General features: G+C 60.5%; 115 protein-coding genes, 1 tRNA gene, 3 pseudogenes and 1 riboswitch. Of the genes and pseudogenes, 53 read left to right on the top strand and 66 right to left on the bottom strand.

Annotated features, from left to right (window positions below):
• The first annotated feature begins 5 nt into the window (after window positions 1-5).
• Entirely contained in the window at window positions 6-1,022 is a 1,017-nt protein-coding gene (locus tag M0D69_RS18720) for a type IV toxin-antitoxin system AbiEi family antitoxin (protein ID WP_301783439.1), read from the top strand.
• Entirely contained in the window at window positions 1,012-1,899 is an 888-nt protein-coding gene (locus M0D69_RS18715) for a nucleotidyl transferase AbiEii/AbiGii toxin family protein (protein ID WP_301783438.1), read from the top strand. Before M0D69_RS18720 ends, M0D69_RS18715 begins: the two co-directional genes overlap by 11 nt.
• Before the next feature lie 507 nt (window positions 1,900-2,406).
• On the opposite strand, the gene M0D69_RS18710 is transcribed toward M0D69_RS18715, so the two are convergent.
• From M0D69_RS18710 to M0D69_RS18700, 3 genes are all read right to left on the bottom strand, one after another.
• Window positions 2,407-4,053, bottom strand: coding sequence for a DUF4157 domain-containing protein (locus M0D69_RS18710; protein ID WP_301783437.1), 1,647 nt, complete (start codon window positions 4,051-4,053; stop codon window positions 2,407-2,409).
• Window positions 4,054-4,419: 366 nt separating this feature from the next.
• On the bottom strand, window positions 4,420-4,878 hold the full coding sequence (locus M0D69_RS18705) for a hypothetical protein (RefSeq protein WP_301783436.1): 459 nt from the start codon (window positions 4,876-4,878) through the stop codon (window positions 4,420-4,422).
• A 294-nt stretch (window positions 4,879-5,172) separates the two neighbouring features.
• On the bottom strand, window positions 5,173-5,625 hold the full coding sequence (locus M0D69_RS18700) for a helix-turn-helix domain-containing protein (protein ID WP_301783435.1): 453 nt from the start codon (window positions 5,623-5,625) through the stop codon (window positions 5,173-5,175).
• A 124-nt stretch (window positions 5,626-5,749) separates the two neighbouring features.
• Here M0D69_RS18700 and M0D69_RS18695 point away from each other — a divergent pair, with 124 nt between their 5' ends.
• From M0D69_RS18695 to M0D69_RS18685, 3 genes are all read left to right on the top strand, one after another.
• Window positions 5,750-6,385: an NADPH-dependent F420 reductase gene (locus M0D69_RS18695; RefSeq protein ID WP_301783434.1), complete on the top strand. Its 636-nt coding sequence runs from the start codon at window positions 5,750-5,752 to the stop codon at window positions 6,383-6,385.
• A 52-nt stretch (window positions 6,386-6,437) separates the two neighbouring features.
• Window positions 6,438-7,376: an SDR family oxidoreductase gene (locus M0D69_RS18690; protein WP_301783433.1), complete on the top strand. Its 939-nt coding sequence runs from the start codon at window positions 6,438-6,440 to the stop codon at window positions 7,374-7,376.
• 204 nt (window positions 7,377-7,580) lie between these two features.
• On the top strand, window positions 7,581-8,201 hold the full coding sequence (locus M0D69_RS18685; protein WP_301783432.1) for an NADPH-dependent F420 reductase: 621 nt from the start codon (window positions 7,581-7,583) through the stop codon (window positions 8,199-8,201).
• Window positions 8,202-8,306: 105 nt separating this feature from the next.
• Here M0D69_RS18685 and M0D69_RS18680 read toward each other — a convergent pair whose 3' ends face one another.
• Window positions 8,307-8,675 carry a helix-turn-helix domain-containing protein gene (locus M0D69_RS18680; RefSeq protein WP_301783431.1) on the bottom strand — a complete coding sequence of 123 codons (369 nt, stop codon included), beginning with the start codon at window positions 8,673-8,675 and terminating at the stop codon, window positions 8,307-8,309.
• A 111-nt stretch (window positions 8,676-8,786) separates the two neighbouring features.
• On the opposite strand from M0D69_RS18680, the gene M0D69_RS18675 reads away from it, so the two are divergent.
• From M0D69_RS18675 to M0D69_RS18665, 3 genes are all read left to right on the top strand, one after another.
• The gene (locus M0D69_RS18675; protein WP_301783430.1) at window positions 8,787-9,521 is read left to right on the top strand and encodes an SDR family NAD(P)-dependent oxidoreductase; all 735 of its coding nucleotides are present in this window, start codon (window positions 8,787-8,789) and stop codon (window positions 9,519-9,521) included.
• Between the two features lie 69 nt (window positions 9,522-9,590).
• Window positions 9,591-10,190 carry an NADPH-dependent F420 reductase gene (locus M0D69_RS18670; protein ID WP_301783429.1) on the top strand — a complete coding sequence of 200 codons (600 nt, stop codon included), beginning with the start codon at window positions 9,591-9,593 and terminating at the stop codon, window positions 10,188-10,190.
• 281 nt (window positions 10,191-10,471) lie between these two features.
• Complete coding sequence (locus M0D69_RS18665; RefSeq protein WP_301783428.1) at window positions 10,472-10,867, top strand: nuclear transport factor 2 family protein; 396 nt, start codon at window positions 10,472-10,474, stop codon at window positions 10,865-10,867.
• A gap of 141 nt (window positions 10,868-11,008) precedes the next feature.
• Here the strand turns inward: M0D69_RS18665 and M0D69_RS18660 are convergent, their stop codons facing one another.
• Entirely contained in the window at window positions 11,009-11,752 is a 744-nt protein-coding gene (locus tag M0D69_RS18660; RefSeq protein ID WP_301783427.1) for an NmrA family NAD(P)-binding protein, read from the bottom strand.
• Window positions 11,753-12,053: 301 nt separating this feature from the next.
• Here M0D69_RS18660 and M0D69_RS18655 point away from each other — a divergent pair, with 301 nt between their 5' ends.
• Together M0D69_RS18655 and M0D69_RS18650 are read left to right on the top strand one after the other, a co-directional pair.
• Window positions 12,054-12,389 (top strand): LysR family transcriptional regulator, encoded by a 336-nt coding sequence (locus tag M0D69_RS18655; RefSeq protein ID WP_367619728.1) that lies wholly within the window; start codon window positions 12,054-12,056, stop codon window positions 12,387-12,389.
• Entirely contained in the window at window positions 12,301-12,951 is a 651-nt protein-coding gene (locus M0D69_RS18650; RefSeq protein ID WP_301783426.1) for a substrate binding domain-containing protein, read from the top strand. Before M0D69_RS18655 ends, M0D69_RS18650 begins: the two co-directional genes overlap by 89 nt.
• 188 nt (window positions 12,952-13,139) lie before the next feature.
• Here M0D69_RS18650 and M0D69_RS18645 read toward each other — a convergent pair.
• Window positions 13,140-13,406 (bottom strand): annotated as a pseudogene (locus tag M0D69_RS18645) (tyrosine-type recombinase/integrase); the annotation flags it as partial.
• A gap of 348 nt (window positions 13,407-13,754) precedes the next feature.
• Window positions 13,755-13,940 (bottom strand): hypothetical protein, encoded by a 186-nt coding sequence (locus M0D69_RS18640; protein ID WP_301783425.1) that lies wholly within the window; start codon window positions 13,938-13,940, stop codon window positions 13,755-13,757.
• Window positions 13,941-14,304: 364 nt separating this feature from the next.
• On the opposite strand from M0D69_RS18640, the gene M0D69_RS18635 reads away from it, so the two are divergent.
• Window positions 14,305-14,523 (top strand): hypothetical protein, encoded by a 219-nt coding sequence (locus M0D69_RS18635; protein WP_301783424.1) that lies wholly within the window; start codon window positions 14,305-14,307, stop codon window positions 14,521-14,523.
• 314 nt (window positions 14,524-14,837) lie between these two features.
• Here the strand turns inward: M0D69_RS18635 and M0D69_RS18630 are convergent, their stop codons facing one another.
• Both M0D69_RS18630 and M0D69_RS18625 read right to left on the bottom strand, forming a co-directional pair.
• Window positions 14,838-15,680: a DUF2182 domain-containing protein gene (locus M0D69_RS18630; RefSeq protein WP_301783423.1), complete on the bottom strand. Its 843-nt coding sequence runs from the start codon at window positions 15,678-15,680 to the stop codon at window positions 14,838-14,840.
• Window positions 15,652-16,278, bottom strand: coding sequence for a DUF1326 domain-containing protein (locus M0D69_RS18625; RefSeq protein WP_301783447.1), 627 nt, complete (start codon window positions 16,276-16,278; stop codon window positions 15,652-15,654). Before M0D69_RS18625 ends, M0D69_RS18630 begins: the two co-directional genes overlap by 29 nt.
• 345 nt (window positions 16,279-16,623) lie before the next feature.
• Between M0D69_RS18625 and M0D69_RS18620 the strand changes: the two genes are divergently transcribed.
• Window positions 16,624-17,442 (top strand): class I SAM-dependent methyltransferase, encoded by an 819-nt coding sequence (locus M0D69_RS18620; protein WP_301783422.1) that lies wholly within the window; start codon window positions 16,624-16,626, stop codon window positions 17,440-17,442.
• A 491-nt stretch (window positions 17,443-17,933) separates the two neighbouring features.
• On the opposite strand, the gene M0D69_RS18615 is transcribed toward M0D69_RS18620, so the two are convergent.
• The 4 genes from M0D69_RS18615 to uxuA all read right to left on the bottom strand — a co-directional run bounded on the left by M0D69_RS18615 (window position 17,934) and on the right by uxuA (window position 23,144).
• Entirely contained in the window at window positions 17,934-19,316 is a 1,383-nt protein-coding gene (locus tag M0D69_RS18615) for an esterase family protein (RefSeq protein WP_301783421.1), read from the bottom strand.
• A gap of 92 nt (window positions 19,317-19,408) precedes the next feature.
• Complete coding sequence (locus M0D69_RS18610) at window positions 19,409-20,608, bottom strand: porin (RefSeq protein ID WP_301783420.1); 1,200 nt, start codon at window positions 20,606-20,608, stop codon at window positions 19,409-19,411.
• A gap of 89 nt (window positions 20,609-20,697) precedes the next feature.
• A complete protein-coding gene (locus M0D69_RS18605; RefSeq protein ID WP_301783419.1) occupies window positions 20,698-22,008 on the bottom strand; it encodes an MFS transporter in 1,311 nt (436 codons plus the stop codon).
• 71 nt (window positions 22,009-22,079) lie between these two features.
• Window positions 22,080-23,144 (bottom strand): mannonate dehydratase, encoded by a 1,065-nt coding sequence (uxuA, locus tag M0D69_RS18600; RefSeq protein WP_301783418.1) that lies wholly within the window; start codon window positions 23,142-23,144, stop codon window positions 22,080-22,082.
• A gap of 273 nt (window positions 23,145-23,417) precedes the next feature.
• Between uxuA and M0D69_RS18595 the strand changes: the two genes are divergently transcribed.
• The gene (locus tag M0D69_RS18595; protein WP_301783417.1) at window positions 23,418-24,140 is read left to right on the top strand and encodes a FadR/GntR family transcriptional regulator; all 723 of its coding nucleotides are present in this window, start codon (window positions 23,418-23,420) and stop codon (window positions 24,138-24,140) included.
• A gap of 7 nt (window positions 24,141-24,147) precedes the next feature.
• On the opposite strand, the gene M0D69_RS18590 is transcribed toward M0D69_RS18595, so the two are convergent.
• Entirely contained in the window at window positions 24,148-24,555 is a 408-nt protein-coding gene (locus tag M0D69_RS18590) for an N-acetyltransferase (protein WP_301783416.1), read from the bottom strand.
• Between the two features lie 596 nt (window positions 24,556-25,151).
• Between M0D69_RS18590 and trxA the strand changes: the two genes are divergently transcribed.
• The gene (gene trxA, locus M0D69_RS18585; protein WP_301783415.1) at window positions 25,152-26,000 is read left to right on the top strand and encodes a thioredoxin; all 849 of its coding nucleotides are present in this window, start codon (window positions 25,152-25,154) and stop codon (window positions 25,998-26,000) included.
• 113 nt (window positions 26,001-26,113) lie between these two features.
• Here the strand turns inward: trxA and M0D69_RS18580 are convergent, their stop codons facing one another.
• Window positions 26,114-26,977, bottom strand: coding sequence for a tRNA threonylcarbamoyladenosine dehydratase (locus M0D69_RS18580; RefSeq protein ID WP_301783414.1), 864 nt, complete (start codon window positions 26,975-26,977; stop codon window positions 26,114-26,116).
• A gap of 330 nt (window positions 26,978-27,307) precedes the next feature.
• On the opposite strand from M0D69_RS18580, the gene pdxH reads away from it, so the two are divergent.
• The 3 genes from pdxH to M0D69_RS18565 all read left to right on the top strand — a co-directional run bounded on the left by pdxH (window position 27,308) and on the right by M0D69_RS18565 (window position 30,500).
• Entirely contained in the window at window positions 27,308-27,964 is a 657-nt protein-coding gene (gene pdxH, locus M0D69_RS18575) for a pyridoxamine 5'-phosphate oxidase (protein WP_301783413.1), read from the top strand.
• 197 nt (window positions 27,965-28,161) lie between these two features.
• Window positions 28,162-29,376: a cyclopropane-fatty-acyl-phospholipid synthase family protein gene (locus M0D69_RS18570; RefSeq protein WP_301783412.1), complete on the top strand. Its 1,215-nt coding sequence runs from the start codon at window positions 28,162-28,164 to the stop codon at window positions 29,374-29,376.
• The gene (locus tag M0D69_RS18565; protein WP_301783411.1) at window positions 29,340-30,500 is read left to right on the top strand and encodes a DUF72 domain-containing protein; all 1,161 of its coding nucleotides are present in this window, start codon (window positions 29,340-29,342) and stop codon (window positions 30,498-30,500) included. The genes M0D69_RS18570 and M0D69_RS18565 overlap by 37 nt, the downstream gene beginning before the upstream one ends.
• A 55-nt stretch (window positions 30,501-30,555) precedes the next feature.
• On the opposite strand, the gene msrA is transcribed toward M0D69_RS18565, so the two are convergent.
• Window positions 30,556-31,116, bottom strand: a complete 561-nt coding sequence (msrA, locus tag M0D69_RS18560; protein WP_301783410.1) for a peptide-methionine (S)-S-oxide reductase MsrA — start codon at window positions 31,114-31,116, stop codon at window positions 30,556-30,558.
• A 254-nt stretch (window positions 31,117-31,370) separates the two neighbouring features.
• Between msrA and M0D69_RS18555 the strand changes: the two genes are divergently transcribed.
• The gene (locus M0D69_RS18555; protein WP_301783446.1) at window positions 31,371-31,880 is read left to right on the top strand and encodes a flavin reductase family protein; all 510 of its coding nucleotides are present in this window, start codon (window positions 31,371-31,373) and stop codon (window positions 31,878-31,880) included.
• Window positions 31,881-31,912: 32 nt separating this feature from the next.
• Here M0D69_RS18555 and M0D69_RS18550 read toward each other — a convergent pair whose 3' ends face one another.
• Together M0D69_RS18550 and M0D69_RS18545 are read right to left on the bottom strand one after the other, a co-directional pair.
• Complete coding sequence (locus M0D69_RS18550; RefSeq protein ID WP_047845177.1) at window positions 31,913-32,401, bottom strand: Lrp/AsnC family transcriptional regulator; 489 nt, start codon at window positions 32,399-32,401, stop codon at window positions 31,913-31,915.
• A 141-nt stretch (window positions 32,402-32,542) separates the two neighbouring features.
• Entirely contained in the window at window positions 32,543-33,358 is an 816-nt protein-coding gene (locus tag M0D69_RS18545; RefSeq protein WP_301783409.1) for an IclR family transcriptional regulator, read from the bottom strand.
• Window positions 33,359-33,457: 99 nt separating this feature from the next.
• On the opposite strand from M0D69_RS18545, the gene M0D69_RS18540 reads away from it, so the two are divergent.
• Window positions 33,458-34,648: an acyl-CoA dehydrogenase gene (locus M0D69_RS18540; RefSeq protein ID WP_301783408.1), complete on the top strand. Its 1,191-nt coding sequence runs from the start codon at window positions 33,458-33,460 to the stop codon at window positions 34,646-34,648.
• 87 nt (window positions 34,649-34,735) lie between these two features.
• Here the strand turns inward: M0D69_RS18540 and M0D69_RS18535 are convergent, their stop codons facing one another.
• Complete coding sequence (locus M0D69_RS18535) at window positions 34,736-35,374, bottom strand: peroxiredoxin (RefSeq protein ID WP_277035727.1); 639 nt, start codon at window positions 35,372-35,374, stop codon at window positions 34,736-34,738.
• A gap of 416 nt (window positions 35,375-35,790) precedes the next feature.
• Between M0D69_RS18535 and M0D69_RS18530 the strand changes: the two genes are divergently transcribed.
• The 3 genes from M0D69_RS18530 to M0D69_RS18520 all read left to right on the top strand — a co-directional run bounded on the left by M0D69_RS18530 (window position 35,791) and on the right by M0D69_RS18520 (window position 37,263).
• A complete protein-coding gene (locus tag M0D69_RS18530) occupies window positions 35,791-36,093 on the top strand; it encodes a YqjD family protein (RefSeq protein ID WP_047845181.1) in 303 nt (100 codons plus the stop codon).
• Window positions 36,094-36,291: 198 nt separating this feature from the next.
• Window positions 36,292-36,672, top strand: a complete 381-nt coding sequence (locus M0D69_RS18525) for a phage holin family protein (RefSeq protein WP_301783407.1) — start codon at window positions 36,292-36,294, stop codon at window positions 36,670-36,672.
• A gap of 96 nt (window positions 36,673-36,768) precedes the next feature.
• Window positions 36,769-37,263 (top strand): DUF3318 domain-containing protein, encoded by a 495-nt coding sequence (locus tag M0D69_RS18520; protein WP_301783445.1) that lies wholly within the window; start codon window positions 36,769-36,771, stop codon window positions 37,261-37,263.
• Between the two features lie 22 nt (window positions 37,264-37,285).
• Here M0D69_RS18520 and M0D69_RS18515 read toward each other — a convergent pair whose 3' ends face one another.
• Complete coding sequence (locus M0D69_RS18515; protein ID WP_301783406.1) at window positions 37,286-37,669, bottom strand: type IV pilin protein; 384 nt, start codon at window positions 37,667-37,669, stop codon at window positions 37,286-37,288.
• Window positions 37,670-38,258: 589 nt separating this feature from the next.
• Between M0D69_RS18515 and M0D69_RS18510 the strand changes: the two are divergent.
• The 3 genes and pseudogenes from M0D69_RS18510 to M0D69_RS18500 all read left to right on the top strand — a co-directional run bounded on the left by M0D69_RS18510 (window position 38,259) and on the right by M0D69_RS18500 (window position 41,369).
• Window positions 38,259-39,132 (top strand): annotated as a pseudogene (locus M0D69_RS18510) (GyrI-like domain-containing protein).
• 15 nt (window positions 39,133-39,147) lie between these two features.
• Complete coding sequence (locus tag M0D69_RS18505) at window positions 39,148-40,101, top strand: alpha/beta hydrolase (protein ID WP_301783405.1); 954 nt, start codon at window positions 39,148-39,150, stop codon at window positions 40,099-40,101.
• A 494-nt stretch (window positions 40,102-40,595) separates the two neighbouring features.
• Window positions 40,596-41,369 carry an MBL fold metallo-hydrolase gene (locus M0D69_RS18500; RefSeq protein WP_301783404.1) on the top strand — a complete coding sequence of 258 codons (774 nt, stop codon included), beginning with the start codon at window positions 40,596-40,598 and terminating at the stop codon, window positions 41,367-41,369.
• Window positions 41,370-41,654: 285 nt separating this feature from the next.
• On the opposite strand, the gene M0D69_RS18495 is transcribed toward M0D69_RS18500, so the two are convergent.
• Window positions 41,655-42,221, bottom strand: a complete 567-nt coding sequence (locus M0D69_RS18495; RefSeq protein WP_301783403.1) for a hypothetical protein — start codon at window positions 42,219-42,221, stop codon at window positions 41,655-41,657.
• 439 nt (window positions 42,222-42,660) lie between these two features.
• On the opposite strand from M0D69_RS18495, the gene M0D69_RS18490 reads away from it, so the two are divergent.
• A complete protein-coding gene (locus M0D69_RS18490) occupies window positions 42,661-43,584 on the top strand; it encodes a S9 family peptidase (RefSeq protein WP_301783402.1) in 924 nt (307 codons plus the stop codon).
• 327 nt (window positions 43,585-43,911) lie between these two features.
• On the opposite strand, the gene M0D69_RS18485 is transcribed toward M0D69_RS18490, so the two are convergent.
• From M0D69_RS18485 to glyA, 4 genes are all read right to left on the bottom strand, one after another.
• A complete protein-coding gene (locus M0D69_RS18485; protein WP_301783401.1) occupies window positions 43,912-44,337 on the bottom strand; it encodes a type II toxin-antitoxin system HigA family antitoxin in 426 nt (141 codons plus the stop codon).
• A gap of 243 nt (window positions 44,338-44,580) precedes the next feature.
• Complete coding sequence (locus M0D69_RS18480) at window positions 44,581-44,853, bottom strand: Tfp pilus assembly protein FimT/FimU (protein WP_301783400.1); 273 nt, start codon at window positions 44,851-44,853, stop codon at window positions 44,581-44,583.
• Between the two features lie 164 nt (window positions 44,854-45,017).
• Window positions 45,018-45,500, bottom strand: coding sequence for a transcriptional regulator NrdR (gene nrdR, locus M0D69_RS18475; protein ID WP_301783399.1), 483 nt, complete (start codon window positions 45,498-45,500; stop codon window positions 45,018-45,020).
• A 3-nt stretch (window positions 45,501-45,503) separates the two neighbouring features.
• Window positions 45,504-46,751 (bottom strand): serine hydroxymethyltransferase, encoded by a 1,248-nt coding sequence (glyA, locus tag M0D69_RS18470; RefSeq protein WP_301783398.1) that lies wholly within the window; start codon window positions 46,749-46,751, stop codon window positions 45,504-45,506.
• A 161-nt stretch (window positions 46,752-46,912) separates the two neighbouring features.
• A riboswitch (ZMP/ZTP riboswitch) is annotated at window positions 46,913-47,012 on the bottom strand.
• 307 nt (window positions 47,013-47,319) lie between these two features.
• Between glyA and ydfG the strand changes: the two genes are divergently transcribed.
• The 9 genes from ydfG (at window position 47,320) to M0D69_RS18425 (ending at window position 54,048) form a co-directional block, all read left to right on the top strand.
• Window positions 47,320-48,066, top strand: a complete 747-nt coding sequence (gene ydfG / locus M0D69_RS18465) for a bifunctional NADP-dependent 3-hydroxy acid dehydrogenase/3-hydroxypropionate dehydrogenase YdfG (protein ID WP_301783397.1) — start codon at window positions 47,320-47,322, stop codon at window positions 48,064-48,066.
• Window positions 48,067-48,163: 97 nt separating this feature from the next.
• Complete coding sequence (ybgC, locus tag M0D69_RS18460; RefSeq protein ID WP_301783396.1) at window positions 48,164-48,679, top strand: tol-pal system-associated acyl-CoA thioesterase; 516 nt, start codon at window positions 48,164-48,166, stop codon at window positions 48,677-48,679.
• Window positions 48,680-48,872: 193 nt separating this feature from the next.
• Entirely contained in the window at window positions 48,873-49,550 is a 678-nt protein-coding gene (gene tolQ / locus M0D69_RS18455) for a protein TolQ (RefSeq protein WP_301783395.1), read from the top strand.
• A 10-nt stretch (window positions 49,551-49,560) separates the two neighbouring features.
• Entirely contained in the window at window positions 49,561-50,007 is a 447-nt protein-coding gene (tolR, locus tag M0D69_RS18450; RefSeq protein WP_301783394.1) for a protein TolR, read from the top strand.
• Window positions 50,004-51,086 carry a cell envelope integrity protein TolA gene (gene tolA / locus M0D69_RS18445; RefSeq protein WP_301783393.1) on the top strand — a complete coding sequence of 361 codons (1,083 nt, stop codon included), beginning with the start codon at window positions 50,004-50,006 and terminating at the stop codon, window positions 51,084-51,086. The genes tolR and tolA overlap by 4 nt, the downstream gene beginning before the upstream one ends.
• Before the next feature lie 115 nt (window positions 51,087-51,201).
• Window positions 51,202-52,494 carry a Tol-Pal system beta propeller repeat protein TolB gene (tolB, locus tag M0D69_RS18440; RefSeq protein ID WP_301783392.1) on the top strand — a complete coding sequence of 431 codons (1,293 nt, stop codon included), beginning with the start codon at window positions 51,202-51,204 and terminating at the stop codon, window positions 52,492-52,494.
• Between the two features lie 43 nt (window positions 52,495-52,537).
• Window positions 52,538-53,044: a peptidoglycan-associated lipoprotein Pal gene (pal, locus tag M0D69_RS18435; protein ID WP_122175187.1), complete on the top strand. Its 507-nt coding sequence runs from the start codon at window positions 52,538-52,540 to the stop codon at window positions 53,042-53,044.
• 27 nt (window positions 53,045-53,071) lie between these two features.
• Window positions 53,072-53,821 (top strand): tol-pal system protein YbgF, encoded by a 750-nt coding sequence (ybgF, locus tag M0D69_RS18430; RefSeq protein ID WP_301783391.1) that lies wholly within the window; start codon window positions 53,072-53,074, stop codon window positions 53,819-53,821.
• A gap of 151 nt (window positions 53,822-53,972) precedes the next feature.
• Window positions 53,973-54,048 (top strand) — tRNA-Lys (locus tag M0D69_RS18425).
• A gap of 102 nt (window positions 54,049-54,150) precedes the next feature.
• Here M0D69_RS18425 and M0D69_RS18420 read toward each other — a convergent pair.
• From M0D69_RS18420 to M0D69_RS18385, 9 genes and pseudogenes are all read right to left on the bottom strand, one after another.
• The gene (locus M0D69_RS18420) at window positions 54,151-54,639 is read right to left on the bottom strand and encodes an RloB family protein (RefSeq protein ID WP_301783390.1); all 489 of its coding nucleotides are present in this window, start codon (window positions 54,637-54,639) and stop codon (window positions 54,151-54,153) included.
• A gap of 17 nt (window positions 54,640-54,656) precedes the next feature.
• Window positions 54,657-54,821: pseudogene (locus M0D69_RS43795) on the bottom strand (RloB domain-containing protein); the annotation flags it as partial.
• Window positions 54,796-56,247: an ATP/GTP-binding protein gene (locus M0D69_RS18415; RefSeq protein ID WP_301783389.1), complete on the bottom strand. Its 1,452-nt coding sequence runs from the start codon at window positions 56,245-56,247 to the stop codon at window positions 54,796-54,798. The gene M0D69_RS18415 and the pseudogene M0D69_RS43795, both read right to left, overlap by 26 nt.
• A 534-nt stretch (window positions 56,248-56,781) precedes the next feature.
• A complete protein-coding gene (locus M0D69_RS18410) occupies window positions 56,782-57,054 on the bottom strand; it encodes a hypothetical protein (RefSeq protein ID WP_301783388.1) in 273 nt (90 codons plus the stop codon).
• A gap of 180 nt (window positions 57,055-57,234) precedes the next feature.
• Complete coding sequence (locus M0D69_RS18405; RefSeq protein WP_301783387.1) at window positions 57,235-57,648, bottom strand: type II toxin-antitoxin system VapC family toxin; 414 nt, start codon at window positions 57,646-57,648, stop codon at window positions 57,235-57,237.
• A 9-nt stretch (window positions 57,649-57,657) separates the two neighbouring features.
• Window positions 57,658-57,915: a type II toxin-antitoxin system Phd/YefM family antitoxin gene (locus M0D69_RS18400; RefSeq protein WP_301783386.1), complete on the bottom strand. Its 258-nt coding sequence runs from the start codon at window positions 57,913-57,915 to the stop codon at window positions 57,658-57,660.
• A 586-nt stretch (window positions 57,916-58,501) separates the two neighbouring features.
• Window positions 58,502-58,642: a hypothetical protein gene (locus M0D69_RS43790; protein WP_367619727.1), complete on the bottom strand. Its 141-nt coding sequence runs from the start codon at window positions 58,640-58,642 to the stop codon at window positions 58,502-58,504.
• Window positions 58,639-59,118: a helix-turn-helix transcriptional regulator gene (locus M0D69_RS18390; protein WP_301783385.1), complete on the bottom strand. Its 480-nt coding sequence runs from the start codon at window positions 59,116-59,118 to the stop codon at window positions 58,639-58,641. Before M0D69_RS18390 ends, M0D69_RS43790 begins: the two co-directional genes overlap by 4 nt.
• A gap of 295 nt (window positions 59,119-59,413) precedes the next feature.
• Window positions 59,414-60,559, bottom strand: a complete 1,146-nt coding sequence (locus M0D69_RS18385) for a glycosyltransferase (RefSeq protein ID WP_301783384.1) — start codon at window positions 60,557-60,559, stop codon at window positions 59,414-59,416.
• Between the two features lie 353 nt (window positions 60,560-60,912).
• On the opposite strand from M0D69_RS18385, the gene M0D69_RS18380 reads away from it, so the two are divergent.
• Window positions 60,913-61,341 carry a DUF3293 domain-containing protein gene (locus tag M0D69_RS18380; protein ID WP_301783383.1) on the top strand — a complete coding sequence of 143 codons (429 nt, stop codon included), beginning with the start codon at window positions 60,913-60,915 and terminating at the stop codon, window positions 61,339-61,341.
• Window positions 61,342-61,399: 58 nt separating this feature from the next.
• Here the strand turns inward: M0D69_RS18380 and M0D69_RS18375 are convergent, their stop codons facing one another.
• From M0D69_RS18375 to M0D69_RS18355, 6 genes are all read right to left on the bottom strand, one after another.
• Window positions 61,400-61,732, bottom strand: coding sequence for a DUF4148 domain-containing protein (locus tag M0D69_RS18375; RefSeq protein WP_301783382.1), 333 nt, complete (start codon window positions 61,730-61,732; stop codon window positions 61,400-61,402).
• Between the two features lie 254 nt (window positions 61,733-61,986).
• Window positions 61,987-62,160 (bottom strand): hypothetical protein, encoded by a 174-nt coding sequence (locus M0D69_RS18370; protein ID WP_301783381.1) that lies wholly within the window; start codon window positions 62,158-62,160, stop codon window positions 61,987-61,989.
• A gap of 26 nt (window positions 62,161-62,186) precedes the next feature.
• The gene (gene bamE, locus M0D69_RS18365; protein ID WP_301783380.1) at window positions 62,187-62,741 is read right to left on the bottom strand and encodes an outer membrane protein assembly factor BamE; all 555 of its coding nucleotides are present in this window, start codon (window positions 62,739-62,741) and stop codon (window positions 62,187-62,189) included.
• Between the two features lie 43 nt (window positions 62,742-62,784).
• A complete protein-coding gene (locus tag M0D69_RS18360; protein ID WP_301783379.1) occupies window positions 62,785-63,702 on the bottom strand; it encodes a peptidoglycan DD-metalloendopeptidase family protein in 918 nt (305 codons plus the stop codon).
• Window positions 63,703-64,168: 466 nt separating this feature from the next.
• Entirely contained in the window at window positions 64,169-64,273 is a 105-nt protein-coding gene (locus M0D69_RS43785; RefSeq protein WP_367619726.1) for a YadA-like family protein, read from the bottom strand.
• A gap of 356 nt (window positions 64,274-64,629) precedes the next feature.
• Window positions 64,630-65,289: a VTT domain-containing protein gene (locus M0D69_RS18355; protein WP_301783378.1), complete on the bottom strand. Its 660-nt coding sequence runs from the start codon at window positions 65,287-65,289 to the stop codon at window positions 64,630-64,632.
• Between the two features lie 204 nt (window positions 65,290-65,493).
• Here M0D69_RS18355 and mutL point away from each other — a divergent pair, with 204 nt between their 5' ends.
• Window positions 65,494-67,485 carry a DNA mismatch repair endonuclease MutL gene (gene mutL / locus M0D69_RS18350; RefSeq protein WP_301783444.1) on the top strand — a complete coding sequence of 664 codons (1,992 nt, stop codon included), beginning with the start codon at window positions 65,494-65,496 and terminating at the stop codon, window positions 67,483-67,485.
• Window positions 67,482-68,420, top strand: coding sequence for a tRNA (adenosine(37)-N6)-dimethylallyltransferase MiaA (gene miaA, locus M0D69_RS18345; RefSeq protein ID WP_301783377.1), 939 nt, complete (start codon window positions 67,482-67,484; stop codon window positions 68,418-68,420). Before mutL ends, miaA begins: the two co-directional genes overlap by 4 nt.
• 53 nt (window positions 68,421-68,473) lie before the next feature.
• On the opposite strand, the gene pyrF is transcribed toward miaA, so the two are convergent.
• The 16 genes from pyrF to mpl all read right to left on the bottom strand — a co-directional run bounded on the left by pyrF (window position 68,474) and on the right by mpl (window position 85,763).
• Window positions 68,474-69,289 (bottom strand): orotidine-5'-phosphate decarboxylase, encoded by an 816-nt coding sequence (gene pyrF / locus M0D69_RS18340; protein ID WP_301783376.1) that lies wholly within the window; start codon window positions 69,287-69,289, stop codon window positions 68,474-68,476.
• Between the two features lie 61 nt (window positions 69,290-69,350).
• A complete protein-coding gene (locus tag M0D69_RS18335; RefSeq protein WP_301783375.1) occupies window positions 69,351-70,460 on the bottom strand; it encodes an aldose 1-epimerase in 1,110 nt (369 codons plus the stop codon).
• 221 nt (window positions 70,461-70,681) lie between these two features.
• Window positions 70,682-71,548: an SMP-30/gluconolactonase/LRE family protein gene (locus tag M0D69_RS18330; RefSeq protein ID WP_301783374.1), complete on the bottom strand. Its 867-nt coding sequence runs from the start codon at window positions 71,546-71,548 to the stop codon at window positions 70,682-70,684.
• Window positions 71,545-72,336 carry an SDR family NAD(P)-dependent oxidoreductase gene (locus M0D69_RS18325; RefSeq protein WP_301783373.1) on the bottom strand — a complete coding sequence of 264 codons (792 nt, stop codon included), beginning with the start codon at window positions 72,334-72,336 and terminating at the stop codon, window positions 71,545-71,547. Before M0D69_RS18325 ends, M0D69_RS18330 begins: the two co-directional genes overlap by 4 nt.
• A gap of 17 nt (window positions 72,337-72,353) precedes the next feature.
• Window positions 72,354-73,346 (bottom strand): L-arabinose ABC transporter permease AraH, encoded by a 993-nt coding sequence (araH, locus tag M0D69_RS18320; protein WP_122175204.1) that lies wholly within the window; start codon window positions 73,344-73,346, stop codon window positions 72,354-72,356.
• A 28-nt stretch (window positions 73,347-73,374) separates the two neighbouring features.
• Window positions 73,375-74,892 (bottom strand): L-arabinose ABC transporter ATP-binding protein AraG, encoded by a 1,518-nt coding sequence (araG, locus tag M0D69_RS18315; protein ID WP_301783372.1) that lies wholly within the window; start codon window positions 74,890-74,892, stop codon window positions 73,375-73,377.
• Window positions 74,893-74,974: 82 nt separating this feature from the next.
• Window positions 74,975-75,982 carry an arabinose ABC transporter substrate-binding protein gene (locus tag M0D69_RS18310; protein WP_301783371.1) on the bottom strand — a complete coding sequence of 336 codons (1,008 nt, stop codon included), beginning with the start codon at window positions 75,980-75,982 and terminating at the stop codon, window positions 74,975-74,977.
• A gap of 115 nt (window positions 75,983-76,097) precedes the next feature.
• Complete coding sequence (locus M0D69_RS18305; protein WP_301783370.1) at window positions 76,098-76,868, bottom strand: SDR family oxidoreductase; 771 nt, start codon at window positions 76,866-76,868, stop codon at window positions 76,098-76,100.
• Entirely contained in the window at window positions 76,865-77,539 is a 675-nt protein-coding gene (locus M0D69_RS18300) for a 2-dehydro-3-deoxy-6-phosphogalactonate aldolase (protein ID WP_301783369.1), read from the bottom strand. Before M0D69_RS18300 ends, M0D69_RS18305 begins: the two co-directional genes overlap by 4 nt.
• A gap of 13 nt (window positions 77,540-77,552) precedes the next feature.
• A complete protein-coding gene (locus M0D69_RS18295; protein WP_301783368.1) occupies window positions 77,553-78,581 on the bottom strand; it encodes a 2-dehydro-3-deoxygalactonokinase in 1,029 nt (342 codons plus the stop codon).
• Window positions 78,578-79,504: an IclR family transcriptional regulator gene (locus tag M0D69_RS18290; protein ID WP_301783367.1), complete on the bottom strand. Its 927-nt coding sequence runs from the start codon at window positions 79,502-79,504 to the stop codon at window positions 78,578-78,580. Before M0D69_RS18290 ends, M0D69_RS18295 begins: the two co-directional genes overlap by 4 nt.
• A 435-nt stretch (window positions 79,505-79,939) precedes the next feature.
• The gene (mtgA, locus tag M0D69_RS18285) at window positions 79,940-80,662 is read right to left on the bottom strand and encodes a monofunctional biosynthetic peptidoglycan transglycosylase (RefSeq protein ID WP_301783366.1); all 723 of its coding nucleotides are present in this window, start codon (window positions 80,660-80,662) and stop codon (window positions 79,940-79,942) included.
• A gap of 49 nt (window positions 80,663-80,711) precedes the next feature.
• Entirely contained in the window at window positions 80,712-81,581 is an 870-nt protein-coding gene (gene aroE / locus M0D69_RS18280) for a shikimate dehydrogenase (protein ID WP_301783365.1), read from the bottom strand.
• Window positions 81,578-83,677 (bottom strand): ribonuclease catalytic domain-containing protein, encoded by a 2,100-nt coding sequence (locus M0D69_RS18275; RefSeq protein ID WP_301783364.1) that lies wholly within the window; start codon window positions 83,675-83,677, stop codon window positions 81,578-81,580. The genes aroE and M0D69_RS18275 overlap by 4 nt, the downstream gene beginning before the upstream one ends.
• Before the next feature lie 101 nt (window positions 83,678-83,778).
• Window positions 83,779-84,366 carry a YqiA/YcfP family alpha/beta fold hydrolase gene (locus M0D69_RS18270; RefSeq protein WP_301783363.1) on the bottom strand — a complete coding sequence of 196 codons (588 nt, stop codon included), beginning with the start codon at window positions 84,364-84,366 and terminating at the stop codon, window positions 83,779-83,781.
• Window positions 84,363-85,763, bottom strand: coding sequence for a UDP-N-acetylmuramate:L-alanyl-gamma-D-glutamyl-meso-diaminopimelate ligase (gene mpl / locus M0D69_RS18265; protein WP_301783362.1), 1,401 nt, complete (start codon window positions 85,761-85,763; stop codon window positions 84,363-84,365). Before mpl ends, M0D69_RS18270 begins: the two co-directional genes overlap by 4 nt.
• A 170-nt stretch (window positions 85,764-85,933) precedes the next feature.
• Between mpl and M0D69_RS18260 the strand changes: the two genes are divergently transcribed.
• The 10 genes from M0D69_RS18260 to M0D69_RS18215 all read left to right on the top strand — a co-directional run bounded on the left by M0D69_RS18260 (window position 85,934) and on the right by M0D69_RS18215 (window position 94,776).
• Window positions 85,934-86,578: a UDP-N-acetylmuramate--alanine ligase gene (locus M0D69_RS18260; RefSeq protein ID WP_301783361.1), complete on the top strand. Its 645-nt coding sequence runs from the start codon at window positions 85,934-85,936 to the stop codon at window positions 86,576-86,578.
• A complete protein-coding gene (locus M0D69_RS18255) occupies window positions 86,575-87,126 on the top strand; it encodes a TlpA disulfide reductase family protein (protein ID WP_301783360.1) in 552 nt (183 codons plus the stop codon). Before M0D69_RS18260 ends, M0D69_RS18255 begins: the two co-directional genes overlap by 4 nt.
• 203 nt (window positions 87,127-87,329) lie before the next feature.
• Window positions 87,330-87,794 carry a type II 3-dehydroquinate dehydratase gene (gene aroQ, locus M0D69_RS18250; protein ID WP_301783359.1) on the top strand — a complete coding sequence of 155 codons (465 nt, stop codon included), beginning with the start codon at window positions 87,330-87,332 and terminating at the stop codon, window positions 87,792-87,794.
• A 155-nt stretch (window positions 87,795-87,949) separates the two neighbouring features.
• A complete protein-coding gene (accB, locus tag M0D69_RS18245; protein ID WP_301783358.1) occupies window positions 87,950-88,435 on the top strand; it encodes an acetyl-CoA carboxylase biotin carboxyl carrier protein in 486 nt (161 codons plus the stop codon).
• A 175-nt stretch (window positions 88,436-88,610) separates the two neighbouring features.
• Complete coding sequence (accC, locus tag M0D69_RS18240; protein ID WP_097265350.1) at window positions 88,611-89,993, top strand: acetyl-CoA carboxylase biotin carboxylase subunit; 1,383 nt, start codon at window positions 88,611-88,613, stop codon at window positions 89,991-89,993.
• A gap of 10 nt (window positions 89,994-90,003) precedes the next feature.
• Entirely contained in the window at window positions 90,004-90,906 is a 903-nt protein-coding gene (gene prmA, locus M0D69_RS18235) for a 50S ribosomal protein L11 methyltransferase (RefSeq protein ID WP_301783357.1), read from the top strand.
• A gap of 45 nt (window positions 90,907-90,951) precedes the next feature.
• Entirely contained in the window at window positions 90,952-92,316 is a 1,365-nt protein-coding gene (locus M0D69_RS18230; RefSeq protein ID WP_301783356.1) for a zinc-ribbon and DUF3426 domain-containing protein, read from the top strand.
• 121 nt (window positions 92,317-92,437) lie between these two features.
• Window positions 92,438-92,938, top strand: a complete 501-nt coding sequence (tpx, locus tag M0D69_RS18225) for a thiol peroxidase (protein ID WP_301783355.1) — start codon at window positions 92,438-92,440, stop codon at window positions 92,936-92,938.
• A gap of 289 nt (window positions 92,939-93,227) precedes the next feature.
• Window positions 93,228-94,163 carry a carbohydrate kinase family protein gene (locus M0D69_RS18220; protein ID WP_301783354.1) on the top strand — a complete coding sequence of 312 codons (936 nt, stop codon included), beginning with the start codon at window positions 93,228-93,230 and terminating at the stop codon, window positions 94,161-94,163.
• A gap of 136 nt (window positions 94,164-94,299) precedes the next feature.
• Window positions 94,300-94,776 carry a glycine zipper 2TM domain-containing protein gene (locus M0D69_RS18215; RefSeq protein WP_301783353.1) on the top strand — a complete coding sequence of 159 codons (477 nt, stop codon included), beginning with the start codon at window positions 94,300-94,302 and terminating at the stop codon, window positions 94,774-94,776.
• A 264-nt stretch (window positions 94,777-95,040) separates the two neighbouring features.
• On the opposite strand, the gene M0D69_RS18210 is transcribed toward M0D69_RS18215, so the two are convergent.
• From M0D69_RS18210 to M0D69_RS18195, 4 genes are all read right to left on the bottom strand, one after another.
• Entirely contained in the window at window positions 95,041-95,748 is a 708-nt protein-coding gene (locus tag M0D69_RS18210; protein WP_301783352.1) for a histone H1-like repetitive region-containing protein, read from the bottom strand.
• A gap of 30 nt (window positions 95,749-95,778) precedes the next feature.
• On the bottom strand, window positions 95,779-96,093 hold the full coding sequence (locus M0D69_RS18205; protein ID WP_301783351.1) for a hypothetical protein: 315 nt from the start codon (window positions 96,091-96,093) through the stop codon (window positions 95,779-95,781).
• 186 nt (window positions 96,094-96,279) lie between these two features.
• Window positions 96,280-97,575, bottom strand: a complete 1,296-nt coding sequence (locus M0D69_RS18200; protein WP_301783350.1) for a ribonucleotide-diphosphate reductase subunit beta — start codon at window positions 97,573-97,575, stop codon at window positions 96,280-96,282.
• Window positions 97,576-98,310: 735 nt separating this feature from the next.
• Complete coding sequence (locus M0D69_RS18195) at window positions 98,311-98,529, bottom strand: DUF3820 family protein (RefSeq protein WP_047845260.1); 219 nt, start codon at window positions 98,527-98,529, stop codon at window positions 98,311-98,313.
• A gap of 125 nt (window positions 98,530-98,654) precedes the next feature.
• Here M0D69_RS18195 and M0D69_RS18190 point away from each other — a divergent pair, with 125 nt between their 5' ends.
• Complete coding sequence (locus M0D69_RS18190) at window positions 98,655-100,052, top strand: MFS transporter (protein ID WP_301783349.1); 1,398 nt, start codon at window positions 98,655-98,657, stop codon at window positions 100,050-100,052.
• A gap of 183 nt (window positions 100,053-100,235) precedes the next feature.
• Here M0D69_RS18190 and M0D69_RS18185 read toward each other — a convergent pair whose 3' ends face one another.
• The 4 genes from M0D69_RS18185 to M0D69_RS18170 form a co-directional block, all read right to left on the bottom strand.
• Complete coding sequence (locus M0D69_RS18185) at window positions 100,236-103,247, bottom strand: ribonucleoside-diphosphate reductase subunit alpha (protein ID WP_301783348.1); 3,012 nt, start codon at window positions 103,245-103,247, stop codon at window positions 100,236-100,238.
• A 665-nt stretch (window positions 103,248-103,912) separates the two neighbouring features.
• On the bottom strand, window positions 103,913-104,497 hold the full coding sequence (gene ampD / locus M0D69_RS18180) for a 1,6-anhydro-N-acetylmuramyl-L-alanine amidase AmpD (protein WP_301783347.1): 585 nt from the start codon (window positions 104,495-104,497) through the stop codon (window positions 103,913-103,915).
• Window positions 104,494-104,796, bottom strand: coding sequence for a PP0621 family protein (locus tag M0D69_RS18175; protein ID WP_301783346.1), 303 nt, complete (start codon window positions 104,794-104,796; stop codon window positions 104,494-104,496). Before M0D69_RS18175 ends, ampD begins: the two co-directional genes overlap by 4 nt.
• A gap of 51 nt (window positions 104,797-104,847) precedes the next feature.
• On the bottom strand, window positions 104,848-105,795 hold the full coding sequence (locus tag M0D69_RS18170) for an inner membrane protein YpjD (RefSeq protein ID WP_301783345.1): 948 nt from the start codon (window positions 105,793-105,795) through the stop codon (window positions 104,848-104,850).
• Window positions 105,796-105,908: 113 nt separating this feature from the next.
• Here M0D69_RS18170 and ffh point away from each other — a divergent pair, with 113 nt between their 5' ends.
• Complete coding sequence (gene ffh, locus M0D69_RS18165) at window positions 105,909-107,276, top strand: signal recognition particle protein (protein WP_301783344.1); 1,368 nt, start codon at window positions 105,909-105,911, stop codon at window positions 107,274-107,276.
• 131 nt (window positions 107,277-107,407) lie between these two features.
• A complete protein-coding gene (locus M0D69_RS18160) occupies window positions 107,408-107,959 on the top strand; it encodes a hypoxanthine-guanine phosphoribosyltransferase (protein WP_301783343.1) in 552 nt (183 codons plus the stop codon).
• Between the two features lie 229 nt (window positions 107,960-108,188).
• Here M0D69_RS18160 and M0D69_RS18155 read toward each other — a convergent pair whose 3' ends face one another.
• Together M0D69_RS18155 and M0D69_RS18150 are read right to left on the bottom strand one after the other, a co-directional pair.
• Entirely contained in the window at window positions 108,189-108,800 is a 612-nt protein-coding gene (locus tag M0D69_RS18155) for a MarC family protein (RefSeq protein ID WP_301783342.1), read from the bottom strand.
• Between the two features lies 1 nt (window position 108,801).
• Window positions 108,802-110,538 carry a proline--tRNA ligase gene (locus M0D69_RS18150; protein ID WP_301783341.1) on the bottom strand — a complete coding sequence of 579 codons (1,737 nt, stop codon included), beginning with the start codon at window positions 110,536-110,538 and terminating at the stop codon, window positions 108,802-108,804.
• A gap of 231 nt (window positions 110,539-110,769) precedes the next feature.
• On the opposite strand from M0D69_RS18150, the gene M0D69_RS18145 reads away from it, so the two are divergent.
• Window positions 110,770-111,420: an RNA pyrophosphohydrolase gene (locus M0D69_RS18145; protein ID WP_047845270.1), complete on the top strand. Its 651-nt coding sequence runs from the start codon at window positions 110,770-110,772 to the stop codon at window positions 111,418-111,420.
• Between the two features lie 179 nt (window positions 111,421-111,599).
• Window positions 111,600-112,154: a CNP1-like family protein gene (locus M0D69_RS18140; RefSeq protein WP_301783340.1), complete on the top strand. Its 555-nt coding sequence runs from the start codon at window positions 111,600-111,602 to the stop codon at window positions 112,152-112,154.
• Window positions 112,155-112,343: the final 189 nt, after the last annotated feature.

Genomic DNA, 112,343 nt, shown 5'->3' with positions numbered 1-112,343 from the left:
TGCAGATGCGCGCCTCAGTCGCCGCCCCCGACCCACTCGTCACATCCGCCACGCAGGCATTCAGCGTCAGCGCGGGCGTTGCGACGTCGGTCATGCCGACGCGGCCCGGTACCGGCTACGGCAGCACAGTCGAGTTCAAGCTAGATCCACCGGTGCGCCGCGTGGCCGTCGTAGTACCCTCAATCGACCGCCAGGAGCGGCTCTCCGCTCTGGCTGCCACCAGCGGCCTGCACGACGCCCAGCATGTTCTCCTCGTGACATCGTATCTTTCACCCGCCCTTGTCAACGCCTGCCGCAGCCTTGGCGTGAACGCGATCGACGAGTCTGGCAACGCATTCGTGAAAGACCGTAACGCTCTGGTCCTGATTTCCGGTCGTCCGCGCGCCACCGAGCTGCGTCGACCCAGCCTCTGGTCCAAGCGATCACTTCAGGTCATCCTCGCGCTGCTCGTTAGGCCAGCGCTACTCCACGAAAGCAGACGCACGATCGCAATGTTTGCCGGCGTGAGCACCGGCACCGCACACACCACCGTGCAAACGCTACTCCAGCGTAAGGACCTGATCGAGCGCGGGGACGGCTTGGCTTTCACCAACTTCGACCGGTTGCTCGATGAATGGGTCACGCTGTATCCCTCGCTCCTAAGGGAATCACTGAAACTCGGACGATACCGCGCGACGGAGCCGAACTGGTGGACCGACATGCTGGCGTCGAACGACGAATGGATGTTGGGTGGTGAGTCGGCCGCTGCGCTCATGACGAATTATCTGAAACCAGCAGTCGTGACGGTGTACTGCACCAACGGGATCCCCACCCAGATGATCAGTCGCGGGCGGCTGCGGCCGGACCCTACGGGAAACGTTGAGTTTCTCAAGGCGCCCTTCGAGTTGAACCGCACCCCGGGGGTTGTCGACAACGTCGTCTATCCCGTGCTCGTGTACGCCGATCTCGTCGCGAGCGGTGACTCGCGCAACTTCGAAACCGCGCAGTTGATTCGTGACCAGTACATCCAACATGGCAATTAAGCTGCACGAGGCCCATCCTTTCCCCGAGATGTCAGTCGCCGTCCTGCGTGACGTCTCGATCGCGGCGAGTCAAGCTGGCGCAGCATGGTTTGTGGGCGGGGCGACGGCCCGCGACATCTTGACCACGCACCGCTTCGGGATCGAGCAGTCGCGGGCGACCGCCGACGTCGACATTGGCGTGTGCATCGAAAGCTGGCAAGGCGACAGGGAACTGCGCGACGCGCTCATTGGCACAGGAAGGTTCGAGCCCAGTGGGGAGGCTCAGCGGCTCTATTACACCGCGCCCGACTCAGGCGAAAGGATGTGGCTAGATATCGTTCCCTTCGGGGGACTCGAGCGCGAGGGTGACCGCGAGATTGAATGGCCAGGTGGCGCTTTCCGGATGAACGTCGCTGGCTTTGGCGAAGCGCTGGAGGCGGCCGTCGAGGTTGAACTGGCAGACGACGTCGTTGTCCTCGTTGCGTCCCTTCCGGCGCTCGCGATGCTCAAGATCCTCGCGTGGCGAGACAGGCACACCGCGCATGCAAGGGACGCGACAGACCTGCGGTTCCTGATGTCGAGATATGCAGACGCTGGTAACTACGATCGCCTCTACGACGGCGACGCTCTGGACCTTCTCGAAGCCCACGGATTCGATCCGGACGTCGCTGGGGCAGCACTGCTTGCGCGGGACATGGTGGCTCTCGTCGTACCAGCAATCCGGCCGCTGATTCTGGAGGCGTTGGCACCAGGCGAAGCCTACCCGCCGATGCTTAACCAGATGCTGGGCGGGGGACACCGTATGCTACAGCTCGAAGGAGAAAGACCTGGTGTGATCGAGGGCCTGTTCAACGCATTTCGAACGACGCTCGAGCAAGAGTTTGCGGCCGGTATCTGAAAAATCTGACGGCTGAAAAGCCGTTCGACCACGTTTCAGGAGGCGTACAGATATTCATCCAGAGGACGTTGCACGAGGCGATTGGCGCGGCGGGGGATGACGGCCTGGAGCACCTGAAGCGGGCCCTTCCACTATCCCACTCGGAACTGACGCTAACGGGGCCGAGAGTAGTGGTTAGGGAACGACTGCAACTCGGCCGAAATTCGGCCAACATTGAACAAAACGTAAGCAAACATTCACTACTGTTAATCCGCAGCGACGAGCGTTCCCTCTAAGGTCGATGACCCCACCGACATGCGCATGCACGACGGTCGGTTATCTGAGTGGAGGGGACGTTAGAGCGTCTGTACGGAAGTGCGGGCCACCGTCCGTAGTTGGCCGGCTTTCGCCTGTCAGCTATCGGCAGAAGTCGACCCGTTGCAGTCATATGACTCTCTCCAAAGCGGTCATTTATATTCTCGACGACGGTCAGTGCTCGATGTTCTAAGTACCACCACCATCCATATCTTAAGCGTGCTGAAGTTCTCCCCAGGTCACCGTTGCAGAGCCACTCGTCCAAAAGTTTTTAGCTTCGCCGCGCGCCACTGACTCCACACACGCGGCATGGGCACACTGGCTCACACCCGGCCGGCCAGGATGAAACTCGTAGTAATCAAGCATGGATATACGAAGGTTCGTCGTCGGATCAGAGCGCCAAGAGCGCACTGCCGGCGGCATCACTTCCCAGTGGACGCAGTCGATCGCACCATAAGCAAACTGAAGCTCGCGGTCACCATAATCGCTCTGCTCAAGGCGAGTCGTACCAGATTTGCCGCCACGGGCAATCGAGCCGCGAATCTTGGCCCTAACGCCTGCCGAGCCGGCGATCATAGCAGCAACATCGATCGTCCTGGGCGTGCCGCTAGCATCGAGAAAATGCCAAAACAGGCCGGCCGCAAGCGGTCCAGCTGCGAGGACAATCGGCATCGCCGCCATTGCGGCTGCCTTTGGGGGCAAGGTTGCACATGCGCAATCGACTGTGGAGCGCGCGTCGGGCAGGTGCGGCGCACTTGGCATACGACCGTGCCATAGGTCTCGCGTTGCGTGTTCTGCTTGGCTGGCGACATCGGATGCAGCCGCAGAGCACCGAGCTTTATATCCTTTCTGGAGATCAGTCCACGGCGCGGTCGGTCGGAGATCGTCTTGGACCGGCCGACAACCGCCGAGCGTCGGCGCCTTAGAGTGGGCTGCGGTCGATGGTTTTGTCGAAGCAGCTGGACCGGGGCCCTGACGCTGTACCAGTTGCGTTTCGGTGGGCATCCCGCTCGCGCGCGGCCCTTGTGCTACAGAGGCAGTCCCGCCCTGCTGCTGGATCGTATGCGTCAACTCATGAGCTAGCAGCCGCTTTCCAGCCAGTGTGCCGGGTTCATATTGTCCAGTTCCGAACACAACATGGTTGCCAACCGTGTACGCCAGAGCGTTGATCGCACGAGCCGCTTCTGCAGCTCTAACGTCGGAGTGCACCCGAACCTTACTGAAATCGCGATTGAAACGGCTCTCCATGAAGCTGCGCGCATTCGCCTCTAGCATGTCCCCGGGCGAATTGACCACGTCGCTGACTACGCTGCGTATTCCCGATGCGGTGGCTTCCTGCGCCCCCTGACACTTGGTCTGCAACATCTCCTCCTCTTCATCTTGGCAAGCAGTACATTTTCGCCGGATCTGTAATGGACCGTTTTCAGTTGAAACCACCGGGCTACGTATCCGCATTATTTGCTCGGCGACGCATTCCGCCTCATGCTCAAGCGGATCGTCACCCCGTCCCACCAAGAGATTCGTCTGCATTGCTGCCTGCGGATATACCGCCTGCGGAAATCGCGCTAGAGATCTGTTGGGTCGATCCGATTGATGAACGGGAATTTTGCTGAAATCCCATGTCGTGCCAGCCGGTTCGATACGGTGCGGTCTGGCTACATTCCTGACCGGATTCTCGTTAAATGTTGACAGAACCCCTGGCCGCGACGAATTGATGTACGTCCGCTGGTCTTTGTCTGCCTCGTTGTGACCGTACTCGCGAAATTGTCGCGCAGTAAGCACCGAGCGTTGTGACAAAACCTTGCTGATAGGACTCACGGAGGCGTTCGGTTGTACCTTCAAGGTCGGCGCAGCAAACATTGTCGGCTCCTCGCGAGTAAGTTTGGATACGACCCCAATAGACTGCCTTTACGCTTAATTCGATTTATCTTTGACGTGATTCCAGTCTAGAAGCTCGAGGTAATTAATGCCGGAGAATTTCAGGCGCTTTTTGCCCGCTCTGCTTGGCCTCGAGATTTCTCCATTGACTTATCGTCTTCGTTATCGGCTTGGCCTGCTGAGGCGGGAGCGGCAGCGTCAGTTGATCGACGATCCGCGCACTGGTGTCGAACGACCGAAACTGGCCGAACCTAGTCCGATGGCGTCGTGTGCTGCTTCAAGTGGCTTCCTCGGGCGCCACTGCTATGACGCCCGGCGTAGGGAATACATCGGAGCATCTCTGATGTCTCAGCGCACCGGTTCGATCTTGAAAACGTCGACCGCTACACCAAGGTCCACGCCTTCACCGCTGCCGCTCAACGCCATCGAGGTCGTTCCCTTGGTCAGCACCTGAGCAGTACCGCTACTCCCCGCGCCGGCCGAAGCACCGGCCTGCGCATAACTTCCGTACACATCCCTGATGCTGTAGACATTGCTGATATCGCCGTGGCCGCTGACGTGGAACTTGCCAGCCGTCAGGCCGCCGCCGTGCACGCTGATCGTGACAGCGGCCCTTTGCCCATTATCGCAAGTTACTCTGCCGCGTCCTTCGGCATGCTGATAAATCGCCGACCATCCGGACATGCTGAAGGTCAGATGGCATTTCACCGGCGCGCCGCCTGCTTGAGCCGGGGTGGCGGTCAAGCCCGTCAGGGCACCCACGCACAGCAACGTGGCAGCAGTCGATACAAGGGTATGCTTGCTCATAGAAGTCTCATGGCACATGAAGATGGGGTATCCAGTGTAACTATCATTCGCAGTTTGTCCGCTGACCGACGTCCAAATATCCATGCGGCAGTGCGGGCGAGCGGAGGTTCATGGCCAATCCGGTCCCGCGCCGAAATTCCGTGAGCGACCCTGAGCAGCCGCTGGGATTGGTGAAACATTAATGGCGGCTTCCAGGACCGTTTCGGACATCGGCCCCGCTATTCGCTGCACCTCGTAGCCGGTGGTGAGTGCATATCGTTCGTGCGACGTGACAGGGCGCGCTTGCCGTCTTGCTCATTCCTTGCTCGCAGGAAACATACATCCGCCACCGCGGACCAGCGCCTTCACCTCTTCGCTCACCTGTAAAGGGCTTTGACTTAATCGAGCAATCAATTCCTTACGGCGCCGCACATACGACTTCGAATCGTGCTTCGCGCTCCAAAGGACTATGTTAAGCACGATGGGAATGAGGTCCAGGCCCTTTTCGGTCAGCGTGTAGAAGTCCTTGCGCCCGTCCTCGGGGCTCGGCGCCCTCGAGAGAATGCCTTGCTCCTCAAGAAAGGCAAGACGGGAAGCAAGGACATTGGTCGCGATTCCCTCTTCCGATTTCAGGAACTCGCCATATGTCTTCTTGCCGACAAAAACGATGTCGCGAATGATCAAGAGCGACCACCGGTCGCCGAAGATCTCCACGCCGTAGTTCACTGCGCAATGGGACCGAACGTCTTCTTTAGATGTCGTCTTCATGGCTAGATATTAACATCGCTTGCATTTCGCAAGTAAAATCTCATGTTTACTTGTTTTTTGCAAGTAATGTGAATAGGATGGTTGCTAGTGATTACGAGCACCACCCAACTCACCAGGAGACTGCATGAGCACTATCAGCATCATCGGCGCAGGTGGCATGGCCGCAGCGATCGGCGGCCTTGCCGCCAAGGCCGGACACACCGTCGAGGTGATGAGTCGCGACGCCGCCAAGGCGCGGGCGCTGGCCGAGCAGGTCGGAGCCGGCGCGACGACAGGAACGTTCGGCGCCGCCCCGGCCGGGGACATTGTCATCCTGGCGGTTCCCTATTCCGCCGCTCTTGACGTGGTAAAGCAGTACGGCGAAGAGCTGGCAGGCAAGGTTCTTGTCGACATCACCAACCCTGTCGCCTCCGATCACGCGAGCTTTGTGACCCCCGGCGACAGTTTCGGCGCGCAGGAGATCGCCAAGGCCGCCCCTGCCGATGCGAAAGTCGTCAAGGCGTTCAACACCCAGTTCTCCCACGTCCTGGCTGCCAGTCCCGCCGAGGGCCACCCACTCGACGTGTTCATCGCCGGGGACGACGCGCCGGCGAAGGTACGCGTCTCGGCGTTCGTCGAGAGCCTCGGACTGCGCCCGATGGGTACCGGGCCGCTGCCCATGGCGAGGACGCTGGAGCATGCCTGCCTGCTGTCGCTGGGCCTCCTCACCCACTCCTTCAAGCACACCAACTTCTCAATCGGCGTCAGCCTTCTCGGCTGAGTGCACCGGTACCACCACTTCTCGCATCACATGGCCTACAAGGAGCAATAACATGCACGTTTTCGTCACTGGCGGGACCGGCCATATCGGTTCGTACATCATCTCCGAGCTCATCGCCGCCGGCCACGAGGTAACCGGCTTAGCCAGGTCGGACAAGTCCGCGGCGGCGGTGTCCGCGCTCGGCGCCAAGGTGCGTCGCGGGGATATCTCCGACCTCGATGGGCTCAAGGCGGCGGCGGCGGAGTCCGACGGCGTCATCCACGTCGCGCACAGGCAAGACCTGCTTCCCTCCGGCGGGCTTGACGCCGTGGCCGCCGCGGAGATCCAGATCATGCTCGCGTATGGCGAGGCACTAGCCGGAACCGGAAAGCCGCTGGTCGTATCGGCGAGCCTTGGCTCGCCCGGGTGGGAAAACCTGGGCCGGCCAGCCACCGAGGAGGACCCGGCCCTTCCCGGCGGCGATGCGTACAAGGGGACCCTGCGGGTTCGTAACGTCGTGGAGCTCACCGTCGTCGGCCTCGCGCAGCGGGGCGTGCGATCTTCGGTCGTGCGGATTCCTCCCATCGCGCACAGCACGACCGATGCTGGCTTCCTCCCGCTGCTGATCGGGCTCGCAAAGGAGAAGGGCGCCATCGGCTACCCCGGAGACGGCGCGAACCTGTGGCCGGCCGTGCACAGCCGCGACCTCGCCTCCTTGTTCCGCCTGGCGCTGGAGAAGGGCCCGGCTGGCAAAAGTTGGCACGGGGTTGAGGGCGAAGGCATCCGGTTCCGCGAGATCGCCGAGGCCATTGGCATCCGACTGGGCCTACCGGCCGTGAGCATCCCCGTGGACGTACTGATGCTGCCGGGATACTTTGGATTCCTCGCGAATTTGGTCACGCTGGACCTCCCGGCGTCCAACTTCGTCACCCGCCAGATCCTCGGCTGGGAGCCTGCTCAGCCCGGCCTGCTCAAGGACCTCGACAACGGCCACTACTTCCCCGCCCTCTGAGTTGCGCTGAGGCAGGAAGCCAGGTCGCAACGAGCCCGGCGCGCAGCAATGTCGCGACGCCGTGATCCGTTCAGGCAAAGACGCTGTCGACCCGGGGATGGCATCAGGGATGACGCACTCGGCTTGGCACACAAGGAATATTAACCGGGGGGATGCCTCGGTTAAAGACTACGAGCGATACCCCAACTCGCAAGGAAACTACACATGAGCACTATCAGCATCATCGGAACAGGAGGCATGGCTGCGGCGATCGGCGGCCGTACCGCCAACGCTGGATACACCGTCGAGGTGATCAGCCGCGACCCCGCCAAGGCACGGGCGCTGGCCAACCAGCTCGCAGCCGGAGCGACCTCAGGGACCTACGGCGTCGCGCCGGCGGGCGACATCGTCATCCTCGCCGTGCCTTACACCAATGCGGCGGCGGTGGTGACCGAGTACGGGGATGCGCTCGACGGCAAGGTGATCATCGACATCACCAATCCGATCTCCCCCGATGCCACGGGCCTCGTCACACCCAACGGCAGTTCTGGCGCGCAGGAGATCGCCAGGGCCGCCCCCGCCAGCGCGCATGTCGTGAAGGCGTTCAACACCCTCTTCGGCCCTGTACTTGCTCGACGTGGACGCCTCGACGCGTTCATCGCCGCTGACGATCCGAAGGCCAAGGCGCGCGTCTCAACCTTCCTCGAGAGTCTAGGGCTGCGTCCGTTCGATGTCGGCGCCCTGCACATGGCCTCGACGCTCGAGTCGCTCGGCCTGATGCTCATCGGCCTAGCCAAAAACGGCGCCGGTACCTTCGACATCGCCTTGAACGTCGATGTCGGTTGAAGCACCGACACCCCGTCCTCACCGGCAGGTCCACAACACCGCTGGGAACAACACGTCTCTCACGTCGTTCTCATCATCCCATTCCAGCGGTGCTTCAGCACCCTGCTAAAGCAAACTGTCGCGCTCGGCGAGCATGCTCACCATTTCTGCCATGTTCTCGGTTCCCCAGGTGCACAGCGGGACGATCTTGTCAGCAAGACTGCGGCCGAGCGCGGTCAGCGCGTAGTCCACGCGCGGTGGCACCTCCTTGTAGTCGGTCCGCGCCAGCACGCGATCGGCCTCCAGTTCCTTCAATTGCTGGATCAGCACCTTGGCGCTGACGCCATGGACGTTGCGCTTGAGCTCGCCGTAGCGCTTCGGGCCGTCGAGCAGGAAGTACAGGATCAGCGGCTTCCACTTGCCCGAGATGATGCTGAGCGTGGCGGCGAGCCCGTAGGAGTAACGGCCACCGCAATTTTGAGAACAGTCAGTCATTTTTCATGGTTACCAAAAGGTGCATACTTGTCCTTAGGTTACCAGAACTGCATACTTGTCTCAAGCAAGCAGTTCCTTGCTTCCGTACTACTCCAAGGAAGGATGCACGACATGACCAGACTGAATGGAAAGACCGCTGTGATCACCGGTGGCGCTACCGGCATCGGGCGCGCCGCAGCAAAGCGCTTCATCGAGGAAGGCGCCTTCGTCTTCATCTTCGGCCGCCGGCAGGAATCGCTCGACGCCGCTGTGGCCGACCTCGGGCCCAATGCCCGCGCGGTAAAGGGCTCGGTCTCCGAACTGGCCGACCTCGACCGACTCTACGCAGCGGTGAAGGCCGAGCGCGGAACCCTCGACATCGTCTTCGCGAATGCCGGCGCGGGAAGCCAGCTTGCGCTCGGCAAGATCACCGGCGAGCACATTGACGAAACCTTCGACACCAATGTGAAGGGTACGATTTTCACGGTCCAGAAGGCGCTGCCGCTGATGAGCGAGGGCGGTTCGATCATCCTGACCGGATCGAGCGCCGGCACCACGGGCGCCCCGGGAATGAGCGCTTACAGCGCGAGCAAGGCGGCAGTGCGCAATCTCGCGCGGACCTGGGCGGAGGACCTGAAGGGCACTGGCATCCGGGTCAACGTGCTGTCGCCTGGCGCGACAGCGACCGAACTCGCCAAGGAAGCGCTAGGCGAAGAGGGCCAGAAGGTTTTCGCCTCGATGACTCCGCTCCAGCGCATGGCTGATCCGGCGGAGATCGGGGCCGTGGCCGCCTTTCTCGCGTCGTCGGACAGCAGCTTCATGACCGCCAGCGAAGTCGCCGTCGACGGCGGCCTGGCGCAACTCTGACCCTACGCCCTACGGCGCTCCAATCGAATATTCGGAGCGCCGTAGGGCTCAGCAAACCGAAGGAAATATATGAGCTACGCAATCATTGGCTTCGGCAATATTGGCCAGGCCCTGGCCAAGGCGTTTGCCCGCAAGGGCATCGAAGTATCCGTTGCAACCACGCGCGACCCGGAAAGCTTTGCATCCGCTGCGGCCGCAATCGGACCCGAGATCATTCCCAAAAAACTGGTGGATGCCGTCAAGGCTGACATCGTCTTTTTGGCTGTCCGTTACGAGTCGCACCGGGATGTCGCGAAGGCGCTGCCCACTTGGAAGGGCAAGACCATCATCGACGTGACCAATGCCTACGGCGTGTCCCCCGATGAACTGGGAGGACAGCCTTCTTCCAAGGTCGTCGCGCAGGCCTTCACTGGTGCAAGACTGGTCAGGGGCTTCAACCATTTGGGCGCTGCCGTCCTCGACCAGGATCCGGCCGTACAGGGTGGCAGGAGAGTCGTGTTTCTAGCGAGCGACGACGACGGCGCCGCAGCGAAGATTGGTGCGCTTGCGGAAAATCTCGGTTTCTCGCCGATCAAACTTGGCGGGCTTTCCGAAGGTGGACTGCTTGTGCAGGCGCGCGGAAATAGCTGGGGTCAACTGATCTTCAAGGACTTGGTCAAGTTCGACTGATGAACGGTGATCGCCAATTTCGATGCGATCCTGCCTCGTGGACCCTCGTGGATAAAGGGCAGCCACAGTTTGATTGAAGCGAGGGCGACACCGGCAGTAAGCCGCGCTCCGATCATCTGGCGTGCTCTCGCTTATGGGTCTGCTTGACGCCTTCAGGCTCGGGGAGGCGCTGCGCTTGCCGTTCCACGATCGTTCGCTCCCTTGCTCCAGTCGCGCGTTTATTTCGATCGTATCCGACTAGGTCGGACACAACCTGGTGTAATAGAAATGGAGAGATTTCGATGAGCACGCAAGAGAATGTCCAAGTTGTGAAGGATTTTTTTGCAGCAATGGGACGCGGCGATAAGCAAGGTCTGCTAGCGATTTCTGCCGAAGACATTGAGTGGATCATTCCGGGCGAGTGGGCGCTGGCCGGCACGCACCGCAGACACGCGGGATTAGCGGATTTGCTTCAGAAGGCTTCCGAAATGGTGGAAACGTCATACCCGGAGCCCCCCGAATTCGTAGCGCAGGGCGACCGGGTTCTGGTCGTCGGCTTCGCCACGGGCAGAGTCAAAGCTACGAACAGGACGTTCGAGGACAATTGGGTCTTCGACATTACCGTTCGAAATGGCAAAGTGACGAACATCCGGGAGTACATCGACACGCTTGCACTGGCGCGGGCCTCTGAACGTTAAGGCTGAAGCTAGCGATGGATCTATCAACAATAATCAATCAGTTGGCTTCACGATCCGGCCAGCGTATCCGCTGCAGTCGCTCACGCAAATCGGACAGTTCGCGCTCGGACACATTGAGCTAAAACGGCTGAATCAGATCACTCATCGATTGCTGCCCGCCGTTGTGTATTGACGTTTCATGAAGTCCTTAAGCGACGTCGGCCGCACTGTCGGATATCGGTCATTTGCGATGTCGCACAAAGTCCCTTCGCCCGACATCATCGGCAGCAGGTACTGGAGCGGCAGCATTGCCATCGGATGGGCGCCGGCTTTCTCCATTCGTCGTAGTTCGGCATATCCGTCCGCGATCGACCCTCGGCGTACCGGATGAAGCACATTGCCCGTTGCTGTTGCATAGTCACCCGCGATCTGGGCAATGGTGCGGCGGTCACCCGCTACGGAAACCACGTTATTGATGGTCGCAGGATCGTCAATGGCGGCCACTGTCCAAGCCGCAACGTCGTTCATGGAGGTGAAATCGAGGGCCACTTCGTCGTCGCCCCAGTAAGTGATCGTGCCCGCGTCGGCGTCGATCAGGCCGGGGCTGGAGAACACGGCCTCCATGAATCCACCATTCAGGATGTGCGTATAGCCGATGCCACTTGGGGCGACCTTGCGATCGAAGGTCCGCCGCATGTCGAGGTACGGGTTAATGCCTTCAGGAATCGAGAAAAGGTTCTCAGAAAAGTCCGACGGAACAAATCGCCCAACGCCCGTCGCGAGCGCTGCTTCAAGCAAGGGGGACTGGCCATCAATGATGGTGTCAGGGCCACCTTGCACTGCTGAAATAACGGTACCAACGCCGTCACAAGCGTGCTTAAGGCTGAGTGGGTCATCAAGGTCCATATTGACGACGGTTACGCCTTTCGATATCCACCCCTTTGCACGATTGCCATGTTGCCTTCTGAACCGCTGCGAATACCCGCGCGGATCTCCCTGCCGGGTCGCGTGCAAAGTAACGCATCGATGATTCGGTACCCTAAATCACCGGCGGCACCGGCTACCAGGTAGCTCGTCTGTGTGTTTTCCATAACTCCCTCAGTTCGTCATGACGCGAGGTCTGCGTCGATGAAAAGAGTCCAGGCCGTTCCGAACTTGAATATAAGATAGCTAAATCGCGACTCGCTGTTCCGGAAAACGACACAAAATGGACCAAGCTGACCTCATCATGTTTCTTCGGTTAGCGGATAGCGGAAGCCTTTCAGGCACGGCACGGACGCTGAAGTCCCCCAAATCGTCCGTCAGCCGGGCGCTCTTACGATTGGAGACGGAGATTGGATCAGCGCTCTTCGACCGGTCCACACGACACTTCAGGCTAACGGACGCGGGAAAACTGCTACTGCCCTACGCGTCGCGGGCGGTTCACGACCTGCAGGAAGCGCAGGCGATCATCGATGGCTACGCGGGGGAGCCACCGCGGGCTTCTACGTATCAACACGACGCAATCGTTCGCACAGGGACTCATTGCGCCCATGCTGCCTGAGTTTCTCCACCACTATCCGGAATTGACCGTCGAGCTAACCACGGACTCAAATTACGTCGACATTGCGCGCGAAGGTATCGACGTAGCGGTGCGCGTCGGCACACTCCCTGACTCGTCGCTCATCGCTCGCAGACTGCCACCGGTCGAACTGTGGCTTTGCGCGAGTCCATCCTACCTATCGCGATCAGGCGTCCCGATGGCGGCAGCCGATCTTCATGGACATACGCTCGTCGTACGGGAGGCTCCCACTAGCTGGGTCTTTCAGGACGGCCAAACGGAATTGACCATACAGCCACGTGGTAGGGCAATCATCCCTGACGCGGCTGCGCAAAAGATCGTTCTTGAAGGCGGCGCCGGGATAGGTTTTCTGCCAAGCTACCTCGCTGGTCCCTCCTTGACGGCAGGTACGTTAGTGCGGGTACTTTCGTCATTGAGACAGGAACCCATCGAGCTTCACGCGCTGTATCCGACACATCGCAGCATGTCGGCAAAGGTCCGCGCCTTCATTGATGCCCTTATTGGCCACCTTGATACCGTCGAGCTAACGTCCTCGCGCGACTAGCAACTGTCGTCCGCCAAGCGGGCGCCGGTGCAACGATAGCGGCAACTGTCCCGACGAATAAAATCATGGATTGAACGTCGCTTAGCTACGTACGGCGGACCTTCGAATGTCCGACTTCTTCGCCGGTCGACCGGCCGCTCCTGGCTGGCAAACGCCCGCTCGCCGGCCATGGCCTATCAGACTTCGGTTTACTCGGCCATCTCGAGCGCGTTGTCTACCTCAATCCCGATGTAACGCACTGTACTTTCAAGTTTCGTATGGCCTAAGAGTAACTGAACTGCGCGCAGATTCTTGGTGCGCCGATATATCAACGATGCCTTCGTGCGGCGCATCGTGTGAGAGCCGTACGCCGCGTCATCTAGACCAATCGAAGCGACCCAAAGGTGAACGATGCGAGCGTACTGACATGTCGACACGTGCGGCGACGCATGCAGTCGACTCGGGAACAAATAGTCGACTTAGCCGCCGCTGGCCGGTCGCCACACCGACGGCGGCTTAAGCCAACAAGGTGCTGGCACCTCCGTCGTCATGGTGTTTCGCGTCCGCGGTCCGCGTGGAAGTCCGTTGTTTTGCGAGGAGAAAAGTTGAGCACGCTTGGTGAGGAACTGGAAGCCTAGTACCTCATCGATCGTGAACAAGAAAACGGTCGTAATGCCCTCAGAAAGAACGCTCACGCTCACAACAACCCGTCAGGTTGAGGCGGAACGGTCGGTATCGGGGCAGCGCGATTAAAGTCACCGGAAGCGAATTCAAAGAGGCCCCTCGTTGGCGGGGCCTTGAGCCACGAAATCACTGTGTTTCCGTTAGTACGTCACAGAAGCCCCACTGCCAGTAAAACTGTGCTGGGTAGGAGCGTCAGATGCATAGTCGCCAACGGCCTGGATGATGTTCACGATCTGCTGCGGCAACCTGCCGCCGCTGACGGCGGTCATTGCAGTACGATCCATCTCAACGGCTACGGGAAGGTCTTTGATTATCAGCGTGTTCATTTCGATTCTCCAAGGGTAAATTAGTCAGTCAGGAATGTCAGAGCTTGTTTTGAGGGTGTCGCCACTCCTCGATGAGGATCAACGCAAAGTGCATGCCAAACGGTGGCGCCGCGGTAAGCGATCACACAACTAGTTGAAAATATTGGTTTTTTAATGGTGACTAGTGCGAATTGGTAGACAGACGTGTGCGCTGCGGCCGGTGGGTCGGATCCAACTCTCCGTCTGGCGCTGTTGGTTAGATCGCGACACATGCGGTCCGGCTACGTATCCCGTGTTTGTACGATGTCCGCGAGGCTTGGAATCCGATCGAAGCCCGATGACAATGAGTCTGTCGCGGACAGGCTCGCTTTCCTGCTGGACTGCTATGGCCACCATGCTGCTGTGGCCTACGATGGCGAAACTGCGCTCAGGCTCCTTCGTACCGGCGCTATTGAAATACGAAAACCTGCTCGACATAAAAGGCAGTGCTGTCCCACGGTCGCTGAGGGAAACGCCGATTCGCTCCGCGGCTTTCCTCGTTTCAATGACGAGAGACGCTGTCAGTCAGGGAGACATTGCCCGGCTCTTCGATGGCTATCTGTAGAAGCCGTTCTCCTGCGAGGCACTCATGCAGGTCATCGAAGACGCTCGCTGCAGCAGCGACGCGAACACTCGCCAAGCCGCCTAGACCAACTGTTGTCGACGGAAGCGCACACAACCCATAGTCGGAGGTTCGACGGCAAGCCTCTTACGGGTCACGGAGCAAAGCGAGCGGCAGCTTTCAGCGTGAACGCGACTTTTGAATGTCTGGCCGAGTGAGCGGGCGACCGGCTGAACATGGCCGCGTCCTGCCCATCGTGACTGGCGCCGCGCGATCACCATCACAGTCCTCAGCGGCAACTCAAAAGAAGGAGAACTTCAAAGGATGCCGGCGAAGAGCAGAACCCCGAGGACAATCATCGCCGCGCCGGCCACACGCGCCACAACGGCGCCTGCTGCTCCGATCTTTTCAAAGAAAACGAACAGCGCTAGCATCGCCACCCAGACAAGATTCATCACCCCTACGACGAAGAGCACGCACATCAGCGCCCAGCAACACCCGAGGCAGTACGCACCATGACGCATTCCCATCTGCAGCGCACCGGACGTCCCATCGCGCCAGCGAGTCATTAGAAACCCGAGGGGACTTTGGCAGTGCATGAGACATGCTCGCTTGAATGGCGTCAATTGATACACGCCGGCCGCGCAAAGAATCGCACCGCCTATCGGTGGACTTGAAGCCGCCATCTCCGGTGACAGTACTGCGGCATGGTGCAGTGCCCACTGCGCAAGTGTCGCGCATGCACTGAAGCCAACCCACACGGTCAGATAACCCAAGCCGAAGATCAGCACGATGAACGGCGCCCTGCCTCCGCCCCGTCGAGCGTGTGCCCCTGCGAAAAGAAGCATTACGGGCAGTGCCGATCCAGCCATCATGCCCACCATCATGACGACCCACATCGCGAACGTGAAGAAAATGTCGGCGGTCGTCCACGGCATCGCCATCGACATACCCATCTCCATCATCATTTTGTCGTGCTGTGTTGCCGACAACATCTGATGATCGAGATAGAAGAGATACCCCCACGACAGCACCGTGACGGCAGCAACGTACCCCAAAATGAGAATGCGGTCGCGCCTGGACAGGCTCGCGACCAGCTCAGGATTGGGTGCGCGAGAAGAGGTAGCCAGCTTACGCACCCTGCCAGGAAAAAGGCGCATATTGGCCGTTGTTCTGCCCACTGATGTCATCCCACCCAAAGCCAAGCGCGTGGACGTGACTGCGCGAGGCATGAGCAAGCGCTAAGCGATCGGCGGCCGGATGACCTGTGTTCTCCAAATGAAGCGGCTCAGTCGCGTTCGGATTAATGCCCATCGCACCCTCAGCGGCCATGTCGACGAGTTTCGGCGATGTGACAGACCACTTCGTCCCATCACGGTCGAAGCGAATCTCCGCGGACTCGACCCCGACGAACGATCCGACGAGGGGCGAGAGAGCCGCCATGGGTCCGCCTGCCGCGCCGCTGGTAATTGCCGTGATCGCGTCGCGCTGCTCCATGCTGGCCCGCTCGTCGACAATGAGGCCCACGGACCAGTTTCCCTTTCCCATCGCTTCCGGTGTCAATCCGAGAACGATGAACCCGAGGCCATCGAGAGAAACCGCTTCGTGCTGGCCGCGATCGATCTGGAATGCCATGGCAAACGTGCATGAGCCCTTGCTCGGTCTGACTGCCATCTGTCCAGGGAGGCATGGGCAGACGAAGTCACAACTGCACGTCTCATAGTATTGACCGCTAATGCTCCAGATTGGGGTTGCCATCATCTATCTCCGTGTCACTCTAGCTGCAGTGCATCAAGCCCCATCGATATGTTGGATGGCGAAACGCCCCCGCTTGCATTTGACCTCGATGAGAACGACAGTCGTGCTATTCCAGGCTCAGTCAGTACCTTGACAGGCTCTACGTTGAATATAGGCATAAATAGGTGGAAGGCTAGCTCATTGTTCAAGCGTTGCCCCGTGTCCCGGTTTTCGCGCGGGCCGGCCCGATCATGTTCGTCGGATTCTTCTGAATTGTTCATTCCCTTGAACTATTTATTTGACCACGAGCGTTCCTGGACACCTGGCGCCCAAGATTGCCGCAAGTGCGATAGAAGGAGCAGGCGCATGGATAGGTTTGGTACTGACAAGCTCTTCGCCGGTTCGATCCCCGAGCTCTATGAGCGTTACCTCGTTCCGCTGATCTTCGAACCCTACGCCGCCGATCTCGCGAACCGGGTGGCAGTTCTCAATTCGTCGCGCGTACTCGAGACCGCCGCCGGCACGGGTGTGGTGACTCGCGCGCTGGCGAATGCATTGCCCACGCACGTTGAACTGGTTGCGACGGACCTGAATCAGCCGATGCTGGATCGTGCCGCGGCAGTCGGCACCCGAAGGCCGGTGAAGTGGCAACAGGCAGACGCGACGCAGCTACCGTTCGACGACGCGAGTTTCGACATCATCGCCTGCCAATTCGGCGTAATGTTCTTCCCGGACAAAGCGCGCGCGATGTCCGAAGCACGGCGCGTGCTCCGGCCCGGTGGCACGCTGTTGTTCAATGCCTGGGATCGCATCGAGGAAAATGAGTTTGCCGATACGGTCACGGCGGCACTTGCCAGCCTCTTTCCCGCAGATCCTCCACTTTTCCTGGCACGCACGCCGCACGGCTATTTCGACCTGGCAGCGATCTCGCAAGACCTCGCGAAGGCGGGGTTCAGTGAGGTGCCGCGCTTCGAGACGATTGCAGCGCGTAGTCGCGCGGCATCGGCGCGGGTGCCGGCCATTGCTTATTGCCAAGGAACGCCTTTGCGCACGGAGATCGAGATCCGTTCCGGCGCAGGTCTGGCTGAGGCTACATCGGCGTGCGCTGCTGCCATCGCCGAGCGGTTCGGCGCGGGCCCCGTCGACGGAAAGATCCAGGCACACATCGTCATCGCCCAGCGCTGACGGGGTCCGAGCATCGCTATCTTGTCATTCCACCCCTGAACTATCGCCGCCTTGAAAAGCCGGTCAAAGCAACTTTGACCGGCTCAGTTCGACCCCTTGCAGACGCTCGGACCTGCTGGAAACGGCCGTTCGGCCTCGTTCAGTGTCCGCAGATCGTCAACAATCTTCAAGCCTGCCTCGGTGATCTGTCTGGCGCGGTTGATGTCGCCACCACGAGGTATACCAAAGTGGTCGTGTTCGAGGTATGGCGCAGATCGTCGCGCACACTCTTGAGCCCAGCACCGCGCGCGGCGCAGCTTCCCGACCATACCTCTTGTCGACGTCTCTGGTATCTCTGCTTTCCGCCTACTAGATGGTCTTGCACCTCAACCGCGCGGCCCTGGGCAGCCGCCAGTCCAGCTTGCCGCGCAGCGTCGAAGTATCAAACTTTCCTGAGCAGTTGCCGGTCCTGGAAATCCAGGCTCACCGGTTAAAACCGCCGTGTCGAGATCCTAATCTCCATTCGGCTGATATCCTCCCATCAGATACGCTATGGCATTCGGCAGCGTCTGTTTGATGGTGGCAAGGTCTACATGCCCGGCATTGTGGGCGAAGATGAACTGGTACTCGTACCCTTTCGCAGCGAGCGCCTTGGCCATGTTCTCGCAAGCGAGCACATAATCGTGCATCCCGTCCGCCATCGGGTTGGGATACCAGCCGTCGTAATCACCCACCTCGTACCACACCCGGATAGGCTTCCTGGGACTGTTGGGAACGAGGGGCAAGCCTGCGGACTGGTTCGCTGCGACCGGCGTGGGAACATTGAAGCTTTCCGTTTGCAGTAGCTGCGTCGGAGGCGGGCCCGCGTACTGGCTGTGATATTGCCAGGCCCCGCCCGGAAGGTTGGGGTTGTGTGGCCACTGCTGGTTGGTGAAGGTCGGAGAATAGGACAGGACCTTGCCGAAGAGTTCGGGGTGAAACCAGGCCATGGTGAAGGCGGCTTCGCCGCTCGCACTAATACCCATGGCGATGCGGCCCGCAGGATCGTGAGTCAGGCGGATGCCGGCCACTTTCTCGACCTGCGGCAATACCTCTGTCTCGATGAATTCCGCGTACTGCCCGTTCATGGAATCGTACTCGAACCCGCGCTCGCTTCCCTGTGCGTCCTGGCCACCATTCTCAACGGTGATGGCCACCATCGGCGGGACTCGCCGTTCGCGAATCAGACTGTCGAGGGTTGGGAACAGTATAGGTTCGATGAGTTGCGTTGGAGGACCGCCTGGGATCGGTGGCGGTGTGCCGTCTCCCGACACGATGAATGGCAGGGCTCTTTGTCCGCGAGCATCCCGGGGCACGTAGACCTGAACCACGCGGGTCCAGATGCCCGCCTCGCTGCAGTAGTTCGAACCGGCAGTGAAGCAGTTGGGAACGAGCATGGTCGAGAAGTCACCCGGCGCGGTCCGCCCATATTGATTAATGAAATCGAAACTGGGCTCTACGCGCACCAGACTGGTCGGATAGATCTTGCTGTTGTACGACCACATCCTGAAGGTGTATACCGTCCCGGTCTGGGTGCCCGTCACCTCGGGCGCAGCCGGATGAGTCGGGCCGATAATGAAATTCCCGTTGACCGGAACCGGTGGCAGGCGACCATCCGCGATCTGGGTTGCCTTCGGGTAGTTCGGGTTCGAAGGATCCCTGGTGGGCGGATTCGTGCTGAAGTTCAGACCGGTCGGGTCGATGTAGAAGGGTGCGCTCGGATTTGTGGTGTTTGCGCCAGCCGGTAGTAAACCGGACGGCACGTTCTGCGCAAGGGCGTATGGGGGCACTGTCCCGAGAAACAGTACTGCTGCGGTACTCACGACCTTTCGCGCAAGCGATTGATCAAGGCTCATTGAATCCTCCTGGAGATGCTTGTCCCGGATTTTGCTCCGGTGATTTGAAACGCCAACTGCTCGAAATGCACTCAATCAAATCCACGCGACGATCAGAAGCGGTGAACGATGCCCACCGCACCTGCCACCTGGCTGCGCGACGAGGACGGCGCGCTGTTCTGGCCGTCGCCAATATCGGCTGTCGCATTGATGATGTTGCCCGCACCGTTCGTGCCGAGGGTCTGGCCGCCCGCGCGCTGGTATGCCTCGACGAGGTACAGGCCCGTTCGCTTCGAGAGGCTGTAGTACTGTGAGACGGTGAACTGCTGATACGAAGCCGCGCTGGTGATGCCGTTCGCACTGGTCGCCCGCGTGTAGCTGTAGCCCGCTGCGAGATCTAACGCTGTGAGCGGCTTGTAGTGCAGCACGATGCCACCCGTGTTCCAGATCTGCGTAGAGAAGAACTTCGAGCCCGCGCCTGCGACGTACTGCACATTCGAGTAGGATGCCGAAATGTCCCACTGAGAATTGAACGTATAGCCACCCGTCACCGCGAAGCGCTGTTGCGCTTGCGCAGTCTGAAAGCCGTTCGTGATGCCAGACACGCCCGGCTCGCCGTTGCTGTTCGCCGTGGAGTTCGCGCCCCACGCCCCGCCGCCGCTCGTCGCGTTGTTCAGGCGCTCGAAGCCCACTGCGAGACCGATCGGACCGTGAATGTAGTTCGCTGCGACGCTCCACGACTGGCCCGCGCCAGTGCTGCCCGCCACGCCGCCCAATGCATACATGCCACTGAAGGTGAAGCCTGCGAAGTTCGGCGACGTATAGAGGATGGAGTTGTTGATGCGATAGATCGTGTCCATCGAATCGAGGTCACCCGGGTGTGCGCCGTATGCGCCGGTCAGCCAGGTGGTTGGACTGTACGGCGCAAGCAGCGTGTAGTACGGCGCGTACTGGCGGCCCATCGTCAGGCTCCCGTACTGCTGGTTCGCAAGACCGACGAAAGCTGCGCGGTTGAACATCAGTCCCGAGGTCGATTCGGCACCCGTCGCCGAGTTGTAGCCTTCTTCGAGCTGGAAGATCGCACGCGTGCCGCCGCCCAGATCTTCGCTGCCCTTGAAGCCGAAGCGCGAGCCGGCCCATATGCCTTGCGCCATCTTGACTACCGAGCGGCCGCCGGCGTTGCTGCCGAGCGAAGTCGAGCTGCTCTGATAGCCAATGCCGGCATCGACGATGCCGTACAACGTGACGCTGCTTTGCGCGTGCGCGCCCAGCGCGGCAAGTCCAAGCGCAGATGCGAGGATAGTTTTTTTCATCTCCATTCCTATCTTTGGTCGTTTTGGTTTGATACTCGTTTAAGCACTCGCTGTTTCGATTTCCGCCTGTGCGGCGGAGATGCTGACGCTCAAACCGCGCCGGCCTGGGCGCCACGCCGCGCGGCATCGCTACCCAACACGGGCAGCGGCTCGACCTTTCCGACGACGAATAGATACGACAGCGCGCCGACTACGCACAGCGCGCCCGCTGCGACCAGCGGCACGACGAACGAGCCCTTCGTGATCGACAGCATCACGCCCGTAAAGGTCGTGATGAAGATTCCCGCGAGATTGCCCGCGAAATTCTGGATCCCGCCGATCGACGCGACGTGCGCGGGCGTCGGTGCGACTTCGCCGACGAGCGTCCACACGTTCGCGCCCGCGAACGACAGGCTCGCATAGGCGAGTGCGAAAAGCGCGAGGCATCCCCACACGCTGTCGACGAACGCGGATAGCGCGATCGATGACGACAGCAGCATCCCGAGCACGAGGCACGTCTTGCGCGCGGCGGTTGCGCTCCAGCCGCGTCGGAACAGGCTGTCCGACACGTAGCCGCCGAGCCAGCCGCCGGGAACCGCGAGCAGCGCGGGCAGCATGCCCCACGTGCCGAGCGACGCGAGCGAGAAGCCGCGCGACTGCAGCAGGTAGCTCGGGAACCAGGTGATGAAGAAGTAGATCGCGAAGTTCAGACAGAACAGGCCGATCATCATCCCCCAGATGGTCCGGTAGCGGAACAGGTCGAGCCACAACACCTTCGGTTCGTCGGGCGATGCGGCGACAGCGGGCGCGCTACGCTGCGCGAGCAGCGCGTCGACGGCTATCGGCGCTATCGCGCGATAGCGCTCGGGGTCGCGATAGATGAACCACCACGCGAGCGCCCACACGATGCCAATGCCGCCCGTGATCGCGAACGACCCGCGCCAGCCGACGATCGAGATCAACCAGACGACGAGCGGCAGCGACAGCGCAGAGCCGACGCGCGAGCCGCTGTCGAAGATGCTGCTCGCGAGGCCACGCTCGCTGCGCGGGAACCAGTTGAACGCGACCTTCGCGAACGACGGGATTGCGGCCGCTTCGCCGACGCCGAGCATCAACCGCATGCCGACGAGCTGCGCGAGGCCGCGCGCGGCGCCCGTCGCGATCGTGAACACTGACCACCAGCCGACCGCGAGCGCGAGGCTCACGCGCACGCCGACCTTGTCGATGAACCAGCCAGCCGGCAATTGCAGAAACGCATAAGTCCAGAAAAACGCGCTCAGCACGAGCCCCATGCCGACCGCGTCGAGGCCGAGGTCGGCGCGTATGCTCGGTGCGGCGATCGCGAGGTTCGCCCGGTCGATGAAGTTGATGACGTTGGCCAGAAAGCACATCAGGATCATGGCCCATCGGATGCGTGGCATGTGAAGTCTCCGTGCGGAATGTCGTGACGGGCGACCGGCGATCCGCTGCGCCGGCCGCCTCGGTAGGCGGCTTACTGCGACGCTTGCTGCGGCGCGCGGCTCAGCTTGTCCGTCGCTTCCCACAGGCCGTTCAGGTACACCGCGCCGAGCGCGCGGTCATAGAGGCCGTAGCCGGGCTTGCCCGTCTCGCCCCAGATCATGCGGCCGTGGTCGGGGCGCACGTAGCCCGTGAAGCCCGTGTCGTGATACGCCTTGACGATTGCGGCGATGTCGAGCGACCCGCAGCTAGACAGGTGCGCGGTCTCCTCGAAGTCGCCGTTCGCCTCGACCTTCACGTTGCGGATGTGCGCGAAATGGATGCGTCCCATCCCGCCGAATTCGCGCACGAGCGCCTCGACGTCGTTCTGCGGGCCCGCGCCGAGCGAGCCCGAGCACAGCGTCAGCCCGTTCGCGGGTGTATCGACGATGCGCACGATTCGCGCGAGATCGTCGCGGTTCTTCACGATGCGCGGCAGCCCGAAGATCGGACGCGGCGGATCGTCGGGATGGATCGCCATCTTCACGCCGGCTTCCTCGGCGACGGGGATGATCGCCTTCAGGAAGTATTCGAGGTTCGCCCACAATGCGGCTTCGTCGATCTCGCGATACTCGGCGAGCAGCGCCTGCAGCTCGTCGGGCCGGTAGCTCGAATCCCAGCCCGGCAGGGCGATGCCGTCGTTCGGATCGATCTGGTCGACCACCTCGGTGCTAAACGCGAGGCAGGTCGAGCCGTCGTCGAGCGTCTTCGACAGCTCGGTGCGTGTCCAGTCGAACACGGGCATGAAGTTGTAGCAGACGACTTGGATGCCGGCGGCGCCGAGATGGCGGATCGTCTGCCGGTAATTCGCGATCAGCTGGTCGCGGCTCGGCTTGCCAAGCTTGATGTCCTCGTGGACGGGCACCGATTCGACGACCTCGAAGCGCAGGCCGGCCAGTTCGATCGTCGCCTTCAGCGCGTCGATCTTGTGCGCGGGCCAGACTTCGCCCACCGGTTCGTCGTAGATCGCGGACACGATGTGCGTGACACCTGGGATTTGGCTGATGTACTGCAGCGAGACCGGATCGGACTCGCCGTACCAACGGAAAGACATCTTCACGGGAGCGGCTCCTGACTGGTGGTTCATGCGCTAGACGAACGGGCGGCGGCGCGCCGGCCCGTCATCGATGTACGCATCATGATTGGTACACCACTTTGGTTGAATAGTGGTTTACCACTTATTCGGGCGGGATATCGCCACATGGTGGTCAGCTGGAATAAGCTGATTGCAATGCTGAAGCGGGCGGCCGAACAGCGTGTTGGCCAGAATTGGTGTACCATTTTTTCGATCCGGCGCCTTGGAGGGTGCCGACCAGCCCGTTGCGAGCCTTCAATGACCGACTTATCCAACCTGCCCGGCCCCAGCGATGCGGAAGCCGCGGACCGCTCCTACATTGGCCTTGCGCGGCAGATCCACGCAATGGTGGCCGCCGGCGCGCTTGAGGACGGCGCGCGGCTGCCGTCGGAGCGCAGCCTGGCCGACCGGTTCGGCGTGAGTCGCACGCAGGTGCGCGAGGCGATCATTGCGCTTGAGGTGCAGGGGATCGTCGAAGTGCGGGTCGGTTCGGGCATCTACGTGTCGGCGGCCGATGCCGCGCGGCCCGTGACGTTCGAGGTGCCGCGCGGCCCGGGGCCGATCGAGACGCTGCGCGCGCGTGAGCTGATCGAGGCGGAAGTCGCGGCGCTCGCGGCGACTGAGCGCAAGGATGCGGATCTCGATCGGATGTTCGTCCCGCTAACGACGATGCGCGACCGGATGGACGACAAGGCTGCGTACGACGTGGCCGACCGCCAGTTTCATCAGAGAATCGCCGAATCGACCGGCAATACAGTGCTGCTGCACATGGTCACCGCGATGTGGGACTGCGCGCGCAGCGATCCGCTGTGGGACAAGATCGAGGAGCACTTTCATTCGCCGGCGCTGCGCGAGGCGTCGCAGGAGGATCACCAGCGGATCTTCGCGACGATCATGGCGCGCGATGCGGCCGGCGCGCGCGATGCCATGCGCGCGCACCTGTCGCGCGTGATCGCGGAATTTACGCAAGCCTGGCGCTGACGATCGTTCATACAGATTCCGGGCCGAAGATCCGCGCTGCATTCCACCTCGCCTTAAGTGCCGAGCGTTTTTTCAAAAATATTTTAGAGTGGCCGACCGGAAAATCAGGCAATTCGCCAAATTGGACATAGCCAGGCCATTCGTAAAAGGACCTTGCCTGAAAATCATGCGTGTCGAGCGATACGTCATGACATCCACGTGCCAGCGCTTCCTCCTCGGCCAATTGCATGAGACGTTTGCCCACACCTTGGCCGCCCCCCTTCTTGGTGCTGCTGGTAAGCCTTTCAATGAATATCAGTTTTACCTCGGCGCTCACAGGTTGATTCTCGTAGTTCGCTATCAGTTTTCCAAGGTCATCCACCAGCGCATGGAAGTCGCACGCCATCTTTGTGGCGCCATTGCAATGAATTTCCACAAAGTCTGCTGTCAAAACGGTGCGACATATGCGTACCAGAGACGAGCTATTGTTAGCGATCTACGCCACAGCGTCGAGTGGCCGAAATTGGCCGGTCCGTGCCCTTCGCGCAGATCCAGATTCCAAGCTCCCCATGAGAAGGTCGTTCCCCACGAGCAGTATTGGCAGATAGCCTGTTCAAAGTCACTTTTCAGGGGCAGCAAGGTGCGTTTGCATATGGCCCGGAGACAGGGCGGCGCGGAAGATCCTTCGCGCGCAGAACGCACCAGAGCGAGGACGTTTGAGCGCTACGAAAAACGCTGCGCCGGAGAATAGGCGGGCACTGTCGATTTGCGTATCACGTTTGCATCACCATATATGAGTTTCAGTGATACAACTGTGATACGGCCAAACCCTTACTGGATAAGGCTCTCGGATCATTCCAAAACCTGTATCACCGTATCACCGTATCACCGGAAATTGGCGTGCTCTCGACGTAAAATCGCCGTGTGCCGCACCCGCGTTTCAAGCGGAGAAAAATTCGGGTATTTTGGCGGGTACTTTTAGCGCCAAAATCGCTCAAAGCCTTATACAGTAATACGCTAATGAGGAACACCATGGATACAACACTCGCCACGTTCGAACAGGACGTCATCGCCGCGTCCACGCTTGCGCCGGTGCTCGTCGATTTCTGGGCGCCGTGGTGCGGTCCATGCAAGACGCTCGGCCCGATGCTCGAACGGCTTGAGGCGGAAGGCTCGGGCAAGTGGAAGCTGGTGAAGGTGAATGTGGATGAAAATCCAGAACTGGCGCAGCACTTCCAGGTGCGCAGCATTCCGCACGTGGTCGCGTTCGCGGATGGCCGTGCCGTGGATCAATTTATCGGCGTGCTGTCGGAAGGGCAGTTGCGCGAGTTCATCGAGAAGCTGGTGCCCGATGGCGCGGAAGCCGAACAGCGCGCGGCGCATGCGGCGTACGAGGCCGGAGACACCGATCTGGCCATCGACCATATCAAGGCAGCGCTGGCGCTCGATCCCGGTTATGACGACGCCCGGCTGGACCTGATCGAGTGGCTGCTCGCGGCTGGCCGAACGCACGAAGCACGTGCCGAAGACAAGTTGCTGTCGCCGAAAACCACGCAAGGTATCGACGCCCGCTATAACGCGCTAAAAACGGAACTGGACGCCGCCGATGCCGCCGCAAGCCTGCCGCCTGCTGACGCGCTGATCGACGCCGTAAACGCCAATCCCGAGGACCTGGAAGCACGTTTTGCGCTGGCCAACCGGCTGATCGCCGGGCGCGATTACAACGGCGCGCTGGAGCATCTGTTTGCGATCGTGACACGCGACCGTTCGTTCATGGACGACGTGGGCCGTAAAACCATGCTCTCGGTGTTCGGCCTCGCCGCGCATCAGCCGGAAGTCGTTTCGCAATGGCGTCGTAAGCTGAGCGCGGCAATAAACTGACGCTGAATTAATGCCCGGCAATAAAACCTTTCAAATCGATTAAATCGATAGTGTGGAAAGGTGCTTTATAAAATGGCCGCTTGAACGCGGCCATTTTTTACGTCAAGCGGTGTTTAAGCGCCTTTCGCGAGATCTCTTAAAACGTAAGCAGCAGCAGCGAATCCGAAGCTTGCCGTGACGCAGACGCTCGATCCGAATCCAGCGCAGTTGAGTCCGACCGGTCCCGTGATACCGGGCGCGGCTTCCTCGCCCGCATCGCCCGTATCACCCGTAGCGGCAACGGGTGCCTCGGGGTAAATCAGCGGCTCGTCGGAATAGACCGCGCTCACTTTGAACTTCGATTTCGGCCCGCGCGGAAAACCATGCAGTTTGCGCAGTTGCCCGCGCACCTTCGAGAGCAGCGGGTCCTGGATCGTGAGCGCGAGATCGTCGATGCGAATCCGGGTCGGATCGAGTTGCCCACCTGCTCCCCCAACGGTAATCAGCCGCTGCCCGTGCTCGACGCACCACGCAATTAGCGCGGTTTTCGTACGCACGCTGTCGATAGCATCGATCACGAAATCGAAACCGCCGCCCAGCACCGACTCGAAATTCGCGGGCTCGATAAAATCTTCGACCTGCTCCACTCGGCAAGCCGGATCGATCAGGCGGATGCGCTCGGCCATCGCGCTGACCTTGGCCTTGCCGTAGTTGCCATCTAGCGCGTGGACCTGGCGGTTCGTATTGCTTTCGGCCACGTTGTCGAGATCGATCAGCGTCAGGCGTCCGATCGCATTGCGCACCAGCGCTTCGACCGCCCACGAGCCCACGCCGCCAATGCCGATCACTGCAACATGCGCGCGCTCGAACGCGGCAAGCCCTTCGGGGCCATACAAACGGGCCACGCCGCCGAAGCGCCGGGCACGGTCCGCGGCTTCAAACTCCGGCGTGGCAGGGGTAAAATTTGAAGCGTCGGCAGGGGCGGAAAAAGCGGTCATGATGAGGTAGGCGGGACACGCTAAAACAAAGCAAGAAGGCGGCAAATAAGCGGCCAGCGACGTAGATCCGCACTGACGCGCTATCGCAACGATAGAAGCGGATGTCAGCAGGATTTCGCCGAATTGCGTATTCTGCCTTATCGAAGATTGGACGTAAGTGATTACCGTCCAATTTTTGAAAGCAAAATGAAAATAATTGGCCGGATCTCATCAAATTTTGTCGCCCGGGATCTTGATCTGAATCATTGAAGGTCAAAGGGACATTGGCGGTAAAGCGCGGAATTTGACGACGTTGGCTATACTAATGCGACTGAAGCGTTTGCATAAAAAATGACGACCCTCGCTGATCTTCGAAAGAACTATTCCGTCGGATCGCTCGACACATCCGACGTGGATCCGAATCCGATTCGGCAATTCGAAACCTGGTTTGCGCAGGCGCTCGACGCACAGTTACCCGAACCCAACACCATGACGCTCGCCACGGTCGACGAGCGCGGCCGCCCTTCGGCACGTATCGTGCTGATCAAGGGCGTCGACGACCGAGGTTTCGTGTTCTTTACGAACTACCGCAGCCGCAAAGGTCATGAACTCGCGAGCAACCCCGCCGCGAGTCTGCTGTTTTACTGGATCGAACTCGAGCGCCAGGTGCGTATCGAGGGCTCCGTCGTCAAGACAAGTCCGCATGAAAGCGATGCGTATTTTGCGTCGCGCCCGCTTGGATCGCGAATAGGCGCGTGGGCGTCGGAGCAGAGTGAAGTGATCGAAAGCCGCGAGGTGCTTGAAACCCGCGAGCGCGAATTGATTGCGAAATACGGTGACAACCCGCCGCGTCCGCCACATTGGGGCGGCTACCGGGTCGTTCCCGACACCATCGAATTCTGGCAGGGCCGTCCGTCACGGTTGCATGACCGTGTCGTCTATAAACGTGCTGCACACACGCTTTCGGACAACGGCCAGCAATGGCAAATCGTCCGTTTATCGCCTTAGCCTTAGCCTTAGCAAGACTTCGACCTTCGTCGGGTTCCTGATGGACCCGCATTGACTGGACCCGCGTTAAATCGCGTCTCGTTGCGGCGTGTCCCTGCGACGAAGGGAGGAGGAGAAAGGCATCGCGAACAATGTGGAAACGTGCAGTGCAATCGACCCGGTTTAGCTTCATTTTCATCTGAGCGCGGAGAACGAGCATGTTTTGGGAGAAAAAGCTGACGCAGTGGGTGCAGGACATTCGGGACCGGGTGAACCTGCCCGCCCGGCTGGTACTGTGGGATGGGCAGCAACATGACTTCGGAAGTTTCGCGGCGCCGCAAGTCACGCTGCATGTGAAGAGCGCGACCGCCCTGCCTTATCTGCTCGAGCCGAGTCTCGACAACCTCGGTGAAGCCTATGTGAAAGGCAAGATCGACATTGAAGGCAAGCTGTCGGACATCATCAACATTAGCTACGGCCTGGCCAAGAATACGGTCACGAGCGCCGGCAAGCTGGCGCGCGTGCGACGTTACTTCAACCACACGAAGGCGTCGGACAAGAAGGCCATTCAGTATCACTACGATGTGTCGAACGAGTTCTACGCGCTGTGGCTCGACAAGAACATGGTCTACTCGTGCGCCTATTTCGAAAACGGCGATGAAGACCTTGCCACCGCGCAGATCAAGAAGATCGACCACATTCTCACGAAGATCCAGTTGCAACCGGGCCAGCGTCTGCTCGACATCGGCTGCGGCTGGGGTGCGCTCGTCTTGCGCGCGGCGCAGAAATTCGGCGCGAAATGCGTGGGCATCACGCTCTCGCAAAACCAGTTCGATCTTGCTACGAAGCGCGTGAAAGACGCCGGGCTGGAAGGTCAGATCGAAATCCGACTGCAGGATTATCGCGACGTGCAAGGCCAGTTCGACCGGATCACGAGTGTCGGCATGTTCGAGCACGTGGGCCGCAAGAATCTGCCCGGCTACTTTGCCAAGGTGCGCGAACTGCTGGTGGACGACGGCATCGCGATGAACCACGGCATCACGTCGACCGACTTCAACAGCGGCGAAACGGCGTTGGGCGGCGGCGAGTTCATCGACCGATATGTGTTCCCGGACGGTGAACTGCCGCACATCGGGCTCGCGCTCGAAGCGCTGCAGGAAGGCGGCCTGGAAGCCGTCGACGTGGAAAGCCTGCGCCGTCACTACGCCCGCACGCTCGACATCTGGGCGGAGAATTTCGAGGCAAAGTCGGAGCAGGCGAAAAATCTCGTCGACGATGAAAAATTCCGCATCTGGCGCGTGTATCTCGCGGGTTGTGCGTACGCGTTTGAAAATGACGATGTATCGATTTATCAGATCGTCTGCCGCAAGGCCGGGCGCAGCGCGAAAACGCTGCCGTGGTCGCGCCGCTATATCTACGACAAAGCGCTCTGAGTTCAACGCCTGATTCTGCCGCTTCCGATCAACCCGCGTCCGGTGATGAACTGGACGCGGGTGTTGAACTGCAACCGCAACAGGTCGACTTGTTCGGCGCGCCAGAAGAACCGGAAGCGATAGAAACAAAACCCGCCAAGGCACCTCCGGCCCGCACAAAAACACGCGGCGGCGTTTTGCCCGCCCTCGCCGCGCCCGAACTTCACGCGCTCGCCGAACGTCTTCCTGCGACCGTTCATATAGGGACATCGACGTGGTCGTTTCCCGGTTGGCGCGACATTGTCTACGGCGACGAGTACTCGTCCGCGAAGCTTTCCCGCGATGGCCTCAACGCACTCGGCGCGCATCCGTTGTTGCGCTGCGTGTCGATAGACCGTTCGTTCTACGGGCCGTTATCGGTGGCTGACTATGCGCGCTATGCCAATCAGGTGCCGGCGCATTTCCGGTTCATCGTCAAAGCGCCGGCCTCCGTCACCAACGCCACCGTCCGCGGCGACAAAGGCGCTCCCGCAGGCGACAACCCCGCGTTCCTCGACGCACGCATTGCCATCGATGAATTCGTGCAGCCATGCATGGCGGGCCTAGGTGAAAAAGCCGCGGCGCTCGTGTTCCAGATCCCGCCGTTGCCGGACGCAATGGTCGTCGATCCGACCGCGTTGCTCGATCGCCTCTCCGAGTTCCTGAAAGCCTTGCCGCCGCTGCCGGGTGAGAGCTGCTACGCCGTCGAATTACGCGATGCCATCATGCTGACGCCACGTTTCATCCGTGTGCTGCGCGACGCGAAGGTCCGCTATTGCGTTGGAATCCACGCACGCATGCCCGGTCCGCGACGTCAGGCAAAAGCGCTCGCACTACTCGACGAAGGCGGGCTCGGGCCGCTGATCGTACGCTGGAGCCTGCATGGCGGCTTCAAATACGAGCAGGCAAAAGCGAAGTACGAACCGTTCGATAAACTCGTCGATGAAGACCCCGATACACACGAAGCGCTCGCCGAACTCGCCTTGCGCTACGCGCTCGCGGGGCAACCGGTGGTGATCGCGGTCAACAACAAGGCAGAGGGCTCGGCGCCGCTGACGTGCTTCAAGATCGCGCGAAACATGGCGGCATCGCTGCCCCAGGAATAAAAAACGGGCTTCGATTCCACGAAGCCCGCCTTGCTCTACATTCCATCCAAAACACTCACCGTTTCAGCCGATGAGCGAACTTCTGCCTGAACTTCGCGACCTTCGGCGCGACCACAAACGCGCAATATCCCTGGTTCGGATGCTGCTCGAAGTAGTTCTGGTGATAGTCCTCGGCCGCAAAATAATTGCCGTTCAACGGCGTGACTTCGGTGACGATCTTGCCGTCGAAAATGCCTTCTTTCTGCAGTTCATCGATCACTTCCAGCGCGATCTTCCGTTGCTCGTCGGAGTGCGTGAAGATGGACGACCGGTATTGCGTGCCAACGTCATTACCTTGCCGGTTGAGCTGCGTCGGATCGTGGGTGGCGAAGAAAATCTCCAGCACGTCGCGATACCCGATCACCGACGGATCGAATTCCACCTTGATGACTTCGGCGTGTCCGGTCGTGCCGTCGCACACTTGTTCGTACGAGGGATCTTTCACCTTGCCGCCGGCGTAGCCCGATTCCACCGACGCCACCCCTTCCACGCCAAGAAACACGGCTTCGGTACACCAAAAACATCCACCGCCAATGGTGGCGGTTTCGCGCTTTGCCTGCTCGTCATGTTGCGTCATGCTGGCTCCTGGTTCGTGTTCCGCGAGAGCAATGAGATGCGGCGGAACCCCTGTGAATCAACCCTTCCAGCTTACTGGTTTTCGTGTGTCCGCGTTGCCTGTACGGCCTTTAGCACAGTGGCGAACAAACCGATTCCGCTAGAATCGCAACAATCGCCAATCCTCCGATGACTTCGAAAACTTCATTCGGCTTATTGTTTCCCATTGTTCGCCGCCTGGATTTCGCCGATACCGTCGAACCTGAACCCATCCCGATGAAACGCGCTAATCCACCGAATTTCGATGCCGTCGCTTTCCGCGACGCGCTCAGCCAGTTTGCCACCGGCGTCACCGTCATCACCACGCGCGCCGAATCCGGCCAGTTGATCGGCATTACCGCCAGTTCGTTCAACTCCGTTTCACTCGATCCGCCGCTCGTGTTGTGGAGCCTCGCGACCAAATCCGCATCGATGCCGGTATTCCAGGCCAATAGCCACTACGTGGTCAACGTGCTCGCGGCGACGCAAGTCGATCTTTGCAAGCGTTTCGCGACGGTCAAGGGTGACCGTTTTGCCGGCGTGTCGCACGCAGCGAGCGACACCGGCATGCCCGTGCTCGATGGCGCGCTCGCGTGGTTCGAATGCCACAACCGCAGCCGCTATCAGGAAGGCGATCACGTGATCTTCGTGGGTCAGGTGGAGCGATGCGGCGTGCACGAGAACGCAGCGGAGATCGCCCCGCTAGTGTTTCAGGCGGGGCAATTTCATACGCTTGGATCGTTGTGAAGGACTTTACTGCGCGTCCGGGTTGAGACGACTCAGCCCGTTCGGTCGATCAAGGCGACCGGCACGCCCGCTTCGTCCTTCATGGTTTGAAGCACGATGTTCGAGCGAATGTCGATGACACCCGGCGCCTTGTACAGCTTGCTCAGAATGAAGTCCGAGTAGTGCTTGAGATTGTGTGCGAGCACGCGCAGCACGTAATGGGTGTCGCCGGTGACAACGAACGCGCCCACTACTTCCGGCCATTCACGCACGGCTGCCGCGAATTTCTCGTGCCAGTTTTCCTGGTCGTTGCGCATCGATACATGGACGAACGCCTCCAGCTCGACGCCAAGCCGTTCCCGGTCCAGGCACGCTCGATAGCTCGCTATTACCCCTTCTTCCTCGAGCAGCCGCATGCGGCGCAGACAGGCTGACGGCGAGAGCGAAATCCGCTCCGCCAGATCGAGGTTGCTGATACGTCCATCTTCTTGCAGCACCGACAAAATACGGCAATCCGTTGCGTCCAGCGAGAACCCGGTCATTTTTTAGTCTCCCTGCGGCTGTTTCATCGAATTATGTTCTAAGAGCCACTTTTTTGGGATGTTATTTCTAAATCACGTTTTGATGGTTTTCGACCCGATTTAATTAGTGAAGGGTCAGACTCGGGCCCAATCGGGGCTTCTTCATGCCAATCGTGCTGCCAGCGCCCGTAATTTTGGCCCGACGACGTTGCGAAAATAACGCTCGTCCATCGACGATGCCGGCCCGCTGCTGCTCAATACAAGCCATCGTGCGTTGCGGATATCGCGTAAAGGCGCGGCGATCGCGTTGACGTCGGCGTGCCAGTCGCGAAACGAATAACAACAGCCGTCGCGCGCGTAATCGTCGATCGCCTCCTGCGCCGCCTTCACCAGGCGCGCGCCGTCTTCGCCATTTTTCACCGCCGCCGCGCCGAGTTCTTCAAGCAAAGCCGCGCGCTGGGCCGGTTCCTGAACCGCCAGATACGCGCGCCCCATCGAGCTGGTCAGCATCGAAAGCCGCGAACCAGGCGCGAGACCCAGCGTCAGCGCCGTCTCGCTGCGAATGGTTTCCAGATAGATCATGTCGAGCCCGTCGCGGCATCCCAGCGACACCGCCGCGCCGATTTCCCGCGCCAGCACCCGCATGTGCGGGCGCGCGAGCTCAAGCGCATCGGCCCCTGCCAACAACGCGAAGCCCAGCGACAACACACCCGTATCGAGCGCGTATTTGCCAGCCGGTTCGTCAAAACGCAGATAGCCGAGCGTGGTCAGCGTGTAGGCGAGACGGTTGACCGTGGCTTTGGGCAGACCGGTTCTATCGACGAAATCGCGATTGCCCAGCAAGGTTTCGCCCGGACGAAACGCCCGCAGCAATTCCAGGCCGCGGGCGAGCGCGACGACGAATTTGCGCTCATCGATTCCTTCTGAAGAATCGGACGACTTCGACGACTCGGAATTCCGGATGGAAGTTATTGGCATCGGGTGCTAGACTCGGTTCTGATTTGCAAAACATTGTTCCGCCTAGCGGAACATCAGTCAAGTCCGAAGATCAGGAATCGAGGAAACAGGAGAAACAACATGGCCGATGACGCCCGCTTCAGTTGGGAAGATCCGTTGCTGCTCGACCAGCAACTCAGCAACGAAGAACGCATGATCCGCGACGCCGCGCACGCTTACGCGCAGGACAAGCTGCAACCGCGCGTGCTCGACGCGTTCCGCAACGAATACACGGACGTTGCGATCTTCCGTGAAATGGGTGAACTCGGCCTGCTCGGCCCGACCATTCCCGAGCAGTACGGCGGCCCCGGTCTCAACTACGTCAGCTACGGCCTGATCGCACGCGAAGTTGAACGGGTGGATTCGGGTTACCGCTCGATGATGTCGGTGCAGTCGTCGCTCGTGATGGTGCCGATCAACGCATTCGGCACCGAGGCGCAAAAGCAAAAGTACCTGCCGAAACTGGCGACCGGCGAGTGGATCGGCTGCTTCGGGCTTACCGAGCCGAACGCCGGCTCCGATCCCGCCAGCATGACGACGCGCGCCAAAAAGGTGGACGGCGGTTTTTCGATCTCCGGCCAGAAGATGTGGATCTCGAATTCGCCTATCGCCGATGTGTTTGTGGTGTGGGCGAAGCTGGAAGAAAACGGTCGCGATCTGATTCGCGGCTTCATCCTGGAGAAAGGCTGGAAGGGCTTGAGCGCGCCCGCGATCCACGGCAAGGTCGGCTTGCGGGCATCGATTACCGGCGAGATCGTGATGGATGAGGTTTTCGTGCCCGAAGAAAACCTGATGCCGAACGTGAGCGGTCTCAAAGGCCCGTTCACTTGCCTGAATTCGGCGCGTTACGGCATTGCCTGGGGTGCGCTCGGCGCCGCCGAAGCCTGCTGGCACATGGCGCGGCAATACACGCTGGATCGCAAGCAGTTTGGCCGGCCGCTTGCCGCCAACCAGTTGATTCAAAAGAAACTCGCCGACATGCAGACGGAAATCACGCTCGGGCTGCAAGGTGTTCTGCGTCTGGGCCGTATGAAGGACGAAGGCACGGCGGCCGTCGAAATCACGTCGATCATGAAACGCAATTCGTGCGGCAAGGCGCTGGATATTGCGCGGCTCGCGCGTGACATGCTCGGCGGCAACGGCATTTCAGACGAATTCGGCGTGGCTCGGCATCTGGTGAATCTGGAAGTGGTGAATACGTATGAAGGCACGCACGACATCCACGCGTTGATTCTCGGACGCGCGCAGACGGGGATTCAGGCGTTTTTCTGAGAGTGGTTTGTTGGTCTTTTCAGACTGATGCAAACAAAAAGCCAACGCGTTCCACGCGTTGGCTTTTTGTTTCATGAGAGCAAAGACTTACTTGTTCGGTTGTGGCGTCAAACGCAGATACGGGCGTAAGGCCTTGTAGCCCTTCGGAAATTTACGCTTGATCTCCTCCTCGTCCTTCAGCGACGGCACGATCACGACATCGTCGCCCTGCTTCCAGTTACCCGGCGTCGCGACCTGATGGCTGTCGGTCAGTTGCAGCGAATCGATCACGCGCAGGATTTCATCGAAGTTTCGACCCGTGCTCGCCGGATACGTAATGGTCAGGCGGACCTTCTTTTGCGGATCGATGACAAAAAGCGAGCGCACCGTCAACGTGGCATTCGCGTTCGGATGAATCATGTCGTAAAGCTCGGACACTTTGCGGTCGCCGTCGGCCAGAATCGGAAAACCGACATTCGCCGCCTGCGTTTCGTTGATGTCCTTGATCCACTCCTTGTGCGACTCCACGTTATCGACCGACAACGCAATCGCCTTCACATTGCGCTTCTCGAACTCGCTCGCCAGCTTCGCCGTCAGGCCCAATTCCGTGGTGCAGACCGGCGTGAAGTCCGCCGGATGGGAAAACAGTACGCCCCAACTGTCGCCAAGCCATTGGTGAAACTTGATACGGCCGACGCTGGAATCCTGTTCGAAATCGGGTGCCGTGTCGCCTAAACGCAAGCTCATGATGTGTGTCCTCGAAGTGATGCACCGTGTTATTCGTCACGCGGTGCGGGGGGGTGTTGCAGCTCCTGTATCAGCCAAGCCGTTCAATCCATGCCGCCAAGCCTGGGCCGCCGAGAATCAAAGCATAAGGGACTAGACCAGCACAACGAACGAACATTCCGTCACATCGTCATGCACTTTTGTAATTTTTCAGCTTTAGGCAGAAACTTCGTGGGCCGGCGTGTCTTCGCTGAATGCGCCGTTGCACCCCGTGCGTTTCATTGGTCGCTCGCCAGGCCGGTTCGGCACGTTTGCAGTCGTGCGTTTGTGACGGCAGGAACAAAAACTGCAAGCTTTGATCTCGGGGCCGGATGGACGGCAATTTGCGACCGCTTCTTTGGTACGATTGGCGTAGCCTCACCCGTGTGGAGCCATCAATGTCAGAAATCAATAAGGAGCGATTCATGTCGGATATCAAAACCGTTCTCGCAGACGCCGAAGACCTGTTGAAACAGGCCGCAAGCGCCACGGGCGAGCGTGCATCCGAGTTGCGCGAGACCGCTCTGACCCGCTTGAAACAAGCGAAGGAGAAGGCCGCCGACGCACAAGTCGTGGTGATCGAAAAAGGCAAGAAAGCGGCGCGTGCAACCGACGACTTCGTGCACGAACGCCCATGGGCATCGATCGGGATTGCTGCAGGTCTAGGGGTCGTCGTCGGCTTGTTGATCAATCGCCGTTAATCCTCGTTAATCCCGGGCGCCGGGTTTGCTGAGTGGGTGCGGCGCTATTGCATGCGGACCCGCCGATGAAAACCCCAAGCGCCTGGAGCCGCCGGAGTTGTCCTGTCCGGCGCTCAGCTTAAAAGACCGGCCGGGGCGGCTACGCGACCCGGCCGGAAACCATCGCGCCAAAAATAACGCGCTCCTCGCGCTCAAGCCATGACGAAAGAAAGGCAATCTCAGCACGATACGCAAGGGCCGTTGCGCCGCATCGTCAGTTCCGTGTTCGCCATCTTCGAGACGCGTCTGGAATTGATCGGCATCGAACTCGCGGAGGAAAAGGAGCGGCTGATCGGCGTGCTCTTCCTCGGCCTTGCGGCAATGATGCTCACCATGATGGCGCTGATCACGCTCACTGTGCTGATCGCAATCGCGTTCTGGGATACGTACCGGTGGCAATCGCTTGCGGCGATCACAGTCGCGTATGCGCTGGTCGCCGTGCTGTGCGCCATTCGCGCGCGCACCGGACTGATCAACGCGCCCAATGTCTTCGACAGCACGCTCGCCGAATTCAAGAAGGACCGTGACACGTTCAACTGACGCGCCTGACGTGCGCTGCGGGCTCACCTCATGGCGATGCCTGTGCAGTTCGACAAAACCGTATTCATCGACGACTTTCCAAGAGCCCGCCACGCCATGAGTCACTACGACGACACCTTCAAAGCTCAGAAGCGAGCGACCGCGCATAAGCTGAGCACGCCCCACATGCGAGCGTTGCGCAAGGAGCTGCTGATCGCGCGGGCGGACGTCGAGCGCATGGAACTCGCGCAGGCGAGCGCCGATCTGCGCTACAAGGTCTCGCATTTCAGCTTTCTGAATCTGCTGATACCGGGGCGTCGCAAGCGCGGCCGGGCATCGAGTGGCGGCGGGTTCATGAGCGGGCTGAGCGGCGTGTTCAATAGCGCGAGCGGGCTGGGCCTGTTGCTCAAGCAATACCCTGTTGTCAGCTCCCTCGCTTCGCTCGTGCTCGCCAAGCCGGTGCGCTCCCGCCTGCTCGCGAGCGCGAAACCCCTGCTCAAATGGGGCGCTCTGGGCTTGCTGGGCTGGGAGGCGTATCGCGTGTGGCAACAGATGAAGTCGAGGCCGGACAAATCGTCGTCAGCCGACGTTGCGGTCGAGCCGGATCTCTGACCGGTTAGTTCGTGGCGTTTGGTCATTTGCCGCTCCAGCGCGCCGCCACTTTTGGCGGCGTGAGTTTTTCCGGCTTTTCCACCAGTCGATTCGACCTGACGCCAGTTGCGCCCAGAGAAAAAATGCCGCACGCGTCTGCGGCGTCGGCCGGCTCCACTTCGATCGAATACCCGCCGTTCTGCTCCGATTCGCCGAGCATCCGCAACACGTAAATTGCTGTACCCAACGCGGGCGCCTGGTCGAAACCGCTGTGCAGCCTGAAGGCGGCGTCATTGCTCGACGCCGTTCGCGCGTTTTCCGCATATTGAGCGGCGCGATAAAGCGCTGTCACCGCGTCCAGCCTATGCCGCTTTGCCACCTGTTGCGGATAAACCGGCATCGCGAACGTCGCGATAATCGCCGCCATGCCGTTGCTCCGCACGCGCCTTGCGTTAGCCGGGCCCGGCTGCCGGTAGCCAGCCGGACATGACGGCGTCCACGCACGCCAAGCGACGTCAACGTGCTCTCGCGTGCACTGAAGTCGAAGCTGCGAAATGTAGGGAAACGGAATTGTTGAGACCGGCCATCCAGCCTAATCAGTGGCTCGCTGACGAATTCGGCAATGCGCCAGACGACGCGGATCCGAATTCGTGAGATTTGCCGGATTTGCGACGCGATTTAGTTGGATCGGCCGGATGCTCAGATTGGCCCGTCTTGTGCCGGTTGCGAAAGGCTGCGTGCGGGGCCAGCTGCGGCCGTTCGCCAGCACTCTCAGGTGAACATTCGAACGTCGACTATGCTCAGGTGCTGGTCATTGAGGTGCAGGCTCGGTATTGCAGGTCGTCGGCTTAAGTGGTCCGTCAATCCGGCCCCCCCCCGCCAGGCGCCATGCTGCCAGAAGGCGTCGTTAACCAAGAGAGGGTGATAGAAAGCTCCGATGGCAGAATCGAGCAAGCGCGGCTAGGTATGCCGTCCAACGATGGGCGACCATGACGCAAATCCGCACGATCCAGACCATGCAAACTGACGCTGTTGCTCCGGCCGCCTACGCAAGGCGATTCGACGCTGTTCTCGCCTACATCGATGCCAACCTCGATGGCGATCTGTCTGTGGACGTACTGAGCCGCATCGCGCATTTCTCGAAGTTCCATTTTCATCGGCAGTTTGCTGCCTACACCGGCGTTCCGGTAGCTCGTTATGTGCAACTGATGCGCCTGCGACAGGCTGCCCGGCGCCTTGCGTCACGCAATGGCTGCTCGGTCTTCGACGCCGCGCTCGACGCCGGCTTTGACAGCCCGGAAGCTTTTAGCCGAGCGTTCAAGCGCGTCTTCGGCCTAGCCCCGAGTTCATTCCGACGGCAGCCAAACTGGCAAGTCTGGAGCGCTTCGTTCGTCATCCCGTACCTTTCGAGGACACTGACCATGCAGGTGAGAATCGTCGCCTTTCCCGAAACCCGTGTCGCCGCGCTCGAACACCGCGGGTCGATCGGACATATCAACGCTTTGCGTGCGCAAGTTCATCGACTGGCGCACGCAAAGCGAGCAATCTCCGGTGTCGTCGAGCCGGACCTTCGGCATCCCGCGCAGCAACCCGGACACTACGCCGCCCGATGAATTCCGTTTCGACATCTGCGGCGAGATCGACGGGCCGGTCGCGTCGAATGCCGATTGCGTTCGCGAACTCGTGATCCCGGGCGGCCGATGCGCGGTGGTCCGGCACGTGGGATCGACCGACCATATCGGCGAAACGATCTACCCGATCTACCGCGACTGGCTTCCCGCAAGTGGGGAGGAACTGCGCGATCACCCCTTGTTCTTCCACTACCTCAGCGTCTATCCGGACACGCCGCAGGATCAATGGCAGACCGACATCTACGTGCCCCTTGCGTGACAAGGCGACGCTGACATGATCATCATCGCGGTCGCCCTACTCGTTGTTCTCGCCACTATCGCGCTGGCGCTTGTATTCGGCGGTCCACGGCGCCCGCCGCCGATGTCCAGCATCAGTGCGCCGTTTGCGCAGGTCGACTTTTCCGATCTGCCGGAGCTGTCGACGTTCCGGGCCGAGGACGGTCAGGCGCTGGCGTACCGGCAATATCGACCCCGCACGGATACGGGCAGCGGCAGTGTCCTGCTCGTCCACGGTTCATCGGCGGGCAGCGCCAGCATGCACCTGCTCGCGAAAGCGATGGCCGCGGCCGGTTTCGCGGTCTACGCGCTGGACATGCGCGGACATGGCGCGTCCGGGCGAAGGGGGCACATCGACCGCATCGGCCGCCTGGAATTGGATCTGGAGGCATTCGTGCGCGAGGTACGCCCGCCCCGGCCATCGACGCTCGTCGGCTTTTCGGCGGGCGCTGGTTTCGCACTGCGCGTCGCGGGCAGCGCCGATCAGAAGCTCTTCGACCGTTACTTGCTGCTGGCGCCGTTCATCGGCGATCAGGCGCCTACGCAGCGCCCGCGCAACGGTGGATGGACTGAAGTAGGTCTGCCGCGCATCTTCACCATCACGCTGCTGAACGCATTGGGATTTCGCCTCGCCAACGCACTGACCGTTGTCCGCTTCGCTCTGAGCGACGAGGCCAGCGCCTCGCTCACCCCGCGATACGACTTCAACCTTGCGAGCAACTTTCGCCCACCGCGCAACTACATCGACACGATCCGACGCGCACGGCAACCTTGCGCGGTCATGGCTGGATTAGCCGACGAAGTATTTAGGAGCGAGCAGATCGAACGTATCGTTCGCAAAGCAGGGCAGGATTGGCGGGTCACGTTGATCCCGAACGTCGGGCACATTCAGCTCACACTTGAGCCGTCGGCTATCGCAGCGGTGGTTAGCCAACTGCATAACCCACGGTAGACGTAGCGCATTGCACGGCTGCACGTCGACTCCCTGAGGGCTGGCCTTATCTCCAAGGTGTCCGCGTACACCGGGCGAAGTAACTGACGTTCGGGTCTTGAGGGCTGCCTGCGTCCGCTGGGTAGCTTTCAGTCGACAAATCGCGGGCTTGTCGTGCGGCGAACTGCTTTGGCGGAGATTGTGCCGGCCTCCGCGAGCACACGGATGGCCGTTGGACCTTGGAAGCCGTCGTTGAGGACGTATCGGATCGAACGGCGGTTGAGGGTCGATGACTGCCGGCCGCAACACACGGTGTCCGGCGAGAGGCACTGACTCGCGTTCTGCGCTGAAGACAGGTTTGTCCGCGACAAGGCTTCCGAACCAGCCGTCGACAAGCTGCTCAGGCGAGTGGTTGTTATGCTCCGCGCACCAAACCGACGATGCCAGTCTCAACGCTCTCGAAGTGCTGTGCGAAGTGTGTCAAAGTAACAACTCTTACTCGTGAGCAACCCCGCATGACGACGTTACCGATTGCCGACCGATGGTTTGAACTCAAGCGCGTCAGCGACGACATCACCCTACTTTGGGAACCACACGTCGTGCCGCTGATGCGCTGCAATATCTGGCATGTGCGCGGCCGCGACCGGGATCTGATGATTGACACAGGGATGGGTATCGTCAGTCTGCGGGATGCTGCCAGGCACCTGCTGCAGAAGGACGTAACCGCCGTTGCGACGCATACGCACTCGGATCATGTCGGCGGACATCACGAGTTTGAACACACGCTGGTTCACGAATTGGAGGCAGAGAACCTGCACTCGCCGCGCGAGCCAGGCACCCTTCTGGCATCGGTATTGGGCGACGAAGCAATTCGCCGGTATCGCAAAGCAGGTTATCCGTTCGACGGCGATCTGATCACGGCCCTTCCCAGCGCTGATTACTCGATGTCCGACTATCGCGTGCGGGCCGCAACGGTCACGGAAATCGTCAAAGAAGGGAGCATCGTCGATCTCGGCAACCGGCATTTTGAAGTCCTGCATCTGCCCGGCCACTCACCCGGCAGCATTGGCCTATGGGAAGCGGCATCCGGCACTCTGTTCTCGGGCGATGCGATCTACGATGGCCCGCTGCTGGATGAGATAGGTGGCGCTGATATTCCGACTTATGTGCGCACGATGAAGCGCTTGCGTGAATTGCCCGTGCAAGTGGTCCACGCAGGGCACGACGGGAGCTTCGGGCGAGAACGACTGGTCGAGTTGGTCGATGCGTATCTGGCTAAACGTACCTGATCGCGGGCGGGGTCGGCGGCTAGGTGCGTCGCCTGCTGGACTTCGCGTGCCAAAGAAACGGTTGGCGTATGCCGGCCATGAAGCGTCATTCAATCGCACGGTTGTTCCGACCTTCGGACGTCGGCTCTGCACCGGTTATCGGTCGCTCACATGCTGACCAGGACCAGTAGCGGTCAATCGCCGTGCGATGGCCCTCAGTCGAAGAGGCGAACCGGGTCTGTCGCGGTCACACATCCGTGAGACACGGCCCGGACTCTCTGGCGTGCATGAAGGTGCCTCTCGTGTTCAAACGCAGCTTTCATGGGGGCACGCATGGTCGCTGAAGATCAACAAAAGGGTAGCGGTAACCGTGGCGCAGTCGAACGGTACGCGGTGCGAGACTTCTTCCGCAGACCAGACAAGCATGCGTTCACAATCGCTCCTGATGGCCGGCACCTGTCCTTTCTTGCGCGGCGCTCCGGCCGCCAGAACATATTCGTGCAGGGGATCGATGCTGATGGCGCTCCCGTAGGCGAGCCCCACCCCTTGACCAACGAGACAGAACGCGACGTGCCCGGCCACGCATGGAAGGGCAACGACCAGATTCTGTTTGTCAAAGATTTGGGAGGCGACGAGAACTTCCACGTGCTTTCGGTTCCGATCGACGGCGGCGAGCCGCGCGATCTGACGCCGTTCGATGGCGTCAAGGCCAGCATTGTCGATGACTTCAGGGACGATGACCGCCACGTGTTGATCTAGATGAATCGTCGCGATCCGCAGGTCTTCGACGTTTTTCGCGTTGACGTCATGACGGGCGAACTGACGCCGATCGCCGAGAATCCAGGTAATGTCATGGGCTGGATGACGGATCATGTAGGGCGGTTGCGCGTCGCGATCGCGTCCGATGGTGTCAACCGACGCTGCTCTACCGTGACGTCGAGGCAGAGCCTTTCCGGGCCGTTCTGACGACGGACTTCCGTGAGACTGTCTCGCCGTTGTTCTTTACGTTCGATGACAAACGGCTATACGTTTTGTCGAATCGAAGACGCGACAAAGCCGCAATTTTCGAATTCGATCCCCAGACGGGCGAAGAGGGAGCGTTGCTGTTCGAGACCACGGATGTCGACGTGAGCGGACTCAGGTATTCGAAAAATCGGCGCGTGCTGACAGCTGCGTCATATGTCGACGATCGGGTTCATCGCCATTTTTTCGACGACTTTGCGCGAGACGTCAGGGCTGATCTTGAGCGGCAGTTGTCGGGTCAGGAAATTACTCTCGCGAGCATCACGCGCGACGCGTCGCGCGTGATCGTGTGTGCCGCAAGCGATCGGTCGGCCGGCTCTTGTGGATCTACGACATCGAGCGCCGGCACCTTTCCAAGCTTGCCGACATGATGCCTTGGCTCGACCCTGCCAATATGGTGCCGATGTTCCCAATTCGCTTCATGGCACGCGACGGCTTGCAACTCAACGGATACCTTACGTTGCCCGCGGGATTCGAGCTTGGGCAGGAATTCGCCGAGCCCTTGCCGCTAGTCGTCAATCCGCATGGCGGTCCTTGGGCGAGAGACATGTGGGGCTTCAATGTCGAAACGCAGTTGCTTGCGAATCGCGGCTATGCGGTGCTACAGGTCAATTTCCGGGGCTCGACGGGATATGGACGCGCCTTCTGGGAAGCCAGTTTCGGGCAATGGGGTCGCGCGATGCAGAATGATATCGACGACGGCGTCGACTGGCTCGTGTCGCAAGGGATCGTCGATCCGGCGCGCGTCGGGATATACGGGGTAAGTTATGGTGGCTACGCGACACTTGCGGGCGTTGCGTTTACGCCGGATCGATACGCGGCTGCCGTCGGCTATGTCGGCATATCGAACCTCTTCACTTTCCTCGAATCGATGCCTCCGTATTGGAAACCGATGCTCGAAATGCTGTACGAGATGATCGGCAACCCGCAGACCGAAGAAGGCAAGCGGACACTGCACGACGCGTCGCCGCTGTTCTTCGTAGACCGGATCGTGACACCGCTCTTTGTCGCGCAAGGCGCAAACGATCCGCGAGTCAAACAGGCCGAGAGCGATCAGATCGTCGACGCTTTGCGTGCGCGCGGTGTCGATGTCAAATATATGCTCAAGGAAAACGAAGGGCACGGCTTTCACAACGAAGAGAACCAGTTCGAGTTCTATGAAGCGATGGACGCGTTTCTTGCCGAACATCTCGGCGGAGTGGCAAGGAAGTGACCAAGTCTGCATCGTAGCTGCGTTCCTGATTAGCAACGGCCGACCCGATGTCGCTGGGCCTCATGCCTACGTCCGTTAAACGATGGAAGCGGTCTTTTCAGAGGCTCGATTCGCAACGGCGGTCAGGGTCGCGTGCCGCTGGCCGCAGGAGGGCAGGGGCGGCCAAGGGACGTTAGGCACTCCTTTGCGGATCGCCGCCAATCGCCAGCCGGAACAACGCTCACGATGTCGATGTAATCGGCTGGCCTTTCATCCGGCCGAGCCATCCTGTGTGTGCGATCTTCTGCGCTACGGCCTTTGCGACGTCGTTATCCCGAATTCGGCGCTTCATAGGAAAAGATCCGCGTGCACGTGAAAACGCTTGGCGAGACCCTTAGCGATCTCTTTGCTGATGGCGCGCGTGCCGTTGAGGATCTCGGAGATCCGGTTCTGAGGCGCCACGTCTGCGAGATCTCCTTGCTTGAGGTCATGCTGATCCATCAGAAACCGCAGCGCTTCACGTGGCTCGGCTTCAGGGATCTGCACGTGCTCGTCCTCATATGCTTTCGCCTGAGTAGAGATAAGGTCGAGCACCTCGACGAGGGGATGAGCTTCGTTGTCGCCAACGTCATCCAGCAGCTCGTCGATCAGCGCCATTGCTTTTGCATAGTCCGCCTCGGTGCGGACGGACGTTACTCCGATCAGTTTCTTAAACGGCGCCCACGCTTGCAGGATGGCTTTCGGTGCAGGGAGACGTTCGGCTGTGTCAATCATTGCTTTCTCCATTTACCGGTGTCGTACTCGGCATGGGTCAAAACGTGCCGTAACCGATAGTTAATCACACTGAGTCTCACCAATTCCGTTTCCCTGCAGAAAGCCGCGGACCACCTGACCCGACGGCGGCGTGAACGACAACTCACTCCCCGTTCCGCCGATAGCAATGCCGCTCGCCGCCGGCTGCATCCGCAACAACACGCGTCCGCCGTCTCGATCGGCAAACAGCGCCCAGCCGCAGGACTAATCCGTCAAGCCGCCGTCGCAGGGCTTGCCCGCCGTCAGACACGCACGCGCGGCATCGATCCGGCACAAGGTCACGCGTGCGCCACGCCCGATCGCTTGCGAGCGCGCCGGCATGAGCGTGGACATCATCGTGCGCGCCCGCGCATCGATCTGATCGCGTTTATGCCACACGACAAACGAAGGCGTGGAGAAGGTCGCCACGATCGCGATCACTGCAAGCACGACGGCGAGCTCGGTCAGTGTGAAGCCTGACAAACATCGTAAATTCATCTGCATCCCTCATCGATGGAGCCAGGTGAGCACTCAATCTGAAGAGAATTTTCGATCTCCGCCATTAGCCGATCGGTCGAGTATCGTACGTGCAAAAGCCTCGACATACTGATCGAAACGATCACGAGGTTCAAGCGAGAAAGGACCGGGAAATGCAGAAACGCTCAGCGTTTGCGGGGACTGGATTTGCGCGGCGCGGCGCGCCGGAATTCCTCGAGCACGTCTTCGAATTCGGACACGTCTTCAAAGCGTTTGTAGACCGAAGCAAAACGCACGTAAGCAATGGTGTCGAGTTGGCGCAACTCGTTCATCACAAGCTCGCCCAGACGGTCGCTGCGAACTTCGCGCTCACCGCTGCCAAGCAACTGATATTCGATACGCGCAACGGCGGCATCAATAGCGTCGGCTGCAACAGGGCGCTTGCGCAGCGCCAGTTGCATGCTCGCCACAATCTTCCCGCGATCGAACTCGGTGCGGCTGCCATCCTTCTTTACGACCGATGGCAACGCAAGTTCCACCCGCTCATACGTGGTGAAACGCTTGTCGCAGGCGGGGCAACGCCGCCGCCGGCGAATCGCCGCCCCATCTTCCGACACGCGCGAATCCGCCACTTGCGTGTCCTCGTGACGGCAGAAGGGGCAGCGCATGGCTTAGCCGTAGACCGGGAACTGCTTGGTCAACGCGGCTACCTTCGCGCGTACGCGCTCGAGGTTCGCTTCGTCTTCCGGCGCATCGAGCACGTCGGCAATCAGGTTACCCACCTGCTCGGCCTCAGCCACGCCAAAACCGCGCGTGGTCATGGCCGGCGAGCCAAGACGCACGCCGCTGGTGACGAACGGCTTTTCCGGATCGTTCGGAATGGCGTTCTTGTTGACTGTGATATGAGCCTTGCCAAGTGCAGCTTCCGCCGCCTTGCCGGTGATGTGCTTGGCGCGCAGGTCGACCAGCATCACGTGGCTCTCGGTGCGGCCCGAGACGATCCGCAAGCCGCGCTTCACCAGCGTTTCGGCCAGCACGCGCGCGTTGTCCGCGACCTGTTGCTGATAAACCTTGAATTCCGGCGACAACGCTTCCTTGAACGCCACGGCCTTACCGGCGATCACGTGCATCAGAGGACCGCCTTGAATGCCCGGGAAAATCGCCGAGTTGATTTGCTTCTCGTACTCGGCTTTCATCAGGATCACGCCGCCGCGCGGGCCACGCAGGCTCTTGTGCGTCGTGGTCGTGACGAAATCCGCGAACGGCACCGGGTTCGGATAGACGCCGGCGGCGATCAGGCCGGCGTAATGCGCCATGTCGACCATGAAATAGGCACCCACGCTCTTGGCGATCTTCGACAACCGTTCGAAATCGATCTTCAGCGCAAACGCCGAAGCGCCCCCCACGATCAGCTTCGGCTTGTGCTCTTTAGCCAACTCTTCGGTTTTGTCGTAGTCAATATCTTCGGCTTCGTTCAGGCCGTAGCTAACCACCTTGAACCACTTGCCCGACATGTTCACCGGCGAGCCGTGCGTGAGGTGACCGCCTTCGGCCAGGCTCATGCCCATGATGGTGTCGCCCGGTTTGAGCATGGCGAAGAACACACCTTGATTCGCTTGCGAGCCGGAATTCGGCTGCACGTTGGCGGCCTCCGCGCCAAACAGCTGCTTCACGCGCTCGATTGCGAGTTGCTCGACAATGTCGACATACTCGCAGCCGCCGTAATAGCGCTTGCCCGGGTAGCCTTCCGCGTATTTATTGGTGAGTTGCGAGCCTTGGGCGGCCATGACGGCCGGGCTCGTGTAGTTTTCCGACGCGATCAGCTCGATGTGATCTTCCTGCCGCCGGTTTTCCTGCTCGATCGCCGCAAACAATTCCGGATCGACTTGGGCGATGGTGCTTTGGGCTTTATCAAACATACGTTTTCCGTTGAATGGGTGCCAGTTGACCGGATCGCGCGTGCGCATATGCACTGCGCCGCAAAGGGCGCGAAGCACGATGGGTCCAAGCGAGGCGGAAGAGAGAAGCTCCGTTTACGCAAGACGGACAGCCACCGGCGACGCAACGAACGCGTGCGGATCTCAGCTGCCCAGGCGAACGGCAAAACGACACCCTGCGCTTCCCGGTGGGTTAATCCACCTTGGATCCGAGGATCCTTGTCGCCAGTTACGCAGGGCTGGAGAGCCCTAGTTTAATGGGCTGCTTGAGAATAGGCAACAGCGGGCGAACGCCTGAAACAGGGCGCCGCGAGGCCGTCAAGTGCGGCCGGCCGTTGCGTGCGGGCGTCGCCCAGGCGCTAAAATTGCGCACCGGGAGCGGTGTTTGCGCTGCATAGCCGATCTTCCCGGGCGAATTGAAATAAACGCTGACAACTTGCCGCATCGCAGCAATGGAAGTACGCTGTCCCGCTTTCCCGCGTGCGCCCCGGCGCCGCCCGAAGGCCCCTTTCCGCAACCTGACACGCAACATTACAACCGGAATCCGCACATGATCGTATTTGTCACTGGCGCTTCCGCCGGCTTCGGCGCAGCCATCGCCCGCACATTTGTGAAAGGCGGCCATCGCGTGATTGCAACCGCGCGCCGCAAAGACCGGCTGCTGGCGCTGTCGCAAGAACTCGGCGACGCGCTGCTGCCCGTCGAACTCGACGTTCGCGACGAAGCAGCCATCAAGTCGGCCATCGCCGCGCTGCCGGAGGCTTTTTCGCAGATCGACGTGCTGGTCAACAACGCCGGCCTGGCGCTCGGCCTGGAACCGGCGCATCGCGCGAGCCTCGACGACTGGAACAACATGATCGATACCAACTGCAAGGGTCTCGTCACGGTCACGCACGCGTTGCTGCCCGGAATGGTCGAACGTAACCGCGGGCACGTGTTCAATCTGAGTTCGATCGCAGCGTCTTACCCCTACCCGGGCGGCAACGTTTACGGCGCGACCAAAGCGTTCGTGCGCCAGTTCAGCCTGAACCTGCGGGCGGACCTGACCGGCACGGCGTTGCGCGTAACCGACATCGAACCCGGCCTGTGTGGCGGCACGGAATTCTCGAACGTCCGCTTCAAGGGCGACGACACGAAAGCCGCCAGCGTCTATAAGGACGTGCAACCGCTGACGGCCGAGGACATTGCCGACTCCATCTACTGGATCGCGACACGCCCTGCCCACGTGAACATCAACACCATCGAGATGATGCCGGTCGCGCAATCGTTCGGTCCGTTGACCGTGCATCGCGGCTGATCCCGACCGGTGATACGCCAGAACGTCCAGCCGATGGTTGCCAGAAAGCACGATTCGACGGACGTTTTGCGGCTTCCGGTAAAATGCGCGGATGAACATGTCCACCAGCGAGCCTCAGCAGGCGAACGGCCTCTTGACCTTCGATTGGCCGCTCCGGGTCTATTACGAGGACACCGACGCCGGCGGGATCGTCTTCTACGCGAACTACCTGAAGTTTTTCGAACGGGCGCGCACTGAATGGTTGCGCGCGTGCGGCATCGACCAGCGCACGCTCGCCGAGTCGGACGGCGTATTGTTCGTCGTCAAGCGCACGGCGCTGGACTACTCGGCGCCCGCACGCCTCGACGACCTCATTCATGTGGTGAGCCGGATCGAGCGTCTCGGCCGGGCATCGGTGGATTTCCACCAGGAAGCATGGCGGGACGGCGTCTTACTGGCTTCCGGCGACATCAAGGTGGCGTCGGTGAGTCTCGGCACCATCCGCCCGGTCGGAATTCCCGCATCGGTGCTGAGCGGGTTGCGCCGCGGACCGCAAGCAGCTGTGTCAAGCAATACGTCAACCTCGGCGGCGCCAGTACCGTTTAAATCACCTTGTTCAGAAAAACCCATGTAGACAAAGACCCTTTGGCTCCATCAAGACCTGAACTGAACCAAATCGAGCCTGCGTGCCTCAAGGCCTGCAGGCACAGAAGTACCGAGCAAAAGTTGGCAGGACCTGTGCGCGCTTTCAGTCGTTTTTCGAAAGTCTGACAATTTCCAGCCAGTTGTACCTCGGACGCCCCTTTGGGACGTAACAGCGGACTTTTATGAACACTACACAAGACCTGTCGATCGTTTCTCTCGTCATCCATGCAAGCCTGCTGGCGCAGGCCGTCATGGCGCTGTTGCTGATACTGTCGTTGTTGTCGTGGACTTACATCATTCGCAAGTGGTTTGCCATTCGGCGCGCGCGTGCTCAGACCGAGCGCTTCGAACGCGATTTCTGGTCGGGCGGCGACCTGCAGGCGCTTTATCAGAGTGCTGCCAATAACCGTCACACCATCGGTGCACTGGAACGGATCTTCGAATCGGGCATGCGCGAGTTCCTGAAAGGCAAGGAGCGCCGCATGAGCGACCCGGCGGCCATTCTCGACGGTTCCCGCCGCGCCATGCGCGCCGCGTTCCAGCGTGAAATGGATGTGCTCGAAGTGAACCTCGCGTTTCTCGCGTCGGTGGGTTCGGTCAGTCCGTATATTGGTTTGTTTGGTACGGTCTGGGGGATCATGAATTCGTTCCGCGGCCTCGCTAACGTGCAGCAGGCGACGCTTGCGAACGTGGCGCCGGGTATTGCCGAGGCGCTCGTCGCTACGGCAATCGGCCTGTTCGCCGCGATTCCGGCGGTGGTTGCGTACAACCGCTACGCACACGATATCGACCGCCTCGCCATTCGCTTCGAAACGTTTGTCGAAGAGTTCTCGAATATCCTGCAGCGCCAGGCCCACTAAGGAGTCTAGTATGGCCGGAGGTCCAATGCGTTCCAGCATGCGCGGCAGTTCACGGCGCGCCATGTCCGACATCAACGTCGTGCCTTACATCGACGTGATGCTCGTGCTGCTCGTCATTTTCATGGTGACCGCCCCGCTCGTCTCGCCTTCCATCATCAACCTGCCGACGGTCGGCAACGCGCAACCGCAGGATCAAACACCGCCGGTCGTGGTCAATATCAAGGCGGACGGCAGCATGAACGTGCGCTACAAGGAAGACGGCGGCGCGGCGCAACAGCAGAACATGACCAAGGCGGAACTCAACTCGTTTGTGCTGAACCGGCAGGAATCGCATCCCGATCAGCCGGTCGTGATTGCCGCCGACAAGACAGTGAAATATGAAGTCGTAATGAACGTGATGTCCGATATGAAGGCGCGAGGCGTCAAACGAGTCGGATTGTTAGTCAAATCGCAATGATGAAACGGCAGCCCAGCGGGCACCCTGGCGCGCGGGCGAGCGCGCGCCCCATCCGTCCGCCGCGTGAACGCGGGACATGGAAGGCGTTTGCGCTCGCCGCGCTGATGCACGTGCTGCTTGGCATCCTGCTGTACCACGGCGTCAACTGGCAAAACAACACGCCGGCGGGCGCCGAGGCCGAGCTGTGGACCGAGATCCCGGATCTGTCGGCGCCCACGCCTCGCCCTGTTCCGCCGCCCGAGCCGCCGGTCAAGGTGCAGCCTGCGCCGCCGCCGGCGAAGGATGAGGAAGCTGACATCGCGTTGCAGGAAAAGAAGCGTAAACAGCAGGAAGCGACGGCGCGTGCCGCGCAACTCGCCGAGCAGCAGCGTGCGCAGCAACAGGCCGAGCAGGAAGCCGAGGCCAAGCGTCAGCAGCTTGCTCAACAGGCCGCGCAGCAAGCCGCCTTAGCGGCGCAAAAAGCGACACAGGACAAACAGAAACTGGCCGAGAAGCAAAAGCTGTTGGCTCAGCAAAAGCTTGACCAGCAGAAGGCGCAACAGGCCAAAGAGAAGGAAGCTGACGCAGCGAAAGCGGCGGAACAGCAGAAGCAAGCTGAGGCGAAAGCTCAGGAAGACGCCAAGGCCAAGACTCAGGCGGATGCCAAGGCGAAAGCCAAGGCTCAGGCCGACGCGCAAGCGAAGGCCAAGCTCGACAAGGAACGTAGTGCGCGGCTCGCGCAGTTGCAGGGACAGGCCGGCGGCGGCACGGAATCGAGCGGCAACGGGCTGGCCAAGAGCGGCACGGGCAGCGGCGCGGGCGGGACGGCGACATCGGCGGGATATGCCGAGAAGGTGCAGCGCCGGGTGCGCCCGAACATCGTGTGGGCGGGGGAAACGGCGGGACTTGAGACGGTGGTCGCGGTACGTTGTTCGCCGACGGGCACGTTGCTGTCGGCAACCATCCAGCGCTCCAGCAGCAACGAGCAGTGGGATCAGGCCGCCTTGCGCGCAGTTCAGCGCTCGGACCCGATGCCCGTAGACACCAACGGCCAGGCGCCCTCGTCGTTTACGATCACATTGCGTCCGGCGGGCGGTTGAACGGACATGGTAAAACGACAGCGCACATTGGCCTTGACGGGAACGAATTGTGCATCCGGCGGTCTGTTCTGCAGCCGCCGATAGATTAAAAATCGCTTTTTCTGGAACCAGATACATGAGTTTGATGACAAAGCTTGGCCTGAAAACGCTTGTTGCATCCTGCCTGATCGCTGCGGGTACCGCCGCTCAGGCGCAATTGAATGTGCTCGTGACGGGCGTGGGTTCGACCCAATTTCCTATTGCCACCGCCACGTTTGCCAATGAAACGAATTCGCCGCAGCAGATCAGCGCGATTGTTCGTCAGGACTTGGCGCGCAGCGGCAAATTTACGAATATCGATGCGGGCTCAACGCCGGTGTCAGAGACCGATTCGGTCGATCTCGGCAGCTGGAAGGCGAAAGGCGCCGATGCATTTGTGTCCGGCAGCGTGAATCGCCTGCCGAATGGCCAGTATGAAGTGCGCTTCCGTCTCTACGACACGGTCAAGCAGGAAAGCCTGGGCGGCTTGTCCCTCGTCAGTCCGGAAAGTGGTTTGCGGATGAGCGCACACAAGGTCGCCGACTACATCTACGCCAAATTGCTGGGCGACCGCGGTGTTTTCGCAACGCGCCTGTCTTACGTGATCAAGACCGGCGGCCGTTACCAGTTGCAGATTTCGGACTCCGACGGCCAGGACGCGCGCATCGCGCTGTCGAGCCCCGAGCCGATCATCTCGCCGGCTTGGTCGCCTGACGGCACCAAGGTCGCATACGTCTCATTCGAAAAGAAAAAACCCGTTGTTTATATCCACGACCTGCCCACAGGCAAGCGTGTGATCGTGTCGAACCAGAAAGGCAATAACAGTGCACCGGCGTGGTCACCGGACGGCCGCAAGCTTGCGGTCGCCTTGTCGACTACCGGCAACACGCAGATTTTCCAGGTGAACGCAGACGGTAGCGGTTTGCGTCGCCTGACGCAGGGCAGCTCGATCGATACCGAGCCGGCTTACTCTCCCGATGGCAATTCGATTTATTTCACGAGCGACCGCGGCGGCGCGCCCCAGATTTACAAGATGTCGGCGAACGGTGAAAGCGCCGGCTCGGCACAGCGCGTCACATTCACGGGCAATTACAATACAAGCCCGCGAGTGAGCCCGGACGGCAAGCAGATTGCGTACATTTCGCGTGTTGGCGGTGGCTTCAAGCTGTATTTGCTGGACCTCTCGTCCGGCACGGCGACCGGTCTGACCGACACGACGCAGGACGAATCGCCCAGTTTTGCGGCGAATGGTCAGTACATCCTCTACGCCACCCAGGTGAACGGGCGTGGCGTGTTGGCGGCCGTGTCGACCGATGGTCGCACGCGGCAAGTCTTGTCGCTTCAGGGGGGTAGCGTACGCGAGCCGTCCTGGGGTCCGTTCATGCAATAACCTCACGCAATAACTTAAGCAGCAACACACAAGGAGAGTAACCATGATGTCTAAAATTCGTATCGGCTTTGCAGTGGCGATGGTCGGTGCATTGGCGGCATGTCATTCAGGCGTTAAGCTGGATGAAGGCGCAAACAAAGGCGCGATCGGCACGCAACCCGACGCGAACGCAGTTCAACAGGTCAATGTCGACCCGCTGAACGATCCGAACAGCCCGCTGGCGAAGCGCAGCATTTACTTCGACTTCGACAGCTACGCAGTTCGTGACGACTACCAGCCGCTGCTGCAACAACACGCGCAGTATCTGAAGAGCCATCCGGAGCGTCACGTCCTGATCCAGGGCAACACCGACGAGCGCGGCACGAGCGAGTACAACCTGGCGTTGGGCCAGAAGCGTGCTGAAGCGGTGCGTCGCGCAATGTCGTTGCTGGGTGTGGCCGACACGCAGATGGAAGCCGTGAGCCTGGGCAAAGAAAAGCCGCAAGCTACCGGTCATGACGAGTCGTCGTGGGCGCAGAATCGCCGCGCTGACCTCGCTTATCAACAGTAATGTAACCAGTCACGGGTGAGTCGCCGTATGTGGTATCGCTTCCCCTCGCTGCGCGCGGTCGCAGTTGCTTGTTTGCTAGGTTCGGCCGTGGTTGGCGGAACGGCGCATGCGGCATTGTTTGATGACAATGAAGCGCGTAAAGCGGTGCTCGATTTGCGCACGAAAACGGACAGCCTGGCTAGCCAGTTGTCCGCCGCTCAGCGCACGATCCTCGATCAATCGAATCGTCTCGACCAGTTGAATCAGCAAGTCGCCACGCTTCGGGGACAGAACGAGGACATGGCCAACCAGTTGACCACGTTGCAGAAGCAGCAGAAGGACTATTACACCGACCTCGACGGCCGGCTGAAAAAGTTCGAGCCGCAGCAGCAGACGGTGGATGGCATGCAAGGTACGGTGCAGCCTGGCGAGACTGAAGCGTTCAACGCGGCATCGACTCAGTTCCGAAGCGGCGATTTCAAGAATGCCGCTGTGTCGTTCAAGGCGTTCGTGACGAAGTATCCGCAGAGCCCGTACCAGCCGACCGCGCAATATTGGCTTGGCAACGCGCAGTATGCTCTGCGCGATTACAAGAGTTCGACGGCAACCTGGCAAAATCTGGTGAAGAATTTCCCGACGCATCCGCGGGCGCCCGATGCGCTGCTCGCAATCGCGAACAATCAGATCGAGCAAGGTCAAAAAGCCGCTGCGAAAAAGACGCTGGATCAGGTTATCTCGCAGTACGGCGGAACGGAAGCCGCGCAGTCGGCTGAAAGCAAAATGTCGCAGGTGAAGTAAGCGAAGCTGGTCTTCGCGCCTCTCGTTGAAAAAGCCCGTAGCGTGGTTGCTGCGGGCTTTTTCTTTGGATCATCCCGTTGGTTCGTGATGCGGTGCGCTTTTACGCTGCGTTGACAACTTACGGTCGATATGACTATAATTTCGGCTCTTTGGGTCGTTAGCTCAGCTGGTAGAGCAGCGGACTTTTAATCCGTTGGTCACAGGTTCGAATCCCGTACGGCCTACCAAAGACAAGAAGGGCTCAGCGAAAGCTGAGCCCTTTTTCTTGCTCCGCAATTCTTAAAATTGTTGGGTGTTTCAAGCCGCCAGATCTGTCCCACCCATCGCCTTTAAGGCAGCTTCAAAGCAAGAAGCGCCGTCACTAGCAGGTGGACCTGCGTACTGGGATTCCTCTCGCCCGTCGCTTCAGCATCGGCCAATGCAGTAGCTGCGTGCTCTAATGCCCCTTCCTGCTTACTTCGCAACATCGCATACAAGTCCTCCGCGCCTTTGCTGTACTTGCGGTCGTGGTTCCGTCGTATCTCGGAACCTACCGCATCACAACTCGATCTGCCACGCGTCGGGTAGTATGGACTGCGACTGTACTTATGATGAAGCAAGACCCAATATTCAAAGCACGGCCACGAAACCACCAGCTCGATCGGCGTGCCCTTTTTTTGCAAATCCTCCACGAGAGCGACAGCAGGTTTAAATTTTGTGTGCCCATCCCGGTCAATGACACAAAACACCTTGTCAAAGCGGTCAAATTGCTCCTCCTCGAACAGTTGGAGCGCGTACTGAACGACCGACATAGGATCGGAGCCACACTCCCCCCACAAACCTTGACGTGAGCCGTCGGCAACCGCTCAATGTTGCGAAGACCGTTGAAGTAATTCGGCTCAGTAGCTTCACCTTCACAAACGATTAGGTAACGCGGCTTCTGAGGTTTTTCGCGCTTCTGCCGAGCGAGGGAAGATGCACGCTGAGCCTTCCGCTTATGGAACAGATTGTCGCTGCCCATGGAGTTCCAGATCCTTCAAAAATGGGATCGCGCCATATCGGCCAGTGAGGTAGCCTTTTTCGACCGCTTCCTGCTCCCTGACGCTGAAATCGCCCAAGGAATACAACTTGGTCGCTTTTGAGGGCCCCTTATCTACAAACCAGATTTGGTCACGTCGCAAAATGCGCTGGCTCAAGATGCTTGTATCGTGAGTCGTAAAAATGAGCTGCGCCTTCGTGCCAACACGATTAAGAGACCGTACCAACTGATGGACTATCAGCGGATGCAGACTGGTGTCGAGTTCGTCTACGAACAAGACCCTACTGTTATCGAGCACGTCTATCCACGGCCCCGCAAATGCATATAGCCCGCGCGTACCGTCCGATTCCAACTCTTGGGCCAGCCCAACGAGTTCACCTGACTCCGGTTCCCTATGCAGGTATGTGACGTCGTGAAAGGTACGATCTTTCATGTTTTTCACAATGTCTTCGCGTACCGACGCCGGCAAGTCCATAGGCAGGGTATCGGGAGTGAAGCTGCGCGGAGACACAGTTAGGTCTTCAACGCCCAAATCGGCCAGATTCAAAAACGATACAACTCGCTTTCGCTTCTCAGGATCCTGGACGCACATACGACTTGTATAGCCTGACGTAGCGAACAGCTCCGCTCTTCCCAGCGTTGCAACCCGTTTTTGAAACCAATTGAACACCGGCTTCAACTGCTCGTTGTTCAGCAATATTGCGGTCGACAGAAAGAGAGCGTTATCGCGGGTCTGTGCTTTCCAATCCGCTCGCTTGCGGCCGCCAATAAATGAAGGACTGAATTTGTAGGCATAAGCACCGGTTGAACTGTCAAACACACGGTGATACCACTTCTGCATATGACCGTTTGGATACGCAAACAGCCATTCCTCTACGACCCTCTCCTTAGTAGCAGCAAACCCAAATTGATAGCGTACGCCGTCCTCAATTACGGCGATCTCAAACTCGCTTGGCATATCACGCGTGGACGCAGCCAACCTGAACGGCTCCACACTCACTTCATCGTTAGCTTGCGCGTCCTTCGCCGAGTCCATCACGAAAGTTTCGACGAAGTTCATTGCTTGAATCACCGTCGTTTTGCCAGCGGCGTTCGGACCGTATATGACAGCGGTGCGTAACAATCGAGGAAAATCATCCCCCAAACCGGCATCGAAGGTGTTTGTCTCCTCTAAATCTCTGAAATACCGCGATGCGGTCATGCTAAGCGTCTGACGCTCCCGAATCGAACCGAAGTTCTCGACGCTAAATTGGATAAGCACCATTTCTCCCGAAAAACAACATTCTTTGTTGATTCTCGCGTTTTTTGTGCAGATGTTCAACAAAAAAATATATCTTTTTGTCGTCTCATCGCCGTCGCGCCCCTCGACAAAAGGAGCAAAGGGCGCGCCGCTACCTCGTCGGATCAACCCTACCCGCTATGGAAAAGACGACTCGCGCAGTCGAGCAGTCGGATTCCCGACTTCGGCCAGCGTCGAAATGGTTCCAGGAAGCCATTGACGGAGCCACAGAAATGCACCAGAACGAAGAAATACGGAAGGAAGTCGCGCGCAGGCTTTTTTAAATCTTCGACCTCATACGCGCTCCGCAATCCGCAACCACGCCTTATTGAGCGGGGCATACACGTCCCCACTTCACAGTCAATTGCGGTGCATAAAACATTGGTGTAGCTTTGTTTTCATTTATGTTTTATGCGGACTTTTAATCCGTTGGTCACAGGTTCAAATCCCGTACGGCCTACCAAAGACATAAAGGGCTTAGCGTTCGCGCTAAGCCCTTTTCCATTTTCAGTTCTGTGTAGGCATCTCCCATCAGCGCGAGTCAATCTCGGCGCGACGGCTGTTGATGCTTTTGCAGCAACGAGCCTCACGACGTTACCCTGCGCCGCGGGGCGGAACCACGGGAATGACTGGCGCTCGGTTTTCATATCCTCGCCGTGACCGTTACAACTCGCTCTCGCGGATCACCAACGCCGCTGCGCGCCGATAAATCCTGCCCAGAAATCCGCTGCGATCCGCATCGATTGTTACCGTTCCCCTCAGCCGTTTCGTGATCGGCGCGCACGGCCCGCTCGGCACGAGCGTCGCGCGATAGATGGCTGACTCTGGCACGAGCTTGCCGTCGCGATCCTTGCGCACCGCCATGCCGCCGCCGTTGACTGAGGCAAGATCCTGGACGTCGAGCACGCGCACTGACGCCGTGCCGACGCTCGCCACGCTCAGAGCTCTACCGGCGCATCGCCGTTCTCCGGATAAAAACGGCCGCTCGCGCCGGCATGCACATGACCCAGATCGGACTCGCCGAGAAGAAGCTACTGCGGCTTTTGCCGTGCCGTCACTATTCCAAAGCCTGATCGCAGGGGATTTCGACGGTTCGCGAGCCACATCGGAATTCTTTCACCCTTGTTTCGATTCGAACGGATTGAGCACGTCAACCTCGAAGTGTGCGAAATCGACGATATTGCGTGTCACCACGGTGAGGTGGTGCTGCTTTGCGGTCGCCGCGATCATCGCATCCTCATACAGCGTGTCAGAGCGCCGATGCATGAGGCGCGCCCAGAGCCGAAAAGTCTCAGCATCCATGGGCAGCACATTGTAAGAGACTGAGACCAGATCGACCCACTGCTCGATTTCGTCCGCCTTGGCGGCGTCCTGATCGCGCGTGAGTTCGATACCGGCCTGGATCTCGCCCAGGGTCACGGCCGACAAATGCAGATCGCTATCGGACGTCGACTGCAGCCAGGCGACTACCGCGTCGTGCGGACGAGGCCGGCGCAGTTCGGAAATGACATTGGTGTCCAGCAAGTACATGCGGCCCACTCAGCGAATCGGTACAACGCGCCGACGCCGTGCGGCACCGCGTGCAGGAACCAGGAACTCCGTGCGCGCGACGTCCGAGAGCAACAATTCCTTGAGCGACGGCTTGGCAGCCGCATGCAGCCGCCGCCATTCCGCGGCGGGCACCAGCACCGCCGCTTCGGTGCCGCGCTTGGTCACCATCTGTGGCCCGTCCGAGAGACAGGCATCAAGGAATTCACTGAAACGCGCTTTGGCGTCCTGTACCGGCCAAGTTCTCACGAATAACTCTCTAGACTAGTCATCTGACTAGTCTACTACAAAGAGGGAATTCCCGCATTCGGTCTGCACCGGCCTCACCCTCGCCGAGATGATGGAACAATGCATCGCGACAGCGCTCGTCATTTCTGGACATCGTCTTCCACGCTATGCATTAGGATTGGCTCGTGGTGCGCGATACGATGGTGCAGCCAGGGGCACCCTTTAATTTGCAAAATCGACCACTGGACCGCCGACTATTAAAAGATGAGACACCGATCAGCAATGGGAGCTGATTGCAAAGGGATCAGTTGCGCGCAAAAAGCGTTTTAAGCGAACGACACCCGGCATTCGAGTGTCTCTGCCAAGTGCTCGGGAGACAGATGCGCATAGCACATCGTCATTGTCGGACTGTGATTTATCCGGGTCCGTCAGATTCGGGGAAACGACAAAGTCGATCTCGCCTTCAGGCAGGAGCAGCTTCACGAATTGCGCGTGCTCCCCGTACTCGCTCGTGATGTCCGAGGCGACATCGCTGATTCGCGGATTCACGAAACCCATGCGGATAGAGCACGAAAATATCGACGTCCTTGCTGAGCCGATGGCCGTATCAAAACATAAGTACGGTGCCGCCACCGAACGTCCGGAATGGATCCGACCGGCCGTGTTCCGCAATTTCGTCGATGAGCGTGAGCGCACGGCCAAGCAAGCATTGCCACGGCCCGGCCGGTAATGGATCAGGCGTCGTCATTCCCACACTCTCCGGTACAGATGCAGGTCTTTGGACCACGTCGCGAGGTTCTTCCAGATCTTCTTTGGCGCAATGCCAGATGATCTGGCCGCCTCTTTGACAGCTTTGACGACGACTGGTACAGGTACTTCGTCAAGAATGACGGAAACCTGTGACTCGCAGCCTGGTGGAATCTTGCCCGTCGTGAGCGCACGAGCGAGCTGGGTCTCCGTCAGCTTGCCCATGTAGCTCACGTTGGCGCTCACTGACGCCTTGAACAGCCCCTTCTGGTTGGGCCTCGGCTTTGCCGTCAGTTCGATCCCAAGAACGCTGAGACGCGGGATGAGCTTGTTGATCGCCAGATCCTTCACTTTGCCGGTTTCAAGCTGGTTGACTGTGAACCGGGAGAGCCCACTAAGCTTTGCGAGCTGCGCCTGCGTCAGGTCGAGTTCCGCCCGCCGTTTCGCGACCGACCGGCAAATCTCGTAGAGCTGCATGGATCACCTCTGCGTCGGGACGGAAGAAAAAACACCACATTGAATCTAAAATATATCCTACATATTTGGTGAGTGTTTCCGGTTCGGATTGCGATTCGCACGGCGTGCTTGCTGGGTTTTTCTGTGTGTCGTGCGACCCTTCCATCGGGCGTTCCACTACGCACAGACGACTCATGGACTCGCGCTTCGGCCGCTTCTCACGCGACATCATCCCGCCCCAACAGGTTGCGTATGTGCGGCTGAACCTACGAAGCGGCGACGCGCCTGTTCCGATAATCCACGCCCCGCTGTCACGCTAAGCGCGCGCAAGTGGCTCGACTTGTTCACCCGACTCTGCGTGGCGCAGCATCTGATGAGTCAGCATGACATGCTGCAGGGCGAAGCCACGCGTTGTCAGATCCTTCGATACCAGCTCCCGCTGCGCGCGCCGAATCCGCTCGCTCGTGCCTTCCGGATCCGCACCCAACGCGGCGACAGTCTCGCGCAGGCTCTGTGCATCGTGGACCGGTACGTAGGAGACGGCGTCATCGGAGAAATAGTCCGACAGGCCGCCGATGCCCGTTGCAACCACCGCCTTGCCAGCCATGACGGCTTCCAGCAGCACCGTAATACCCGATGCATGGTGATTGGGATGAAGCGGCACAACGATCACATCGGCCCACTCGTAGAGCGCACGTTGTTCGGCCAACCCCGATACCGGCGCGACAACAATGTTATCCGCCCGGTCAGGACGCGCGACTTTGCGCTGGGTCGCCAGCCTCGCGCTAAAGCGCTTGTCGTTTTCGAATGCAACCATGAAGGTCTGCCAATCACGGTCTCGATCGTTACCAATGGCTGCGACGCGCAAGGGTTCATGAGGGCGCCACTCGGACACAGGCTGCAGCGGAAAGTCGTCCGTACTGATGCCGTAAAGCACCACCGTTGCTTCGCGGTTCCAGAATTTTTTCGCTAGCGCGGCATTGTCGTGAGTATGCGTCGTCACCAAGTTAGCGCGGCTTAACAGCTTCTTGAAGACAACGCGCTTGAACACGCTAAGCGATTCCCATATATCCAGCAGCCACACGCTTTGCGCAAGCAGAAGCGGTTTATGCGGTCCACGCTTGAGCATGAGCAATAGCGCCGCCGATAGATACTCGCGCTCCGTATGCGTCCAGATCACGTCCGCTTCAAGCAACGCTGAGCGGTTGCGAAACGTATGGATGAAATCGCAGCCGAGAAGCGCTTTCAAGCCGCGTCGGATCGTACGGAGAACGCGTCCTTCGGGGTGATCCTTGGAATACGAAAGCGCCATCGATTCCGACTCGGCGTAGTGATAGCCGTACAAGCATCCGACGTTCTCGTCCTTGCGATACCAGCTCGGATCGACGCCATAGTAAAGGTGAACGTGAACGTTAGTCGGCGTGCTCTTCACGGCCTCTTTCGCCAGCATCTGCGAATCCATGTGTCCCTCCCATGTGTCCCTCGATAACGGCGCCTGTCAGAGCGCTCAAGTGCAATGAAAGAAGCATCGTACAGGCGCCCGGTGACAAGCTGAACACCCGGTCGCCGGACATTCGCGTTGAGCGATGGGTAGCCCACACAGCGACCTTTGTCGCATCGACACCGTGTGTTCGTCAACGCGCACAATGGATAGTGGAACTCTGCTATGTCGGGCGTTTTCACCGAATGCTTGACGCGCAAGACCCGTATGCAACGCCGCACGTTTCCGGTCTGATACGATTTCCACAAAATGCAGCAGGCTTCGTATCAGAAGGCGAGCCCAGCCGGATTCGGTGCTGGCGCAAGGAGATTGACATGCAGCGCAATTCGGACATCGACCGGGACACACTCCGGGCTTACGAGGAAACGCACTATCGCGTCCTGGGCGATGCCCCTGCGACGCTGCGAATAGGGATCCCCAATCCCGCCCTCGCTGAACTTCATCAGGCCTTTAGCGTCGATTGCAGCGCGTTTGTGACCGCGGCGAATCCGTTTAGCGCGTTGATCGATGCAAAGTCCAATGCGCTCCGGCAAACCGCGCTCGCAGATGAACTCCACCGCGAGGGTTTGCGGTTTATCGAAGGGATAGGCGAGCATCCGTCGGGACAATGGCCGGGCGAACCGAGCTTCCTGATCCTGGGCTTACCGCTGGACGCGGCGAAACAACTCGGCGCGCGACATGCGCAAAACGCGATTGTCTGGTGTGGCGCGGACACTGCACCTCAATTGATCCTTCTGCGATAAACCACGCAAGGGCGACTCGCGACTCATGCTGAGCATGAACGAGCCGTCCATGCAGCCATCAAGAACCTGCATAGATATTGCAGAAGCTAACCGGTCCCACACAGGCTTGGTGGCTCGGGCTGCCGCCGATCGCGACACGCGCCGAACTCGCGCTCGACCCTGCCGCCACGCCGCCGTATGCCGAAGCGCCTTGCCTGGCCTGCGCAACCTGATTGGTGTAGATACGTGCCACATCCGGATACGAAGTATTGCTAACGAGTTGTGAACCGTTCTGCTGCGCTTCAACGAGTTGCTGGTGGACTTCGGCACGGGTCAGGCCTTGAGCTTGAGCAAATGCGCTCGACGATGCAAGAACAGCAGCGGACATCACGAACAGGGCAATCTTTTTCATTTTCGACTCCAGAGTGTTTAACGGGTTGGTACTAGGGCGAACCCATTTTTTTCCCGTCTATTCCGGATGATTCGAAAATAATGTGCGCGTGGCTACGGTAAGGTTTTTAGAACATGCGCCGAGTCGTACACGCCTCGGGCGCGTGCACTGCCTGCACCCGCGTCGTGTCACTTCGTCCGGCGGTGCATCCCAGGTATGCCCGAACCCGCATTCCCAGTGCAGGGGCGTAGCGGCATTGGCGTAGAGCACCGATATCAACCGCCCGCCGCGCTGACGCCGCCGTCCCATGAATGACCGCGCCCGCATTGCCAGAGCGCATCGTCCCCCTCCAGCGCCCTCGCCCGGTCCACGCGATGACGCGCCGCCAGCGCCGCCAGCACCATCAGTGCCTCGCGCTCATGCGCGTGTTTTGATTTTTGATCGTGCATTGATTTAGCTGTGCCCCGTGCCCCGCTCAATGCTTGCCGCCACCTTCTGCTTCGGATCGCGATGTGGTCGTCACAATGCCATCCGGGCCGAAATGCGCGTTGAACATCGCATCGCGTGTCACGCCGCCCTCTTCCCAATGCCAGCTCCACACGCGCTCTTTCTTGAGCGGATATTCGGCGATGGTCGTCGGCTTGCCCAGCAGCCGGCGCACTTCGTCCTGCGTCATGCCCGGCCGTACCTTCGCGATGTTTTCCGCCGTCAAGACCTGCGTGACTGCGACGAACTTGCCGTTCGCATCGATATCGACAAAATAGGTGTTCGTCCCCGCCGGACCACGCGGATATTCAAGACGCTTCGAACCATCCGTATAGTTTCTCGCCGTCTCCGGTTCGCCCATCTGATCGCGGATCTGCGCCTCGGTCGTCACGCCGGGCGTCAGATCCTTCAGCAATAACGTGTCCGGCTTGACGGCGTTGAACAACGCTTTCAACTTGTTCATGGCGTCCTCGCTCTGCTGCTCATTGCAGCCAGTGAGCAACACGGCAGCCGTGCACGCGGCGACAAGCATGAGTCGTTTCATGTCCGCGGCCCTCTTGATGCACGCACGCTGCGTGCGCTGTTCGTCATCCCGCCTTCTTGAGCGATGGAACCGGATCGACGGCCTGCCCCGACTTGCGCAGTTCGAAGTGCAGCAGCGGTTTATTGCTCGGCCCCGTCCCCATTTCCGCGATCGGTGCGCCCTGGCGCACGGTATCGCCTTCCTTCACCAGCAGCTTGCTGTTGTGCGCGTAGGCCGTGAGGAAGTCGCTACCGTGCTTGACGATGATCATCTGCCCGTACGCGCGCAAGCCACTGCCCGCATAGACGACCCGTCCGGCTGCCGCGGCTTTCACCGGCTCGCCGAGCTTGCCGCCGATATCGATACCCTTGCTGCCGCCCTCGCCGAACTTCGTGATCACATCGCCTTGTGCCGGCCACGCAAGCCACGCGCCCTTCGAGTTGATCGCGGGCGTGCTGGTGTCAGGCGCAGTGCTGCTGTTCGCCGTAGTCGCCGGCGCGCCGATAATCGGCGGCCCCGACTTCGGTCCCGCGGCCGACGAAGCCTGTTTGCTCCCGTCGTCGGTGCTCGCGGTGGTTGTACCCGAAGGCGTGCTGCCTGGCGGCGCAACCCGCAGCAACTGGTCGATGTTGACCTGCTTGCTCTCTGGCAGGTTGTTCCACTTGATGAGATCAGATGGGCGCTGCTTCTGCGCGCGTGCGATGCCATAGAGCGTATCGCCGGGCTTCACGCGATAAAACCCCGGCCCGGCTTCCGGCTGCACGGGCGGCGCGATGGCGGCCCCACCCGCGGCGGACAGGGTGCCCGGCGGAGTAGTGGGAAGCACGATGGGCGGTGCTCCGCCGCCCGTCGACCGGTCGACGATGGGCGCGGGCGTGAGCGCCGACGAGCACCCCGCCACGCCGATGGAAACGAGCGCACCCAGCACGCCCACCCGGCCGATGACGGCCCATCCTGAATTGCCTGAACGCGATACCGCCATGCTTGCCGTTTTCCCTGACTTCCTGTTATCGATATTTCCGGGCTGCACCTGAGCGCTCAGAACCGCATGCCGGCTCCGCATCCGCCGAAAGCCCCGCCGTTCGTCGCGCTACCGCCACAGCCAAAAATCCCGCAGCCGCTAACCAGCGCGGCCACACCCACCGCTATCGCCGCCAACTTCAGACGACGCAACATACCTGCTTGTTCCCGCATGAGCTTCCCGCCTTGCTCTTCGCCAGCATAAGACATTTAACGTTTGTTCATGATTTGCCGCAATCGTTCCTGCCGCCCGCTTGATTCCCGCCCTTTCAAGATTTGGCATTCTAACCTTTTACGTTTTCACGGCGAAGACGCGTGCGGGTTGCAAAACCGTGCGTGCGCCAATCAAGAAAGGGCGATCCGACTATCCGGATCGCCCTTTCTTTTTACAACCGCTACAACAAGTTCAGTTTTCTAAAACCCTTCGATCAAAACTCGTAGTCAGCATGAGCACGCACGCCAGCATCGCCGTTTTGCGTCGCTGCGACCGCGCCGTTCACCACCCAGCGGCCATTCAGCGAGCGATGCGCCACGCCTGTTCACGACTGATTTGAATGACTTTTTCATAATGATCTGTATTCCTAAAAGTATGCCAGGTTTCTTGACTGAAAACCGGTTCGGAACATTCCGAACCGGTGCTTTGTTTGGATAGGCGCAGTCCTAGAGAACGGTGCATGGGTTGCAACAGTCTCTTACGTTGGGAAAGGACGTAAATGCGGCCACAGGATGCGAGAGGAAAGAGATCCGCCCAGACGTGCGCCCAGACACGCCATCGGATTGATCAAACGGTTTGAGCGTGGTCGTGCGGTCCGCGAACACGCTCGGTTTCCAAAGTGCCAAACAAAAAGCCGCTCGAGAGCGGCCTTTCGGGTTCGATCCACACCTTCTTTTATTCGCTGGCTTTACGCCGCATGACTTTCCACAACGCGCCTAGCGCAATCGGCACGATTGCCGCGCACACGCCGACCAGCGCAATCACATTCAGATACTGGCGGATGAACGGGATATTGCCGAAGAAATAACCGAGCAGCACGAGCAACAACACCCAGATCAGCGCGCCAAGTATGTTGAACAATTGAAAGCGCGATGCCTTCATCGTCGATGCACCTGCCACGAATGGTGCGAACGTCCGCACAATAGGCACGAAGCGCGCGAGCACGATGGTTTTGCCGCCGTGCCGTTCGTAAAAACCTTGCGTCTTGCGAAGCGCTTCGCGATCGAGGAAACGTTCGAGCACCGGAATGTGGGTATCGAAGACCTTGGGGCCGATCGCGCGGCCGATCCAGTAATTCACCGTGTTGCCGAGTATGGCCGCGATCAGCAGCAGCGCAATCAGCGCGCCGAGATCCATCGATCCGCTCGCCGCAAACGCACCGCCAATGAACAGCAGCGAGTCACCCGGCAAAAACGGTAACACCACCAGCCCGGTTTCGCAGAACACGATCAGGAACAGCACGGCGTACACCCAGGCGCCGTAGTGCTGAATGAAGAAACCGAGCGATTTGTCGATGTGGAGAATAAGAGTCAGGAATGACAGCAGCGTATCCAAAAGGAAACCTCGAGCAGGATGGAGTTAGCGACAGATTAGCGGCGAATTATTAACAATCGATTAGCCATGCCAGCAGGTGCATCGATTGAGATAAAACAATCGCGCCATGATACCGAAACTCGCCGCCGCGCAATTCGCGCTGAGTTGGGGTCTCGCAATCAGGCGTGGAAATCGGCGGCGCGCGTGAAGCTTTATAATTTCGGCATGCCCGATCTCATCGACTCATCCGACACGATTTCCGATTCGTCCGCCCCCGCCGCGCGTGCGCTGCGCGCCATTCAGCCGCTGCCCGACCAGCTGATCAGCCAGATCGCGGCGGGCGAAGTGGTCGAACGGCCGGCGTCCGTGGTGAAGGAACTGCTCGAAAACGCACTGGACGCGGGCGCGTCGAGCTTGCGGATCATGCTCGACGAAGGCGGCGTGAAGCGAATTGTGATCGTCGACGATGGCTGTGGCATCCCGCCTGCCGAACTCCCTTTGGCCTTGCTGCGCCACGCCACCAGCAAGATCCGCTCGCTTGCCGAGCTCGAAGCGGTGGCGTCGCTCGGCTTTCGAGGCGAAGCGCTGGCGTCGATTGCATCGGTGGCGGAGCTTTTCATCACCAGCCGCACAGCCACGTGCGGGCATGCCACGCGTATCGATGCCCAGACCGGCGCGATCTCGCCGGCGGCCGGGACCATCGGTACCACCATGGAAGTGCGCGAGCTGTACTTCAACACGCCCGCGCGCCGCAAGTTCCTGAAAAGCGAGCAGACAGAACTCGGGCATTGCCTCGAAGTAATCAGGCGCGTGGCGCTGGCGCGGCCCGATATCGCGATATCGGTGATTCATAACGGCAAGGCCGTCGAGCACTGGAACGCGTCGGACCCGGCCACGCGCGTGGCAAAAATTCTCGGCGATGTCTTCGCCACCGCGCATCTGCCGCTCGACGAGCGCGCCGGACCGCTCGCCGTGTATGGCTGCGCCGGCTTGCCAACCGCGAGCCGCGGCCGCGCCGACCAGCAATACTTCTTCGTCAACGGCCGTTTCGTGCGCGACAAGCTGCTCACGCACGCCGTGCGCGCCGCGTACGAGGACGTGCTGCACGGCAACCGGTATCCGTCGTACGTGCTGTTCCTCGATTTACCGCCGGAATCCGTCGATGTGAACGTGCATCCGTCGAAGATCGAAGTGCGTTTCCGCGACTCGCGCTCGATCCATCAGTACGTGTTTCATGCCGTGCAGCGGGCGCTGGCGCGTAACGCGGGGGCATCGCCCGAGACGACCGCCGGCGGCCACGCCGCGCAATTGCAGCCGACAGGAATTGCTTCATTCAGCGCACGTCCTTACGCGGGCGCGGGTCTCGGTGCGCAGAGCAGCGATTCGGCACCCGGGCAAAAAGGCGACAACGGCACGAACTGGCTGCGGCAATCGCGCATGACGCAGGGCAACTTGCCGGTCGCGCAGCCGCTGGCGCTGTACGACGCGTTATTCGGCCGGCGCGATGTGAACGCCGGCACGCCGCAGGGCGCAACGCTCGCCGCCAGCGTTAGCTCCGATACTTACTCGCCAAACCAGGCCAGCGCACCGCTCTACGCCGCGATGCCGGGTGCGCCGGATATGGTCGCCGATGAACAGCCGCTGGGCTTCGCGCTGGGCCAGATTCACGGCATCTACGTGCTCGCGCAGAACGCGCAGGGGTTGATCATCGTCGACATGCACGCGGCCCACGAGCGCATCCTGTACGAGCAGTTCAAGAACTCGCTCGCTGACCGGGCGATCGCGGTTCAGCCGTTGCTGATTCCGGTGACGATGAGCGTCGATGCGGTAGAGATGGGCGTGGTCGAGGAAGAGCGCGAAGTGCTGGACGCGCTGGGGTTCGATCTGGCGATTCTGTCGCCGGGCTCGATTGCGATCCGCGCGGTCCCCGCCCTGCTGAAAGATGCCGATCTGCAGTCATTGGCGCGCGCGGTGATTTCAGACTTGCAGGCGTACGGCGGCTCGCGGGTTTTGACCGAGCGCCAGCATGAATTGCTGGGCACGCTCGCGTGCCATCACGCAGTGCGGGCGAACCGGCGGCTGACGCTCGACGAGATGAACGGGCTGTTGCGCCAGATGGAAGCCACCGAGCGCGGCGACCAGTGCAACCACGGCCGTCCGACGTGGTTCCAGCTAACGCTCGGCGATCTCGATCGACTTTTCATGCGCGGCCAATGAGCGCGCCGCGTATTGCGTGTTTGCTGGGACCGACTGCATCGGGAAAGACGGCTGCTGCTCTCGCTTTTGCGCAACGTCGGCCGGTGGAAATAATCAGTGTGGATTCGGCGCTGGTTTATCGCGCAATGGATATAGGCACGGCAAAACCGACTCAGGAAGAGCGTGCGCTGGCGCCACATCATTTGATCGATATCATCGATCCGACCGAGTCGTATTCGGCCGCGCAGTTTCGGAGCGATGCGTTACGTCTTGCCGCGGAAATTGGAGGGCGGGGCCGCGTTCCGCTATTGGTCGGCGGAACAATGTTGTATTACATGGCCTTGACGCGCGGACTGAACGATCTGCCCGAGGCGAATCCAGCTATCCGCGCTGAACTCGATGCACTAGCGGCGCAAGATGGCTGGCCGGCAATGCACGCGCGATTGATGGTGGTTGATCCCGAAACGGCATTGCGGCTCGCGCCACACGATTCCCAACGCATCCAGCGTGCGCTGGAGGTCCAGATGCTGACGGGCAGAACCCTGTCTGCCATATTGAAAGACCCGAAGAAAACCCAGGAAGGCGAGCCGGAATTCGTTCCGATCGCGTTGGAGCCATCTGATAGAAGTGTGTTGCATGCACGGATAGAGAAGCGCTTCGACGCAATGCTCAAGGCTGGACTAATAGAGGAGGTCGAGGCGCTACGCGCACGCGGCGACTTAACGCCAACGATGCCATCCATGCGCTGCGTGGGATACCGGCAAGTCTGGGAATACCTGGAGAGGAAAATCGACTACCCGACAATGCGCGATAAAGGCGTCTTCGCGACGCGTCAGTTATGCAAGCGCCAGTTGACGTGGCTGAGAAGCATCGAGGATCGAAAGATAGTGGATTGCACAGCTGAAGGCGCCACCGAAGCGGCGCTGGAGCAAATACAGAAGGTTATAGGGCGATAGCGCCGCCCGAGCGGGAAAGCTTCATCCCGCAACAGGCCTGAGCGTACAAGCCATCAAACAACCGCGTTAATAGCGTCCCGCGTCCGTCGCGCCGCCTCAGCCGCGACGTCAGCAAAATCATCTCCCTTCCCGGCATAAATAATCGCGCGAGAAGAGTTGATCAACATCCCCGCTTTACCCGAAGAATCCCGCCCGGCGCGAACAGTAGCCTCGACATCGCCACCTTGAGCGCCGATACCCGGAATCAAAAGCGGCATATCGCCAACAATAGAACGCACCGCTTCAATTTCGCGGGGAAACGTCGCGCCAACGACCAATCCCAACTGCCCGTTGGCATTCCACTTCTCAGCGGCGAGCTTCGCGACCACTTGATAAAGCGGCGTTCCATCGACGGAAAGAAACTGCAGATCCGAGCCACCGGCATTGGAGGTGCGGCACAAAACGATCACGCCCTTCCCGTCATGTTCCAGATAAGGCTGAACTGAATCGAACCCCATATACGGATTAACCGTGACAGCATCGGCTTGATATCGATCGAAGGCTTCAATGGCATATTGCTCGGCGGTGCTGCCGATGTCGCCCCGTTTGGCGTCCAGAATCACCGGTAAGCCCGGATGCTCGGCATGAATATGCGCAATCAGCCGCTCCAGCTGATCCTCTGCCCGGTGCGCGGAAAAATACGCAATCTGCGGCTTGAAAGCGCAAGCGAACGGGGCGGTCGCATCAACAATTTCCCGGCAGAAATCGAAGATCGAATCAGCGCGGCCGTTGAATGCGCCCGGAAACCGGGAAGGCTCGGGATCGAGCCCGACACAGAGTAACGACTGGGTCCGCGACCACGCGGCGTTGAGCGATTCGATGAAAAACATAGGCATCCGGGGCGAGAGGGCAAATGAGCGATCCCGCATTTTAGCGCGCTCAAACGAAGCGCTATCGAACGGTCGCGGCTGTCTTGCGTGCTTTCTGCCCCGCAGGCTGTTTAGGCCGACCACGCCGTTTCGCTTCCCCCGACCGTTCGACGGTAAAGCTGAACTCGCGCGTCAGGCTTTCGCCCGGCGCCAGCACCGTCATGCCATGCGCCGCGCCGCCGCCGGGCAGATTCACCGCGTTGATCGGGTGATCGACGGGTTCGAAGCAGAAGAAATCCTTGCCTGCCGGCGCGTACAGCACGTAGTAATCGGTATCGGCGCAGATGGTCAGGGACAAACGGCGCTTTGGCCACATCACGCTCGTGCGCCCGCTCCACCCTGTGAACGCGTTATTCACCATCGCAACGGGCATGGGGTACGCCACGCCGAATTGCCATGCGGGCGGCGCGGGAACATGCCGGACCGGGAGGAAGTCATCACCGCAGAGCCATATGCCATCGGCTGCGGCGGACAACTCGGTATCGGCTTCGCGCGTCAGGAACGGATGCAAACCGAGCCCGAACGGCAACGCCTCACGCCCCGTATTCTCGATAAAAAGCGTCACCACCAACGTCGCGCCCTCGAGCATGAACGACTGGGTCGCCCGATACGAATACGGCTTGCCCTTGCGTCGATCGAGCGTGAGGCGAACATGCGTCGAGCTTTCGGATGCGACATCCCACGCGCCGAGCCAGCCGTCGCCATGCAGCGGCAACGGTTCGCCGGGCCGGTTACACGGCACATCGACACCACGGCCGAGAAACTGAAAGCTCCCGCCGCCGATGCGGTTCGAATACGGCAGCAGCGGATAACACGCGAGTTCGTTCGGATCCGTGGCCGCAGTGGGTTCGAGACATGGCCGGAAGATCGGCACGAGCGCGCCGTCGCTGCGCCAGTCAAAGCGCGTGATGCCACCACCGAGCGCGGGCGCGATATTGAGGCGCAATTGCGCGTTGGCGAGCGTGATGCAACCGTCGACACCCGCGCCGCCCATGGCGACGACCGACGTAGCCGGCCCCGGACGAATGGGCGGCTCGGTCGCGGCAGCGAGCTTCGAACGGCGGGTATTTGCTGCGGGACGGGACGATGCCGGCGGGGCCTTGGTGCCTGCTGCTGAACGTGCAACGGTCATGTGCTTGTCTCCGAGAGGCGAACGATCCCGTGGCCGTGGCGTACAACCTCAGCGTGTCCGGGAAAATGTGGGCAGCGCGTCGTGCGCGCCGCCTCGTGTTTTATTTGCAACGTGATGCGGGTCCGGGCGTGACTCCCGGTTCAAGCATTCGACTCGTCCGCCGCGCCACGGCGCTCCGGGGCGCTCACCGGAGCCGTCCTCCGACGAGCCAAATCCAGCAATCATTCCCCGCCAAACACCGGCTCGGCGATACCCCTTGCCGCCGGCGTCGCGATAAACACCGCGCCCGCCTGCAAATCTTCCTGCAGCGCGTGCGCATCCAGCCCAATCCGCGCGCTCGTGATGTACAGCGTGCCGAGTTGCGTGCCGCCAAACGCGACACAGCTTGGCTGAGCGGTCGGAACGTCGATGCGCTCAGTTTCCCGGCCATCGGCGTCATAACGCACGACGCGCCTGCCGCCCCACTGCGCGTTCCACAGGCCGCCATCGCGATCGACGGCGGAACCGTCCGGCTCGCCGCTTGCATCGGTCAACTCGACAAACACGCGCTGATTCTCGAAAGAATCGTAATCACACACGCGAATCACGCGCTCCGGGGAATCGCAGAAATACATGCGCGATCCGTCCGGACTGAACGCGATGCTGTTCGAGATCGCGCACTCGCCGAGCGGCAAACGATCGAGCGACAAATCCTGGTTCAACCGATAAAACCCGCCGATCTTCTCCGCCTTCGCGACATCGTGTTTCGTCCCGAATACAAAGCGGCCTTGCCGGTCGCATTTGCCGTCGTTGATACGGGTCGGCAAATCGGCCTCGACCTCCGTGATCGTATCGATCGTGCCGGTCTTCAAGTCGAAAAACGCCAGCCGCGATGCCAGGCCAAGCAGCAGCACATCAGCATCGGCGCATAACGCGAAGCATGCAAGCCGTTCCGGCATGGTGAAGGAAACGCGGCTGGCATCGCGTGGATCGTAGCGCCACAAACGCTCGCCTTCAATATCCGTCCAGTAAAAACGCCCGGTCGCCGCGCACCACGTCGCGCCTTCGCCCAGCGCACATTTGCTGTCGATCAGCAGATGCGCTTTCATGCCCAGCCTCCGTCAATCACCACTTCCTGCGCGGTCATCATGCTGCTGTCGTCGGACGCCAGGAACAACGCGGCGCGCGCGAGATGCACGGGCAGCAATTCCGCATCGATGCACTGGCCTTCCTTGATCGCCCGCTTGCCGGCGTCATCGAGCCATAAGCGGCGCTGTTTGTCCGTCATCACCCAGCCCGGCACGAGCGTATTCACCCGGATATTGAACGGGCCGAGATCGCGCGCGAGTCCATTCGTCATACCTTGCACGGCCGCTTTTGCGGTCACGTACACCGGAAAACCGCCTTGTTTAAGCATCCAGCTAATCGATCCCAGATTCACGATCGACCCGCCGCCGAGTTGCTTCATGTCTTCAATCACCGCTTGCGCCGCGAAAAACTGGTGGCGGATATTCACCGCGATTCCGGCATCGTAGAACTCGGGCGTCACGTCCTCGATCTTGTGGCGTTTGTCGTTCGCCGCGTTGTTCACCAGCACGCCGATGGGACCGAGCGTGCTGCGGACATCGGCGATGGCTTTCCTCAACGCGTCGATATCCGTCAGATCCACGCGCAAAAACGCCGGCCGGAATTGCCCTTCGGCCAGATCCGCACCGAGTTGATCGGCCAGCGCTTCGCCCGCATCAGTGTCGATATCGAAGAACGCGACTTTTGCGCCCTGATCGAAGAAATGCTCGACGAACGCCGCGCCAATCCCCGTCGCGCCGCCGGTGATCAGCACCACTTTTCCGGCAAGGCTCGGATAGCGTGCGAGGGTTTTATCGACTGAACTGGCCATCTCTTCCAACCTCTCTTTTAGTCGCGCGAACCGCGATTCTTCAACTGGTCGAGCAGCACGGCGGCAAGCAGGATCGCGCCGCGCACGAGGTACTGATAGAACGCGTCGATGTTCATCAGGTTCATCACGTTCTCGACGGTGCCCATGATCAGCACGCCGATCACCACGCCCGAGATCGTCGCGCGACCACCGAGCAACGACACGCCGCCGAGCACGCACGCGGAAATCACGTTGAGCTCGAAGCCTTCCGCGGCGTTCGGTTGCCCCGACGTGATCCGCGACGCCAGGATCACACCGGCAAGCGCCGCCACCGCGCCCTGGATCAAGAAGATCCAGACGCGCGTGCGTTCCACATTAATACCCGCCAACCGTGACGCTTCCGCGTTACCGCCGATAGCAAGCGTATTGCGCCCGTACACAGTCTGATTCAGCAGCACGCCGAACACGATAAAACACGCCAGCGTGATCCAGATCGGCAGCGACACGCCGAACAGCGTCAGCCCGCCGAGCTCGATAAACGTCTCCGACGACACGCCCACCGCCTGCCCGTGCGACACGATAAAACCCAGCCCGCGCACGACTTCCATCGTAGCGAGCGTAGTAATCAGCGCGTTGATCCGCAAGTACGCGATGACCGCGCCGTTCACGAAACCGATTACCGAACCCGCCGCCACTGCCGCAATAATCGCGATAAACGTATTGCCCGTGGCGTTCAACACCATCGCGCAGAGCACGCCGGCGAACGCCACCGTCGAGCCCACCGACAAGTCGAAATCGCGCGATGCCAGGCAGAACATCATCGTGCAGGCGACCATGCCGATCTGCGAAATCGACAGCGCGAGGCCGAGCATGTTCTCGATGGAGAAGAAGTGCTCGACCGAGAGCGACATCGTGATGAACATCACGATGAAGATCACGATCAGGCTGTATTCGGTGATCTGTTGCCACCACTTCTGCTTATCGTTTTTCGACGGCACCAGCGTGTTGCTTATGTTTTCCCTGACTTCCATGATGTCCTCCAATCTCCACTTTTTTGCTTCAGGCTGCTTGTGCAGTCGGTTCAGATTGCACAGGCAGCGCGAGATTCAGCACCGATTGTTCGTTCGCTTTCCCGCGTGGCAATTCGCCCGCGACCCGCCCTTGCCGCATCACCACGATCCTGTCCGATACTCCCAGCACCTCCGGCAACTCGGACGAGATCATCACGATCGCGCAGCCGCGTTCGGCCAGTTGATAGATCACGTGGTAGATCTCGTGCTTCGCGCCCACGTCGATGCCGCGCGTGGGTTCATCGAGGATCACGACTTTCAGCTCCGGCTCCGCGAGCCAGCGAGACAGAATCGCTTTTTGCTGGTTGCCCCCGGAAAGGAAACGAATCTTTTGACGGCGGCTCGGCGTCTTGATCTTCAGCAACTGGATGAAACGATCAGCGGTTTCGGCTTCTTTCTTGCGATCGAGGAACAGCCCGGCGCGCAAGTAATGCCGGCGGCACGAGATGTTGATGTTCTCGGACACCGTCGCCATCGCCACGATGCCTTCCTCTTTGCGGTCTTCAGGACACAGCACGATGCCGTGCCTGATCGCTTCGCCGGCGCTGCGGATCTTGATCTGCTCGCCATCGAGCGTGATCGTGCCGGCCTTCTTGCGGTCCGCGCCATAGACGAGGTGCATTAGTTCGCTGCGCCCCGCGCCCACCAGTCCGAAGAAGCCGACAATCTCGCCGCGGCGCACTTCGAAACTCGTCGGTTCACGCAGCGCGTGGCCTTCCACGTTCTTCACGGCGAAGCGCACATCGCCGAGCGCACGTGGCTTGTAATCGTAGATATCGGAAATCTCGCGGCCGACCATTTCCTGCACGAGCGTATCGCGCGGGACTTCGGCGAGATTGGGGTGCGAGGCGATCTTGCGGCCATCGCGGAAAATCGTGCACGTGTTGCACAACTCGTAAATCTCGTCCATCCGATGCGAGATATAGATCAGCGCCCGGTTGTCCGCCTTCAGGTCGCGCACGAGCTTGAACAGCACTTCCGTCTCGCGATGCGACAGCGACGACGTGGGTTCATCGAGCGCAATCACGCGCGCATTGCGCAGCAGCGCCTTGCAGATTTCCACCATCTGCCGTTGCGCGATGGAGAGTTTCTTGAGCTTCGCGTTCGGATCGAGATCGACGCCCATTTGCATCAGCCGCTCGCGCACATGCTTTTTCGCTTCGCGCTTATGCACCCAGCCAAACGTGCTCGGCAACGCGCCGAGCAGCAGGTTTTCGGCTACGGTCAGATCGGGCACGTACTGCAATTCCTGGTGAATCACCGCGATACCCGCCGCGATCGATGCCGCCGCGCTCGCGAACTTCACCTCGTTGCCATCAATCAGAACGCGCCCGGAATCGGGCTGATATTCACCGCCCAGCACTTTCAGCAAAGTCGATTTGCCCGCGCCGTTCTCGCCCATCAGGCCGTGCACTTCGCCGGCGTTGACGTCGAACGACACGCCGTCGAGCGCGCGCACGCCTGGAAAAACCTTACCGATATTGTCAAAACGCAGCGTCGCTGACACATCGCCTCCTTGGAATTCGTGCGGACCGCGGCGCCTTGTTCGACACGCGCCGCGGTCCGTGGTGTTGCACTACGGAACAGCCTTACTTCGATGCCAGGCCCATCTTCTCGCGCACTTCGCCCACGTTGTCACGCGTCGCCAGCATGCCGGTCGTGAGCGTCACGAGCGGCGGTTCCTTGCCGTCCTTGATCCACGTGTACATGAGTTCCGACGTTTCCTCGCCATGACGCTTCGGGCTGATGATCACGGTGCCGTAGAAGCCGGTCGGGTTCGGTTTCTTGAACTCGTTCAACGCCGAGTCCGAGCCGCCGATACCCACGCCGATCATGTTGTCCGCCTTGAAGCCACGCCCTTCTGCTGCGCGCACTGCGCCGAGCACGGCTTCGTCGTTCAGGCCGAACGCCACCCAGTGCTTGAACTGGGTGTTTTTCGTCAACGCGATGTTCGCTGCGTTGAAGGCGTTTTCCGTATCGGTCTTGGCTTGCGGCGCCATTACGATATTAGCCTTCGGAAAGCCCGCTGCGACCAGCGCTTCCACGGCGCCCGCGGTGCGGTCATGCGCGGTCGGAAGCTGTTCGTACGTCACGTCGATAGCACCGACTTCCGCCATGTTCCAGCCGCGCTTCTTGATCTCGGCGGCAATTCCATCGCCTACTTGCTTGCCGATGTTGAACGCCGAAATACCCATGTAAGGGACCGATTCGATCGGTTTGCCCGAGCCATCCACCAGACGGTCATCCACCGTCATCATCTTCAACCCGGCAGCTTTCGCTTTGGCAACAATGCCCGGTCCAAGCTTGACGTCTGGCGTGCAGATCACGAAACCCTGCGCCTTTTGCGCGGCGAGGTTGTCGATGGCGCTCATCACCTTTTCACCCGACGGCGCGCCGATCTTCACCAGCGTGAAGCCCTTTTCCTTCGCGGCCATTTCGGCGAATTTCCATTCGTCCTGGAACCACGGCTCTTCCGGCTGCTTGACGAGGAAGCCGATCTTGACGCTATCGGCGGCTTGCGCCACCGGCGCCGTGAACAAGGTCGCGCTTGCTGCCGTGGCCGTGGCAACCAGTGTGAGGAACATTCTGCGTTTCATGGTCTGTCTCCTGACTTGATGGTCTATCTAGTTGGTACGAAGGTGTTGGCCGCGTCTTGTTGTCATGACGTCGCACCACGGCCAGTGCGTCATTCTGTGCTGCGTTTTCTTTTTTTCAGTCGTGGTACAGCGCCGAGCGCCCGCCATCGACGGTGATGCAACTTGCGTTGATAAACGGCGCTTCATCCGATGCGAGGAACACCGCCGTCATCGCCACTTCCTCCGGGCGGCCGATGCGCTTCATCGGTTGCAGATCGAGCGTCCTCTGTTGCGCTTTCACCGGATCGGGCTGTTCGTCCCACCAGTCGTGCGTAAGCTGCGTCTCGATGTAACCCGGCGCGATCGCGTTCACCCGCACCTGGCGCCGCGCGTATTCGATACCCAACGCCCGCGTCAATCCGATCACACCGTGCTTCGCCACCGGATACGGGAAGCAACCGGGAATGATCTTGAACGAGTGCGTGGAAGCAATATTCACGATGCTGCCGCGCCCGCGCTCGACCATGCCTGGCAACACGGCGCGGCAACCGTTCCAGACGCCGTCGAGATCGACGGCGAAACAGCGGCGCCAGTCGTCGTCGGTCATGGTCAGCGGATCGCAGAACACGTTGATGCCCGCGTTGTTCACCAGCACGTCGATAGGGCCGAACCGGGCTTCGCCTTCGCTGACGGCGTTTTGCACCGATGCGCTTTGCGTCACGTCCGTCTGCACTGCAAGCACGTTGGCCGCGGAGCCGATCCGCGCTGCCGTTTCACGCGCTAACGCAATGTCCAGTTCCGCCAGCACCACAGCCGCGCCTTCGCGTACAAACGCGCTGGCGATTGCCGCGCCGATGCCACGCCCGGCGCCGGTGATCATCGCGACCTTGCCTGCGAGCCGGGTCATTTCTTCTGGCCTCGTGCAACGGCTAATCCGTTGATGAACGCCTTCGCGTGCGACGAAGTCGTTGCTGCGCTCTGGCCCGGCTTGTACAACGCCGAACCTAAACCGAAACCGTTCGCGCCCGCCGTGAGGAACGGCCCCATGTTGTCCGGCGCAATTCCACCGACCGGCACCAGCGGCACGCGCGCCGCGATCACCGCACGCCACGCCTTCACCACATGGACTCCGAGCTGCTCGGCGGGAAACATCTTCAGCACGTCCGCGCCGTTCTTCAACGCGATAAACGCCTCGTTCGGCGTCGCGACGCCTGGCGCGCAGGCGAGCCCTTGAGCCTTCGCGGCACGCACGACGTCGCCGTCGCTGTGCGGCATCACGATCAACTCGCCGCCGGCCTTCTTCACTTCATCGACGTAATGCGGGTGCAGGACCGTACCCGCGCCGACGATGGCATCGGCGGGAAGCGCCTGTCGGATCGCCGCGATGCTGTCGAACGGTTGCGGCGAGTTCAAAGGCACTTCGACAATACGAAAGCCCGCTTCGTACAGCGCGCGGCCGTGATCGGCGGCGTCGGCGGGCGTCACGCCGCGCAGGATGGCGATCAGCGGACACAGCTCGAACGCAGCGGCGAGGCCCGCGTGCGGTGCGTAGGGCCCGGGAAGGTTGATATCGATCATGTTCTGCTCCTGATTAGTTCGCGCTGGTCATCGAGCGGATCAGCCCGGCCTGCACGGCGATCCGATGCAGCCCGCGCTCGGTCGCATGCGCGACGGTGCGCGCATCGTGGCAACCGAAACGCGCGAGCGCGTGGCGATAACGTTCGCAAAGCGCGTCGTTGCCGATCAGCCTTAGTGTCTTGCCGGCGAGACCCGCTTGCTCGCGCGCCAGCACTTCGTTGAGACCACGCAACTCATGGCCGATCAGCAGGCCCGAAAGGTAATCGGCTTGTTGCTCAGGCTTCAGTTGCCCGGTCAGTCCCAGCGTGCGGGTGCTGAAAATCGTCGCGAGCATGCCGGCGTGGCCCGCATCTTTGGCGGTATCGACGCCACGAATGAACGCGGCCAGATCGTGCTGATCGGTCACGCGCATGGTGCGGCCGAGGATGGTGTGATCGCGTAGCGCGCCGAAGGTCTCGCCGGTCATGAAGGTATAAAACCGTTCGATTCGTCCCTTCGATACCACCGCCCACTTCGCATGCGTTCCCGGCAAGCCGATCAACCCGCCGTGCGGTTCCTGGTCCAGCGTGGTGTCGCTCGCGAGCGCCCCGAAGATCTGCGTTTCTTCGCCGCGCATCACGTTGGGCAACGCGCCGTCCTCAAGCACGCCCGGAACGATATGAACCGTGAGGCCCTTGAGCGTTGTCACGCGCACGATACCCGCCACGAGGGCGGCGGGATCGGCGGGCGTGGAGATGTACGGCGCCTCCATCCAGCCTTGCGCGCTGCCGACCATGCCGGCCGCTATGACGGGAAGCTGCGAGTCACTGGCGAGCCAGGCGCCGCAGGTTGCATCGAATACCGTGTCGAAACCGCCTTCCGCTGCGGGCTTCGGCAGATTCATGATTCCCGCCGACGAGGCCCGCGAATCCAGCACCACGCCCTGTGCGTCGAGGAGATAGGCGCGCAACGCCGTGGTGCCCCAGTCGAGCGCGATCAGAGCGGGAGCGTGTTGCGCTTGCTGCGCTTGTTTCGTCACGGCCGATGTGTCAGTCCGCGTCATCGTTTGATCCTGCGTGTGGCGGGCTGCGGTACACGCCAGCCGAGTTCTTGCGAGATCGCGCGCGCCTCGCGCTGCACGACCGGAATCAGTTCTTCCATGCGCTCCGGCGGCATGTACGGAATCGTGCTCGCCACCGAAAGCGCCGCCACGATTGCCCCCGATGCATCGCGCACCGGTGCCGCGACGCAGCGGATGGACGCTTCGTTTTCCTCGAGATCGAAGGTGAAACCGCCTTGCGCATAACGCGTCATGCGCTGCACGAAGGTATCGATATCGGGCTGATGGTCCGGCTTGAAACTCACCTTCGCGAGCACGCGATGCGACGCTTCAAGCAGCTTCGACCAGGTCTGGGGCGGCAGGTCGAGCATCATCGCCTTGCCGATTCCCGTCGATGCAAGAGGCATCCGGTGCCCCACGCGCGAGCGCATTTCGAGGCCGCGCGTGCCGGGAATCTTGTCGATGTAGAGCACGTCGTCGCCATCGCGTACGCCAAGGTGGATGGTGTCGTGCGTGTGTTCGGCGAGCACTTCCAGATGCGGGCGCGCGACCGCGGTGAGCGGCATTTGTTCGAGCGCGATCGTGCCGAGTTCGATCAGCTTCGGGCCAAGCAAATAGCCGCCACCGACCTGGCGCAGATAACGCGCCTGCACCAGCGAGCTCACCAGCCGATGCGTCGTGCTGCGGGTTGTGCCGAGCGCCGCGCCGATGCTGCGCAGATCGCGTGCGCCGCCCGCTGCGGCTTCGAGAATCGCGAGGCCGCGCAGCAGGGTTTGCGTGCCGGCTTGCTGGGGCGTGAGGTCGAGCAGCGCGGCCGCCGATGCTTGCGCTTCGTTCGGTTCGTCTACATCGCGCGCTGCCGGTTTGCTGGCCGCGCGGTCCATCGACAATTCTTGTTCGACGGTGGGGTTCAGGGTCTTGGTCATGGCACTCGATGTTCCCGGCTTGAGAATGACTGAGCTTTCGTTCACGACGCGGGTTACCGGGCCGATCGCACGTGGCGAAGCGTCGCGCTGGACGCGGCGCGGGAAATCATCGATGAGGAGTGCGGGACGCGCGGATGCTTGAGCGAATGCGAATGCGCTGATTGCGCTGACCTTTGCATGACTTGTCTCCGAGTGCTTTTTTCGTTGCACGCGGGCAGCGGGAAAACCCCGGGACCGCGTGTAACTGCCGTTTTGGCTGTGATTGGATTTTAGAGCCGTGCGTCGGAATTATTCAATATGTGATTGATGTGTTCACATATTGGGAGATTTGATGGGATTTTGCGTGAAATGAGGGAAACAAAAAACCCCGACGGATCGGGGTTTTGGGGGGAAGCTTCACGAGTTCATATTGGGGCTGCGTTATGCCTCGCCGCCTCAATGCGGCAACTCCGCCGCCCCCATCCGCCTCGCAATCACCCCCGCGCGTTGCGACAAATACGCGGAGCCGCGATGTTCATCGAAGTATTTCGGTCTCGGCAGCATCACCGCGAGCCGCGCCGATTGCCACGCGGTCAGCTTCGACGCCGACGTCTTGTAGTAATACCGCGCCGCCGCTTCAGCGCCGTACACGCCATTGCCCCACTCAACGGAATTCAGATAGATTTCGAAGATGCGCTCCTTGTCCATCCAGAGCTCGAGCATCGACGTGATGACGAGCTCCTGCGCCTTCCTCACATAACTCTTTTCCCGCGATAAAAACAGGTTGCGCGCCAGTTGCTGCGAGATGGTCGACCCGCCCGCGACAATCTTGCCGCGCGCCTTGTTCTTCTCCCAGGCTTGCAGGATGGCATCAGTTTCGTAACCGTTGTTGTTGACGAAGTTGGCATCCTCGGACGCGATGATCGCGCGCTTCAGATTGCGTGAAATCTGGTCGTACGGGACCCAGGTGCGCTGGACAGAAAGATCGGGTCGATCCTGCGCGAGCCGCCAGGCGTCGGAGCGCATGAATGCCGTCGATGACGGATTGACGACCGTATAAATGCCGACCATCGCGAAGAAGTAGACCTGCGTGGCGATAGCCGCAATCGCCATCACCGAGATGCCGTAGACAATCCACCGAGCCGGCCCGAGACGAACGGGCGATTTTGTTCTTGTCATCGTGCTTCTTCTGTTTGGAACGGAACGGCGCGCTGATCCACGCGCTTTTCTAAACCTTCGTCGATAACTCCAGCCGCAACGCACGCAGCACCGAACCGCTGTCCGGGCGCACCCCGCGCCACAGGAAAAACGATTCCGCCGCCTGTTCGACGAGCATTCCGAGACCGTCGGCCGACCGCGCGCCGAGGTTTTCCGCGTGGCGCATGAACACCGTCGGCTGGGCGCTGTACATCATGTCGTAGGCGAGCGTGCCGGGGCCAAACGAACCGTCGTCGCAATCGGGCAGCGAGTCGTCGAGACTGCCGGCCGTCGCGTTCACGATGACATCGTAAGGGCCCGCTTCCACGCCATCCGCACCTCCGCCGGAGAAACGCACATGCGCGGCGCGGGCGGCATCGGAGAAATGGTCGACGAGTTGCTGCGCCCTCGACGCCGTCCGGTTCACGATCGTCAACGCCGCCACGCCGCAATCCAGCATCGGCAGCACAACGCCTCGCGCCGCGCCGCCCGCGCCCAGCAGCAGCACGCGCGCGCCTTTTAACCCAACGCCCAGATTCCCTTCGATATCACGCACAAGGCCAACGCCATCGGTGTTGTCGCCGAGCACGCCGTCTGCATCGCCGAAACGAAGCGTGTTGACCGCGCCCGCCGCGGCTGCGCGCGGCGTGAGGGTATCGGCCAAAGCGTGGGCGTCGAGCTTGAACGGCACCGTCACGTTCATGCCGCGACCACCCGCTTGGGCGAACGCCCGGACATCGTCGGCGAACGCGCCGATGGTTCCAAGCACGCGCCCGTACTCGATCGCTTCGCCCGTCTGCTCGGCAAAACGCGCATGAATCCACGGCGATTTGCTGTGCGCGACCGGATTGCCGATCACGGCATAGTGGTCAACGCCTTCACGTTGCGCACCGGAAGTCATCGCGTGGGCTCCGTCGTGTCAGGCGTGCTTTCGCCGGCCGGCTCATCCGTAGAGGCTTGCGCTTCCGTCGAAGCATCTTCAGCCGTCGCTTCCGCCTGCGCCTCAGCTTCGCTTTCCGCGCTCAAATCTTCCGTTTCGATCAACTCTTCTTCCGTCTCTTCCTGTTGCGCGTCAGCCTCTTGCGCCGAAGCGGCCGAAGGGGCATCGATCACATGCAGCAAGCGGCACGACGCTTCGACGGTGAGTTCATCGAGGTTCATCACCTCCAGCATCACCTTCGTTCCGCGCGCGTGCACGCCAAGCCCGGGCACATGCAGCATCAGCGGAATTTCATCCAGACGCACGAGATCGTCCTTCACCACCGACGCCGCCACCTGCTTCCTGTTCTCCTGCTTCAACCATCGCAGGCACCAGAAATACTCCATGCGCCGTTGATGATCGGCGTACGCGGAATACTGGTCATCGAAGCCCTGAACGACGGCGAACAAATCAGCGTCTTTCGGCTTGAACGGCGCGACCAGCGCAGCCGTCACGCCATGCCGCACGCACGCGAGCAATTGCCATTGATTGACCAGATCGACGTATCGGCGCAGCGGCGACGTGCTCCACGCATATTGCGCGACGCCCAAGCCTTCGTGCGGTGCGGGTGTGGTCTGCATGCGCGTGCGCTTCGGTCCCGGCGCGCCAAACCCGCGCTGCGACCGGTAAATCCCCGGCACGCTGTGATCGTTGAGAAACGCGCCCCACGATGAATTCGCGAGAATCGCAAGCTCGGCGACGATCAGATCGAGCGGCGATCCGCGTCGACGCGGCTTGATCGTGATGTGCTCGCCTTCCACGTAGAAGTTGAAGTCGTTGTTGCGCTGCACTTCGCGCCGCAGGCCGTAACCCGCGCGCGCTTCCTGACGCTTTTCGAACAGCGCCTGCGCGAGCGGCCACAGCACCGCGATGTCATCCTTGTGCGGATACTCGCCGCTGCCCGCCCCGAGCGACTCTTCCGTGACGTGTTCGTCCAGATGGTTGTGCCGAAGATTGTTCTTCACGAAGACACGCTCGGCGCGCGTTTCGGTCGCCACGATCTCCTGCGTTTCGCGATTCACGATGATGTACAGCGACAACGCCGGCCGCAATCCGCCTTCAGCCAGCGTGAACGCTTCCACGACGCTGTCCGGCAGCATCGTGATCTTGTCGCCGGGCATGTAGACGGTGGAAAGCCGCGTGCGCGCGATTGCATCGATCATGTCGCCGCGCGTGATCCCCAGCGCCGGCGCCGCGATGTGAATACCAACGCGCACGCGGCCATCGGTGAGATGCTGGACGGAGAATGCGTCGTCGATTTCCGTCGTGGTGACGTCATCGATGGAAAACGCTTCCACGTCCGCTTCCGGCAGATCGTCGGGCAACGGCGGCACAGTGACGGCAGCGAAGCCCGTGCCGTGCGGGAAAAACTCAGACAGGAAACGCGCTTCGTGCAGCGCCCGCGCAGACGCAATCCCGCCGACTTCCAGCATCAGCCGCGCTTGAGAAATCCCGCGCTGGGCGGCAGCCGCCTCGAGCGCCTTATATTCGATGGAGTTCTTATCCGGCTTCGTCAGCAAACCGATCGCCTTGCCGGCGAGCGCCTCGGGCAATTTGCCCGCGACCAGTTCCGCTTCGTAACCCGCCTGCACCAGCGCCAGCTGGCGTTTCTTTTCGAGCCCGGCCAGCGCCATTTGCAACTGTTCCTGCGGCGCGCGCTGATATTGCCCGCGGCCTTTGCGGCGGAAATACACCGGCGAACCATGCATGCGCAACACGAGCGCGGCGCGTTCGGTCGCGCCGAATTTATCGCCGAAATAATCGGCGCCCAATTCCGCGAACGGGAATTCCTCTTCCGGCGCGCATTCCCACAGGAAATCGAGGTCGATGCCCTGCGCGATGGTGTCGGCCTGTTGCATCAGATCGGCTGCGTTCGGTTTCTCGAATTCGATCAATACGTCTTTCGCGCGCACTTTTGCACGCCGTCCGCCCGGCAACTCGACCTGAAACGCATCGTTCTGTTTGGACAGAACGGCGCCGGCCTTGAAACTACCCGATTCCTCAAAAAAAACGTTCACTCAATACTCTCGAAAGACTGTTGGTCGACGTGGCGTGCAGTCGGGTTTGCATCCCGGTAGCTGAGGCGCCAAGCCAACGAAAAATGGATGCGCTTGGGAATTCAGGCCGCTACCGCGGGGGGCCGCGCTGCGCAGAACGCGAGCACCTGATCCAGATAACTGGGAAAGTCGCTGATTGCGTGATCGCTGCCCTGGATCAGCGTGGTCCGCACGTCCGGGTAATGCGCGAGCATGGTGCGATAGTCGAGCACTTCGTCGCCGGTCGCCGCGATCAGATAGTAGCGCTCCGGCCGCGTGATCGACGCGACGGAAAGCGCGCGCAGTTCATCGATATGACGCGGCTCGACCACAATACTGCCGCCGCCATGCCACAACGGCTGTTCGCCGAGATAGCAGCTCAGATCCTTTTGCGGCACGACCGCCGGATTCAGCAGCACTGCGCGCCAGCCATGTTTTTCAGCGAGCCAGGTGGCGTAGAACCCACCAAGCGAGCTGCCGATCACCGTGATCTCGTCCTCAGGGGCCTGCGCGGCGAGCGTTTCGGCGAGCGCGATGGCTTCTTTCGGCGACACCGGCAACGTCGGACACTGCCACTCGCCGACCAGTCCCAGTTCTTCGAGCCGCGCGCGCATCACACGCGCCTTGAACGATTGTGGCGATGACCGAAAGCCGTGCAGATAGAGAATCACGCCCCCTCCTTGGTGGCCGGCCGCGCCGACAGTGCGTCGAGTAGCTTCTGATGAACGCCGCCGAAACCGCCGTTGCTCATCACCAGCACGTGATCGCCCGGCCGCGCTGCGGCAGCGACCGCATTGACGAGCAACCCGAGGTCGTTGAAGGCCTGGGCTTTGTCGCCGAGCGGCGCCAGCGCCGCTTGCAGGTCCCAGCCGAGCTTGTCGCGGCCTTCGTGCGCGCCGTAGCCGAAAACCAGGTCGGCGTCGGCGAGACTGGCTGGCAATTGCGCTTTCATGGTGCCGAGTTTCATCGTGTTCGAACGCGGTTCGAGAACGGCCAGAATGCGGCTATTTCCGCCGATGCGCGTGCGCAAGCCCGCTACCGTCGTTTCGATTGCTGTGGGGTGATGTGCGAAGTCGTCGTAGACGCTCACGCCGTCCACGCTGCCCTTCACTTCCATCCGGCGTTTCACATTCCTGAACGTGCTCAGTGATTGCGTCGCCTGCACGGGTGGAACGCCCACCGAACGCGCCGCTGCGATCGCCGCCAGCGCATTCATTCGATTGTGCTCGCCTTGCACTTGCCAGTCGACCACGCCCAGGCGCTCGCCTTCCCAGTACACGGCGAACTGCTCGTCAACGGCAACGCCTTCGCTGGCAGGCAGCGCTTCCCAGCCGCCCTGCACGCCGAAGCGCTCGACGCCCGACCAGCAACCGCGTGTCAGCACGCGTTCTAGCGCGGCTTCGCGCCCGTTCGTCACGATCCGTCCGACGCCGGGCACGGTGCGCACCAGATGATGAAATTGGGTCTCGATAGCGGCGAGATCCGGGAAAATATCGGCGTGATCGAATTCGAGGTTGTTCAGCACGGCGGTGCGCGGCCGGTAATGGACGAACTTGGAGCGTTTATCGAAGAAGGCCGTGTCGTATTCGTCGGCTTCGATCACGAAGAAGCTTGAGTCCGTGAGCCGTGCTGAGATGCCGAAATTCAGCGGCACGCCGCCGATCAGGAATCCCGGATTCATGCCGGCATCTTCCAGCAGCCACGTCAGCATGGAACTCGTGGTGGTCTTGCCGTGCGTGCCGGCGACCGCGAGCACCCATTTGCCGTTCAGCACGTGCTCGCCGAGCCATTGCGGGCCGGACGTGTATGGCAGGCCGCGATCGAGGATGGCTTCCATCAGGGGATTGCCGCGCGTCACGACATTGCCCACTACGTACAGATCCGGTTCGAGCGCGATTTGCTCGACGCCGTAACCTTCGATCAACTCGATGCCCTGCGCTTCGAGCTGGGTGCTCATTGGCGGATAGACGCCTGCGTCGCAGCCGGTGACGCGGTGACCCGCTTCGCGGGCGAGGACCGCGAGGCCACCCATGAATGTGCCGCAGATACCGAGGATGTGAATGTGCATAAAGCGTGTGTTCGTGGCGGGAGGGCCGTTAGCACGGGGGGAATGAGTGAAGTATTCCGGCGCCCGGAGCGGTACATTGTAACCGACGCATGGGCGGGGATTTTTGCCGACGGCCGGGCCGAGCCCACCCCCGAGTGCGAACGAAAACCTATCTCCGGTATCATTCCGCCATGATTCGCAAATCACATTTCGATCCGCTGCGCGTGCGCGAAGAAATTGCCATCGCGGCGGCGCGGATGATCGCTGAAGACGGGCTCGACTACTCCACCGCCAAGCGCAAGGCAGCGCGCCAGGTGGTCGGTGAGACGCGCGTGGGCGGCGAATGGCTGCCGGATAACGGCCAGATCGAAGAAGAAATCCGCGAGTACCAGGCAATTTTTCAAAGCGAGAGCCAGCCAGCCGTCCTGCGACGCATGCGTGAAGTGGCGCTTGAATGGATGCAGCGGCTCCAGCCCTTCAATCCGTATCTCACCGGCGCGGTGCTGAATGGCACGGCGGGCGAGCATTCGGACATTCATCTGCAGTGTTTCTGCGACAACCCGAAGGAAGTCGCTATTTACCTGCTGAACGCGAACGTTCAATACGATGTGTCGGAGACACGGCATTTTGCCGGGCGCGGTTACGTCGAAACCTTGAGCTTCCTGATGCGCCCCTCACGCGACGAAGAACCAATGGGCATCCACATCGCGCTCTACGACACCAACGACCTGCGCGGCGCCGTGCGCGCGGACGGCCGGGGCAAGCTCGCGCGAGCCAGCGCTGCCGCCGTACGCGCATTGCTCGACGAACCGCCAACACCTGCTACCTCACTATGAATTCCATGCGCATTGTTGCTGCCCTTGTCGTCGCCATGGCGGCGACCGGGGGCGGCTTCTACGCCAGCCATCTGATGATGGGCGGCGAAACCAGCGAAGCGGCGGTGCTCACCTCCAAAGCGAGCGGGAACGCCGTCGATGAACTCTGGAAAGCACAACTGCAAGCTGCTACCGGCACGCAGCAAGCGCTCGCCGCGTTCAAGGGCAAGCCCGTCGTGGTGAACTTCTGGGCGTCATGGTGCGGCCCGTGCGTGAAGGAAATGCCGACGCTCGCCGCGCTTCATCGTGAATACGAGAAAAAAGGCATCGCGTTCGTGGGTCTCGGCGTCGATTCCGAGAAAAACGTGAACGCGTTCCTCCAGAAGGTGCCGGTCGATTACCCGATTTATATCGCGGGCTTTGGCGGCGCGGACCTCGCCCGCAGTTTCGGCAATAACGCGGGCGCCTTGCCGTTCACCGTGGTTATCGACGCGAAGGGTGTAATTCGCTCGACAAAACTCGGCGAAGTCGATCCAAAAGAGCTGAAAGCGACGCTCGACGCCTTGTAAGACGCCTGTTTAACCGCGCAAAAATCGATACGAATCGCGGGGAGATACCGTCATTTCAAGAAACTTTGCACGAAAATACGTGCAAAATGCGCTTGTTCCGCCTGCCCGACTCCCTGATCGGGGCGTCGGGCAGGCCGTAAAACTAGACAAAATTCTCTAAAGGGCGCTAAAGTGCGCCCAACTCCGCACAAACCAAAGCCACTATGTCACGACTGCTGGTGCTGCACGGCCCAAATCTTAATCTGCTTGGCACCCGCGAGCCGGACGTCTACGGCCGGGTGACGCTCGCAGAAATCGATCGGGCGCTGGCAGAGAAGGCACAGGCGGCTGGCGCGGAATTGTCGTCGTTCCAGAGCAATCATGAAGGCGCGATCGTCGACCGCATTCAGCAAGCGCGGACCGAACAGGTGGACTTCGTGCTGATCAATCCCGCGGCCTACACGCACACGAGCGTCGCGATCCGCGATGCCCTCGCGGGCGTGGCGCTGCCGTTCGTCGAGATTCATTTGTCGAACGTGCACAAGCGGGAAGCTTTTCGGCATCACTCCTATTTCTCCGATCTCGCCGAAGCCGTGATCTGTGGCCTGGGCTGGAAAGGCTATCTGTACGCGCTCGATTTTGCACTCGAGCGTGTTGCTTTGAATCCTGCTGCAAAGTCACGCGCTTGAGTCGCGATCCGCTCGAAGCAATTGAACTGCTCGCACGACGTGATGCGGAGCCTGCGTCTGCAGCATCGGACAATGCTCCCGTCGGCGGCACCCAAAACCAAGTCAAGCACCGGAAAAATGCTTCCGGTCACCAAGCATTGAAAGGGGAATTTTCGATGGACCTTCGTAAACTTAAAACTCTCATCGACCTCGTCTCGGAATCCGGCATCTCGGAGCTGGAAGTCACCGAAGGCGAAGGCAAGGTTCGCATCGTCAAGAATGCCGCGCCGGTCTACATGCAGGCTCCGCAGTACATGCCGCAAGGCCCCATGCAGCAAGCACCGCAATACGGCCCGCCGGGCGACGCAGGCAACGGCGGCGCAGCAGCCAGCGCGCCGGCTACGCCGGTAGCTGTCGTGCCGCAAGGTCACATCGTGACGTCGCCGATGGTCGGCTCGTTCTACCGCGCGCCGTCGCCGGGCGCCGACGCGTTCGTACAAGTCGGCGACACGGTGAAAGAAGGCCAGACGCTGTGCATTATCGAAGCAATGAAGTTACTCAATGAAATCGAGTCGGACAAGTCGGGCGTCGTGAAGGAAATCCTGGTCGAGAACGGCCAGGCCGTCGAGTACGGTCAGCCGCTGTTCGTGATCGGCGATTGATTTCCAGCGATTCCGCCGGACATGAGCGCGTTCAGTTGTGATGCGCCTGGCCGGTGGCCGCAGCACTCGGGCACTCGCCTGATTAGTTTGACTAACCGGCGAGACGCGCCACCGATCTCCCAGGACCGCCACGGGCAACCGTCCAGGCGATCCATCGATGAGTCGAAACCTTGCTATGTTTGAAAAAATCCTCATTGCGAACCGTGGTGAAATCGCGCTTCGAATCCAGCGCGCGTGCCGCGAACTAGGCGTCAAGACGGTCATCGTCTATTCGGAAGCCGATAAAGAAGCCAAGTACGTGAAATTGGCCGATGAAGCCGTGTGTATCGGACCGGCTCCGTCCAATCTCAGTTACCTCAACATGCCGGCGCTGATCAGCGCGGCCGAAGTCACCGACGCCGAAGCGATTCACCCCGGCTACGGTTTCTTGTCGGAGAACGCGGACTTTGCGGAGCGCGTCGAGCAATCCGGCTTCACGTTCATCGGACCGCGTCCGGAAACCATCCGCTTGATGGGCGACAAAGTCTCCGCCAAGCAAACGATGATCAAGACCGGCGTGCCGTGCGTGCCGGGTTCGGAAGGCGCGTTGCCCGACGATCCGAAGGAAATCGTGAAGATTGCGCGCGCTGTGGGTTATCCGGTGATCATCAAGGCGGCAGGCGGCGGCGGTGGTCGCGGCATGCGCGTGGTGCACACGGAAGCGGCGCTGGTGAACGCGGTGAACATGACCCGCGAAGAAGCCGGCCGCGCGTTCGGCAATCCGCAGGTCTACATGGAGAAATTCCTGGAGAACCCGCGGCACATCGAAATCCAGATTCTCGCCGATTCGTTCCGTAACGCGATCTGGCTCGGTGAACGCGATTGCTCCATGCAGCGCCGTCACCAGAAGGTGATTGAAGAAGCGCCGGCGCCGGGTATTGCGCGACGCTTGATCGAGCGGATTGGCGATCGTTGCGCCGATGCCTGCAAGAAGATGGGTTATCTCGGCGCGGGTACGTTCGAGTTCCTGTACGAAAATAACGAGTTCTATTTCATCGAAATGAACACGCGCGTGCAGGTCGAACATCCGGTGACGGAGCTGATCACCGGCGTGGATATCGTGCAGGAACAGATTCGTATTGCTGCCGGCGAAAAGCTCGCGTTCCGCCAGAAAGACATCGTGTTTCGCGGTCACGCCATCGAATGCCGGATCAACGCAGAAGATCCGTTCAAGTTCACGCCGTCGCCGGGACGTCTCACGTCGTGGCATTCGCCGGGCGGTCCTGGAATTCGCGTCGATTCGCATGCGTACAACGGCTATTTCGTGCCACCGAACTACGATTCGATGATCGGCAAGCTGATCTCGTACGGCGCGACGCGCGAGCAGGCGATCAACCGCATGCGCATTGCGTTGTCGGAGATGGTCGTGGAAGGCATCTCGACCAACATCCCGCTGCATCGCGAGATGATGATCGATGCGAAGTTCGTCGAGGGCGGCACGAGTATTCACTACCTCGAAAACAAGCTCGCCGCGCGCAAGGCGGCAGCCGCCGTCGCCGCGGAAGACGCAGCACAGTAAAGGTTTGGAAATGAGCTACCGGGAATTGATCGCCGAGCTGGACCGGGAACACGCGGAGGCATTGTCGGATGCGCTGCTGGAGTTGGGCGCGCTGTCGGTATCGGTGGAAGATGCCGACGCCGATACCCCCGACGAGCAACCGCTATTCGGCGAACCCGGCCTCACGCCGGACCAGAAGGCGTGGAACCGCTCGCGCGTCGTCGCCCTTCTCGCCGACGACGCCGACCCCGCCGTGCTACTGGCGGCCGCGGCGAATGAAATCGGCTTGAAGGACACGCCGGCCTTCGCGCTGCGCGACGTCGAGGACCAGGACTGGGTGCGCCTCACGCAATCCCAGTTCGACCCTATTCCTATCGGCAAGCGCATCTGGGTCGTGCCGTCCTGGCACGCAGCACCCGATCCGGACGCGCTCGTGCTCGAACTCGATCCGGGCCTGGCGTTCGGCACCGGCAGCCATCCGACCACGCGCCTTTGCATGGAATGGCTCGAGCAGTCGGTTTCGCAAAACCAATCCGTACTCGATTACGGTTGCGGTTCCGGCATCCTCGCGATCCTGGCGAAGAAATGTGGTGCGGACCCGGTGATCGGTATCGACATCGATCCTCAAGCCGTCGAATCCGCGCGTCAAAATAGTGAGCGTAATCGCGCCGAGGTCACGTACGGCCTGCCTGCCGATCTTGAAGAAGGGCAATTCGATATCGTGGTGGCGAACATTCTGTCGAACCCGCTCAAGCTGATGGCATCGATGCTCTCGGCACGCGTGAAACCGGGCGGACAGATCGCGCTGTCGGGCATTCTGGCTCGCCAGGCCGACGAAGTGGCGGCGGTCTATGCGCGCTGGATCGACATCGGCGTCTGGCGGGAACACGAAGGCTGGGTGTGTCTCGCGGGTACCCGCCGCGAAAGCCTTTAGAATAGCGCCATCGTCCATCTACCGGCCTCTGGCCTTCGGCTACATATGGCGCTGGCAACCCGCTGTCCCCACTGCGATACCGTGTTCCGTCTGGATCCGCATTTGCTCGCGCCGCACGACGGCCGCGTGCGGTGCGGCCATTGCCAGGAAATCTTCGACGCCGCGCATTACCAGTTCGACCGCGACGAAACCGTCATGGCCGCGCTGGCCGCGACCGCGCCGAATTATGGCGCGGACCCGGCGAGCCCGAGGTCGGAGAAATCGAGCGCCGAGGTCTCCGGGGGCAAGCACGACGCACTGGGCATTCCGCTGCACCCGCTTGTCTCCAATACCGCCCTCGCACCTCACGCTGAAGCCGATCAAACCCCGGCAGCGCGCGAGGAACCGCCCGCTGGAGTTGCCGCCGGAGTTGCCGCTGCAAAAGCCGTGTCGCGCACGCGCGCGGAGAGTGATTTTCCAGGCGAAGAACGCGCCGGATCGCCGTGGCAGGCGGTCAATCGCACCGAAGCCGAAGCTAAAGCAGCCGCCGATACAGCACGCGCCAAAGCCGACGCACCCGCTCGCACCGAACCCCGTGCCGATCCTTTTGTCGCTCGTACGGATGCTGATCCACTGAAGGAATCGCGTACCGATCCCTTCGTCAGGCGCACTGAAACCGAAGCGCTAAACGAATCCCTAAACGAATCCCTAAACGAATCGCGTACCGAGCCGTTCGTCGGGCGCAGCGAACCGCGCGTGGAGCCGGAAACGCCTGCGCCCCGACGCCCCGCCGATACCAACGCCCGCACCGAACCCTCCCCGCTCGGCGCCGCACCTGCCGCGCCATGGGCCGCCGATCCCGAGCCGCGCTTCGGCGGTGCGCCAACGTCGTCCGAACCCTCCTCCGAGCCTTTTCCCGTTATCCGCGAAACGCGCGCGCCGGTACGTTCGGGAATCGTGTGGAAGATCATCGGCTGGTCGATCGCGTTCGTGCTGTTCGTCGCGTTGATCGCGCAGGTCGCGTGGTGGCAACGGGAAACCGTGATGGTCTACTGGCCCGCCTCGCAGCAACTCTTTGCGCAAGCCTGCGAGCAGCTTGGCTGCGTAGTTGCGCCGCCGCGCGATATCGATGGCTTGCAGATCGAGAACTCCGGTCTGCGCCAGGTGGACGGATCGCACAAGCTGGAACTGAAACTCTCGCTGCGCAATCGCTTCGACGTGGCGATCGCGTATCCGGCGCTGGAGCTCACCCTCCTCGACGACAAGAACAACGTCGCAATCCGCCGCGTGCTCTGGCCGCAAGACTACGCGCGTCCCGGCACGGTGATAGGAGCCGGCCTCGCCGCGCGCAGTACGCAGCCCGTGATCGTCCGGCTCGATACCGGCGACGCGGTTGCGGCGAATTATCGCGTGCAGATCTTTTATCCCTGACGCGCACCTGCTTTCACATTTTTACGCTTAGCCAGTCGTTGTTTTCCGCGCGCGTCTCTCGTCCGTCCCCGGTCAGACGACGCGCGTATTCCCTGAACGTCAGACACATTCTGGAGTAGACATGAGCCAAGTTACCCTCGGCGGCAACCCGATCGACGTGGCAGGCACGTTCCCGGCAGCCGGTTCGAAAGCAGCTGATTTCACCCTCGTCGGCAAGGATCTCGGCAACCTGACGCTGGCAAGCTTCGCCGGCAAGCGCAAGGTCCTGAACATCGTGCCGAGTCTCGACACGCCGACGTGCGCCACCTCCACGCGCAAGTTCAACGTCGCGGCAGCCGGACTCGACAACACGGTGGTCGTGGTCGTCTCAGGCGACCTGCCCTTCGCGGCAACGCGCTTCTGCACGACGGAAGGCATCGAGAACGTGGTGACGGCATCGTCGTTCCGAGGCCATGACTTCGCGAAGGCATACGGCGTCGATGTCACGAGCGGACCGCTGACGGGCCTGACGGCGCGCGCAGTAGTAGTGATCGACGAAAACGACAAGGTGCTGTACTCGGAACTCGTGCCGGAAATCAAGAACGAGCCGAACTACGACGCAGCGCTGGCAGCGTTGAAGTAAGTAGCGAAGAACGCGGGCTCCTTGCAGCCTGCGCGGTCGACGCCGGCGAGCGGCATCCTGACGCATCGCTCGCCGCGCCGAACGTATAAGCCGAATAAATGCTCCAAGCAAAACGTTTAACCAGTAGCGCATTCAACCCGCAGGCCGAATGCGGCGTGCGTATCCGTCACGTGGAGGCGGCCGGCCCCGCCGCCGCGTGACGAATGCGCAGCGCTTCATGCGGGCATGCACGGTGCTCAGGAACTCAAACCTGCGCGCACTTTTATCGATTATTTTTAGGATTTCGCTAGTGTCTACGCTCATCTGCGGCTCGCTCGCCTACGACAACATCATGACGTTCCAAGGCCGCTTTGGCGACCATATCCTGCCCGACCAGGTACATCAGCTGAACATCAGCTTCCTCGTCCCCACGATGCGGCGCAACTTCGGCGGCTGCGCGGGCAACATTGCCTACGCGCTGAACCTGCTCGGCGGCGACGCGAAGATCATGGCGACCCTCGGCGAAGCCGACGCCCAGCTCTATCTCGACCGCTTCGATGCGCTGGGTTTGTCGAAGCAATATGTGCGTGTCCTGCCCGACCAGCACTCGGCGCAATGCTTCATCACCACCGACCTCGGGAACAACCAGATCACGGCGTTCCACCCGGGCGCGATGATGGATTCGCACCTGAACCACGCTGGCGAAACCCAGGGCATCACGCTTGGCATCGTCGCGCCGGATGGCGCCGACGGCATGCGCCAGCACGTCGAGGAACTGGCGGCCGCGGGCGTGCCGTTCGTCTTCGATCCGGGCCAGGGCCTGCCGATCCTCGAAGGTGTGGAACTTCGTCGCATGATTGAACTTGCTACTTACGTGGCAGTCAACGATTACGAGGCGAAATTGTTGAGCAACAAGACCGGTTGGTCGATCGACGAAATGCTGAGCCGCGTGGAAGCGCTGGTGATCACGCGCGGCGAATATGGCGCGCAGATTTTGCACGCTAAAGGCGTCGAAGAAATTCCGGCCGTGAAGGCGCAGAAAGTCGTCGATCCGACCGGTTGCGGCGACGCGTTCCGGGGTGGCTTGCTGTATGGCATCGAGCACAAGCTGGGCTGGGCAAAAACCGGTCGTCTCGCGAGCCTGATGGGCGCGCTGAAAATCGAACATCAAGGACCGCAGACGTATGCGCCTTCGCGTGGCGAGATTGGCGAGCGGTTCGAGCAGGCTTTTGGTTCGGCGCTCTAAGGTTTTTCAAGTAGTGCTGTGAAGAAGCTTGAGATGAGTCATGAAAGCGGATCTGGGCGACGCTTCGGCAATGACATGGTGCAACAGGCTGTTGGCCACCCGTGCAGCAGCCTGCCGTAATTTAGTGGAGTGAAGAATGAACATGACAAGTCGTATGGCGCTGGCAGCAGCGCTAGTAAGCTCCGTCGTCATGACGGGATGCGCCTATAACAGCAGTTCGCCCGACGTGTACACCGCGTCGCAAGCGCAGCGCGAAGAAACGGTCCGCATGGGCACGGTCGACAGCGTGCGCGGCGTGAAGATCAGCTCGAACAACGGCCAGCCTAGCGGCCTTGGCGCTATCGGCGGCGGTGCACTGGGTGCAGTCGCAGGCAGCGCGCTTGGCGGTGGGCGTGGCTCGATCCTCACGGGTATCGTCGGCGGGATCGCGGGTGCGGTGGCGGGCAACGCGGTCGAGAACGGCGTCGCGACGCAGAACGGACTGGAGATCACGGTGCGTCTGGATAACGGCGACATCCGCGCCATTACGCAGACCGCAACCGGCGAAGTGTTTCAGGCCGGCGAGCGCGTTCGGTTGTTGTCGAGCGGCGGTGTGACGCGAGTGACGCACTAGCGGATGAAGAAAGTGCCGGCGTGATCGGATCGATCGCGCCCGGGGCTGGAGAAAAGCGCATGCGCCTTCGGGCGTGTGCGCTTTTTTTCGTCTGCGCTTTTTTGCAGCGAGCGTTTGCTGCGAGCAAGAACGCCTCGTCGCACCATGCAACGCCCAATAAAAAAACCCGCTGCCGGCAATCACCGGTAGCGGGTTTGGACCGCGTAGCAATACACGGTCTCGAGACACATCGCGTGTGTCGAAGTACTGCGTTACACCCTGCGCTTACGGACGGCTGCCCGTGGGGAACGGCCATGCAGCTGCCGGATTCAACGCCGTCTTGACCGTTGCAGCCGGAGCCGGCGCTGCAGGAGTCGTTGCCGTCGTTGCCGGTGCTACAGCAGTCGTCTTCTTCGCAGCAGCAGCCTTCTTGGCCGGAGCCTTTTTGGCAACCGGAGCGGGCGCCGGAGCAGGCGCTGCGGCCGGAGCAGCAGCTACGGCCTTCTTCGCAGCAGGGGCAGCCTTCTTGGCGGGCGCAGCCTTCTTGGCGGCCGCCTTTTTGGCAGGTGCTTTCTTAGCAGGCGCCTTTTTAGCAGCGGCCTTTTTAGCAGCAGCCTTTTTGGCGGGCGCCTTCTTGGCCGCAGCCTTCTTGGCAGGCGCCTTTTTGGCAGCAGCCTTCTTGGCAGCAGCCTTCTTGGCAGGCGCCTTCTTAGCAGCAGCCTTCTTGGCAGGCGCCTTTTTAGCAGCAGCCTTCTTGGCAGGCGCCTTCTTGGCGGCAACCTTCTTGGCCGCTGCCTTCTTCGCAGGCGCCTTCTTGGCTGCAACCTTCTTCACCGCAACCTTCTTCACTGCGACCTTCTTGGCGGCGACTTTCTTCACTGCAACTTTCTTCGCCGGCGCCTTCTTAGCTACCGTTGCCTTCTTGGCAGCCACTTTCTTGACAGCCGGTTTTGCTGCAGCTTTCTTTGCGACGGATTTCTTGGCTAATGCCATCATTTTCTCCTTCAGGTTTCAAGATGAGAGTCAGTTCAAACAACACCCTTCGTCAAAACCCGCTTCCCGCGTGGGCTTCTCAGGACGCACGCTGCGAAGCGGATTATTCATCGGCGTACGCTGATGGAGCCTGCTTACGCTAATGAATACGGCAAGGCGCGCTGTGCCACGAGGCACAGCGCGCCAAATTAAGTCAGCACCTGAATCGGGTGCCGGCAATCGCTTGATCGGGCCATCGGCACTGCCGACGGCATATTTCGGGGGGAAGTTTGCCCGTCCCACTGAAGGGTCCGCAAAACGCCTGTCATCTTTTTGGGCTGTTAAGCCACAAGGCGCACTTTGCATCAGGCGACCGTTCTCCTAAACCTGTTGGCCGGCGCGCGCGCAATCGTGATCGCACGCAATGGCGCCGGTTTGCCATTCATCCCGTCTACTCGGCGCCCTCTCAGGGCGCCCGGTCTACATCTAATTCGTGGCGGCAATGCGTCCATTGCCGCTGACTGACGCTCATTCGCTGACTTGCTGACTCGCTTATTCCCAGGTCAGCGCGCCGCCCGTCTGATACTCGATCACTCGCGTCTCGAAGAAGTTGCGTTCCTTCTTCAAGTCAATCATCTCGCTCATCCACGGGAACGGATTTTCTTCGTTCGGGAACAGCGGGTCGAGGCCGATCTGCTGGCAACGACGGTTACAGATGAAACGCAAATAGCTTTTGAACATGGACGCATTCAGGCCGAGCACGCCGCGCGGCATCGTGTCTTCTGCGTACCGGTATTCCAGTTCGACGGCTTCCTGGAAAATCCCGCGGATCTCCGCGCGAAATTCCGGCGTCCACAGTTGCGGCTCTTCCAGCTTGATCTGGTTGATCAGGTCGATACCGAAGTTGCAGTGCATCGACTCGTCGCGCAGGATGTACTGATACTGCTCGGCCGCCCCCGTCATCTTGTTCTGGCGACCCAGCGCCAGGATCTGCGTAAAGCCGACGTAGAAGAAGAGTCCTTCCATCACGCAGGCAAACACGATCAACGACTTCAGCAATTTCTGGTCCGCTTCGAGCGTACCGGTGGTGAAGGCCGGATCGGTGAGCGTATTGATGAACGGAATCAGGAACTCGTCCTTCGCCCGGATCGACTCAACCTCGTGATACGCGTTGAAGATTTCGCTCTCGTCCAGACCCAGCGATTCGACGATGTACTGATACGCGTGCGTGTGGATCGCTTCCTCGAACGCCTGGCGCAGCAGAAACTGCCGGCACTCGGGCGCCGTGATGTGGCGATACGTCCCGAGCACGATGTTGTTGGCCGCGAGCGAGTCGGCCGTGACGAAGAAACCGAGGTTGCGCTTCACAATCCGGCGTTCGTCGTCGGAGAGGCCGTTCGGGTCCTTCCACAGCGCGATGTCGCGCGACATGTTCACTTCCTGCGGCATCCAGTGGTTCGCACAACCCGCCAGATACTTTTCCCACGCCCACTTGTACTTGAACGGCACCAACTGATTCACGTCAGTCTTGCCGTTGATGATGCGCTTGTCGGCCACGTTCACCCGCGTTGCACTGGCAGCCGCGATGTCGCTGGCGCTCGGTGCTGCGGGAGCAACGAAGTCGCTCGCAAAAATATTCTGTGCCGCTGACGTTTGATGAGCTGCCTGAAGCACGCCATGACCGGCGACTTGCGCTGCTGCATGTGAAGTGACTGGAGCAGCAGCACGCGATGCTTGGCTGACTGCTTGGCTGAAACCCGCAACCTGACCCGCCGGGTTACGCAACATGTTGTGTTGCGAACCGTTCGAGGGAGTTACGGCAGTGGTCTCGTCATCCCAGTTGAGCATAAATTCTCACCATCAATTTAGATCGGTTTGTACCATCTTTCCATGAGCGATAAAAGAGCTTGCTCATAAAAATCCTGTTTTAGTGTTGACGCTGCTACTTGCATACAACACTTTGCGTTGAGCTCACTTGCTTGAAGCTTCATGCGAAGTCTCTTTGAACGTGTTCGATGCAGCGCTTCTTCACGCTCTTCAGCGTTGCTTTTGCCTGGTGCTTTGCATCGTCCGGCTCTGCTGTGAATCGTCTTGCGTGTTGCGTTGCGTGTTGCGTTGCGTGTCGCCGTTAAGGCGTGACATGGAACAGCTTCGCCCTCGTGATTGCCTCAATGAAAACCTGGCGCGTCTGCGTGTTCGACCATGAGAGTAAGTGCCGCTCGCGACTCGTTCAAATCACCTGAGCCGGGCTTCGGATCGTGACCTTCGACGGACCCGCCTCGACCTGCCTTTTCGAGTGCATTCCGACTCGACAAGCCCAATGTCCAGAGCTCCCGATTACACGTGTCTTGCAGCGGAAAACGATGTGCTGGCGCGTCTCGTTTCCATGTCGAAAGTGTAGCACTCGAGGTCGTCATCGCAAAGGCAAAACCACAAAATATTGGGTGTTTTGGCCTAGTGACGACTACCTATAGTACAAACGAATACGTCATGCAAGAGCCGGTTTTTACCGTAAAAATGCGACTGCATGAGGTCCGGACGCACGCATGAATCGCCCGACGCAACGCGCTCTCGCGCCGCTTTTCAGCCGCGCTTGTCACGCAGCGGCGTGAGCAATTCGCGTAAGTTGTTGTGATCAATTTCGTGCATCAGCGCGAGCAGCCGGCCGAGTTGTCCTGCAGGAAAACCCTCACGTGCGAACCACGCGAGATAGTGACCGGGCAGGTCCGCGATCAAGCGGTCCTTGTACTTTCCGTAGGGCATCTTCAGCGTGACGAGACGCTGCAAATCTTCCGGGTCCATCGTCGTTCTCCTCGGGTTTTATCGTCGTGAAGTGTCGCCGAAGACGGCACTTCACGATGTCGTTGCGATGATATCGATGCCATAATCCCAGCTTCCCGCCGCGAAGAGATCCCCTTCCGTTCTCCATGTCGCTAGCCATCAAAGCTTTCGTTGCCCCTCTCATCGTCGCTTGCGCGATGTTCATGGAAAGCGTCGATGCCAACGTCATCGTCACCGCGATCCCCGAAATGGCCAGAGCTTTTGGTCGCGATCCCGTAACGCTAAAGATCGCCGTCACCAGTTATGTGCTTGGCCTGGGTGTCTTCATCCCGATCTGCGGCTGGGTCGCCGACCGCTTTGGCGCACGAACCATCTTTCGGCTCGCCATTGGCATCTTCGTCGCCGGTTCCATCTTGTGCGCCGCGTCCACCTCGCTGATCCCGTTCACGCTCGCGCGCTTCGTGCAGGGCGTGGGCGGCGCGATGATGGTGCCGGTCGGGCGGATCATCATCTTTCGCTCGGTGCCGCGCTCCGAATTCATCCGCGCGATGAACTACCTCTCCGTGCCCGCGATGTTCGGTCCCGCCGTCGGCCCGCTGCTCGGCGGTTTCATCACCACCTATCTGCACTGGCGCCTGATCTTCTTCATCAACATCCCGATCGGCATCCTCGGCATCTACCTCACCAACCGTTACATCGGCAACGCGCGCGAGGCGCATCCCGGACCGCTCGACTGGGTCGGTTTCTTTTTATCGGCGAGCGGCGGCACGCTGTTTCTGCTCGGGCTTTCGCTGATCGGCGGCGAACTCGTCACCGATCGCACCGCGGCGTGCATGGCGCTCGCCGGCATCGTCTTCCTCGTCGTGTATTTCCTGCACTCGCGACGCGTAAAACTGCCACTCCTCGATCTGCGCTTCCTGCGCGTGCCGACCTTCCAGGCGAGTGTCGTGGGCGGCTCGCTGTTTCGCATCGGCCTCGGCGCGGTGCCGTTCCTGCTCCCGCTCGCGATGCAGGAAGGACTCGGCATGAGCGCGTTCAAGTCAGGTTCGATCACTTGCGCGTCCGCGTTCGGCGGCATGTTCATGCGCTCGCTCGCGTCGCGCGTGCTGCACCGCTACGGCTTCCGGCAGACATTGATGGTCAACGCCGCGTTCTCGGGCATCGCGATTGCCGCCTGCGGCATGTTCTATCCCGGCACGCCAACGTGGATCATCTGGAGCGTCGTCCTGCTCGGCGGTTTTTTTCCCGCGCTGCAATTCACAAGCCTCAACTCGCTGACATACGCCGAGATCGAAAGCCGCGATGTGGGCCGTGCGACGAGTCTCGGAAGTTTCATTCAGCAGGTGTCGCTGGGACTGGGTGTGACCGTTGGCGGAATCGCGTTGCAGATTTCGCACGATCTGCAAGGGCATCCGCAGATGGTCTGGTCGGATTTCTGGCCGGCGTTTGTGGTCGTCGGATTGTTTTCGTTTCTTTCGATACCCATTACCGCGAGGCTCGGACGGGACGCGGGGCACGAGATATCGAGGGGAACGCGCGGGTGACGAGAGTCTGCGGCGTTTCGGAACCCGGCGAGCATGAATAGAAAAGAGAAAAGGCCGGTTCCGAATCCGCCGCCCCTTCCGTTCTGGAAAGAACAACCGCCTCGTACCGGCCTCGAATCTCAAACAAATCTCAAACACTAACCAGCGACAGGCCGATTGCATCGGCCTGTCGCTCTCTCCCTCTTACTGGCAAGCCTCGCACTCGTCGAACCCGGCATCGCCCGGACGCATCATGCAGACCGGACCATCGGCTTCGGCTTCCGCCACAGCCGCAATCGCCGGTGCCGCGACTGCAGCGGCGTTGAAACCACCCGTCGACGACCCGTGCGAACCTTGCGAGCCAAAGCCGTTGCCGTTCGCACCTGAAGCACCACCGGCGCCATTGCCCGAGTTGCCCGAAGGCACCGAGTTCAGTTGCCCGTGCGCCACCGTCGACTTCTCGACGTGCGTCGCGGCCATCGTGCGGAGGTAGTACGTGGTCTTGAGACCGCGCAGCCACGCGAGCTTGTACACCTCGTCGAGCTTCTTGCCCGAGGCGCCCGCCATATAGATGTTCAGCGATTGCGCCTGGTCGATCCACTTCTGACGGCGCGATGCCGCTTCCACCACCCACGTAGCATCCAGTTCGAACGCCGTTGCGTAGATTGCCCGCAGATCGGCCGGAACCCGGTCGATGCGCGACAGCGTGCCGTCGAAGTATTTCAGGTCGGAGACCATCACTTCGTCCCACAGACCGCGTTGCTTCAGGTCACGCACCAGATAATCGTTCACGACCGTGAATTCGCCCGACAGATTCGACTTCACGTACAGATTCTGGAACGTCGGCTCGATACACGCCGACACGCCGATGATGTTCGAGATCGTCGCCGTCGGCGCGATTGCCACGCAGTTCGAGTTGCGCATGCCGTACGTTGCGATCCGCGAACGCAGTTCGGTCCAGTCCATCGATGCGCTGTCGTCCACTTCCACGTACCCGCCGCGCGCCTCGGCCAGCAGCTTCAGCGAATCCTGCGGGAGAATGCCGCGATCCCACAGCGAGCCGCGATAGCTCGAATAACGGCCGCGCTCTTGCGCCAGTTCCGTCGATGCGTAGTAAGCGTAGTAGCAGACCGCTTCCATGGACGTATCGGCGAATTCGACCGCTTCCTTCGACGCATACGGCGTGCGCAGCAAGTGCAGGCAGTCCTGGAAGCCCATGATGCCCATGCCAACCGGACGATGCTTCAGGTTCGAATTGCGCGCCTTGGCGACGGCGTAGTAATTGATATCAATGACGTTGTCGAGCATGCGCATGGCCACGCTGACGGTGCGCTTGAGCTTGTCGTGATCGAGCGCGAGCGTGCCGTCGGCCTGCTTCGTCATATGCGCCACCAGGTTCACCGAGCCGAGATTACACACGGCGATTTCGGTGTCGCTGGTGTTCAGCGTGATTTCCGTGCACAGGTTCGACGAGTGGACGACGCCCACATGCTGCTGCGGCGAACGGATGTTGCACGGATCCTTGAACGTGATCCACGGATGACCCGTCTCGAACAGCATGCCCAGCATCTTGCGCCACAGTTGCGCGGCCGGAACCTTCTTGAACAGCTTGATCTCGCCGCGCGCGGCTTTCTCTTCATACGCGACGTACGCTTTTTCGAACGGTGCGCCGAACAGATCGTGCAGGTCCGGGCAGGTTGCCGGCGAGAACAGCGTCCAGTCGCCGTTTTCGTGAACGCGCTTCATGAACAGGTCGGGAATCCAGTTCGCCGTGTTCATGTCGTGCGTGCGGCGACGGTCGTCGCCGGTGTTCTTGCGCAGCTCCAGGAATTCTTCGATATCCAGGTGCCACGTTTCCAGGTACGCGCACACCGCGCCCTTGCGCTTGCCGCCCTGGTTGACCGCAACGGCCGTGTCATTCACGACCTTCAGGAATGGCACCACGCCTTGCGACTTGCCGTTCGTGCCCTTGATGTGCGAGCCGAGCGCACGCACGCGCGTCCAGTCGTTGCCCAGGCCGCCCGCGAACTTCGACAGCAGCGCGTTTTCCTTCAGCGCTTCGTAGATGCCGTCGAGGTCGTCGGCAACCGTCGTCAGGTAGCACGACGACAATTGCGAACGGCGCGTGCCGGAGTTGAACAGCGTCGGGGTGGACGACATGAAGTCGAAGCTCGACAGCACGTTGTAGAACTCGATCGCCCGCGCTTCGCGGTCGATTTCGTTCAACGCCAGGCCCATCGCGACGCGCATGAAGAACGCTTGCGGCAATTCGATGCGCTTGGTTTCGTTGTGCAAGAAGTAGCGGTCATACAGCGTCTGCAGGCCGAGATAGCCGAATTGCAGATCGCGCTCGGCGTCGAGCGCGGCGCCCAGGCGCTTCAAGTCGTACTGCTGGAGCTTTTCGTCGAGCAACTCCGCTTCTACGCCCTGCTTGATGAACAGCGGGAAATACTCGGCGTAGCGCGTGGCCATTTCGCCTTGCGAGACGTCTTCTTCCAGGATTTCGCGACGGATCGTGTGCAGCAAGATGCGCGCGGTGACCTGGCTGTACGCCGGGTCTTTTTCGATCATGGTGCGCGCAGCGAGAATGGCGGAGTCATAGACTTGCGCCATCGGCACGCCGTCGTACAGGTTCTTCACCGTTTCCGCGACGATCGGATCGGCGCTCACTTCGCTGCCGAGATTCACGCACGCTTCGTTGATGCGCGCCTTCAGTGCGTCCAGATCCAGCGGATGCGACACGCCGTTGTCGATCACATTGATGCCAAGCGCGTTCGCCCGCGTTTCCGGGGCGTGGGCGCGCTCCTGCGTGCGCTTCTCGCGATACAGAACGTACGCGCGCGCCACGTTGTGCTCGCCGCCGCGCATCAGCGCGAGTTCGACCTGATCCTGGATGTCTTCTATATGGAACGTACCGCCGTTGGGACGGCTGCGAACCAATGACCTGACGACGCTTTGCGTCAGTTGTTCGACGAGTTCGCGCACGCGTGCCGAGCCTGCGCCCTGGCCGCCGTTCACAGCCAGAAACGCTTTCGTCACGGCGATGGAGATCTTCGACGGCTCGAACGACACCACGGTCCCGTTGCGGCGGATGACTTTGTAGTCGGCCAGTGTGGCGTCCGGTGCGAGTCCGCTGGCGCTCGGCTGACCCTGCGCGCCGATGGGCCGCACGGAGGCGCCCTCGTAGGAAGTCGTGGCGTTGTCGGTGGTTTGCATGTGCAAATCTCCTGGTGTTCGATGGTGCGGAACGTCCGCGGATTGAGATGCGTGCCGCGCGTGGTGGCTGCTTGTTGCTTCTTTGTTGCTGTTCACTGCTTTTGCCAACCACGCACGACGATGAAATTGAAAATGGCTAGCTGGGGAAAGCGCCGGTGCCGTTCTTGCGCCCGGTCCCAATCGTTTTCCGATGGGCCGACACGCTTCAAACCGACGAAGACACCCTCCTTGCTACGCCTGTTTGCCTCGGTCTTTCAAACTGGACGCCGACGTTTTTTACGCGACGAATCAGTTGCTTATCCGGTGTTTTCTTCTATGGCCGGAAAGCATGCGGCGCCGGCTCTACGAGCGGGGCGCCGCTTGGACAACACAACATATAGTGCGAATTACGTCTCTGAGCACCAAGTATAGTGACATTCCGCACAGTCTCAAAAACTTTTATTTGCTGAAGAATGGCCTTCAGAGGGTTGACTTTTGAAATGCCAAAGTCGGACAAGGGAAAGCGCGCTTACGTGCGGCGATGCAAAACGCAAGCCCTGCGATCCGTGCGAAGCGCTCAGTAACGCGAGCGCTAAGCCAGAGAACGATGGCAAGAGAAAAGCGCGGCCCGGCGTCTCAATCACTCACGTGCGGCAAGCACTCGATCGAGCGAGAACGACAGCGAATCAGACGTCGCCGAGATAGGGAAAATACTGAAGGGGGAGTTGTGTATCGCGCTGCAGCCGCGGCCATTCGAAGTACGGGCCCGGATCGGTTTTACGACCCGGCGCGATGTCCGAATGACCGGCGAGCGCTTCGATCGGATATCGCCGGATGAGCGCCTGGACGACATCATTGAGCGACCCATATTGCGCGTCCTCGAACGCACATCGATCACTGCCTTCCAGTTCGATGCCCACCGAGAAGTCATTGCATCGCTCGCGCCCGAGAAAACTCGACACGCCCGCATGCCACGCGCGTTCATTACACGACACATATTGCTCAACCGCACCGTCACGGCGGATCACGAAATGCGACGACACGCGCATGCCGCGCAGTCGGTCGTAATACGGATGAGCGTCGTGATCGAGACGATTCTGGAAGAATTCAGCGATTGCGCTGCCGCCGAATTCATCTGGCGGCAGGCTGATATTGTGAACGACAACGAGCGTGGGCTCGATACTCCCCGGCCGCGCTTCGAAGTTCGGCGACACTACGCGATGCGCAGCCGTGTACCAGCCGTCGGCACCGATCGAACCGGCAACGCTCATCGCGCGTCGCGGCCTGTGGGGCGAGCGGCGTGGCGCCGGGCGTGATCGGCCGAACAGAAGCGATGCCCCGCCGCGATGATCGCTTCGCTGCTCGGCGTATGCACGCCGCATTCAGCGCAGCGCACCAGGGGATCGGGGAGCTGCGGCGCGCCGCCGGAAGCGGCAGGACCGTGAGAGGCGCGCGCGGCGCCAGCGCCCCCGCCAGCTTGCGCGCCAGCGGCAGCCTGAGCGCGCTTGAGCTTCTTGAACAGCCACTGGCTCGCAAAGAACACAAATATCAACAGCAGAAGTTGGCGCATGATCTTACTAATAGTAGAGGCAACAAAATCCCGGTGATTCAAACCACCGCGTCAGACGACCGCGCGATGCAGCAGCACTTCGAACACGAAGCGGCTACCCACGTAAGCGAGCAGCAACGCGACGAACGAAGCCAGCACCCAGCGTAACGCAGCGCGGCCGCGCCAGCCCGACACACGGCGCGCGGTCAGCAATGCGCCGAACATCAGCCACGACAGAATGGCGAACACGGTCTTGTGATCAAGTTTGAACGCTTTATCGACGAGTTGTTCGTTGAACGCGACACCCGATATAAGCGTGAGCGTCAGCAGCACGAAGCCCGCCGAGATCAGGCGAAACAGCAATTTTTCCAGCGTGAGCAGCGGCGGCAAGGTATCGAGCCAGCTCGACACCCAGCTATTCGACGTATGCCGCGTAGCCGTTCCGCGCATGTTCTGCAGGCGCTTTTCCACCATCAGCATCAGGATGGCGTGAAGCGCGGCAATGGCAAACAAGCCGTACGCGATGTTCGCGATCAGGAAGTGCAGCTTGAACATGGGCGCGGCGGAGTACGACAACACGTGCACGCCGCCAAAGACCAGCGGCATCACCGACGCCACGCACGCAAGCGGCAACACGAGTAGCCGCAAGCCGTCGAGCGGGAAGAAAAAGCTTTCTATCCAGTAGATGCCCGCGCCCAGCCAGAACATGGCGGAGAGCGCGAAGGCAAAGCCGAACACCATCGCGTTCTGCGGAAAGATGGTGGTGTGCAGCAAGAGGCCGTGCACGAGCAACGCGACGCCCAGCAGCACGCGTCCCATTGAACTCATGCCCGATGCCTTCGATGCCCGGCCGCTCTGCATTGCGTCGGCCATGCCGGTGCTCATTCCGCCGGCCAGGCGACCGCCCGCAGGCATGCCTGCCAGCGCCGGTTCCACGGCCGTGTGGCGATGCGCGCGCCAACCCGCTACGGCAAGTCCGCCGTAGAGAAGCGCAGTGAGGGCATACAGTACAATATCCATGTTCGAAGTTTACACCAGGCCCTGAGGCCACGACGTCTTCCCCTCTTGCCAGTACGACTTGAAGCAAGAGCAGTCGGGACGCCGCAACCCGGCCGCACTCTCCACACGCTCCCATGCTCGACACACTCACTACACGGATGGCGCGCGTCGTCAAGACGCTGCGCGGCGAAGCCCGGCTCACTGAGGCTAACACGCAGGAAATGCTGCGCGAAGTGCGCCTGGCGCTGCTCGAGGCCGACGTCGCGTTGCCGGTCGTGCGCGAATTTATCGCGAAGGTGAAGGAAAAAGCGCTCGGCGAGGAAGTGATTTCCAGTTTGTCGCCGGGTCAGGCGCTCGTCGGGGTCGTGCAGCGCGAGCTGACTGCCATTATTGGCGGGGACTACGAGGGTAAGGCCGTCGAGCTGAATCTCGCGGTCACGCCGCCGGCAATCATCCTGATGGCCGGCCTGCAAGGCGCGGGTAAAACCACCACGTCGGGCAAGCTCGCCAAGCTGCTGCGCGAGAAGCACAAGAAAAAAGTACTGACGGTGTCCGTCGACGTGTATCGTCCGGCCGCTATTCAGCAGCTGAAAACGGTGACCGAACAGGTTGGCGCAGACTTTTTCCCGTCGGAGCCGGATCAAAAGCCCGCGGACATTGCGCGCGCGGCCGTGGACTGGGCGAAACGCCATTTCCATGACGTGCTGATCGTCGATACGGCCGGCCGGCTCGGTATCGACGAAGCGATGATGAACGAAATCGCTGAACTCCACGAAATCCTGAAGCCGGCGGAAACGCTGTTCGTCGTCGACGCCATGCTCGGTCAGGACGCCGTGAACACCGCCAAGGCGTTCAGCGACGCACTGCCGCTGACCGGCGTGGTGCTGACCAAGCTGGACGGCGACTCGCGCGGTGGCGCGGCGCTCTCGGTGCGCCACGTGACCGGCAAGCCGATCAAGTTCGTCGGTGTTGCGGAAAAACTGGACGGACTGGAAGTTTTCCACCCGGGCCGGATGGCGAACCGGATTCTCGGCATGGGCGACATTCTCGCTTTGGTCGAGGAAGCGCAAAAAGGCGTGGACGGCGCGGCCGCGCAAAAACTCGCCGATAAAGTCAAGAAAGGCGGCGATTTCGACCTGAACGACTTCCGTGCGCAACTTTCGCAGATGAAGAAGATGGGCGGTTTGTCCTCGCTGATGGACAAGCTGCCGGCACAGTTCCAGCAGGCTGCGGCGGGCGCGAACATGGGCGTCGCCGAAAAACAGATGCGCCGGATGGAAGGCATCATCAATTCCATGACCCTGCAGGAACGCGCTAAACCCGATCTCATCAAGGCGCAGCGTAAGCGGCGAATTGCCGCGGGCGCGGGCGTGCAGGTGCAGGAAGTCAACCGCATGCTGAATCAATACGAGCAAATGCGCGGCATGATGAAAAAGCTCAAAGGCGGCAATCTGCAGAAAATGATGCGCGGCATGAAAGGCATGATGCCGGGCATGCGTTGAGTTTTTTGATCGGGTATTGATCGAGTTTGATTTCCACGGCCCGCGTTTCGCTGAGGAACGCGGGTTTATCATGTGGCGCTTAGCGCCGCGTTTCCCCTATTTTTAGCTCTACACCCTCGCCGCCTGCCCTTATGAATCGCGAAGAAGCACTCCATATTTTCAGCCACTCCGAAGAGATCGTTTCGGCGCAAGACGTGGCCGCGTCGATCGAAAGCATGGCGAAAGCCATCGGTGCAAGTGCTGGCGAAGAATTCCCGCTCGTGCTGTCCGTCATGGGCGGCGCGGCCGTGTTTACCGGCATGTTGCTGCCGCACCTCGACTTCCCGCTCGAGTTCGACTACATCCACTTGACGCGGTATCGGAACACCACCAAGGGCGGCGACAAGATGGAATGGCGCGTGGCGCCGGCCGAATCGGTGAAGGATCGCGTGGTGCTCGTGCTCGACGACATCCTCGATGAAGGCGAAACCATGGCCGCCATCCGCGACCGCATCATGGCAATGGGCGCAAAGAAGTTTCTCTCGGCAGTGCTGTGCGAGAAGATCATCGATAAATCGAAACCCTTGCGGCCGGACTTTTGCGGCTTCGAAGTGCCGGACCGGTATGTGTTTGGCTGCGGCATGGACGCGAAGGGATATTGGCGCAATCTGCCGACTATCCGGGCGCTGACGGAAGGGGCGTGAGTCGTCTTGAGTGTTTGAGGCGAGCGTAAAGTAAAGGCCGCACAATCCGCTGCGATGCCGTTCAGCCAAGTTTAAAAAAAATGCCGTTTCAACTTACGTTGAAACGGCATTTTTACGTACGGTTGTTGCCTCTTGCGTTCAACCCCAAAAGCCGCTGCAGGCGTTTTAGGAAACTGAACATCGACGTCGAACGCGATCCCTGGCTGTACTTCGGTCAGGCATGAATGCGTCAGCCGTTCACCGCCAGCTGATGCACGAAGGTCCGTATTCCGGTCAGTATCATTTCCACCGATATCGCGACCAGCACCAAACCCATCAAGCGCTCGAACGCCGTGACAGCGCGTTCGCCGAGCCAATGCTGGATCTTCTCGGCCAGCACCAGCACGACCGCACAGACCATCATGGTGACGGTCAACGCGCCGACCCATTCCCACATCTGCCCCGGCGCCTGCGATGTCAGCAGCATCACCGTCGCAAGCGCTGACGGACCGGCCAGCGCGGGAATGGCCAGCGGCACGATCAGCGGTTCGCCACCGCGTGAATCGCCGCCCATCGGACCGTCGGGATGCGGAAAGATCATCCGCAACGCGATCAGGAACAACACGATCCCGCCGCCCAGCCGCAACGACAAATCCGTCAGACTCATCGCGCGTAGAAAGCGGTCGCCGACGAGCATGAACGCCAGCAAGATCCCAAAGGCGATCGCCACTTCACGCAGGATCACAACCCGCCGCCGCTCCTTCGCCACACCACGCAATGCGTTGATGAAGATCGGGATATTGCCGAGCGGATCGGTGATCAGAATGAGCAGCACCGTCGCCGAGAGGAAGTTGTACTGCACGTTACCGCGCCAGTGCAGCGCGCACTTTCTCGATCACCACGCTCGCCGCGTCTTCCACCGGCAGCAACGTGGCTTCGGCGTCGCGTCGCGCCTGATATTCGAGCTTGCCTTCCTTGAGCCCACGGTCGCCAATCACCAGCCGATGCGGCACGCCGATCAGCTCCCAATCCGCGAACATCACGCCCGGACGCTCGCCGCGATCGTCCAGAACCACATCGATACCCGCCGCTTGCAGCGCCGCATACAACTTGTCGGCCTGCTCGCGAACGGCGTCGCTGCGCTCGTAACCCATCGGGCATAACACGACTTCGAACGGTGCAATCGATTCCGGCCAGATGATGCCCTTGGCGTCGAAATTCTGTTCGATCGCCGCGCCCAGGATCCGCGTGATGCCGATCCCGTAGCAGCCCATTTGCATGGGCGCAGGCTTGCCGTTTTCATCGAGGAACGATGCGCCCATGGCATCGGAATACTTCGTGCCGAGCTGGAACACGTGGCCCACTTCAATGCCGCGGCAGATTTCCAGCGTGCCCTTGCCATCCGGCGACGGATCGCCTGCGAGCACGTTGCGGATGTCCGCGACGACCGGTTCTGGCAGATCGCGGCCCCAGTTCACACCGGTGGTGTGATAGTCGACCTCATTCGAGCCGACCACGAAGTCGCTCATGTTCGCGACTGTGCGATCTGCGATCACCTTGATCGGCTTCTTCGTGCCGATCGGGCCGAGATAACCCGGCGGCGTGCCGAACGTATCGATAATTTCAGCTTCCGTCGCAAAGCGATAACCCGCCAAGCCCGGTTGCTTGTTCGCCTTGATGTCATTGAGCGAATGGTCGCCGCGCAGCATCAACAGCCAGATGGTCGGCTCGGCGCCTTCGTTATCGGTCGCGAGGATGATCGACTTGATCGTGCGTTGCAGCGGAATGTTCAGCAACTCCGCCACTGCCTCGCACTTCGCCTTGCCCGGCGTCGCGGTCTTCTTCATCTCTTCCGCGGGCGCGGCACGCGTGGCGTTCAGCGGCAACGCATCCGCCGCTTCCACGTTGGCTGCGTAATCCGAGGTCGGGCAATAGGCGATTGCGTCTTCGCCCGTGTCGGCGATCACGTGGAATTCATGCGAACCGCTGCCGCCGATCGAGCCGTTATCGGCCGCTACCGCACGGAATTCCAGGCCGATGCGGGTGAACACACGCACGTAGGCATCGAACATTTTCTTGTACGACTCGGCGAGGCCTGCCTGATCGCGGTCGAAAGAATATGCGTCCTTCATGATGAATTCGCGCCCGCGCATCACGCCGAAACGCGGCCGGATTTCATCGCGGAACTTGGTCTGGACCTGGTAGAAGTTGACCGGCAGTTGCCGATAACTCTTGATCTCGCGCCGCGCGATGTCCGTCACCACTTCTTCGTGCGTGGGTCCGATCACGAAATCGCGCTCGTGACGGTCCTTGATGCGCAGCAGCTCGGGACCGTACTGCTCCCAGCGTCCCGATTCCTGCCAGAGTTCGGCCGGCTGCACCGCGGGCATCAACAATTCTAGCGCGCCGGCGCGGTTCATTTCTTCACGCACGATTGTCTCCACCTTGCGGATGGAGCGCAGGGCGATAGGCAAATAACTATAGATACCGCCCGCCACGCGGCGAATCATGCCCGCACGCATCATGAGTTGGTGGCTGACGATTTCCGCGTCGGTGGGAGCTTCCTTCAGGGTGCCAATAAAGAAACGGGATGCTTTCATTCAAAAATTTTCCAAAGCGGGAGCGCGTCGATTGAATGGGTTTTCGACCCAAACCTGCGGAACATGCAGAACGTGCGGAACGAGTGAACGACGGGACAGCGATGCGGTAAGACGTTGGCCGACCGCCCCGGCACCCAAGCGAAACGAACCCCGATTCGGGTTCGTGCCGGTGCGCCAGGCCCGTTATCTGTTTATAATCAAAGCAATTTTAAAGGATTCGAAGGTGGTTGTATGCTGGATCGTGAAGGCTTTCGCCCGAACGTCGGCATCATCCTCTTGAACGCGCACAACGAAGTGTTTTGGGGCAAGCGGCTGCGTGAACATTCCTGGCAGTTTCCGCAAGGGGGCATCAAGTACGGTGAGACCCCTGTGCAAGCGATGTATCGGGAGTTACACGAAGAAACCGGCTTGCTTCCGGAGCACGTGAAGGTCGTGGGTCGAACCCGCGACTGGCTGCGTTATGAGGTGCCGGACAAGTTCATCAAGCGCGAGGTGCGCGGACATTATCGCGGACAGAAACAGATCTGGTTTTTGTTACGCATGGTAGGCCGCGACTGTGACATTTGTTTGCGTGCGACTGATCATCCGGAATTCGATGCCTGGCGGTGGAATGAGTATTGGGTCCCGCTTGACGCGGTGATCGAGTTCAAGCGGGATGTATATCAGCTTGCGCTCACGGAACTTTCTCGCTTTCTGAGGCGCGCGGTCGTGCGGGCAGAACGCGCGGAACGTATGGCGCATCACGCCAATCGTTATCCACGCGTGATTCAGAGCATGACGATTGAAGACGCCTCCGTTTCTGCTAACGGTAGTGTCGTTCAGGCAGAATGTTCGGTGACCGAAGAGCTGCACATTTACGCACAACGTCCCTCGCGGGATTAGGACGTGTGTCATTCGAAGCGGCGGCGCGGCAACGCGCGCCGCTTTTTTTCGTGCAGCGTCGAAGGCTGGGCTTGTGTGTTTGGCATGCCGATGCGTTCCCTGGCGGGGACAATCGCGGCGCAGACACGCAGCACGATCGATTTGCAGTCGCTTCTGCATCAACCTCGGGAACTCAAGAATTGAAAGCCATTGCATTGTTCGCGGCAACCGCGGCAGCCCTTGCCGTGCTCGCCGGCTGCGGCAGCTCCAAGCCGTCAAACAAGGACGACAGCGCGTTCGTCTATCTCATGGACCGCAAGCCGACCTGGACCGAAAACGCGGTCGACACCTTGCCCCCGCTGCCGCAGGAGGCAAATCTCCTGCCGTTCACGGTGTCGGAAAACACGCCGCTGACTTTTTTCATCGATAAAAACTCGCTCAGCGTGGGCACGGACGGCATCGTCCGTTACACGGTCGTCGTGAAAAGCCCGGCGGGCGCGCGCAACGTCAATTACGAAGGCATTCGCTGCGACAACTACAACTGGCGCCTGTACGCGAGCATTAATGAGGACCAGAACAGCTGGGACCGCACAGTCGCGAACGATTTTCAACGCATCGAAAACGGCAATTTGAACGCCTATCGCGCAGCGCTGTATCAGGACTATTTCTGCGCAAACAAGTTGCCAATGGGCTCGGCCAAGCAGATTTTGTCGAACATCCAGATGAAGCGGACCGCAGTTTCGAACTATCACTAGATTGTCAGGCCGGTGAAAAAGCCCGCTGCGCCTCTCGGCCAGCGGGCTTTTTTTCGCCTAGGGCCACATCACGTTGCACGATTACGTCACGTAGCAGTGTTATGTTGTTCATGAGCATTGGCCATTTTTAATTGTTCACCAAGTCGCGCGGGATGCACCGGCCTTCAGGCCGGTGAGGCAGAGCGCTCA

The organism is Caballeronia sp. SEWSISQ10-4 2, assembly GCF_030464885.1.
Classification (GTDB): domain Bacteria; phylum Pseudomonadota; class Gammaproteobacteria; order Burkholderiales; family Burkholderiaceae; genus Caballeronia.
The sequence above is the reverse complement of the archived record's forward strand: the minus strand, read 5'-3'. Positions and strand labels throughout refer to the sequence as shown.

Coding starts and splice junctions, on each gene's coding strand:
- M0D69_RS18680 (WP_301783431.1), bottom strand. CDS start 8,675: ATGACTGACTGTTCTCAAAATTGCGGTGGCCGTTACTCCTACGGGCTC.
- M0D69_RS18615 (WP_301783421.1), bottom strand. CDS start 19,316: ATGAGCCTTGATCAATCGCTTGCGCGAAAGGTCGTGAGTACCGCAGCA.
- M0D69_RS18620 (WP_301783422.1), top strand. CDS start 16,624: ATGGATAGGTTTGGTACTGACAAGCTCTTCGCCGGTTCGATCCCCGAG.
- trxA (WP_301783415.1), top strand. CDS start 25,152: ATGGATACAACACTCGCCACGTTCGAACAGGACGTCATCGCCGCGTCC.
- M0D69_RS18665 (WP_301783428.1), top strand. CDS start 10,472: ATGAGCACGCAAGAGAATGTCCAAGTTGTGAAGGATTTTTTTGCAGCA.
- M0D69_RS18360 (WP_301783379.1), bottom strand. CDS start 63,702: ATGGCGGTATCGCGTTCAGGCAATTCAGGATGGGCCGTCATCGGCCGG.
- M0D69_RS43790 (WP_367619727.1), bottom strand. CDS start 58,642: ATGACGACGCCTGATCCATTACCGGCCGGGCCGTGGCAATGCTTGCTT.
- M0D69_RS18580 (WP_301783414.1), bottom strand. CDS start 26,977: ATGACCGCTTTTTCCGCCCCTGCCGACGCTTCAAATTTTACCCCTGCC.
- M0D69_RS18205 (WP_301783351.1), bottom strand. CDS start 96,093: ATGCAAAGTGCGCCTTGTGGCTTAACAGCCCAAAAAGATGACAGGCGT.
- M0D69_RS18550 (WP_047845177.1), bottom strand. CDS start 32,401: ATGACCGGGTTCTCGCTGGACGCAACGGATTGCCGTATTTTGTCGGTG.
- M0D69_RS18610 (WP_301783420.1), bottom strand. CDS start 20,608: ATGAAAAAAACTATCCTCGCATCTGCGCTTGGACTTGCCGCGCTGGGC.
- pyrF (WP_301783376.1), bottom strand. CDS start 69,289: ATGTTTTTCATCGAATCGCTCAACGCCGCGTGGTCGCGGACCCAGTCG.
- M0D69_RS18595 (WP_301783417.1), top strand. CDS start 23,418: ATGACCGACTTATCCAACCTGCCCGGCCCCAGCGATGCGGAAGCCGCG.
- mutL (WP_301783444.1), top strand. CDS start 65,494: ATGCCCGATCTCATCGACTCATCCGACACGATTTCCGATTCGTCCGCC.
- tolA (WP_301783393.1), top strand. CDS start 50,004: ATGATGAAACGGCAGCCCAGCGGGCACCCTGGCGCGCGGGCGAGCGCG.
- M0D69_RS18385 (WP_301783384.1), bottom strand. CDS start 60,559: ATGGATTCGCAGATGCTGGCGAAAGAGGCCGTGAAGAGCACGCCGACT.
- M0D69_RS18655 (WP_367619728.1), top strand. CDS start 12,054: ATGGACCAAGCTGACCTCATCATGTTTCTTCGGTTAGCGGATAGCGGA.
- M0D69_RS18715 (WP_301783438.1), top strand. CDS start 1,012: ATGGCAATTAAGCTGCACGAGGCCCATCCTTTCCCCGAGATGTCAGTC.
- M0D69_RS18190 (WP_301783349.1), top strand. CDS start 98,655: ATGTCGCTAGCCATCAAAGCTTTCGTTGCCCCTCTCATCGTCGCTTGC.
- M0D69_RS18520 (WP_301783445.1), top strand. CDS start 36,769: ATGAGTCACTACGACGACACCTTCAAAGCTCAGAAGCGAGCGACCGCG.
- M0D69_RS18675 (WP_301783430.1), top strand. CDS start 8,787: ATGACCAGACTGAATGGAAAGACCGCTGTGATCACCGGTGGCGCTACC.
- M0D69_RS18370 (WP_301783381.1), bottom strand. CDS start 62,160: ATGCACGATCAAAAATCAAAACACGCGCATGAGCGCGAGGCACTGATG.
- accC (WP_097265350.1), top strand. CDS start 88,611: ATGTTTGAAAAAATCCTCATTGCGAACCGTGGTGAAATCGCGCTTCGA.
- M0D69_RS18555 (WP_301783446.1), top strand. CDS start 31,371: ATGAAACGCGCTAATCCACCGAATTTCGATGCCGTCGCTTTCCGCGAC.
- M0D69_RS18300 (WP_301783369.1), bottom strand. CDS start 77,539: ATGATCGATATCAACCTTCCCGGGCCCTACGCACCGCACGCGGGCCTC.
- M0D69_RS18540 (WP_301783408.1), top strand. CDS start 33,458: ATGGCCGATGACGCCCGCTTCAGTTGGGAAGATCCGTTGCTGCTCGAC.
- M0D69_RS18625 (WP_301783447.1), bottom strand. CDS start 16,278: ATGGCAACCCCAATCTGGAGCATTAGCGGTCAATACTATGAGACGTGC.
- M0D69_RS18295 (WP_301783368.1), bottom strand. CDS start 78,581: ATGACGCGGACTGACACATCGGCCGTGACGAAACAAGCGCAGCAAGCG.
- M0D69_RS18405 (WP_301783387.1), bottom strand. CDS start 57,648: ATGTACTTGCTGGACACCAATGTCATTTCCGAACTGCGCCGGCCTCGT.
- M0D69_RS18505 (WP_301783405.1), top strand. CDS start 39,148: ATGATCATCATCGCGGTCGCCCTACTCGTTGTTCTCGCCACTATCGCG.
- ybgF (WP_301783391.1), top strand. CDS start 53,072: ATGTGGTATCGCTTCCCCTCGCTGCGCGCGGTCGCAGTTGCTTGTTTG.
- nrdR (WP_301783399.1), bottom strand. CDS start 45,500: ATGCGCTGCCCCTTCTGCCGTCACGAGGACACGCAAGTGGCGGATTCG.
- M0D69_RS18380 (WP_301783383.1), top strand. CDS start 60,913: ATGCAGCGCAATTCGGACATCGACCGGGACACACTCCGGGCTTACGAG.
- ampD (WP_301783347.1), bottom strand. CDS start 104,497: ATGAGCGTTGCCGGTTCGATCGGTGCCGACGGCTGGTACACGGCTGCG.
- M0D69_RS18215 (WP_301783353.1), top strand. CDS start 94,300: ATGAACATGACAAGTCGTATGGCGCTGGCAGCAGCGCTAGTAAGCTCC.
- M0D69_RS18185 (WP_301783348.1), bottom strand. CDS start 103,247: ATGCAAACCACCGACAACGCCACGACTTCCTACGAGGGCGCCTCCGTG.
- M0D69_RS18570 (WP_301783412.1), top strand. CDS start 28,162: ATGTTTTGGGAGAAAAAGCTGACGCAGTGGGTGCAGGACATTCGGGAC.
- M0D69_RS18500 (WP_301783404.1), top strand. CDS start 40,596: ATGACGACGTTACCGATTGCCGACCGATGGTTTGAACTCAAGCGCGTC.
- accB (WP_301783358.1), top strand. CDS start 87,950: ATGGACCTTCGTAAACTTAAAACTCTCATCGACCTCGTCTCGGAATCC.
- M0D69_RS18330 (WP_301783374.1), bottom strand. CDS start 71,548: ATGAAAGCGCATCTGCTGATCGACAGCAAATGTGCGCTGGGCGAAGGC.
- tolQ (WP_301783395.1), top strand. CDS start 48,873: ATGAACACTACACAAGACCTGTCGATCGTTTCTCTCGTCATCCATGCA.
- M0D69_RS18485 (WP_301783401.1), bottom strand. CDS start 44,337: ATGATTGACACAGCCGAACGTCTCCCTGCACCGAAAGCCATCCTGCAA.
- mpl (WP_301783362.1), bottom strand. CDS start 85,763: ATGCACATTCACATCCTCGGTATCTGCGGCACATTCATGGGTGGCCTC.
- M0D69_RS18530 (WP_047845181.1), top strand. CDS start 35,791: ATGTCAGAAATCAATAAGGAGCGATTCATGTCGGATATCAAAACCGTT.
- M0D69_RS18705 (WP_301783436.1), bottom strand. CDS start 4,878: ATGAGCAAGCATACCCTTGTATCGACTGCTGCCACGTTGCTGTGCGTG.
- M0D69_RS18305 (WP_301783370.1), bottom strand. CDS start 76,868: ATGACCCGGCTCGCAGGCAAGGTCGCGATGATCACCGGCGCCGGGCGT.
- pdxH (WP_301783413.1), top strand. CDS start 27,308: ATGACGACCCTCGCTGATCTTCGAAAGAACTATTCCGTCGGATCGCTC.
- M0D69_RS18160 (WP_301783343.1), top strand. CDS start 107,408: ATGAATCGCGAAGAAGCACTCCATATTTTCAGCCACTCCGAAGAGATC.
- M0D69_RS18635 (WP_301783424.1), top strand. CDS start 14,305: ATGGCCACCATGCTGCTGTGGCCTACGATGGCGAAACTGCGCTCAGGC.
- M0D69_RS18650 (WP_301783426.1), top strand. CDS start 12,301: ATGGCTACGCGGGGGAGCCACCGCGGGCTTCTACGTATCAACACGACG.
- ydfG (WP_301783397.1), top strand. CDS start 47,320: ATGATCGTATTTGTCACTGGCGCTTCCGCCGGCTTCGGCGCAGCCATC.
- M0D69_RS18255 (WP_301783360.1), top strand. CDS start 86,575: ATGAATTCCATGCGCATTGTTGCTGCCCTTGTCGTCGCCATGGCGGCG.
- M0D69_RS18685 (WP_301783432.1), top strand. CDS start 7,581: ATGAGCACTATCAGCATCATCGGAACAGGAGGCATGGCTGCGGCGATC.
- M0D69_RS18695 (WP_301783434.1), top strand. CDS start 5,750: ATGAGCACTATCAGCATCATCGGCGCAGGTGGCATGGCCGCAGCGATC.
- mtgA (WP_301783366.1), bottom strand. CDS start 80,662: ATGACAAGAACAAAATCGCCCGTTCGTCTCGGGCCGGCTCGGTGGATT.
- glyA (WP_301783398.1), bottom strand. CDS start 46,751: ATGTTTGATAAAGCCCAAAGCACCATCGCCCAAGTCGATCCGGAATTG.
- M0D69_RS18375 (WP_301783382.1), bottom strand. CDS start 61,732: ATGAAAAAGATTGCCCTGTTCGTGATGTCCGCTGCTGTTCTTGCATCG.
- ffh (WP_301783344.1), top strand. CDS start 105,909: ATGCTCGACACACTCACTACACGGATGGCGCGCGTCGTCAAGACGCTG.
- M0D69_RS18260 (WP_301783361.1), top strand. CDS start 85,934: ATGATTCGCAAATCACATTTCGATCCGCTGCGCGTGCGCGAAGAAATT.
- M0D69_RS18700 (WP_301783435.1), bottom strand. CDS start 5,625: ATGAAGACGACATCTAAAGAAGACGTTCGGTCCCATTGCGCAGTGAAC.
- M0D69_RS18145 (WP_047845270.1), top strand. CDS start 110,770: ATGCTGGATCGTGAAGGCTTTCGCCCGAACGTCGGCATCATCCTCTTG.
- M0D69_RS18195 (WP_047845260.1), bottom strand. CDS start 98,529: ATGGACCCGGAAGATTTGCAGCGTCTCGTCACGCTGAAGATGCCCTAC.
- prmA (WP_301783357.1), top strand. CDS start 90,004: ATGAGCTACCGGGAATTGATCGCCGAGCTGGACCGGGAACACGCGGAG.
- aroE (WP_301783365.1), bottom strand. CDS start 81,581: ATGACTTCCGGTGCGCAACGTGAAGGCGTTGACCACTATGCCGTGATC.
- M0D69_RS18200 (WP_301783350.1), bottom strand. CDS start 97,575: ATGCTCAACTGGGATGACGAGACCACTGCCGTAACTCCCTCGAACGGT.
- M0D69_RS18335 (WP_301783375.1), bottom strand. CDS start 70,460: ATGACCGTTGCACGTTCAGCAGCAGGCACCAAGGCCCCGCCGGCATCG.
- M0D69_RS18310 (WP_301783371.1), bottom strand. CDS start 75,982: ATGAAACGCAGAATGTTCCTCACACTGGTTGCCACGGCCACGGCAGCA.
- M0D69_RS18630 (WP_301783423.1), bottom strand. CDS start 15,680: ATGCGCCTTTTTCCTGGCAGGGTGCGTAAGCTGGCTACCTCTTCTCGC.
- M0D69_RS18150 (WP_301783341.1), bottom strand. CDS start 110,538: ATGAAAGCATCCCGTTTCTTTATTGGCACCCTGAAGGAAGCTCCCACC.
- miaA (WP_301783377.1), top strand. CDS start 67,482: ATGAGCGCGCCGCGTATTGCGTGTTTGCTGGGACCGACTGCATCGGGA.
- M0D69_RS18720 (WP_301783439.1), top strand. CDS start 6: ATGCGCGCCTCAGTCGCCGCCCCCGACCCACTCGTCACATCCGCCACG.
- M0D69_RS18175 (WP_301783346.1), bottom strand. CDS start 104,796: ATGCGCCAACTTCTGCTGTTGATATTTGTGTTCTTTGCGAGCCAGTGG.
- M0D69_RS18515 (WP_301783406.1), bottom strand. CDS start 37,669: ATGGCGGCGATTATCGCGACGTTCGCGATGCCGGTTTATCCGCAACAG.
- M0D69_RS18660 (WP_301783427.1), bottom strand. CDS start 11,752: ATGGACCTTGATGACCCACTCAGCCTTAAGCACGCTTGTGACGGCGTT.
- msrA (WP_301783410.1), bottom strand. CDS start 31,116: ATGACGCAACATGACGAGCAGGCAAAGCGCGAAACCGCCACCATTGGC.
- M0D69_RS18495 (WP_301783403.1), bottom strand. CDS start 42,221: ATGATCCGTCATCCAGCCCATGACATTACCTGGATTCTCGGCGATCGG.
- M0D69_RS18230 (WP_301783356.1), top strand. CDS start 90,952: ATGGCGCTGGCAACCCGCTGTCCCCACTGCGATACCGTGTTCCGTCTG.
- M0D69_RS18290 (WP_301783367.1), bottom strand. CDS start 79,504: ATGACCAAGACCCTGAACCCCACCGTCGAACAAGAATTGTCGATGGAC.
- M0D69_RS18480 (WP_301783400.1), bottom strand. CDS start 44,853: ATGAATTTACGATGTTTGTCAGGCTTCACACTGACCGAGCTCGCCGTC.
- M0D69_RS18640 (WP_301783425.1), bottom strand. CDS start 13,940: ATGAACACGCTGATAATCAAAGACCTTCCCGTAGCCGTTGAGATGGAT.
- aroQ (WP_301783359.1), top strand. CDS start 87,330: ATGTCACGACTGCTGGTGCTGCACGGCCCAAATCTTAATCTGCTTGGC.
- M0D69_RS18605 (WP_301783419.1), bottom strand. CDS start 22,008: ATGCCACGCATCCGATGGGCCATGATCCTGATGTGCTTTCTGGCCAAC.
- araH (WP_122175204.1), bottom strand. CDS start 73,346: ATGGAAGTCAGGGAAAACATAAGCAACACGCTGGTGCCGTCGAAAAAC.
- M0D69_RS18545 (WP_301783409.1), bottom strand. CDS start 33,358: ATGCCAATAACTTCCATCCGGAATTCCGAGTCGTCGAAGTCGTCCGAT.
- M0D69_RS18525 (WP_301783407.1), top strand. CDS start 36,292: ATGACGAAAGAAAGGCAATCTCAGCACGATACGCAAGGGCCGTTGCGC.
- M0D69_RS18535 (WP_277035727.1), bottom strand. CDS start 35,374: ATGAGCTTGCGTTTAGGCGACACGGCACCCGATTTCGAACAGGATTCC.
- M0D69_RS18170 (WP_301783345.1), bottom strand. CDS start 105,795: ATGGATATTGTACTGTATGCCCTCACTGCGCTTCTCTACGGCGGACTT.
- tolB (WP_301783392.1), top strand. CDS start 51,202: ATGAGTTTGATGACAAAGCTTGGCCTGAAAACGCTTGTTGCATCCTGC.
- M0D69_RS18670 (WP_301783429.1), top strand. CDS start 9,591: ATGAGCTACGCAATCATTGGCTTCGGCAATATTGGCCAGGCCCTGGCC.
- ybgC (WP_301783396.1), top strand. CDS start 48,164: ATGTCCACCAGCGAGCCTCAGCAGGCGAACGGCCTCTTGACCTTCGAT.
- M0D69_RS18390 (WP_301783385.1), bottom strand. CDS start 59,118: ATGCAGCTCTACGAGATTTGCCGGTCGGTCGCGAAACGGCGGGCGGAA.
- tolR (WP_301783394.1), top strand. CDS start 49,561: ATGGCCGGAGGTCCAATGCGTTCCAGCATGCGCGGCAGTTCACGGCGC.
- bamE (WP_301783380.1), bottom strand. CDS start 62,741: ATGAAACGACTCATGCTTGTCGCCGCGTGCACGGCTGCCGTGTTGCTC.
- M0D69_RS18710 (WP_301783437.1), bottom strand. CDS start 4,053: ATGTTTGCTGCGCCGACCTTGAAGGTACAACCGAACGCCTCCGTGAGT.
- M0D69_RS18210 (WP_301783352.1), bottom strand. CDS start 95,748: ATGGCATTAGCCAAGAAATCCGTCGCAAAGAAAGCTGCAGCAAAACCG.
- tpx (WP_301783355.1), top strand. CDS start 92,438: ATGAGCCAAGTTACCCTCGGCGGCAACCCGATCGACGTGGCAGGCACG.
- M0D69_RS18325 (WP_301783373.1), bottom strand. CDS start 72,336: ATGGCCAGTTCAGTCGATAAAACCCTCGCACGCTATCCGAGCCTTGCC.
- M0D69_RS18690 (WP_301783433.1), top strand. CDS start 6,438: ATGCACGTTTTCGTCACTGGCGGGACCGGCCATATCGGTTCGTACATC.
- pal (WP_122175187.1), top strand. CDS start 52,538: ATGATGTCTAAAATTCGTATCGGCTTTGCAGTGGCGATGGTCGGTGCA.